We start from the raw sequence: 114,573 nt of genomic DNA, 5'->3' as shown, positions 1-114,573 counted from the left end.
GGCGGCGCCGCCTGGACCGGCCGCGAGCGCATCCTCGACATCCAGCCCGACCAGCTGCACCAGCGCGTGCCAGTGTTCCTCGGTTCGCGCGAGGAAGTGGCCGAGGCCGTGCGCTACCACCACGCACACGACGACGCACAGGGCTGACAACCGATCGCCTGACAGCGGTCATGGCAGATCGATGACATGACCGTGGGGTGACACCGAGGGCGGCAAACGGCACCATCAAGCCGTTGCCGCCTAAGGAATGCACGCATGCACGAGCAGGGCCCGGTCGATTTCATCGAAGTCATCCACAACGCCGTCCCCAGCAAGGTCTGCGCGGCGATCGTCGAGCGCATGCGTGCGACGCGTGGCCTGCTGCCCGGTGCGGTGGGCAGTGGCGTGTTCCCGGAACTCAAGCACAGCAAGGATCTGCGCATCAGTGGCCTGGACGGCTGGCAGGATGTTGATCAGCAGCTTCAGATTGCGGTGTTCAACGGCCTGCTGACTTATCTACGCCGTTATCCACAGGCGTTGATCGCCCCACTGATGTTGCAGATCCAGGACAGCAACGGCCAACCGCGACGCCTGTCTGCCGAGGACTTCCCCGACATGCCGCAGCAGCAGCTGGCCGACCTGGCCCGCACCTGCCTGCGCCCGGGTGCGATCAACCTGCAGTGGTATGCGGCGGGCGAGGGCGGCTACCCGTACTGGCACTGCGAGCTGTACCCGAAGGATGCGCAGGCCGAGACCCTGCACCGGCATGTGCTGTGGACGCTGTACCTCAACGACGAATTCGAAGAGGGCGAAACCGAGTTCATGTTCCAGGGCCGCAAGATCGCGCCACGTACCGGCAGCCTGTTGATCGCCCCGACGGCGTTCACCCACACCCATCGCGGGAATCGGCCACAGGGCGGCGACAAGTTCATCGCGACCAGTTGGATCCTCTTCCAGAGTGCGCAGAAGTTGTTTGGAGGAGGGTGAAGCAAACTGGTCACTCGATGTTCTCAGCATCTTGTCCGGATCAAGAAGCGGGCCCCCGAGATCCTGTGCTGTCGTGCGGGCAGTTGGTGCTATCTCCTAAGGCAATCCGCTACTCGGGCTGCCCTCGCTGATAAGAGAATCTCCAGGGGCGTGCACGCCTTCCCAGGCGCCCACCTGACCCAGCGGTCTCCGGATGGCATTCAGTTCATAGCTGAGCTCGCGCATCTTGCAGTGGTCCTTCCAGCCCGCGGGGCTATCGAGATCAAAGCGCGCGTTGATGCGAAGCTGCATCAGATCATTGGATTTCCTGAGGATTTCGACGCTGCCTGAAACGGCCTTTCCGTAGCATCCAGTGCTGCCAGGTCTCAGGCTAAGGCCAGTGCTGTAGAACGCCCTGATATCACCCTCCGTCAAACTGAAGACATCGCCCTCCGCCAGATTCGGGGGAAGGATCAATGTCAGCTTCCTGTATCTTTCATTCTCAATCTTGGTCGCTGTGTACTCGCGCAATGCCACTACGACATTGTCGCCATCAACAATCCGATGGCACGCAAGTGAAATTTCCCTGTAGTCAGACCTTTCGCAGCCGGTCACATCAGAGTTGGCGTTAGACACGTAGAAGGCGCTGATCTTATGGCTACCAGGAAGCAGCGACGCGCACGCGCTGCAGCTCAAGCCTAGAACAAGCGCAATCAACAATCTCGTTCGCACAGTCGCGCTCCCCAGAAACATCTACTTGTACGGTGCGAATTTTTTATATCGCTCGCGTCGTAACCACGGCGGTCGACACCGACCAGCTCGCCCGGAACCACCGGCTCAGAATCAGGGTCTCGGCTTCCTACCTGGCCTGATCAAGGTCTTGTGCATGACCCAGGCGATCCAGCCGCAGACCAATCCGATCCCCGCGACAATGATTTCCTCTTCCTCGAAGGCAGTTCCATTTAGCCCTTGATAGGCGACGAACGCGATTGCTCTCAATGACAGCAAAGCAAATAAACCAACAGGTACCCAAAGTAGAATCTTCATCACTCTCCAAATCGCGATCGCACAAACCAGTGCTGGACGACTGGCAATCCTGGATCTCTTTTCCTGCTTTTTCGCGGTGCCATAAGTTCCTCGCACAGTCGCCTTACCGCGGATGATGTACCCAGTGCCTTGAATCCGCCGCGAGCGGTCGTCCAGTCAGAAATGATTCTGACTGCCTTGGCTCTGTGATGCCCCAGGAGAGCTCCGCCACTCTTCAAGGCTGCCATGCCAGGACCTCCAGTCAATGCTTTCTCAGCAATGGACCCGGACCACGGTCGAACGAACTCACCTCTACCGAGGGCGGCGGCGATAGAGAATCCCTCCCGCCATCAGACCAAAGAGGGCGACGCCGAAGCCCACGAGTTCTTCGTTCCCAAGCGCGTTTCCTGACATCAGCTTGGCAGTCGTCAGCAGAAGAAAGTTCAGTGGAAGCATCCAAAGGAACGCGATGCCGAGCCGGTGGATGATCTTCATTTCAGTTATCGCATTGTTCCAGATACATCGAAATAAGCCAGTATTGGGTAAAGGTTGATCCGCTCGATTATCTGGCAGGTCCAAAGGATCCCAAGAGGTTGCCGTTGCCGCCTTGCCAGGCACTGAGCTTCTCGACGGGGATCTCCTCGAGTTGACAGGTGAACTGGAGATAGAAGGAACGGTCCTCCTTTCGATAGCTGTTCCACCCAACAGCCGTCACTTTGACTTCGATCCGACTGTCGCCCTTGTGCGGCCGATGTAGTTCGATATCCGCTGAATCGGACAACCAGTAGTCTCCCTTGTGCGCGAAGCCCGCGCTGCCACTGCTCAGGCGTGCGCCGAGCACGGCCGGAATCCCTTCAGAGGACGGAGTGTATCCAGACAGGGTGCCGGTGACCTTGGTGAACTCTTGGGAATCCATCACGCCCGGTGATTCCGAGAACAGGCGAAGCAGAAGAAGGGTGTCGGTGCCCTTGCTGACCACCTGACCTGCATTTGCTGTCCACAAACGTTGTTCGAACTCGTCCAGGCCAGCCGGCATTTCAGTGACGACCGCGGCCTGCGGAACGACGATGCATTCGTGCAGGGCGCGGGCCTGGACTTGCAGGGTCGCAAGGCAGAGAAGAAGACCACTGGCACGGAAGCAGTGACTGCATTTCATCGTGTACAACACCAGGCGATGCGGCAGGGTGTGGATTGTTACCGGTGGATCGCGCTGCGGTCCAGAGCCCTAGAACAGACTGCCCTGCGGCGACTCCTTCTTCGGCGGCAGCGGCTTCTGGAACCGGCTGCAATCCAGCTTCGGCCAATGGCTGTTCTGTGCATTGAAGCCCAGACGCTTGCGTGCCAGCTTGAACCGGTTGTTCAACAGATCGGCATACACGCCCTGGCCACGCATACGCGTGCCGAACTGGCTGTCGTAGTCCTTGCCGCCGCGCAGCTGCTGGATGGTGCTCATCACGTGCGCAGCGCGATCGGGATGGTGCGTATCCAGCCAGTCGCAGAACAGCGGTGCCACTTCCAGCGGCAGGCGCAGCAGCACGTAACCGGCGGTGCTCGCACCTGCGCCGTGCGCAGCCTCCAGCACGGCTTCCAGCTCGCTGTCGTTGATCCAGGGAATCACCGGCGCCACCATCACACCGACCGGAATGCCGGCGTCATGCAGGCGCTTCATCGCGCGCAGCCGTGCATGTGGCGCTGATGCACGCGGTTCCAGCTTCGCGGAAAGATGCGGGTCCAGCGAGGTCACCGAGAAGTGCACGCTGACCAGGTTCTCCGCGGCCAGCGGCGCGAGCAGATCGATGTCGCGCTCGACCAGCGCGTTCTTGGTGATCAGCGAGAACGGATGCCGGGTCTCCAGCATCACTTCAATCAGCTGGCGGGTCAGCTTGAACTTGCGTTCGATCGGCTGGTACGCATCGGTGTTGATGCCCAGTGCGATCGGCTGCGGCACATAGCCCGGTTTCGACAGTTCCTTGCGCAGCAGCTGCGGCGCATTGGTCTTGGCGAACAGCTTGGTCTCGAAGTCCAGCCCCGGCGACAGGTTCAGATAGGCATGCGAAGGGCGGGCGAAGCAGTACGAGCAGCAACACTATATGTGTTTGGAGAAAAGTGTTCAGCGCTTCGCACTCTGGAGAGAAGCCCTCCACAGACTAACTGCGCAATACAGGCATCTTGTGCTCCAGCCCAAGGCAATGACGGGTAGGTTAGTGGGGTGTTGTGGCTAGCTCAGTCTCCGGGCTCCGCGATTAGACCAGTTCAGGATGAATTCCTCCTGCTCCGCCGTCTCCACCGCACCAGGTCGCACCGAGCGAACCTTAGCAATTGCATCGATGCCATCTGAGGCAAAGCCTGTTTCAATGAGGAGCATCGACGCCACGGTGCCGGCCCGACCCAGCCCGCCTTTGCAATGCACCACGATCCTGGTTCCAGACAAGAGCTTGGCTGCGAACTGTGGCCCTAGGGATCGCCATGGCCCAAGGAGTCGCGCGTCAGGAGCCGCACCATCTGTAATTGGCAGGCCGTACCACATCAAACCGTGGGCTCTGGCACGTTCCGCCAACGAGGTGATTCGCAGCTCCTCGAACTCCCACGGCTCAATCAACGTGATCAGGTGCTGTGCTCCCCACTCCGCGATCGACGCGAGGTCGACGTCCAGGTCTCGAGCCCAAGAGCCAGTCATTGCTACTTCCTGATGTTTTCCTGGTGCAAAGGTGACGCCGATCCCACCGCCGTTCGTGCCGACAGGTAAGGTGGCAATCTTCAGTGGATGGGAGATACTTGTTCTGCTCATTTGCGCTCTCCGAAATCAGTAGCCCTTTGGGGCGAGAAGCAAACGCTGCGCCCTTTTGATCTCAATGTCCATCTGTGAGCTTAGTGGTGCGGCCAAGGTCTAGTGGACGGCTCGCGCACGCTAGTGATCTAGGGGGAATGAGCCATGCACGGCCCTGTGCGCCTCGGGCTCCTCAGTTACTGATCGTATGCGTGCCGCCGCTAAGCGGACCGAGGGCCAAGTATCAGTAGCGACGACTTGGACGGCGACCCGTTACTTTTCTCTGGAATACAAAGTGACAGGGCCCCGTATGGGATGCACTGGTTCTCACGCTGCGGAATGCTTGTGCAGAGCCCTCGCCCTGAAAATCTCTACTCTCAGCAATGGGCAGCCTTTCGCGCCCAGATCTGGCTGCAGGCTCGACGTCGCTCGCCTCAATTTTCGGCGTCGCCGATGTCCGCTTCCGGCCATAAGCAGACATCCACCCCATCCCTGATAAACATCCCTAGGCCGCAGCAGACCTCGAGCCTGCTGCGGTCAATTGGTTTTGGGGCAGACTACGCCGATGGCCTAAATTCCCCTAGGTCAGTGAGTGTAGCCCGTCCCTTCTAGACGCCTTAGGCCACTTCAAGTTGATGTATCGTCCGCACAGAAGATCCCATGCATCGCGCCCAGCAGTGCTGCAACGCGCGGGTCTGCCATGCGGTAGACGATCGACCGCGATTCCCGTCGGGTCGCTACAAGCTTTCGTTGGCGGAGTTCGGCCAGTTGCTGGGAGAGCGCCGGCTGTCGGATGCCGGTGGCGTCCTCCAGTCCGCTCACCGTCATTTCACCTTGCGCGAGCTGGCACAGCAGCAACAGGCGGGAGGGAGTGGCCATGAAGCGCAGCAACTCGGCCACCTCGGGCACGCGCTCCTTCATCGTGGCTAGGTCTGACGGGCTGAATGGGGGGCTGGTCACGGGTAAGGGCAACTTGGCCGGGTGATGTGATGCAAACACCATGGGGAAGGCGTCCAGTCTAGCATTCTTCTATAGTTGCACACCTTATGTAACCATGTAAGTATTAAGCAACCAATCCCCCCCGGAGCCAGTCGTGAACCAATCCGTAGCGGTAGACGCCCCCTTGGAGCAGGCTGTCCGCGTCGTCAACGATGCGCGTGCCGGCCTGCTCCCCTCGCCTCATGTAAAGACCTTCTTCGATCCTGCCACTTTCACTGCCAGTCACGTCGTACGCGATCCATCTTCTTCAGCGTGCGCCATCATCGACAGCGTCCTTGACTTCGACATGGCCGCAGCCCGCACCTCCACTGCCTCCGCATCGGCGTTGGTGGACTACGTGCGGGCCGAGCGCCTACAGGTGCAATGGTTGCTGGAAACCCACGCGCATGCCGACCACCTCTCAGCAGCACCATGGCTGCGGGGCCAGGTGGGAGGTACGCTGGCCATCGGCGAGCGCATCACCACTGTCCAGGAAACCTTCGGCAAGGTCTTCAATGCCGGTACTGCGTTCAAGCGTGATGGCAGCCAATTCGATCACCTGTTCGCTGACGGTGCCTCCTTCCGCATCGGTAATCTGCAGGCGATGTCGCTGCACGTGCCAGGCCATACTCCCGCTTGTCTGGCGTACGTGATCGGCGACGCCGTATTTCCTGGAGACACGCTGTTCATGCCGGACTACGGCACCGCCCGATGCGACTTTCCAGGTGGCTCGGCTCGCCAGTTGTATCGCTCGATCCAGCGCCTTCTGTCCCTGCCCGACGCCACCCGCGTCTTCTTGTGCCATGACTACAAGGCCACCGGTCGAAACCATTTCGTATGGGAAACAACCATCCGTGCCGAAAGGACAACCAACCTGCATGTGCACGAGGGCGTGACCGAAGCCATGTTCGTGGAAATGCGGGAAGCCCGTGACGCGACGCTCCCGATGCCGCGACTGATCCTGCCTTCAGTGCAGGTCAACATGTGCGCCGGCCATCTGCCCGAACCCGAGGACAACGGCGTGCGCTACCTCAAGCTGCCGGTGGACCTGCTATGACGCTCTCTCATTTGGCTTGGTACTGGCCACTCGCTGGCGGTGCCATGATTGGAACAGCGGCCGGTGCCTATCTGGTCCTTCTCGGCCGCGTTGCCGGCATCTCGGGTCTACTTGCCAAGACACTGGGCATGCCGGGTGACGGCGGACGCGGGAGCGCAGCCCTATTCCTGGCGGGACTTGCCCTGGCGTCAGGCTTGGCATTGGCGGCCAGGCCCATACTATTGCCGGCGCTCTCCGCAAACGGAGCAGTGGTATTGGTGATTGCCGGACTGCTGGTGGGTTACGGAACTCGCCTTGGGGCGGGCTGTACCAGTGGACACGGTGTCTGCGGCCTGGGCCGGGCGTCGCCGCGGTCAGTGGTGGCGACCTGCGTGTTCATGCTCGTGGGCATGGCCACGGCGACCCTGGTACGGATTGTGGCGGGGGGCACGGCATGATCCGTCTCGCCGCGTTCCTGTGCGGCGCACTCTTCGGACTGGGACTGGTCGTATCCGGTATGGCCAACCCAGCCCGCGTGCTTGCTTTCCTTGATGTGAGCGACGCCTGGGACCCCTCCCTGGCGCTGGTCATGCTGGGCGCACTGATCCCTTCCGGCGCAGCCTACCTGTGGATACGCGCCCGCAGAACGCCGCTGCTTGCCGTATCGCTGCACATTCCCACCCATCGCATCATCGATCGGCGCCTGGTGATCGGTGCGGCGATATTCGGCCTGGGTTGGGGTCTGGCCGGACTATGTCCCGGCCCAGCCATCGCGTTGCTGGGAACCGGCCAGCCCTTCGCGATCATCTTCGCCACGGCAATGATCGCTGGCGTGCTCCTGCATGGCCACATTCACCGCCCCACTGCAACTACGGGAAAACCATGAACCTCAAGCCACTCTCCGCCAGCCTCAAGGTGTCCGGCCAGCTCCTGCCAAAGGACATTGAAGCCCTGAAGGAGCAGGGCTTTGCGAGCGTGATCTGCAACCGCCCCGACGATGAACAGCCGGAGCAGCCCAGTCACCATGCGCTGCAGGCCGCCTGCCACCAGGCGGGCATGCAGTTTGCCTATCTTCCTGCGCTGCCTGGCGTCATTACCGATGATCAGGTGCATACCTTTGCCAGGTTGATCGAAGCGCTGCCAAGCCCTGTTGCCGCGTACTGCAGAACCGGCACCCGTGCTGCGATGCTTTGGGCGCTGTCGGAAGTCGTTCACAATGGAGCGGCGTTTGACCACGTTCTGTCTGTTGCTTCGGATGCAGGCTATGACCTTTCTTCCATCGCAACACGGCTGCAGCAAGGCCCGGCGTCCGGCGACTGACATATGGAAGCGCTATCTCTGCTGCAGTTGGTTCTGGGCGGCCTGTCTGGCGTCCTGGTCGGCTTCGTCCTGGGCGTGGTCGGTGGGGGCGGATCCATCCTGGCGGTACCACTGATGCTCTACGTGGTCGGAGTGGGAGATCCGCATGTGGCTATCGGCACCAGCGCCCTGGCAGTAGCGGTCAATGCGGTGTCGAATCTGGTGATACATGCCCGTAGAGGGAACGTTCGCTGGCCTTGTGCCTCGGTCTTCGCTCTGGCGGGGATCGCGGGCGCATACCTGGGTTCCAGCTTGGGCAAGGCGTTCGACGGCAGGAGCCTGTTGGCGCTGTTTGCTGTGGCTATGATCGTTGTCGGCATCGCCATGCTTCGCAGGCGCAACACGCCTGGACTCACGGACGCGCGGCTCGGCAGAGGCAACGCGCCCGCGCTGATTGGGCTGGGCGCCACCGCCGGCGGGCTTTCTGGCTTCTTTGGCATTGGCGGAGGCTTTCTCATCGTGCCCGCACTGGTGGCCGCGACGGGCATGCCGATGATCGCCGCAGTCGGAAGCTCGCTCGTCGCCGTCGCCGCATTTGGCATGACCACCGCACTGAACTACGCGCGTACAGGTCTGGTCAACTGGAAGCTCGCGGCAGTTTTCGTCGTTGCCGGCGTGGCTGGCGGTATTGCAGGTGCAGCAACTTCGACGAAGCTGGCCAACTATCGTGGAGCTCTGAACACGGTATTTGCAGTACTGATCTTCATTACTGCCGCATACATGCTGTGGAAGGTGAGCTGACCGGATGTGCTCCAGACCACAGTCGAGCACTGATAGCCAGCGCAGCGCTTCAAGGGCTTTGATAGGAAGATACTACGAACGGCGGTCCACATCTTCCAGAGTCAAATAAGATGCGACGGCTCGAAGCGCCTCGCGATCAGCTTCGAAATCCATGGCCAATAGGCCGCGCTCCAACGCGATGCGGGCATGCGCCTGTGATGCGACTCTTGTCGCTTCATTCGAGGACCCTGCCAACGCTGCGAAGGCCTTCTGCAGCCGGATACTGACCTCCAGGGACGCGGCGGCATCCCTGGCAATCGGAGTGAACGCGTCCTCAAACATGTCGCGTACGTCGAGACACTGCACGTGCACGCGCGGATACAGCACCTCGCCTGTCGCAGCGTCCCCTGCGTGGCTGGACCATGCACAGAGCAGCCTGACACATGTCCCGATGACGTCGATGCAGGTCCCAGGGTCGTTCACCGCAGGTGACATGGCTCGCTGGGCAATTTCCGCAAGCACGACCAGTCCGAACCGTGGGTCATTCTCAATGGAGCGCGCGTCACTGAAGGAAATGGCTGAGATCACTTCACTCTGCACGTCCGGAAGTGGATTTCCCTCGATGGCTATCAAGGGACGGGCCGGAGTTGCGAACGTACCCGGCTGGCAGAGCAGATGAACGCGCAGATCATGTTCCTGTGCAATGCCGTCGATCCGGGCGACGTCCACATGTTCAACGTAGGCAACCTGATCGCCAACCAGCAGTACCGCCCCCTCCCCTACCGGGACAGCACTGGCTCCGCCGAGCCGAGGCTCCGCGGCGCGGCGCTTCATTGCCGCTTTGGTCGCCCGCTCCACCAGATCGATGGTTTCGCCAACGCGGCCAAAGCGTGAGAACTGCTCGATAGCCCTGAGCAACGTCACTGTGATGACAATGATGACCGCGATGGTTGCCCCGAACAGCACAAGCCGGCCGCTGTCCCCGTAGATGCCGGTGCTGAGCGCGATGAGGCCCACGATCGAGAACAGGAAGGCACCAATGAAGGTGGCCAGCGCACCTTGGGCCCGGGCGTCTTCGATCAGCAGGCGGGCCGCGCGCGGGGTGGCGCTGCTGGATGCGGAGCCGTATGCCGAGACCATGGTGGACAGCGAGAAGGTGGTGACCGTCAGCATTGACGCGGCAAGTATGCCAAGGATGTTGCCGACGGAATCTGCGCCGATCCGTGCGGCAAGGCCAACGGGAATGAGGAACTTCAGGAACGCGCCGGCCAACGCCGTGATGATGCCCAGGGCGCCATACAGGGTCGAACGGAACCACATCCGCTTGGTAACTTTGCTGGCTGCGAGCCTCAGTCGGGTGAGCATGGGCTACTTCCTGGGCAGTTCGACCATCAATAGCACGGTCGGGTGCCGAGGCCACGTCAAAGGCAGGGTCATGCCCGGCCCAAGGCAGATGCCGCCCCTCCGGGCGGCATCTGTGTACGGATTCTACGAGCGCACCTTGTCCAGGAACTGACGGTGGCGTTCGTATTGATCGAGCACATCGTGGATGAGCTGAACCTTGGTCCACCCCATGACGTCGTAGTCCTGCCCGCCCTCCCGCAGATAGACCTCCGCACGGTAATGACGGGTGCCCTCGCTGACCGGCCGACGGGGATCCTGCAGGGCGAACGTCGGCGGCTCATAGGGCTGGGGCCGTACGGAGTAGAAGAAGTCCATCTCCTCGCCATGGCCAACCTGTAGCCACGCACGACCATCCTCTCCCTTGGAGACCTGGACCGGCAGATCCTGCTTGCGAAGCTCAGCAGCAACCTCTTCCAATGCAGGAATGACGCGCTGCTCGATGAAGCCGGTCACCTCGATCTTCAACGGGTTGTGCGCCAGCAGGCGCAGGCGCGCCCGCCAATCCTCGCTGGTGCCCGGCAGGATACGTGCCTCCCGCAGGATCGAGCGCTTGGTGGCATCCAGATGCATGGCCTTCAGCAGTCCCCAGCACATCAGGATCATGACGATCGTAAATGGCAACGCGCTGGCAATGGTGGCTGCCTGCAACGATTCCAGCCCGCCGGCCACCAGCAGGGCAATCGCCAGGCCGCCGACCAGCAGCGCCCAGAAGATTCGCTGCCAGACCGGTGATTCCTCCTCACCCTTCGAGGTGAGCATGTCGATTACCAGGGCACCGGAGTCCGCTGAGGTTACGAAGAACAGCGCAACCAGGATGACCGCCAGCGAAGAGGTCAGCATGGTCAGCGGCAGGTGCTCCAGGAACTCGAAGAGCGCCATCGAGCTGTCGGTTGAGACCGCCTGCACCAACTGCTGGATTCCCTCCGCCCGCACCATGTGCAACGCGGTGTTGCCGTAGATGGTCATCCACAGGAATGTGAAGCCAAGCGGTACGAGCAGCACCCCCACCACGAACTCACGGACGGTGCGTCCACGTGAGATGCGCGCGATGAACATGCCAACGAAGGGCGACCACGCAATCCACCAGCCCCAGTAGAACAGCGTCCAGCCACCCAGCCAACCCGTGGGTTCGTAGGCATAAAGGTTGAAGGTCATCGAGAACAGCTGGGAAACGTACATGCCGGTGTTCTGCACCAGTGCCTGCATCAGGTGCACGGTGGGTCCACAGACCAGCACGAAGGCCAGCAGCGCCGCCGCCAGGATCATGTTGAGCTCGGACAACCTGCGTACGCCGCTGTCCAGGCCAGCCACGACCGATCCGGTGGCCACCAGTGTGATGACGGTGATCAAGCCAACCTGGGCGAGCGTACTGACCTCCAGGCCGAACAGGTAGTTCAGGCCGGCGTTGATCTGCATGACGCCCAGCCCCAGCGAGGTGGCGAGGCCGAAGATGGTACCCAGCGCGGCAAACGTGTCTACGGCATGTCCCAACGGGCCGTGGATACGGTCGCCGATGAGCGGATACAGCGCGGAGCGGACACGCAGCGGGAGATTGTGTCGGTACGCAAAGTACGCCAGCGACAGCGCTACCACCGCGTAGATCGCCCATGCGTGGATGCCCCAGTGGAAGAAGGTGATGCGCATTGCCTGGCGGGCAGCGGCGGCGGACTCAGGCGAACCAACCGGCGGCGTGGCGTAGTGCATGATGGGCTCGGCAACGCCGAAGAACATCAGACCGATGCCCATGCCGGCAGCGAACAACATTGCGAACCAGGAGCCGTAGCTGTAGTCCGGCGTACTGTGGTCAGGGCCGAGCTTGATGCGGCCGTAACTGCTGATGGCGACGCCGACGACGAAGACCAGGAAGCCGGCTACTGCAAGGATGGTGAACCAACCTGCATCATTGGCGGCCCATGACTTGGCCGCGGTGAACCACCGCGTGGCCATTTCGGGCGCGAAGGCGGCAAGCGCCAGCAGCGCGATGACGATGGCTGCCGTGGGAATGAACACCTGCGGAAGGATCCGCTGGCGAACGGGGGGATGTTGCGGAGCCGTGCTCTGCATGGATACCTCCGTGTTATTGGGTGGAAAAACCTGCGGCTTGCGCGAGGCCGATCAGAAGTAGAAGCCGATATTGAGGTTCAGCCGCGAATGCCAGCTGGAAGGGCCTCCTTCGTCGATGCCGATACCATCACCACCAGCAAACCACATGTTGCGGCCAGCGATCCAGTCGACATAGGTGAGCATGATGCCTTTCTGCAGGCTGCAACCGGTCACGTTCTGCCACGAATCACGAAGGCCCGCGCGGTGCCCGACCGGGCGGGTCATGCTGAGGTTGTTATAGCAGGTGATGTCATCCAGCCAGCCCTTCTGGCCGAACGAATAGGCGATGTTGGCGCTTGGCACATCCGCCTGCGCTGCAACCTGGAAGGGGGATTGGAACGCCGACATTGCGATGCGATCTCCGGGCACGGCATACCGGTACCGCGCCCACTGCAACTGCGCGGTCCAACCATCGCGCTGCCACTGTGCGTGGAGGGCCGCGCCCTGATGACCGTAGTGACGCCGTGTCTGAGTGTTCTGCACCTTGCCAGCAAACGCTGATGCGCCCAGCAACAGTTCGCCGCCGCCCCAGTCGCGCGCGCTCTCCACGCGTGCATGCAGTCGTTGCCGCTCGCGATACGGCAACGCCTCGGTCTGCGCGACATCAAAGGAGTAGCGATCGTAGCGAGCCCCGGACCCGTATTCGTCTCCGGAGAACCAGCCAAGATGCCAAGTTGTGCTGCCGCTGCGGTGAATCACCACAAGGCCCGGATCGTAATCATCCTCGATGCCCAGGTAGTAGCCGGAGCCGAACCAGAAACTCTGCGAAACGGTGGGGAGCAGCCCGAACGGGACTTGCTGGATACCTGCCTTGAGCTGGGTAGCATCGGAGAACTGCCAGCCCGCGTAGGCGTGATGCACGGCGTCGAAGCCATCGTACCAGCGGTATTGGGCAGAGAAGGAAAACGGTCCGGTTCCAGCGTCAAGGTCTGCACGCAGCAGTTCAAGCTGCAGGCGGCTGGTCGGCCCGTAGTCGAGCCAGCCATAGTTGAACCTGACGGCGCCTCCTGGATCAAAGTAAGGATCTCTATGGAGGTTATCCTCAGAAGCATCTGCAGCCAGCGAAGTTCCCGCCAACGCGGCAGCGACAATGAAGGGAATTGATCTCACGGTTATGCGCCTTGCCTCCCTGATCTGCTACGGAAAGCGCTTGAGTCTAACGTCGATTCATCCAATGCCTCAAACTGGCGATCTCAAAGAACTCTTGGCGACACCACAGCAATCACTCACTGCGCGTCTTTAGTCCTCAGGTCCATATGCCACGTGAAAATCATGTGCAGTGAGAGAGTAGCTAACACGATAAACTTTTTAGTAGTCGATCCTGAGATTGAGCGACTCATAGTGGACATGGAGTGACACGCAATGTCATTTGAGAATAGGCTAGGGCCTCGACATCGGGGAAGAATTCATGACTATTGATATCAGCGGCCTTTCTGCCAAGGAACTTCGCTCACTGATTGCTCAGGCGGAGAAGCAGCAGTCCAAAGTGCTGTCACGCCCTAAGGCCACAGCGATGCGCGCCAAGATCAACAAGTACGTCAAGGATCATGGATACACGATAGAGGAACTCTACGGCGCTTCAGTGATCGTGCCCTCCGAAACCGCCAAGAAGCGAGGTGATCGGAGGCCTGCCAAATCGACAGTGCCCAAGATCGCTCCCAAGTACCGCAATCCTGCAGTGCGCGGCCAGACGTGGTCCGGTCGAGGGCGGCAACCGCGATGGATAGCCGAGCTGGTAGCAAGCGGAAAATCACTGAATGACTTCCTGATCAAGTAGTGATAGCGAGGTAGCCGCACACCGGTACCGCAGCAAGTCCTGAGAATCATTAGTCATCAGATCGAACAGGATGCTGGTGCGCGGAATGCCCTGCCAGGTAGGCGATCAAAGATTTCAGCTAGTCGCAGTTGATGTGACAGCGGGCGAACAGCAGGCGCTCCACCTTATTGTGAGCATGACTCTTTGCACTGTCGTGCCCGGGTGCCTGGGCCTAAGGTTGCCGGCCGGCATCGGTTCCGTCGGCACTCGCCAATCCATTTTCCAGACGACCTGGCCCAGGGAAATCTATGCTGCCTGCACTCTTGCGCACCGCCTTGCTGACCGTTGCCCTGTCGGCATGGCTTCCAGCCCAGGCGCTTGCGGCCGGTTCTCTTAAGGCAGCCAACAGCAAGGCCAGGGCCTTCATCCAGCAGGCCATGCAGGAGCACCGGATTCCGGGCCTCCAGTTGGCAGTGGTGCAATATGGGAAAGTAGTGCTGCTGGAGAACTACGGGTTCGCCAATGTCGAGAACCGGGTGCCTGTTACCGGCAAGACGCTGTTTCCGATCAACTCGGCCACCAAGTCGTTCACCGGCGTAGCCATGATGCAACTGGTCCAGGACGGGCGGGTGGACCTGGACGCCCCCTTGTCACGCTATTTGGACGATGTGCCCGCGACCTGGCGTGGGGTGCGGATCCGGCAGCTGCTGGGGCATACATCAGGCCTTCCGGAGATCATCGACTCGCAGGGGGCCTTTGGCGGTGCGACGGAGCCGGAGGCATGGAGCGCGGTCGAGGCTCGGCCTCTGGAGGTATCGCCAGGCGAACAGTTTTCGTACAACCAGACCAACTACGGCCTGCTGTCGCGGATCATCGTCAAGTTGAGCGGGCAACCGTACGAGCGATTCGTGACGCAGCGACAGTTCGATGTGGCGGGCATGCCCTCCACCACGTTCGGTGACAGCTATGACCTGGTTGCCGGAGCCGCCACGATCTACAGCGTGTCGCCGCGGGGCTCGCTGGCACCGGACGACGGTGAGCGCCTGTCGCATTGGATTTATGAAATGCCCTACAGCCTGTGGGCGGGTGGCGGAATCCAGACGACGGCCGAAGAGCTGTCGCGCTGGATCATTGCGCTGTCGCAGGACCAGTTGATCGATGATGCACATGTCCAGCGCATGTGGCAGCAAGAGCCACTGAACAGCGGGGCGAAAAGCGATTGGGCCTTAGGCTGGCCGGTGTTGAAGGCTGATCGCCCGCGCCAGGTCGCAGGCATTGGCGGTGCCCGCGCGGCATTCGTCGTCTACCCGGACGAAGACTTGGCCGTGATCGTGCTGACCAATCTTGCCGGTGCGAACCCGCAGCGGTTTGTTCGACGCATCGGCGAGTTCTACCAGTCGCGGACGAACGACTCCACCCATTGATGCCGACGAAGCTCCGGGACGACGTGTGCTTTCGACACGAAGCGGACGTCCACACGCACACCTTCTGGCTGGCGCCAGGGGCGGCCGCCGCGAGAACAGGGACAGGTGTGCGGCCCTCGGTGTTCGGCTATCTTGAGAGTTCTTGCCACAACCCTTCAAGCACAGACGCATGCAAGCGATTTCGAGGATTGTTCGAAACGGGCGGTGGCTCAACTACTTCGTATTGTCCGTCGTGTTCTTGGCTGCCGGCTGCAAGGGCGAGCATGTGCCGGCAAAGGATCTCGGGGCGGACCTCGATGAGGTGGCCGCAACACTGATACAGCAGCCATTGCTCCACTCAACCTCGATCGCAGTCGTATATCGGGGCCAGGAATTCATCCGTCATCGCGGCAACATGGAAGCCGGCAGGCTGAGCCCTCCGACCGACGCGACCCTCTACGAAATCGGTTCGTTGAGCAAGACCATGGCAGGGACCCTGATGGCCAATGCCGTCCTGGAGCGCAGGCTGGGGCTGGACGACGATGTCCGGGAGTATCTGCACGGCAATTATCCGAACCTGCAGTACAAGGGCGACCCCATCCGCATCCGTCACCTGCTGTCGCATACGAGCGGTCTTCCGAACATGTTGCCGGAACGCGCGAACACGGTGCTCGCGGACTTCACCGATCAGCGTACGCCTCGTGAACTCAATGCCATTTACGCCGGCTATGGCAAGGCGGATTTCTTCAGGGACCTGCATGCCGTCGAGATTCACCAGGTGCCCGGAAAGGATTACGCCTACTCCAGTGCTGGAACCCAACTGGCGGCGCATATTCTGGAGACGGTTTACAAGAGCGACTATGAGTCGCTGTTACGCGAATTCTTCCGCGATTCCGCGGCAATGGCGGACCTCAGAATCAGGCTGGGCGATGCTGAGGCGCCCCGGCTTGCGGTCGGCTACCACAGTGACAACGCGGTACCGACCTCGCCCATGCCGGAGTTGCCTTGGGGAGCATCGGGGAACGTAAAGGCGACCGTTCCGGAAATGGTGAAGTTCCTCAAGTTCCAGCTGGCCGGTGGGCCCGTCGTGACGGAATCACACCGTACTCTTGTCGAATTCGATTCCGAGTTCAGCATCGGCTATTTCTGGAACATCGTCGGCGGCGACCACTTGAAGGGCACCTACTATGCCCATCATGGTGGTGTGCCCCGCTCGCAGTGCTATATCTACATCATGCCGAAGTATGACCTTGGCATTTTCGTCATCACCAACCAGAGCGGCGACAAGACTGCCCACGCCATGGAGGCGGCGATCAATACACTGGTCGAGAGAATAGTCGCGCGAGATAACATCTCTAGCTAGGGCCTGTCACGTTCGCGTCCTGCGACTCGACTTGACCGAGGGATTGTGAATGACCGCTGCTGGCCAGAAGCAGACGTTATGTTGTGCTGCAGAGGCGCGCCTGATTGACCTGGCGGCGTTACCGTGGCAGGGCCCAGGTCGTCATGGCAGCCAGCAACACAACCAAGATCGGCGGTGTACGCGCGAGGGCCAGTAGCCCGAACGCAACCAGCGCCATCGCGGCATCCCATCGGTCATGGATCGCACTCGTCCACACCGGGTTGTACAACGCAGCCAGCAGAATCCCGACCACCCCGGTGTTGACGCCAGCAATCGAAGCTTGCAAACCCTTTCGGTGGCGCAGGGCCTCCCAGAACGGCAGCGCCCCCACGAGCACAAGAAAGGCTGGCAGGAAAATGACTGCCAACAGCACAAGGCCTCCAAGCCAGCCACCCAGCGGCCCCTTGGCCAGGGCTCCCAAGTACGCCGCGAAAGTGAAGAGAGGGCCTGGCACCGCCTGCGCCGCACCGTACCCAGCGAGCAGATCCGCAGTGGTCACCGTGCCGCTTTGGACAACCGCGGTCTGCAGCAACGGCAGTACGACATGGCCGCCGCCAAAGACCAAGGCACCAGCACGGTACGTCCCCTCCAACAGCACAGCCAACGGGGAGCCACTAGCCACCACCCACACAGGCAGCAGAACAAGCGGCAGCACCAACAGCATCAGCGCTACCGAGCCCGTTCTTCGCGAGACGGGATAGCTGCAAGCTAACTGGCCCTGGGCAGGCTCGATTTTCAGCGCCCAGCGACCGAGCAGGCCGCTGCAGATGATCACCACCATCTGGCCGAAGACCGAGGGCAGTGCTAGCGTCAATACGGCGGCGACAAGCGCCATCCCTGCCCGCAGGCGGTCCGGGCATAGGGTCCGGGCCATTCCCCATACAGCCTGCGCCACCACGGCAACTGCAACGATCTTCAGGCCATGCAGCCAACCGGATTCGAGGATGCCTTGGTATCGAGCAACGCCAAATCCGAACAGGATCATCAGTACGGCCGATGGCAGGGTAAAACCTGCCCAGGCGGCCAGCAGGCCAAGCCAGCCGGCGCGAGCCAAGCCCAGCGCCATCCCAACCTGGCTGCTGGCTGGGCCTGGCAGTAACTGGCACAAGGCCACCAGATCCGAGTAGCTACGGTCCGTCAGCCACCGGCGGCGCTCGACAAACTCGAGGCGGAAGTAGCTCAGATGGGCGATCGGGCCGCCGAACGAGGTCAGTCCCAGTCGTAGGAACACCAGGAAGACACGCCACGCACTTTCGCTTTTTGCGGGATGGAGCGTTGGCATGGGGCAGGATCTCCGGTTGTTCTCAAAGGCGGCCAGCCCGGCCCAGCACCCAGACTAGGTCGCCGGGCTTCCCCTGTGCTCGGCCACCAACTCTCCATCTTCCTTCCGGAATGGTCCGGGAAGCTTCGGCAGGATATCCAGCACCAGTTCGGAAGGGCGGCACAGGCGCGTGCCATTATCGGTTTGCACGAAAGGACGATTGATGAGTATTGGGTGCGCCAGCATGGCATCAAGCAGCGCGTCGTCGCTCAGTGCCGCATCGCCCAGTGCCAGCTCGTCATAAGGAGTGCCCTTCTGCCGGAGGGCGTCGCGCACGCTCAAGCCCGCGGCCCTGATGAGGTCGCCCAGGCGCGCGCGGCTGGGCGGGTGGGCCAGGTAGTCGATCACTTCCGGCTCGATCCCGGCGAAGCGGATCATCGCCAGGGTGTTGCGCGAGGTGCCGCACTTGGGGTTGTGGTAGATGACCGCGTTCACGCACTTTCCTCCTCGTTCAAAACAGTTTCCACCACCCCTGCAGCGGCCGCCAGCGCCGCCGCCTCGATGGCCCCCTTGCGCTCGCTGTAACGGTCCACCAGGTAGTCGGTGCGCCCACGTACCAGCAGGGTGAACTTGACCAGTTCCTCCATGACGTCCACCACGCGATCGTAGTACGCCGAGGGTTTCATTCGACCTTCGTCGTCGAACTCCTGCCAGGCCTTGGCGACCGAGGACTGGTTGGGGATCGTCACCATCCGCATCCACCGGCCGAGCACACGCAGCGCGTTGACGACGTTGAACGACTGCGAACCGCCGCAGACCTGCATCACGGCCAGCGTGCGGCCTTGGGTGGGGCGCACGCTGCCCTCTTCCAGTGGCAGCCAGTCGATCTGGTTCTTGAATACCGCGGTAAGGGTGCCATGGCGTTCCGGGCTGACCCACACGTGTCCCTCCGACCACAGCGAGGCCTGGCGCAGCTCCTGCACCTTTGGGTGGGTCGCTGGCACCGAGTCAAGCATCGGCAGCTCATGTGGATCGAACAGGCGGGTTTCCGCCCCGAGCTGTTCCAGCAGCCGCTGCGCCTCCAGCGCCAGCTTGCGACTGAACGACTGAGGTCGCAGCGACCCGTACAGGATCAGGATGCGCGGGCGGTGCGGCTGCGCGGCCGGGTCGTTGAGCTTGGTGGCCGTCGGGATGTCCAAGGCACCTGGGACCAAGTTGGGGATCTGCTGCACGGGGTTGTCCTACGGAATCGATTCTATTATTCTAGAATCATGGAACATAACGCTGCAACCCGCGCTCTTGCTGCCTTGGGCCACGCCACCCGCCTGTCGATCTTCCGCCTGCTTGTACAGGCCGGCAGAGGCGGCAAGCTGGCCGGTGACATTGCCCAGACGCTCTGCTTGCCTGGTGCCACGCTCTCCTTCCACCTGAAGGAACTGTTGGCTGCGGGCCTGATCAGCGCCGAGCAACGTGGTCGGACGATCTGCTACCGGGCCGAGTTCGAGGCGATGACCGCATTGGTGGCCTATCTCACGGAGAACTGTTGTGCCGACGAACAGGCCTGCGAACGACCCGCTGGCTGCTGACCAACCCACCTTAGAGATTGCTCAGATGACCCGTCGCGTCCTGTTCTTGTGTACCGGTAATTCCGCTCGCAGCGTGTTGGCCGAATCGACCCTGAAAAAGTGGGGCCAAGGCCGCTACGAGTCCTTCAGCGCCGGCAGCCAGCCGGCCGGCCGCGTCAACCCGTTTGCCATTGCTCAGTTGCAGCGCGAGGGTTTCCCGGTGGACGGCCTTCGCAGCAAGTCGTGGGACGAGTTCGCCGAAGCGGATGCCGCGCCGATGGATCTGATCGTCACCGTCTGCGACAGCGCGGCAGCCGAGGCATGCCCGGTAGTGTTCGGCGACTTTGTACGGGTGCACTGGGGCCTGTTCGATCCGGCCGGCGTTGAAGGCTCGGACGGACAGAAAGCCGAAGCGTTCGATCGCGCGCACCAGATCATCAAGGCGCGCCTGAAGGCGTTTCTGGAGATCTCAGACAGCGTCTGGGATGACAGCGAGGCCCTCAAGGCCCGGCTCGACCCGATCGCACAGATCAACTGACCGTCTTTCCGGAAATCCCCATGACCACTGATACCTCCCGCCTGTCCTTCCTGGACCGGTATCTCACGCTCTGGATCTTCGCCGCCATGGCGCTCGGCGTCGGCATGGGGGCGTTGTTCGAAGGTGTACCCAGCGCGTTGAACAGCCTCTCCATAGGGTCGACCAACATCCCGATCGCGATTGGTCTGATCCTGATGATGTATCCGCCGCTGGCCAAGGTGAAGTACGAGGAACTGCCGCGGGTCTTCGCCGACAAACGGGTACTGATGCTCTCGCTGCTGCAGAACTGGATCGTCGGTCCGTTCCTGATGTTCGGCCTGGCCGTGCTGTTCCTGCGCGATTACCCCGAGTACATGACCGGCCTGGTCCTGATCGGGCTGGCACGGTGCATCGCCATGGTGCTGGTCTGGAATCAGCTTGCCCGCGGTGACGGCCAGTACGTCGCCGGGCTGGTGGCATTCAACTCGATCTTCCAGATTGCGCTGTTCAGCGTCTATGCGTGGTTCTTCCTGTCCTGGTTGCCGCCGGCGTTCGGTCTGCAGGGCAGCGTCATCGATGTCAGTTTCTGGACCATCGCCGAGGCTGTTCTGATCTACCTTGGCATCCCGTTCCTGGCGGGCTTCCTCACCCGCCGATGGTTGAAGGCGCGCAAGGGCGTGCAATGGTATGAAGAGACGTTCCTGCCCGCCATCAGCCCGGTAACCCTCGCCGCACTGCTGTTTACCATCGTGGCGATGTTCAGCCTGAAGGGCGGCGATGTGCTGAGGATTCCGATGGACGCGGTACGCATCGCGATCCCGCTGACGTTGTACTTCATCATCCAGTTCGTCATCAGTTTCTTCATGGGCAAGCTGATCGCCAAAGACTACCCCCGCACCACCGCGATCGCGTTCACCGCAGCAGGCAACAACTTCGAACTGGCCATCGCCGTGGCGATCGCGGCGTTCGGGCTGGCCTCCCCGGTAGCCTTCGCGGCCGTGATCGGCCCGCTGGTGGAAGTGCCCGTGCTGATTCTGCTGGTCCACGTCGCCCTGCGGCTGGGCAAACGCTACTTTCCTGCCGATGCACGGAGCCGCTGAACCGCCCAGGTGCGGCAGCATGAGGAAGTCCCGATGGACAGCGTCGATGTGGTGGTGATCGGAGGTGGCCAGGTGGGTCTTTCGGCTGGCTGCTTTCTGCGCCGCAGCGGGCTGTCCTATGTGATTGTTGATGCCGAAACGTCGCTTGGCGGGGCGTGGCAGCATGCGTGGAAATCCCTGCATCTGTTCTTGCCGGCGGGCTGGAGCTCGATAGTCTCCAAGGTGACCGAGACCACGTGGATCACCCAACGGGAGCCAGCCTTCCTGGCCGACGATTCGGCCACGCTGATTGGGATGACCCGATACGCGCGCGAGGCAGCAAGGCAAATCAGCGACTACGTCGGGGCTGTTTCTCCGCTGCCATCTGGCCCCTGAGCCTCGGTGCCATTGCCCAGCGCCCGCACCTGCGATTGCAGGGCCATGCGGTCCAGCGCTTCAGGCTTGAGCGCCAACAGCAATCCGAGACGGTGCTGGAGCTGGTGAAGCGTGCTCAGGAACGCCTTGTGGACCTGCTCAGCGCTGCCCTGCACTGCGGCCGGGTCGGGGATGCCCCAGTGGGCGGTAGCCGGGTGGCCTGGCCACACGGGACACGCTTCACCCGCGGCACGATCGCACACCGTTACGATGAGATCCATCTGCGGTGCTTCCGGACCTGCGAATGCCTCCCACGGCTTGCTCGACAGCCCGGCAACGTCGAAGCCAATCTCCGAGAGCACCTGCAGGGCCACCGGATGAACTACGCCCTTGGGATGACTGCCCGCACTGTAAGCGCGGATACGTTCACGCCCTAAATGGCTGGCCAGTGCTTCGGCAAGAATGCTGCGCGCCGAGTTGCCTGTGCAAAGGAACAGAACATTCAGGGGACGCATGTCATCGCAACCATTTATCTAGAATAATCGAAGTATTGCCTTGCCATATGTCAACTCGATGACTGCCGAAAAGGAAGCGGGCACCCCTCGGTGCCCGCTTCGCTCATCTGTTCAATGACCCGACGACCGTGTGGCGCCTGGCGTACGATGCTTTCCCAAGCGGTCTACCAAGGTCTCACTTGCATCGTTGAGACCGAACACCTCAACGGTCGCGCCGTGCTCGCGCAGCTTCATCACTACCCGGTCGAGCGCATCAACGGCGGTCAGGTCCCAGAAGTGGGCGTCCTTCAGATCGATGATGACCTCCTTGGGGACATCCAGATAGTTGAAGCTACTCACGAACTGTCCGGCAGACGCAAAGAACACCTGCCCCTTCACAACGTAGACGCGCGAGTCGGTCTCGACCTGGGTGTCGTCGATGATCAGCATCTTGCCGACCTTGCGGGTGAAGAACACCGCCGACAGGATCACGCCTGTCAACACGCCTTTGGCGAGGTCGTGGGTAGCCACGGTCACGATGACCGTGCCAATCATCACGACCGAAGAGCTCTTGGGATGAATGGCCAGCTCGCGCAGCGAGCGCCAGCTGAAGGTGCCGATGCTGACCATGATCATCACCGCGACCAGTGCGGCCATTGGAATCTGACTCACCAGGTTTGACCCATAAACAACCAGAAGGAGCAAAACCACGCCGGCCACAAGGCACGAGAGACGGCCCCGGCCACCGGAAGTGATGTTGATCACCGACTGGCCGATCATTGCACAGCCTGCCATGCCCCCAAAGAAGCCCGTTACGGTGTTAGCCAAGCCTTGGCCAGCACATTCGCGATTCTTCTGGCTCGGGGTATCGGTCATGTCTTCGACGATCTGCGCGGTCATCAGCGATTCCAACAAGCCAACGACCGCCAAAGTCGCCGAAACCGGCAGCAGGATCTGGAGTGTTTCCCAGGTGAATGGCACATCCGGAATCAGGAACGACGGCAGGCTGTCAGGCAGCGCCCCCATGTCGCCTACGGTGCGTACCTGGAAGCCGAAATACATGGAAGCGGCCGTGAGAACCACGATCGCCACCAATGCCGAAGGAACGGCTTTGGTCAGCAGCGGCAGCAGGTAGATGATTGCCAGACCCACAGCACAGATCGCATACACCATCCACGGCATGCCGATGAGCTCGGGAAGCTGCGCCATGAAAATGAGAATCGCCAGTGCATTCACAAATCCGGTCACCACCGAGCGCGACACAAAGCGCATCAGCGAGCCCAACCGCAGGGCGCCGGCCAGCATCTGCAGGACGCCGGCAAGGATGGTGGCGGCAAACAGATACTGAATGCCGTGCTCGCGCACCAGCGTGACCATCACCAACGCCATGGCGCCGGTCGCAGCCGAGATCATGCCAGGGCGGCCACCGGCGATGGCGGTGATGACGGCGATGCAGAACGAGGCATACAAACCTACCTTTGGGTCGACGCCGGCGATGATGGAAAACGCGATTGCCTCAGGAATCAGGGCTAGCGCAACGACAATGCCCGACAGCAGGTCACCACGGATGTTACCGAGCCATTGCTGGCGCAGGGGATAAATTGCAGACATAGAAAATGATCTCCGCGCACAGCAGTGCGCGCCAAACGAAAGAAACAGGCACCCTTCCAGACCTAAGTGTCTGGGTCGCTTCTTCAATCAAGCGTCAGGGTGGAGTCATCGCTAGCCGATCCGTTGGGTATTTGACGGTATATTGTAGACTGGCATAGCGCCTGAGGGGAAATCCGGCCGGCATCGCGGTCGCCTCGGTGCACTCTCAAGGGTAGCTTCCCAGATCCCAAGATCATTTCGCAGGCGAAGTCGACAAGCTGGTAGGCAGTTGATCAGATTGAATTGAGCTCTGACCGAATCGCCAAAGAAGAGGTGGACATTCGCCGCGGGGCCTATGTCCGCTATCGGCCAGAAGCCGACGTAGGCAGCCAGATTGGTCACACACCGTAGCGCCTGTTGCCTCCAGACGTAATGCAGTAGCGTCCGCCGCGAGGACCAATACAGACGCGTGATCCAGAGCACGGACAGCTCCCATCAGAATAATCGGTACGTGCGGGCCGGAACTTTTCGCGCGAGGGTGACACGGGCCGATTATTAGGCCGGTAGCAGCCGCTTCCGCTACAAAGTAGCTTCGAGCTGACCCATTTGGCAGGGGCGCCCTGGGCCGATATTCGTGCCCACGCTCCTTTGCGTTCATACACCACAACAGAGTCGCCGCCGTCGAGCCTTCCGATGATCTGTCCGTTGGGAGAAGACCGTTGGTTGAGCGTACTGGTTGACACGAACTGCGTCTCTGTCATCTCCGGACGAGAGGATTCCGTCTGAGCCGGAGGAGCGACCGGTGCCTGATCCACTGAGGAGCGCTGTGAGTCGCGCTGCCCGCCCCCATTGCACATTGCGACAAGTAATGCGAAAAATCCGACCACCACCAGCCCAGCTGCTCCAGACGTATTTCGAGCCATGCCGCCCCCCCCCCTTTCCCTGTGGATCTTTCGAGCTCGGTCCAACTTTATCAGAGTGTCAACCCAATAATCCTAGGGCATCGCAATGGCCAATCCAAGTTCCCAGGCAGCGTTTTGAAGCGTGGTACTTCATTACCTTACGACCTAATTGATGTCCTCTTCCGGCCATGAGTGGACCTCCGTCGTCCAGGATGCTTAGCCTTCTTGTATAGGGGCGAGGCGACTACGATCGCAATGGCCAATCCAAGTTCCCAGGCAGCGTTTTGAAGCGTGGTACTTCATTACCTTACGACCTAATTGATGTCCTCTTCCGGCCATGAGTGGACCTCCGTCGTCCAGGATGCTTAGCCTTCTTGTATAGGGGCGAGGCGACTACGGAAGAAGTGAATTTGGAACTGTTCTTTCGGTGTTACCGAGCTAAAGCGGGGGCAGTTCGCGAAGTAGCTTTGTCATGGCGCCAAGTTCCACCAATGAGCGGATGACTGGCAGAAGGCTTTAGGGCTAGGATTGCCTCAGGGGCGTGGTCGAAGTTGGTGTCAGTCCGCGTCCTACACGGATCGTTGACCATGCCTCTTACAGGACGCCCCCATGCCTCGAATTCGCCATTTGGCCATCCGGAATTTTCGGTCCATCAAGGCACTCGACTGGGCGCCAGCTCCGGGCATCAACTGTTTGATCGGTCCTGGCGACAGTGGCAAATCCACCATCCTCGATGCCATCGACCTGTGCTTGGGTGCTCGACGAAGCATCTCCTTCGGCGACATGGACTTTTTTGGCCTCGATGTCTCAGAGCCAATTCGTATTGCCGTGACATTCGGGGAACTGCCAGCATCGCTGATGGACATTGATGTCTATGGGGACTTCTTGCGAGGGTTCGATGCGGTATTTGACACCCTCGAAGACGAACCCGCCGCGGGCCTGGAGACGGTGCTTACCCTGCAGCTTCAAGTCGGGGCGGACCTTGAGCCCAGCTGGACGCTGGTTTCCGATAGGTCGCTTCAACAAGGCTTGGAACGAAGCCTGCCTTGGAAAGAACGAATCGCATTGGCCCCGGCACGTATAGGCAGCTTTGCAAGCTCCAACTTGTCTTGGAGCCGCGGATCGGTCCTCAACCGGCTAACCGACGAACGCGCAGAATTGGGAGCCCAGCTCGCTCTCGCAGCGCGTCAGGCACGCGCCAACTTTGGCGCTCAAGCGTCGCCCCACCTGAGTCAGACACTCGGAATCGTCCAAACAACGGCCCAGAGCCTTGGGGTTAACGTCGGGTCGATGCCGCAAGCCTTACTCGATTCGCACTCCGTCTCCATCGGCGAAGGCGCCATCGCGCTCCACAGCGAGGCAGGCATCCCCCTTCGGTCACTTGGTACGGGTTCTTCTCGACTCTTGGTGACTGGACTTCAACGGGCCGCATCGGAGTCAGCGCCGATTGCCTTGGTGGATGAGGTGGAATATGGATTGGAACCCCATCGGCTCATGCGGCTGCTGGATTCCTTGGGAGCCAAGGAGACGCCCCCGCCTCTCCAAGCGTTTCTCACAACACACTCCCCTGTGGCACTTCGCGAGCTTTCAGGTGAGCAGCTACTTGTGGTTCGACCACGACCGGCTGGCCATGTCGTCATTTCCGCTGGCTCAACCGACGAGATTCAAAGCACGCTGCGGACTGACCCGGAAGCTTTCCTGGCGAAGTCTGTGATTGTGTGCGAGGGAGCAAGCGAGGTGGGATTTGTGCGTGGCCTCGATCTATGGGGAGTGGCCAACAAAGAACCATCTTATTTGGCTTTAGGTGGTGCATACGTCAACGCAGGCGGAGGCACTCCGGATAACGCTTTTGCCCGTGCAACTGCGCTTATGAAGTTGGGTTACCGAGTCCTCGTCTTCATCGACGCTGACAAGCCCGCCGCGCCAGGTGTTGCAGAGGCATATCTCCAATCAGGTGGCAGCCTCACGACTTGGCGGGCAGGAATGACGTTGGAGGACGAGCTGTTCCTCTGCCTTCCTGACACATCAATTGATGCCCTGCTCCTGAAGGCTAAAGAGCGTGTCGGTGAAGACCTTGTGAACCAACAGCTGGTTGCCAAATCGAACGGTCTAACAAGCTTGGCGTCCATCGAAGCATTGAGGCCGAAGTCGCCGTATCCGCTCGATATTCGCGTACTGCTTGGCGAGGTCTCGCGCACCAAAAAGAAGAGCTGGTTCAAGTCTCTCACGACTTACCAGTCAATCGTCCTGGATATCGTCTCTCGCGGCTACGCCGATGCGGACGCCAGCTTTAAGGCAGTAGTAGACCAACTCTGGGCCTTTACCCGTGCCGCCTGACATCGATCTGCTAGCCATCCAACGCGGATCTATTACCGCCCCAGCAGGGTGCGGCAAAACTCAGCTGATTGCCGACGCGCTGAAATCCCACGCTGGGGACAGGCCGGTCCTTGTTCTAACTCACACAAATGCTGGCGTCACCGCGTTGAGGACACGCTTGAAACGCGCGGGGGTTCCCTGCTCTGCCTATCGACTCTCGACGATTGATGGATTCGCCATGCGTCTCATCGCCAAGTTCCCGACGCGCAGTGGCCATCATCCCGAACTCTTGAAGCTCAACAACGCGAGTAGCGACTATCCCGCGATCCGTGAATCAGTCCGAAGACTCTTGGAGTCGGGGCATATCGCTCAACCCATCGCAGCCACCTACGCCCGGCTGTTGGTTGACGAGTATCAGGATTGCAGCACCGTCCAACACTCCATCGTGTCCGCCCTCGCTTCCCTTTTGCCCACCTGCGTCCTCGGAGACCCTTTACAGGCCATCTTCGGATTTGGCGGAAATCGGCTGGTTCACTGGGAACGGGACGTTCAATCATCCTTCCCAGCCGAGGGTAGCCTTCGAACTCCTTGGCGCTGGCAGATTGCAGGTAACGAAGAGCTGGGCCAGTGGCTGCTCTCCCAAAGGCATGCTCTTACGGCGAGCTTACCCATTGATCTGACCACGGCTCCGCCATCCGTTCGGTGGATCCAGCTGGTTGCCGGTCGTGAGGTGCAACAAAGGCTGACTGCGGCACGAACCAATGCGCCTGGCAGCCAAGGAACGGTTCTGGTCATTGGCGAGTCCATGAATGTCCAAGGGCGCCATCAGCTCACCAGCCAAACGCCTGGGGCAATGGCGGTAGAAGCCGTGGACATGCGAGACCTCGTCAACTTCGCGAGGCATTTCAATCTTCAGGCTCCTACTGCGCTGCAGGACTTGGCCACCTTTTCCGCTCTCATGATGACGGGTGTCGGCGCGCCAAATCTTGTGACGCGTGTCGGCACCATTCGTAGAGGGAGAGCCAAGACCCCTCCAACTCCTGTAGAAGCTGAGGCAGTCGCCTTTGAGTCCGAGCGGAGCATGGCTAGCGCCTTACGGCTGGTGGACGCCTTGGCCGAACAGACAGGCACTCGGGTCTATCGACCCGAGATTCTGCACTGCTGTCGATCAGCCATGCGAAGCGTTATTAACCAAGAGCAAGATCTATTGGGAGCCGCGCTTCAAGCCCGGGAGCGAAATCGTCACCTCAGCCGTCCCATTGCGCGCAAAGCAGTCGGCAGCACTCTCCTGCTGAAAGGTCTCGAGGCAGACATTGCCGTGGTCCTTTATCCAGAGAGCATGAGCGCGCAAAACCTCTATGTAGCACTCACACGTGGTGCGAAAGGGTTGGTGATCTGTTCCCGCACCTCAACGCTGACCCCGGCCCCATAGCCCGCTAACCTAGCCATGCTCGCCCTATCAAGCACGATGGTTTGCGGCGCTTCGTCATTGCGATGGTCACGGTAGACCCTGTACCAAAGTCGTTGCTGAACATCTGGGTCTGAAGCATGTCGATCTCGCCGGGCAGCGAGTGCATCAGGATTAATTCCAGGGTCCTCCTTGTCCACATAGATGATTGGGCGGCGAAGGTGGCGTACGCTATCTGCCTACTAATGAGACATCAGCGGACGGCAAAATGAGCAGACCCAACTCAGTAGAGGACAGGGCTTTGGCGGCTCTTGACCGCCTGGTGAAGCGACGCCCGACCAATGAACTGCTGAAAGCAAAGATGGCCGCAGGTCATCGGATCATCACGCCTACCTCGGTCGCTGCCGAAGCAGGGGTAAATAGAGGGAGCTTTGGATCAAGGCACGCTCGACTTGGGCACGTCTGGCTTAAAATTCAGGAGCTGGCTGAAGAGGAGAAGCGAGGCTCGGTGGCTGAAGAGCTCACTAAGATTAAGGCTGAGAATGCAAGGTTAAAGGCTCTGCTTTACAAGACCAACATCCACAACGCATCTCTCCAACTAGCAGTGTCCCGGCTTCAGAAAAGAAGTACCAACAGAGACGATGGAGCCAATGTCGTCAACTTTCGCCGGAACGATCGGAAGCGTCCCCGGTAGCGTTGGATATCATCCTCAGGACTGTTCGACTCTGAACAACACGACTCTTAGCAATCTTGGAAGGCTGATTCCTAGAGTTGGTCCGCTCTGCCTGGACAATGGCCTGATTTTTCAGGAGGCGATCCTCCCAGAAGTCCTTATGCTCTGGCAGGATGATGCAACACTTGCACCCCGCGCACAGCCCGGGCGACCGTAGGCCGAAGTTCGGCGAGGCGCGAACAGTGAGGAGGCTTGCTTGTGGGTTGCAACTGGAACGGTCAGGCAACATATCAATCAGGCAACTCGCGTAAGTCCCTGTCCATATCCGCAGGTCGGTGAGCTTCACGTATGCCACGGCCTTATCGATCAGCGTCTCTCCGTCCATCTCGGACAGTGCCTCGGTCATTGATTCGGCATGCTGCATGAGAAGCCGCTGCGCCGGTCCACCTCCGATTGGCTTGCCAAGCGTGATTTGAACGAGGAACCGAGAGGTCTCCATGACTCTCTCTCCTTCCAAGTTCTCGAGCAGGGCCGCATCGTTTCCAATGTACCCCTGATCCGTAATCTGCTCGCTCATGTGACGGAAGTGCGTCCGTAGCGCTGGCATTAGTTCCGGCTTGGATCGGAAGACATAGTGCGCAAAGGTGATCCTCCATCGCTGCGGGCGAAGGGATCTCACCTCGTAGATAGCTTGCGTCGTTTCGATGCCACGCTTCTTCGTGAGGGCTTCGACGGCGAACTCACGCTGCAGCAGAGAATTTCTGGAGGCTGTCATTCGGCCGATTCCATCGGGACCCGACGGAAGGGACTTGGCGTGGGAGAAGCTAAGCATCAGTGACTTACTACCCGATAGAGCTCGCCAAGGCTCCATTAGCCGCACCAGTACTTCGATGGATTTTATTACGATCGGCAGGTGATTTGTGCCCAACGGGCGCAGCCCGGCAGTCCACTCATGCCGCGTCGCTTCCCTTTTGGCGGAAATGCCACAAATGGAGAAAACTTCCATCAGTCCGTCTAGCGATGTCACTGACTTGACCACGCCGTGCTGTAGCGTCGGATCGTGGTCCAGGGAGAGGCCAATCAGCTCATGAGCTCGAATTCCAGTGCATCCCTGGAGCAAGATACTGCATGCGCTCTGAGTCATCAGTATTAGGCGTCTCAGGCTTTGAGTTCCGCTAATCCCGCGCTCGTCTCCAGCGTCATCAATCCGATCTATGGCGGTCAATGGCTCATGCCAGGAAATTAGTGTCCCTGGGATCGGACTCATCTGGAATTCCTCGATGTGCCGTTTGATCTGACGAAGACAGGCAATTCGTCTCGCGCCCGTGGCACTCCGTGCGTCGATGAGCATAGGGATGACCTCAGCCTGAAGTCTGATCACATCCTCAGAGCCGTGGTCAATCCACTCACATGCGTAAGAAAGGATTGGTACGGAGATCTCGTCCGGGACAGGCATCAATCCACCCGTTCGAGCAAGCCCAAGCGGCTCTGTCACGACGTCATAGGTCCTTCGTCCGTCAAACGGCGCTTCGGACGGTGCTTGTCCGCCTCTAGCGCGCAATCTGTCCGCGATCTCGTAGATCTGTGTAAGTGGGTGGATGAGTTTGTAGGCGGTCGCATGCGTCCACGCCCTGTCTCGACCGGTGTCATCTCCAGCGGTCATGTACTGCTCTTCGAGACCTTCGATATATTCCCAGCTTACCGCTGTCGAAATGTCAAAGAGGGAGTGGATTTTCCGCTGCCCCATGAACTTGACCAGCTCCCTCAAGCCCATGTAGGTGGCAGGGATAGACCCAACCGTCATGCGCACCGTGTCCTCGATGATGGCGGTCTTGAGGTAGCACTTCAGCTCGGCGAGGAGTGCTCTGTGTTTGTGGTCTGTGAGCAATTCTCCACGCGCCAGCGGGATTGCCCAGTCAACTGTGACAAACTCCTTCTGTTGGCCGACCGTGGTCTGGGCGAAGGTCCAGATATCACTGTCATAGTCCACTTGGAATGAAGGATGCAGAGTCTCTGCCTGTGCTTTTTCGAAATTTCTTAGTGCGGGCATGGCTTTCTCTCTAGAGTGGACGCGCTAGTGGCGTTAGCGCCCTAGCTATTCAAGTCCGGGCAGGGTCGTCAGCATGATCATCGCCGCTGATTGTTGATTCGCAGCTGTGCTCACTGCCGGAATCCATGAATCGCGGAGAGCAAGGTAGGCGTTCTCGAACTTTCGCCTCCAGATCTCGCTGCCAAGGTCTGCCCTGGCTTCTTCGTATAGCTCCTGCAGTTGAAGAAAGCGGGCGAGGGCATAGGCCTCGTTTGGGTCAGCCGCAGCGAGTGGGCACGCAGGGCAAGCACCATAGGCGGTGCAGAGCTTCCCATGGCGCTGCCCGGGTTGAGGACTTTGGAATGGATCTGCACAGCAGAAGCCCTGCGTTGCTGCCGTTTGATCGCGGTCACTCCGCGCGGATCGCGTGTCAATCTTTCCGTTTGAAGTCACCCAACGCTCCTGTGCCGTCAGGGCTCCTGCCAGCTGTTCCTTCTGCCGACGCTGCATCGTGGTTGTCTGGTAACTGTCTTGGCCAGTTGACAATAGCCGATGGCCTAGCATTGCTCGGAGCTCGAAGGCGTCGCCGTCGGTCAGCCCATCAACCGCTTCGGAGAACGCAAGCCTGTTTGCTTGGGAGCCAGAGTACTTAAGCCCCCTTCGTTTGCAGAACAATGTGATGTAACCGGTCACCCGCGTGGTCACGTCGTCGGTTCTGGCTGAGTAGGAATCGATGTGCATTCCTCGGCGCTTGTGCCGCCCGCCTTCGGAAACGGCGTGGAGGAAGAAGTCATTGGCAAGCTCACCAGCAGCGTAGTCTCTAATTCGTTTGGTCCAAGCAATCACGAAACTGATCAATCTTTCCGGCGCTAGCGGGTGATCGCTAGCGGGGAAGGCTGCTCGCTGTGTCGCGCCCTGAGCGGAAGTTCCTGCCCTGCGCTTAGAGGACTTGATCACCGTTCGCTTTTGTCCAAGCGGGTAGTGCTCCGATATGCCATCTAGGGTGAGTGTTCTAAGTGGCTGCTCGTTGAAGCCCGAGTGCATGGCTAGTACGAGAAAGAATGGGATCAGATCGCCGCCGATGGGGTGCGCTAGTCTCCTCAGACGGAAGTACTCGCTTTCGCTGATCTTTCCTACGCCTGGGAGCTTGTGAACCGCGGCTTGGCGAGGAAGATGACCGTCAAAGTTTGCCAAGATTTGAGCAATTGCCTCTGCCGGGTCGCTTAGCGATACAGCGTCGCCCTTTTTCTTCTGAGCGAGGGCACTGTGAACCCTATCTAGAAGCGGCCACACTTCGTCCATTGTCGATATGCATTCCTCGACAGCCGCCTTCATGACGTTGGCCCAAGCCGCACGGTCCAGCTCTTTGGGCTTGCTCTTCCGTGGCAGTCCTGCGAACGGCTTTGGCGGAATACGGATCACCTTCCACCGTGGATCCATCTCGTGCAGTGCAAGAACGACCTTCTTGAAGGTCCCGTAATAGTGGCGCTGGGTCTGCACCGAGAGAACTGTCGGGTGCGTGGTATCCCCACCTTTCAGATACGTTAGAAATGATTCGCCGAGATCCATCGGAGTGTCGTCTGGGCCGCTTATCTTTACCCCTTTTACGGTTAGGTACTGCACCAGGCCACTCACGATGTTGTTAGCTGAAGAGGATCTAGTCGTCTCCCTGCTGTTCTTGTTAGCTCGACAGAACGCCTCGGCGAAGAGCGGTGCCGCTGCACCTATGCCCTTCCAACGGCTGAGATTGACGATGTTGTCGCGCAGGTCTCCGGCGCGCCTGAACGCGACTTCTAGGCGACCCGCGCTCTCGCGGACATCCCATTTCTTTGTGTTGCCTACCTTTTCCTCAACTACTACGGCGTGCCGCAGTTGGGCGGACCTTCTTCCTGCCACGTAACGCTCCAATCCGTGTTCAATCTGATTTGATAGGTGAGTCGGTCACATGCGAGGATTAGTGCGTATGCCTTGGCCGCGGAGCCGTGCGCGCTCCAGCTCGTCAGGCCTCGACGCCGATTCGCATAAAGGGTTGACCTTCAAGGTGCAGCCTGATCGATTCCCTGGTTTCGCTCTCGAATGCGTTCGCGCTTCGCAGGTAGATGGACTCGGTCGTATCCCTGAGACTGTGTCCCAGTACTGACTGGACATACTTGATCGCATCCATGTCACCGTTTGCGCGCTTCTCCATGTACGTGTACAAGGCGAAGGTGTGTCGAAGGGCGTGAATGGTTATCCGCTCGCGCTGCGTGGATTCGTAGCGAGCCAGGTCAAGCTCTTTGGAAAGCCGTTTGAGCAGCCTGTCCTTGGCCTGGGCGAAATGCCGGTCGAAGATCTGCGGGGTTATCGGATTGCCCGCATGCTTGCGGTTGTTTGCGTTGAGGACGAAGAGGACGCCGTGATCCTCGAGCTTGTGGTACCCCAGTCGGAGGTCAATGAGGCGCTGCCGAACACCTTTTGCATAACGCTTCAGCGCCTCGAGTAGCCAAACTGGAACGGGAACGTTGCGCTTCTTGTTACCTTTCCCGACGACGGGGATAGCCACTGCACTGAAAGGATCGCGCCCTCTCGTATGAGTCTCAAGGACGGTCTGCGCTTTCAGATCGCATACTTCCGCCCGCCTCAGTCCTGCTTGATAGCAAAGCTCAGCCATCAGTCGCTGTGCGGTGGTAGCGAATGCTAGTTCAACGAGACCGTTCCGTTCGAGCAAAGGGTTGGGACCTAGTTCGTCAAGAATACCGACGACGGTCTCGGGATGGAGCGCAGTGATGAGTTCGTCAGCGTCGTTCAGCCCGGGAAGATCGACGCCAACGTCGAGAACTTGAACAGTTCCTCGCTTCGTCTGCTTGCTCAGCAGCGCTGGTGCCTTTCTCAGGTATCCCCGCTTTACGCAGAATGCGATCAGCTTGGTCAGGGTCGACCATCTTCGATGAATAGTCGCGGCGGCGAGCTTGTCCAGGGTCACCGCTGAGTCTAGGTCAGTCAAGGTGTCCGCATAGGATCTGAGGAGATCCTCATCTACGTCGGAAACGAGCTTTTTTCTTGCGTCAAGAAAGTGATGGAAGTCGGTGAGGTCCGCCGCGATAGCTGCTGTCGTGTTCTTGCTGCAGGCAAGCTTTGGCTTTGGACCGATCGTTAGATGGGCATCTGCTAAGAATTCAAATGCGGGCTGAACGATCGTTCCATCAGCCCTGCTGACCAAAAAGCAGAATCCCTCGGGTAAGGGTACGCCTCGCGTACCCGCGATTTCTGTCGCTTCCGGAGCGATCGCACGTGCGGTGCATATTTCGACGTCATAGGCCATGGCGCCGAAAGCTATCAGGTATACGAGAAGTTTTTTTTGCCGTGAGCCTTACGGTACTTTAACAACTGAAATGAGAATCATGCCTTCTTTTTACTTCCATTGATTCATTGATTTACGCGTGATCGTGACCCTACTGGTACGTTCGGTGTGAAGGAAGGCCCGCTCGCTGGTACGGGTGAAGTGCGCAATAGAGAGGTGGGTTCGCTCGTTGCCCAGGCTAGATTTGCCCCTTCAGTACCAACGTGCGTGTCCGCCTGGCGCGGCAATCGATAGCGCGCGGTCAATGGCTACCCAAGGCTGGCAGTGAGTTGACATCACCAATTGGGAGACGCCGCGGTTGCTACTGCGCGTCCTTTAGGGAAGCGTGTTGGCTGGGCGGTGGGTGCGCCTGGAGCTACCAATTCAATTGCTGCCGGAAAAAGTAGGGTTGCCGCAACGGCACTGCACCACTTCTGATTGCTGGCGACCTTTGGGTGGCCGTCTCCGGGTTCTCCGGGTTCTCCGGGTTCTCCGGGTTCTCCGGGTTCTCCGGGTTCTCCGGGTTCTCCGGGGCGACGCTATCAGAGAATTTCTCGAGTGCTACCCGCGTGATGATCCCTAACTGTGCCGAATGTGAGAGAGGACGGCCGCTGCATGCGCGCTCTTTCAATGAGCCATCGAGACAACGCGCTGCTCAGCCATGACCGGCGATCATGTGGCCCTGGTTGGATGCACTCTGCAGTTCCATGATGCGATCGGTCAGGCGTTCAGCTGCGTTCTGCAACCCGTCATCGTCTGGCGAGTACGGAGAGCCGAACATCGGGATCTCGACCCACAGTCTCTCCTGCCCATCATGCACATATGGGCCATGGTCATCCAAGAGAAGGGCTTCACCCACGCGGGGGGAGACATAGGAAAGATCCTTTGTCCTTCCAGACCAATGGATGTATCGAAGTTCGACAAACCATGCCGGAACACTGCCTTCCCTAGCCAAGAGTCCGGCAATTCTTCTTGCAAGTGCCTCGGGAACCGTAGTGAACAGTACAAGTTCCTCGAACTGCGATCGGACATCCTCTAGGAACCGGTGAAGCCCAGGGCGAGGAATCTGACTGATTGCGTTGGAGATGAGCGTACCTTCGAGGTCCAGTGCCAGGATGGTTGGCTTCATTGGGAGTTCCTATCTAAGCTTCTAAGCCTGAGTAAACGCATCGGTAGGTACCTATCCATGGCGTGGGTCACATGGTACCGGTTCGGGCTACGCCCTTCTGAAACTTTGCCCAACCACTTCACTTCCGTTGGATTTCTTCTGAGACCTCTACGGCCCAACGCGAGGTGTGGATGATCCTGGTCTCCTGCAGCTGCTCTTGAAGGATCTGGCGTTTGGTGAGCTGAGACACCGCCTCCCACTCGTTCCTGAAGATGTAAGTGGCATTGCCTGACTCGGGACTCTCGAACACGTACCGATTCCTTCGCGTGAACCCAAAGACGATGTACTCACTGAAACCGCCTAGTCCGACTGCCATGAAGTCGGGCTCGTGACGAGTGATGGTCCGGATGCGCTGCTTAGCGACTGCGCGGTCGCTGTCGGTCAACTGCTTCAGATAGCTATCCAATACCTGCATTGCTCTATCGAACGGGAACTTCCCCGGCGGGAGAATGCGCCAGTTGATCTTCTCGACCCTCACCGGCACCGCAAGGTCCGGGTCAACGATTTCGAAGTGTTGGAAGCATTCCAGGTAGATGTTGAGGAGGTTTGCAATACTCTCTTCTGGCTCCGTCCGGTCAATGATCCTAGTAGCCATTGCGATACCACTGTCTGTATCTACAGCAGTGAGGAATTCACCAGGTGGTGCAACGTATTCCCTGGGATAGGTCTCATAGGATCTTGTCTGGGTACCGTGGTGAGTGCGTCCGTGCCAGTCCTTCCACGAGGTATTGATTGATCGAGACTTGGTGACCATCGGAAGGTCCTTTCGGATGACCTCTTTGCCTCGGGCATTGAATAACGTCGCGGGTCCTTCGGCGCTTGGCACAATGGAAGCGCCTGCGAGTGGAAGGCTGTCGAATCCCAGCATCGCCGCTTGGTGTTCTGTGATTGGACCGCTAAGAAGACGAAACTGTGGCAGCCGCTCAATCGTGCTTCGGTAGACTGATAAACCTCTCACTTGCTTGGGCATACGCTGGTCCTTTTCATGAGGAAGCGGGATAACCAAATATGTTTGGAGAGCCGTCTAAGCTCGCTGAGGAGGAGATGCTATTTCCTTTTCGGGGAGATGGTATCAGTACTCAGAAACCCAGGACGCCCTATCCCTGTAGGCGCCGCTCGGACTGCATCCATAGCTTTGTACTGATGCTAGCCACGTTTTCCCTTCGGCTAGAAAAGTTGCCCCTGTGGCGACTTTTCTTGGGGAGGTTGAAAAAGATGAGTGGCCAGCGCTGGCAGCCTAGTGAAACCGAGCTCACGATGCTTCTTTTCAAAGCGCTTCCGGATCAAGTCCGCTACAGGGCCAGTTCCGGACATCCTTGTGCCAAAGCTGGCGTCATATTCCTTTCCACCATGCATCTGTCGCATCAAGCTAAGCACATGCGCAGCGCGGTCCGGGAAGTGCAGCTCGAGCCATTCTCTCCAAATGTCCTTAATCTCGTTAGGTAGCCTGAGAAGCACGTAGCCTGCTGCCCGAGCGCCGTGTTCGTGAGCAGCCTCTAGGATGGCTTCTAGGTCATGGTCGGTGATCATGGGAATGACCGGTGCGATCAAAACCCCTACCGGTACTCCTGCCTCATGCAGCTGATGCATTGCTCGCAGCCTTGCGTGGGGAGCAGCAGCTCGTGGTTCCAGTTTTGCAGATAGCTTCCTGTCGAGCGTGGTGACCGAGAAGTAGACCGTAACCAACCGATCCTTGGCCATCGACGCCAGCAGTTCGGTGTCCCTGGTGATCAAGGCGCTCTTGGTGACAAAGCTCACCGGATGCTTTGCGTCGGCAAGCACCTCAAGGCATTGGCGTGTAATCTGGTAATTCCTTTCAACCGGCTGATAGCCGTCTGTGTTTATCCCCAGGGCAATCGGGGCGCACTTGTAGCTCGACTTGCTAATTTCTGCTCTGAGCCGCTCCGGGGCATTTGTCTTTGCAAACAGGCGCGTCTCGAAGTCTAAGCCTGGTGAGAGGCTCAAATAGGAGTGAGAAGGGCGAGCAAAACAGTAAACGCACCCATGCTCGCAGCCGCGGTACGGGTTTACCGACGCGCTAAACCCAACGTCAGGGGATGAGTTGTGGCTGATCACTGTGCGCGCTCGCTCTTCCTGCACCTGAGTTCTCAGCCGTGGCGCGTTTTCCATCTCCTGGTAGACCGATTCCCAGCCATCGTCGACTCCCACTGTTGCAGTGGTATCGAAACGGCTTGGGACACGCGATGCGGCCCCTCTACCTTTGAGGGGAACTTGGGCCTTTCGAGCATCCTGTTCCATGACAACAACTTGGGGTGGTTGGCTGTTAGTATTATTGCTAACCACAGGCGCCGCAACACCGTGAAATTCAGGTAGCTGTAGGCCATACGGTCATCTGGCGAAGAGGTTTTGCCCAAGCTTATCCACAGCTTCGGCTGGCAAGGCCTTTGTCAGCTGCGTTGGCCATGGAGCGCTTTGGCTTCCGCCAAAAAGATCTGCATCAATGCCCGCGATCGACGCGTTGCTGCAGGCAGTGGAATGCCCAACTGTGCGCAAAGCGAAGTCGCGTATGCCATCTGCGCACCCGTAGGCGGCTTGATGTCCCAATCCGTTAGTTGGGGAATGAGCTTTGAGAGCTCTTCTGCCAGGCGGCACTCAAAGCCTCTTGCTTGCCCTTCCTCTTCTTGCATTCGACGCACCTGCATTGCGACTTGCTCCCTGCCCATGGGAGAAAAGGGAAGCTCAAGAGTGAACTCCAGTTCCGGACATACGAGGTAAAAGTTCATGGGAGAGGCGATTAGTACTTATAAGTAGACTACCTTTAGAGGCGTAGTCTTTAAAGTACTAGAACCACAAGCTGCTTCGTATGGTCGAGCATACGAACCAAGCGAAACTTGCAGATGTGATCCGAGCGCATCGTATTGATCTGGGCGTCAGCCAAGAAGCCTTTGCTGACCACATCGAGATGCACCGCGCCTACTACAGCAAGATCGAACGTGGCGAAAAGAACCTCACTCTCGCTACCTTGGAGCGAGTGGCTAAAGGCATGGGTACGTCGATGTCGGCCCTGCTACGCGCCGCAGGGCTCTAACTCTCTTTGCAGACCACGAAGGTTGGCCAATACCTCCAGGATGGGCGTGTTGGCCGGCACTGCGCGGGGCTTGTGGCCAGAGCAATGTGTTTACCGATTCTCCCCTAAGTTGTTGATCTCTAGGTATTTATCTAGTGAACAATCAGGGGGTATTGATACCGTGCTCGCAACCGCGGTAGGGATTCACCGATTGACTGAAGCCGACGTCGGGCGAGTTGTTGCGGGTGATGATGCTGCGCGCGGTTTCGGCGCGTACTTCGGTGCGCAGGCGCGGGGCGAGGAACTCTTCGCTTTCGTCGACCGCCCAGCCGTCGTCCACCGCCTCGCTGACGGTGCTTTCAAAGCGCCCGGCAAGGTGGGACGTGGAACCTCGGCCCTTGATCGCAATACCCATTGCGGCAGGGTACGTCGTGGCCGTCTCAATGGCTGCGACGGCCGCCTGAAGGGTTCAGGGCGAGGCTGAGCCGAGCATGGACTCGGCTCTACAGTTGATGCAGAGACCTTGTGGAGCCGAGCCTACGCTCGGCTGCAATGCATCAAAGCAGCGCCAGGTACCCGCGCACGGTGGCATCCAGCCCGTCATACAGTGCCTCGCCGATCAGCGCGTGACCGATCGACACCTCCAGCACCTCCGGCACGTGGGCCAGGAAGTCGCGCAGGTTGTCCTGCGACAGGTCGTGGCCAGCATTGACACCCAGGCCGACGGCCTGCGCTCGTCGGGCAGCAGTGGCGAACAGCGCCAGCATCGCATCGGCATCGCCCGCCGCATGCGCCTCTGCATAGGGCCCGGTATACAGCTCGATGCGGTCCGCCCCCACCTCAGCTGCCTGCTCCAGCAATGGGTTGCCCGCGTCAACAAACAGGCTGACCCGACACCCCATGGCCTTCAGCGCAGCCACCAGCGGACGCAGGCGCTCGGCATCGCGTTCGAAGTCGAAACCGTGGTCGGAGGTGATCTGGCCATCATCATCGGGGACCAGGGTGGCCTGCGCCGGACGGGTCTGTTCGCACAGCGGCAGCAGCCCCGGGTAGCCCTCGCGCGGCGGCGCGAACGGATTGCCTTCGATGTTGAATTCAACGCCACGCGAGCGGGTCAGCGTGGACAGGGCCAGCACGTCCTCGGCGGTGATATGCCGGCGGTCCGGCCGCGGATGCACGGTGATGCCATGCGCGCCGGCATCCAGGCAGGCCTGGGCGGCGCGCACCACGTCCGGTTCGGCGCCGCCGCGCGAATTGCGCAGGACGGCGATCTTGTTGACGTTGACGCTGAGCTGGGTCATGGAACGGGACTACTTGGAAAGAGGGGACGGGTCGTGGTCGTTGTGGTCGTCAGTGCGGCGGACCTGGGCCTGTTCGCGCAGGCGGCGCAGCTCCTCGGCGTCGATCAGCGTGGCCGGGTCGCGCTGCAGGTCACCGAAGCGGGCCACGTAGCGGCCGCGCACCCAGGCCAGCAGGAAGCCGAGCGCCGCCAGCAGGCACAGGGTCATCAACCCCGCGCTCGGGGTCTTCAGCGCGAAGGCAAAGCAGCCCAGCGCCAGCAGCAGGTACAACCAGTACATAGTCGGGCTCCCCGGATGATCGCCGCAGTGTAGCGCTGCGTCAGAGCAGCGGCGAGGCCAGCCGGGCGAAGGCCTCGGGCAGGCGGTGCAGCCACAGCGAGCGGCCGGCCTGGTCGTGCACCCGCATGGAACGGTCGAATTCGCCCTGCAGCAGTTCGGCCAGCGCAGCGACGCGGTCACGGTCGCTGATCATCATCGACAGTTCGAAGTTCAGCCGGAAGCTGCGGTGGTCGAAGTTGGCGCTGCCGACGATGCAGACATCGTCGTCGGCGATGAACGCCTTGGTATGCAGCATGCGCGGGCCGTACTCGTAGATCTTCACGCCCGCGTGCAGCAGTTCGTCGAAGTAGGACCGTGCGGCCTGGGTGACGAACCAGGAGTCGCTCATCTTCGGCACCAGCAGGCGCACGTCCAGGCCGCCCAGCGCGGCCGAGGTCAGCGCCATCCTCGCTGCTTCACCGGGCACGAAGTAGGGCGTCACCAGCCACACGCGCTCGTGTGCTTCCTGGATCGCCGCCACGTGCAGGCGGTGGATGGTCTCCCAGCCCGAGTCGGGCCCGGACACCAGCACCTGGGCGCTGATCGATCCATCCGCACGCAGCGGCATGTCGGCCGGCCACAGGCGGGCGATGTCGAAACGCGAGTGGTCCTGGCCACTGGCATAGAGCCAGTCCTCGGCGAACACCAGCTGCAGGCTGCGCACCACGTGGCCGCGGATACGCATGTGCAGGTCGCGGTAAGCGTCGGGCCTGCGGCTCTCGTCTTCCTCGTCAGTGATGTTGATGCCGCCGGTGAAGGCGAGGCGACCGTCGACGATCACCAGCTTGCGGTGGGTGCGCAGGTTCAGCCACGGGCGCTTGAACGGCTTCAGCAGCTGTCGCGGATGGAACCAGATCGCTTCGCCGCCGGCGTCCAGCAGTGGCTGCAGGAAGCGCCGGGGCAGGGCGGAAGAGCCCACCGCATCCAGCAGCAGGCGCACCTGCACACCGGCCTGCGCACGTTCGACCAGGGCATCGCGCAGTGCGGTGCCGGCATGGTCGGGGTTGAAGATGTAGTACTCCAGGTGCACGTGGTCGCGCGCCTGCGCGATCGCGTCGAGCAGCGCGGCATAGGTGGCTGCGCCGTCGACCAGCCAGGTCACCTCGGTGGCACTGCTGGGCGCCAGTCCGGTGGTGGCCTGGGCAACCTTGGCCAGCTCGGTGCAGTCCGAATCGGGCGGGCAGACATCGCTGTAGTGCTCCATGCCCGAGCGTGCACGGCCACGACGCAGCCGTTGCCGCTTCACCTTCTGCGGCCCCAGCAGGTAGTAGATGAAGAGCCCGAGGTAGGGCAGCAGTGCCAGCGAAAGGATCCAGCTCAGCGTGGCCACCGGCTCGCGCTTCTGCAGCATGATCCAGCCCGCCAGCGCGAACAGGTAGAGCAGGTAGGCCACCGCCAGGATCGTGCCGAGGTGGGCGATGCCGTCGAGCCAATGGCGCAGGGAGTCGAAGAGGGCGAGCATCCGCCGATCATAGCGGCGCCTGCTGCCGGATGGGGTCGGATGGGCTCAGATCCCTTTCCTCAGGAAAAGGGATCTAAGCCCAACCCGTGCGCCACGACGAGAACACAAAAAAACGCCCCTGTTTCCAGGGGCGTCTGCAGTCGCGTCATGACTGTTGTATTGCGGTGTAGCGTTTACTGCTGCACAAATCCGATCTTCTTCATCTGAGCATTCTTCGCGGCGGCCAGAACCTTGGCCATCACGTCGTACTCGGAATCCGGGCTGGCGTCGATGCGCAGTTCCGGCTGGTTGGTCGGGTCACGCTGGACCTCCTGCTCCATCCGCTGCTGCAGCTCGCTGGTATTGATCGGGCTGTTGTTCCACGAGACCTGGTTGCTGGCGTCGATCTTCAGTTCGATCGGCGGCGGCGGTTCGACCAGCTGCGGCGGTGGGTTGAGCACGCGCTGCGGCAGGTCCACGGCGATCGGGTACGTCATGATCGGCGCGGTCACGATGAAGATGATCAGCAGAACCAGCATCACGTCCACGAGGGGCGTGACGTTGATGTCTGCCATGGGGCCCTTGCCACCACCACTACTGAATGCCATGGCTTATTGCCCCTTTTCTTTGGTCGCAACGAAGCCGACGTCCAGCATGCCCTGTTCCTGCGCGACCTTGGTCAGGTCGTTGATGACGCGCATCTTGGTGGTGCGGTCACCACGCAGGTTCAGCGGCGGCTGCGGGGTCTGCTGTGCGGCGGTCGCCAAGCGGGACTCGAGAGTCTGCTTGTTGATTTCTTCGTCGTTCCAGTAGATCGAGCCGTCTTCCTTGACTGCCAGCGTGATCGGGTTCGGACGCTTTTCAGCATCTTCCGGCTTCTGGATCAGGTTGGCTTCCGGCAGATCCACCTTGACCTTGTGGGACATCAGGGGCGCCGTGATGATGAAGATGATCAGCAGCACCAGCATCACGTCCACGAGGGGCGTAACGTTGATGTCGGCCATGGGGCCGCCGCTGTTACCACTACTGAAAGCCATAACGGGCTCCGTCTAGATCTTGGTGACTACTTACTTCGTCGCTGGGTGACGCGCGCCGCAATTAGCGGACGCGCGAACCGGTGGCGAAGAAGTCGTGCAGGTCGTGCGCGAAGGTATCGAACTTGCTGATGGTCGCGCTGTTGATCTTGCTGAAGAAGTTGAAGGCGAACACGGCCGGGATTGCGACGAACAGACCGATCGCGGTCATGATCAGCGCTTCACCCACCGGGCCGGCAACGGCGTCGATCGAAGCGGAGCCGGTGGCACCGATCTTGATCAGCGCGCCGTAGATGCCCCACACGGTACCCAGCAGACCGACGAACGGAGCGGTCGCGCCGACGGTGGCCAGCAGGGTCATGCCCGACTGCAGCTTGTTGCTTTCGCGGGTGACGGCCTGGCGCAGAGCGCGGTCGACGAACTCCGAACGGCTCAGGTTCTCACCGACGCCGCCGGTAGCACCGCCTTCAGCGCGCTGGTGGTGGGCAGCGGCCTGGGCAGCGTCCAGGGCGATCTTCGAGAACGGCTCCGAAGCCGGCTGCTCTTCCATCGCACGGATGGCGTCCTGCGCGTTCGGGGTGTCCCAGAACAGGCTGACGACGCGGTCAGCGGCGCTCTTCAGGCGGGTGGCACGGAAGATGTTGATGACGGTCCAGTACCAGGACATGGCCGACATGGCGATCAGGGTCAGCAGCACGACCCAGGAAACCGCGAAATCACCCGGCTTGGTGGTCATTTCGTGGATCAGGTGCTCGAAGCCCATCTGCGACAGGGCGTTGGACGGATTGCCCCCGGCAGCAGCGGCGATGAAAATTTCCTGCAGCATGACGCTTACCTTTGTTGTGTGTGGTGATAAAGGGTGTAGCTAAGCTAAACAATCGAACCGGGAGCGGGGGTGGCCGGAGGGCCACCCGGACGCATCAGTTCAGCGCAAAGTTGACCGGGACGCGAACGCGACCTGCCGCCTTCTTACCGCCAGATTCAGCGGCGTTGAAGCGCCACTTGCGAGCTGCTTCCATCGCAGCACGGTCCAGGTCGCGGTTACGGCTGGACTTTTCCACCGTGACATTGGTGACGTTGCCGTTGGCATCGACATCAATGATCAGGATCACTTCGCCCTGGATACCCGCGCGGAAGGCGGCCGGCGGATAGCGCGGCGGATTCATGGCCTTCGACGAGATGTCAACGCTGGCCTCGATCGAGGTCGGCGGAGCCGGCGGCGACGGGGGCGACGGCGGGGTGACGATATCGTTCGGGCGCGGCTCCGGCACGTCCACGACCGGCGCCTGCGGCGGCGGCGGTACGGGCGACGGCTTCGGCGGCGACAGATTCTTCACCGGCGGTGGCGGAGTATCCTGCGGCGGCGGCGGCGGCGGCGGCGGTGGGGGCGGCGGCGGCGCGTCGACGATGGTCACCATGACGTTGCGCTCCTTCTCCGCGACGGCCTTGGGAGCCACGGCGGGAATGAGGAGCATCATGAAGGCGGCCAGATGCAGGGCAATTACAAACGCGATGCCGACGATGCGAGGCCAGCTCAGCCCCTTGTCATCGGGTTGTTCGTACCGGTGAACGACTAGTTGTTCCGTCATGCGCCAAGAGCTCAATAGTGGGGCCGGAATCCCGGGGGCGGGATCCCTGATCAGCGGTGCATGACACCGCAGGAACCTCCAAGCTTATACCAATCCTGAGCGCCTGCGCATCAACTGAGCAGGCATTCAGGCGTTATTCCTACTTACTTCAGGTTGATGATTTTTTTGGCATCCGCCTGGTTCTTCACGCCCTTCGCCAGCGCCTGCTGGGCGGCCTGCTTGGCCTCGGGGACGCGACCTTCGGCATGCAGGACGCGTGCCAGGTTCAGGTAGGTCTCACCGTCCTTGGAGAGCGGGGCAGCCTTCTGCCACGCATCGATCGCCTGCGGCACCTGGTCGGAGTAGTAGTAGGACTGGGCCAGCGCCAGGTAGACCTGGTAATCCGGCTTCAGGATGCCCTTCTGCAACCCTTCGTTGATGACCGCGATGACGTCCTTTTCCTTGTTCTCGGTGTTGGCATAGATCGAGTACAGCTGCTTGTACTCGCGCTCTTCAGTGAGCTGGCCGCTGCTGCGCAGCTTGTCCATCACCGCGGCGGCCTTCGGCATCTGGTCAGCCTGCATGTACATGTTGGCCAGATTCAGCTGGGCCTTCTTGTCCGTCGGGTTCTTGGCCGCCAGCGCTTCTGCGGCCTGCACGGCCTCACCGGTCTGGCCGGCTTCGGACAGGGCCGCCATCAGCAGCTGGTTCCAGTTGTCCTTCGGCTCGGCGGCGCCGGCGATGGCCTGCTTCAGCACCGGGATCGCTTCCTGATAGCGCTCCAGCTGGTACAGCGCCTGGCCCTTGGCGATCAGCTCTTCCGGCTTGGTCGACTTGCTCTCTGCGAAGTACTTGTCCAGGGTGGCCAGGCCTTCGGCGGTCTTGTCTTCCTGCAGCTGCAGCTGGCCCAGCATCAGCATCGACTGGAAGTGGCCGTTGTTGTCCAGGCCGTTGAACTGGATCACCTGCTTCAGATACGCGATGGCGCCCGGCACGTCGTCGGTCTGGTAGGCGGCCTGCGAGGCCAGCTGCGCGGCCAGCGACTTGTCGTACTCGTTGGAAGCGCTGTCGGCCAGGATCGCGTCAGCCTGTTCGCGCGTCTCCGGGAACTTTTCCTTGTTGTAGCTGTCGATCATTTTCTGCAGCTTGCTGCCCATCTTGGCCGAGGCCTTGGCGGTCGGCTCCTGGCGGGTCGCATTCGGGTACAGCGGTTCGGCCTTGGCCTGCTTGCTGCTACCGCCGCGGCTGCCACGGTCGGAGGAACGCGAGGACTGCGCAAAGGCATCGGTGACCACGGCGCCGGTCAGGGCGGTCGCGACGAGGACGGAAAGCACAGCTTTGTGGTTACGGAAAATCATCGTTCACCTCGATCGAACCGCCGGATAGCGGCAAAGTCGGACTGTCAGAAAAATCTGAGCCGCCAAACGTATCAGAAACAGATGGCGTGAGAAATCGTTTTATGTGCTGCAATACAGCATAGAACTGCGCACTCATCCGCACTTTGGCCGCAGCCCGGCCGCCTGCGCCTGCTGGTAGACCGGCGTCAGGCCCGGTGCATCACGTCGCAGCTCCTGGATCCGGTTGGCCGGATCGGGGTGGGTGGACAGCCATTGCGGGCTGCGACCGCCGCTGGCGGCCATCATGTTCTGCCACAGGTCCACGGCCTGGGCCGGGTTGAATCCAGCCTGCGCCATCAGCCGCTGGCCAATCACGTCTGCCTCGCTTTCCTGCGTGCGCGAACCCGGCAGCAGGAAGGCCGCCTGCGCGCCCATCCCACCCAACTGGTTGACCGTGCTGGCGGCGCCATCGCCATAGGCGGCACCGGCCAGCGCGCCCAGCACGGCCAGGCCGGTCTGCGCGCCCATCTGCCGGGTGATGCGTTCTTCGTGGTGACGCGCGATGACATGGCCGATCTCATGGCCGATCACGGCAGCCAACTGGTCCTGGTTCTTGGCGACGGTGAAAATGCCGGTGTTCACGCCCACTTTTCCGCCGGGCAGGGCAAAGGCGTTCGGTTCTTTGTCGACGAACACGGCGGTCTCCCACCGTACGCCGCGGTACTGAGGCGGCAACTGCGCGACCAACGCGTTGACCACGCACTGCACGTAGCCGTTCTGGCGGCCATCGGTGCTGATCTTCTCTTTCTGCTTGGTCTCGGAAAACGCCTGCGCGCCGAGCTGGTCAAGCTGTGCCTGCGATACGCCGCCCACCATCTGCCGTCTTCCGGTTGGCGAGGTGGTGGTCGCACAGGCACTGACCACGGTGGTGATGACTAGAGCCAGCAGCAGTTGTTTCATGGGTCCGCCCCCGTGTTCATGTGCGCAGTGTGTAGCGTACCTGCTTAATCTTTCGTCAAGCGGGCACGGCGTTACGTTGACCCCAGGAACACCATTGCGGCGAGCGCCACCGCGTTGTTCAGCGCATGCGCCGTGATCGCCGCCCACAGGGTGCCGGTGCGGCGGTACAGCCAGCAGAAGGCGGCACCCATGCCGCCGTAGACCAGCCACAGCTGCGCCATGCCCAGCAGCGAGTTCTTGCTGACACCGGGCACTTCATGGACCAGGGCGAACGCCAGGCTGCTGAGGATGAGGCCCAGCCAGGGGCGGCCGGCCTGCCACAGGCGCCCGAACAGGACACGACGGAACAGCAGCTCTTCGTAGGCGGGGGCGAGGACGACCGCAAACAGCACCAGGAACAACGGGAAGCGCGCGATCGCGCTCTGCATCAGTTCCACGTTGGTCGGCACCGGCTCGATGCCGAACTGCTTGGAAAGGAAGGCGACGCCGTTGCTGCCAACCACGATCAGCGTGGCCACCAGCAGGGTCCAGCCCCAGGTGGAAGGACGCTGCAGCGCCTGTCGCGAGGCCAGGCGTTCGCCGGCGTTCGCCGGGCGCCGCCAGAAGTACAGCAGCAGCGCGGCACCACCGGTGGCGATCAGGGCCATCAGGATCTGGGCCAGGGCCCCGGGCTGGCCCACTGCCGCGCCGGCGCTGTCAGGTGTGAGTGCACCGCCATTGGCCGCGGCGTTGGCGCGGCTGACCACGATCGCACGGTAGAAGCCCCAGAACAGTCCGGTGACCATGCTCAGGCCGACCAGGGTGACGGCGGCGATGCCCAGGTCGATGAAGAAACCTGCCAACGGTGCCACGGCGCGCGGCGAGGTAGACGGCGGCGGAACCGGAGGCGGAGCGGCGGAGACCGGGGCGGATGCGGACATCAGGTACCTGCGTTCAAGGGACGAAGGCCGGTGCAGCTCCCCGCGCACCGGCCAGGTCCCGATTGTGTCAGATATCCAGGTTGGCGACCTTCAGCGCATTGTCTTCGATGAAGTCACGACGCGGTTCGACCACATCGCCCATCAGGGTGCTGAAGATCTGGTCGGCAGCGACCGCATCCTCGATGCGCACCTGCAGCAGGCGACGGGTCTCCGGGTTCACCGTGGTATCCCACAACTGCTCCGGATTCATTTCACCCAGACCCTTGAATCGCTGGATCTGGCGGCCGCGCTTGGCCTCCTCGAGCAGCCAGTTCTGCGCTTTCGCGAAGCTGTCGACTTCGATCGACTTGGCGCCGCGGGAAATCGTTGCACCTTCGCGCACCAGCCCGTGCAGCAGCTTGGAGGCCTGGTGGATCGCGCGCAGTTCGCCACTTTCGAACGCCGACAGCGGCAGCACCTGGATGTGCTCCTCGCCCATGTGGCGACGGGTCACCAGCACGGCGGCGGGGCGCTCCTCGTTGGCCTCCTGCAGTTCCAGGCTGAAACGCGGGCTGCCCAGGCTGCCCTGGTTGAGGCGCTTGGCCAGCGCATCCAGGCCTTCGCCTTCGCCCGCATTGCGCAGGCTGTCCATGTCCATCGGCACGAAATCGACCAGCGCTTCGAGCAGATTGCGGTCATAGCGGTGGGCATTGCGTTCGATGGAATCGAGCGCGGCGGCATAGGCCAGCAGCAGCTTTTCCAGCGCCAGGCCTTCGATGCCCGGTTCGCCGGTGGCCGGCACCAGCGCGGCGTTTTCCACCGCACTGCTGGCCAGGTAACTGTCCAGCGCCGGGTCGTCCTTCAGGTACAGCTCCTGCTTGCCCTGCTTGATCTTGTACAGCGGCGGCAGGCCGATGTAGACGTAACCGCGCTCGATCAGCTCCGGCATCTGACGGTAGAAGAAGGTCAGCAGCAGGGTGCGGATGTGGGCGCCGTCGACGTCGGCGTCGGTCATGATGATGATCTTGTGGTACCGCAGCTTGTCCGGGTTGTACTCGTCACGGCCGATGCCGGTGCCCAAGGCCGTGATCAGCGTACCCACCTGGTCGGAGGACAGCATGCGGTCGAAGCGTGCGCGTTCCACGTTGAGGATCTTGCCGCGCAGCGGCAGCACCGCCTGGTTCTTGCGGTTGCGGCCCTGCTTGGCCGAGCCACCTGCCGAGTCACCCTCGACGATGAACAGTTCGGACAGCGCCGGGTCCTTTTCCTGGCAGTCGGCCAGCTTGCCCGGCAGGCCGGCGATATCCAGCGCGCCCTTGCGGCGCGTCAGGTCGCGGGCCTTGCGCGCCGCTTCGCGTGCACGCGCAGCGTCGACGATCTTGCCGGCGATCGCCTTGGCTTCGTTCGGGTTTTCCTGCAGGAACTCTTCCAGGCGCGCGCCGAAGGCGTTTTCCACCGCCGGGCGCACGTCGGAACTGACCAGCTTTTCCTTGGTCTGGCTGGAGAAGCTCGGGTCCGGCACCTTCACCGACAGCACCGCGATCATGCCTTCGCGCATGTCATCGCCGGTCAGGTTGATCTTGGCCTGCTTGGCGATGCCGTTCTGCTCGATGTAGTTGTTGAGCACACGGGTCAGCGCACCGCGGAAGCCGGCAAGGTGGGTGCCGCCGTCCTTCTGCGGAATGTTGTTGGTGAAGCAGTACATCGTCTCCTGGTAGGAGTCGGTCCACTGCAACGCCACATCCACGACGATGCCGTTGTGCTCGCCGGTGACCGAGATGACGTTCGGGTGCAGCGGGGTCTTCAGCTGGGCCAGATGCTCCACGAAGCTGCGGATGCCGCCTTCGTAGTGGAAGTCATCACGGCGGCCATCGCCACGTTCGTCGGCAAGGACGATCTTGACGCCGGAGTTCAGGAACGACAGCTCGCGCAGGCGGCGAGCCAGGATGTCGTAGTGGAATTCCACGTTGTCGTGGAAGGCGACCGTCGACGGCCAGAAGCGCACGGTGGTGCCGCGCTTGGTGGTGGTTTCCAGCTTGGCCAGCGCGGTCACGGCGGCGCCGTTGCTGAATTCCTGCTGGTAGTGGAAGCCGTTCTGGAACACGTCCACCAGCAGCTTCTGCGACAGCGCGTTGACCACGCTGACGCCGACGCCGTGCAGGCCGCCGGACACCTTGTAGCTGTTGTCGTCGAACTTGCCGCCTGCGTGCAGGACGGTCATCACCACTTCGGCGGCCGACACTTCGCGACCGAGCTTGGCGCTCATCTGCTCGTGCTTGCCGGTCGGAATGCCGCGACCGTTGTCGGACACCGAGACCGAGCCGTCGGCGTGGATCGTCACCGCGACATGATCGGCGTGGCCGGCCAGCGCTTCGTCGATCGAGTTGTCGACAACCTCGAACACCATGTGGTGCAGACCGGTGCCGTCATGCACGTCGCCGATGTACATGCCGGGTCGCTTGCGGACAGCCTCCAGGCCTTCCAGGGCGGTGATGCTGTTGGCGTCGTAATTGCCGTTGTTTGCCGGGGTGTTCTGTTCGTCGCTCATTGCGCTTGCCGTAGGCTCCGCAGGTCGGCCACCGCTTGGAGCGATGCGCCGAGAATGAAAGGATTTCAACCCGAATTATACCAGCCGGGGTCGAGCGGCCCTGGTGTGCCCACTATGGCACAGCCACGATCTGTGCATGTTCCACGTGGAACCGGGCGATGTGGGTCAGTTCCTGCAGCGCCGCCGGCGTTTCGGTGGCGGTGATGAAGATCTGCGCCGGCCCACCGAGCAGGCGCTGCAGAACCCGCGCCTGGTGGGTGCGATCCAGCTCCGAGCCCAGATCGTCCAATGCGATCACCGGCCATTCGCCGCGCTGTTCCGCGTAGTCCTCGGCCTGCGCCAGCAGGCAGGCCAATGCCGTCAGCTTGGCCTGGCCGCGGGACAGCGCATCGCGACCCGGAATGCTGTGGAAATCCACGCTCCAGTCTGCCCGGTGCGGACCGACCGAGGTGTATCCGGCCTGGCGGTCACGTTCCCGGGCCAGAAGCAGCGCATCGGCCAGAGGGAGCTCGTGCCGACGCCAGCCCGGGCTGAGTTCCAGTGCCTGGATGCCGAGCTGCGGGGCCAGGCTGGAAGCCAGCGCCACGGTGCGCTGCTGCAGACGCTCCAGGTAGTGCTGCCGACGGCTGGTCAACGGTTCGCCGGCTTCAGCCAGTTCGTGATCCCAGGTATCCAGCATCCGCGACGGGCCACCTTGCTTGAGCAGGGCATTGCGCTGTTTCAGTGCCCGCGAATACCGGCGCCACAGGGACAGGAAATCAGGTTCCACGTGGAACAAGCCCCAATCGAGGAATCGGCGGCGGGGTTCACCACCACCGCTGACCAACGCATGGCTGCCTGGCTCGAATGTGACTACCGCAAGCGCTGCGCACAGATTGCCGAGCTGGGCCACGTCTTCGCCGTCCAGGCGCCCCTTCCAATCCTGACCACTGTGCCGCAGGCCGGCCTTTCGGCGGTGCGGCGGGTGATTGGCACGTTGTTCGTCCCATTCCACGAAGATTTCCAGCGCTTCCTGGCCCTGGCGCACCAATCCATCGCGGACACGACCACGGAAGCTGCGCCCATAGGCCATCAGGTGCAGGGCCTCGAGCACGCTGGTCTTGCCGGCACCGTTGTCGCCGGTCAGCAGGTTCAATCCCGGCTGGGGCGACAGCTCCACCGCATTGAAGCGACGCAGTTGGTGCAGGGCGAGGCGGCGGATAAGCATGGGGCGCGAAAGACCATCCGCACGGGGCGGCAGAGGGGCAGGGAATTCATCAGCTTACTGCATCGGTCAAGCCGGACGTGCCCGGCCAGCTATCCGGCCAGCTATGGAGCAGTTACCGCAGGTCTGCCTGCGCCCTGACCGCTGGCTCCACGTGGCGCTGTTTCCTCATCCCAGCAGATGCGGGTCTCGGCAAGCCCGGAAATCCTTCGATTCTACGAAGGGTAGCGGGGGTGTGAGCCTTGGATTTCGCCAATTTCAGGCGATGCCGTGGACAGCACTTGCCTCGTCGCCGACGAGTACCGGCGGATGAACCTGCAGATTCCTCGAAATCTACGGTCCCATGCCCTGGGCGGTTCCACAGATTTCAAAGAATTCAGACCGATCGTTCCACGCTGTCCACAGCTGCCCTGTATGACTTATACACAAGGTATGGGCAATCTGTGGATAAAAAAGCCCTTTTGCCATGCCTTCGAAACTATCCACAGGTTCCCCCCCAGGCTGGGAGGCCGATATACAGGGGGTTTCAGGTGCATAAATTTCTTTTAAATCAGTCAGATAAGGTGTTTTTCCACGAGATCTGGCTCTACCATCACCACCATGCTTTAGATTTATACCCAGATTTAGAAGCTAGGCTTGCCCCAATCTGCATCGAATCTTCCCTGTGGACAGCGGCGTTTGCAGAGGGAAGTCCATCGCGCCGCGATGCAGGATCATCGGTCCCTGTCAGGCCAGATCTGGGGACAGGCGACGAGTATCGGATCCTGCACCTGGACTTTCGATCAATCGCGACTCGTCATTGCTACGATCCAGCGATCCTGTTTTCAACGATCGAGACGAACATCCCGGAAAGGCAACGGATTTCAACCGAGCCCATCGACGGAAGTGACGTCGTCCGGAGAACTGCGTCTTCTCGATGCTCCACGTGGAACCTGCAAAAAAAAAACGCCCGGGAAGATCCCGGGCGTCGTTCGGTTCCACGTGGAACAGCAGCTGTCAGAGACGCAGCGGCATCACCACGTGGCGCGACTTCTCGCTGCTGGACTCACGTACAAGCGCCGAGGAGTTGGAATCGCGCAGCTGGATGATGACTTCCTCATCGCGCAGGGCGGAGAGAGCGTCCAGCAGGTAGTTCACGTTGAAGCCGATGGCCAGATCGCTGACCGTGGTGTCGGCTTCGATCTCTTCCTGGGCTTCTTCCTGTTCCGGGTTGTGCGCGCTGATCTTCAGGTTGCCCGGCGAGACTTCCACGCGGATGCCGCGGTACTTCTCGTTGGACAGGATCGCGGCGCGCTGAAGCGAGGCGCGCAGCGCTTCGCGATCAACCTTCACTTCACGGTCGGCACCGATCGGAATCACCGCTTCGTAGTCCGGGAAGCGGCCGTCGATCAGCTTCGAGGTAAAGGTGACATCGTCGCGCTTGACGCGCACGTGGCTGCGGCCGACTTCCAGCTCGATCTCGCGATCGCCGCTTTCCAGCAGGCGCTGCAGTTCGGTCACACCCTTGCGCGGCACGATGATCTGGCGCTTGGACCCGCTGGGCTTGGCCAGATCGGTTTCACACAGCGCCAGGCGGTGGCCGTCGGTGGCAACGGTACGCAGGGCATCGCCGCGCAGGTCGAACAGCAGGCCGTTGAGGTAGTAGCGCACGTCCTGCTGGGCCATCGCGAACGCGGTGCGCTCGATCAGCTCCTTCAGGGTCGCCTCACCGATGGCCACGCGCTCGGTGGCTTCCACTTCATCCACCGACGGGAAGTCGTTCGAAGGCAGCGTGGCCAGGGTGAAACGGCTGCGACCGGCCTGCACGGTGATCTTGTCTCCGGTCTGCGAGACGGTGATCCGGCTGCCGTCGGGCAGGGCGCGGATGATCTCGAACAGCTTGCGGGCGGGAATGGTGGTTTCGCCGTCCTGGGCATCTTCAACCGCGATCCGCGACACCATCTCCACTTCCAGGTCGGTACCGGTCAGCGACAGCTGGCCGTTCTGCACCTGGACCAGGAAATTGGCCAGAACCGGAAGGGTCTGGCGGCGTTCGACCACGTTGACGACCTGTGCCAACGGCTTGAGAAAGGCTTCGCGCTGCAGTGTGAAACGCATGTGGTTCTGTGCCCCTATGCTTTAAAAAATGTGGAATAAATCAAAAGCTTGGTGGTGCTGGTAGAGACAGAATCGCTGGAAAACAATGCTAAGTCTTTGTAATTAAAGGTATTTCAGACCTCGAAACCCTCTGCATTACCGACCCCCAAGGGGTGGGGAAAGCTGTGGATAAATCTGGCGCGATTTCAAACGGCATTTTTATCCACAACGTGTCCCGCGCTTGCTACCGGATTCTGCACCGTTTTGTGCGATGACGCCTCATCGGCATCCGTGCATCATTCGCTCAGCTTCCGGATCAGCTTGTCCCAGTCCTCGCGGAGCTTGCCGTCGGTCTCCATCAGGGTCCGGATCTGGCGGCAGGCATGCAGCACCGTGGTGTGATCGCGACCGGCAAAGGCGTCGCCGATCTCGGGCAGGCTGTGCTCGGTCAGTTCCTTGGTCAGGGCCATGGCGACCTGGCGGGGACGGGCCAGCGAGCGGGTCCGACGCTTCGACAGCAGATCCTTGATCTGCAGGCCGTAGTAGTCGGCAACGGTTTTCTGGATGTTGGGAATGCTGATCGCCTGCTGCTGGGCGCGCAGCAGGTCGCGCAGGGTTTCCTGGGCGAATTCGGTGGTGATCGCGCGGCCGGTGAAGTTGGCGCGGGCGGTCAGGGTATTCAGCGCGCCCTCGAGGTCGCGCACGTTGGAGCGCATCTTCTTGGCGATCAGGAACGCAACATCATCGGGAATCTCGGCACCGCGTTCGCGCGCCTTGGCCAGCACGATCGCGGCGCGGGTCTCGAAGTCCGGCGGTTCGATCGCGACCGACAGGCCCCAGGCAAGCCGCGACTTCAGGCGCGCTTCCAGGCCCTCGACTTCGCGCGGATAGCGGTCGCAGGTCAGGATGATCTGCTGCTTGCCATCGAACAACGCGTTGAAGGTGTGGAAGAACTCTTCCTGGGTGCGGTCCTTGCCGGCGAAGAACTGGATGTCATCGATCAGCAGCGCATCCACCTGCTGGAACTGGCGCTTGAACTGATCCATGGTCTTTTCCTGCAGGGCCCGGATCATCGCGCTGAAGAACTGTTCCGAACGCAGGTACAACACCTTTGCACCTGGATTGGCCTGGCGCATGGCGTTGCCGGCGGCGAACATCAGGTGGGTCTTGCCCAGGCCCGTGCCTCCGTACAGCAGCAGCGGGTTGTGCGCCCGGTCGCCCGGCTTCTGCGCTGCCTGGAAGGCGGCGGCCAGGCCCAGCTGGTTGCTGCGGCCTTCGACGAAGTTGGCGAACGTGTAGTGGCTGTCCAGATTGCCGGCGAAGGGCACCTGCGGTTCGCTGGACACATGCGCCGACGGCGTGGAAACCGGCGCGTTCTGCGCCTCCACAGGGCGCGGGCGCGAGCCGATTTCAAGAAAAACGTCGCTGAAACCAGCGAAATGCGCCAGCAGCTCGCGGATCCGGGCCAGGTACAGCTCGCGAACCTGGTCGACGATGAAGGCATTCGGTGCATACAGCACCAGGCTGTCCACGCGCAGATCGGCCTGCAGCGGCTTCAACCAGGTATGAACGTCTTCCGGCGGGAACTCCGCTTCGAGGCGCTCGAGACTACGGGACCAGGCATCCATCAGCAATAATCGTCCGGTGGCCGGGGCATGGACGCGACAAGGCGCCCAAACACAGGCCGGAAAGGGGGGAAATGGATGGCTCAGACTACCACCGAGCGCCCGCCTTCGGAATGCTTGTCCCCTACTTATTCACAAAAACATCCACAGCTATTGCACAGCCCGGTGAATTCGCGTAGCTGCCAGGGGTTGACGCGGGGTAGGGTACCTCTCTAGAATTTCCGGTTCTTTCCGTCCCATTCATACGAGAGGCCCCCAATGGCCACGAAGCGCACCTACCAGCCCAGCAACCTCAAGCGTAAGCGCGACCACGGCTTCCGTGCCCGTATGAAGACCGCTGACGGCCGCAAGATCCTGTCGCGTCGCCGCGCCAAGGGCCGCAAAGTCCTGAGCGCCTGATTGCCATGCCGCACCCCGCGGCAGACGCAATCCCTTCGACAGTGAATACTGCAGACCCGCGCAAGCGATTCCCTCGCTCTGCGCGGGTTCGCACGCGTGCCGAATATTCAACGGTCTTCAACGGCGCCCGCCGTGTGTCCGATCCGCTGATGACCCTGCACTGGCTGCCGGCTGACCGGCCGGCCAGGCTGGGTCTGGCGGTTTCCCGCAAGGTTGATCCGAACGCCGTGGGGCGTAACCGGATCAAGCGCGTCCTGCGCGACATCCTGCGTCAGACACGTACCGAAATCCAGCCAGGCGACTTCGTCGTCGTGGCGCGTAGTGCTGCGCGTTCCGCCAGCAACGACGAGATCCGCCAGGCCTTCCTGCGCCTGCTGCGTCGCCTGCGTGCATTGCCCGCGCCGGGCGTGGACGGCACAATGCCGCCGCCTGATGGCATCGCAACTCCTTCTTTGACCGAGCCGGCATCGCGTCCCGGCCCCGCCGAGCCTGTCCGCTGATGAACCAGACCCGCGTATTCCTCATTTTTGCCTGGCTGATGGTGGCCGTGCTGCTGTGGATGGAGTGGAGCCGTGAAAAGGCTGCTCCGACCCCGGCACCGACGACCACGTCGGCCCCGGCTGCTGCACAGAGTGTTCCGGGCGCGACCCCGGGCAGCATCCCCAGCGCGCAGGTCCCGGGTGCGCCGGGCCAGGCCGCTGTGCAGGCCCAGGCCAGCGCCACCCCGGCCAGCCAGCGCGTGACCGTCACCACCGACGTGCTGCGCCTGGTACTGGACGGCGGCCGTGTGCTCGATGCCGAGCTGCTGCAGTTCCCGCAGACCAAGGACGAAGGCAGCCCGCCGGTTCGCCTGCTGACCGAAGACCCCGCGCATCCGTACAGCGCGATCAGTGGCTGGGCCAGCGAAGACAAGAACACCCCGGTTCCCGGCGCTGACGGCTTCAAGCTGGTCGGTGATACCAAGGACTTCGTGCTGGCCAAGGGCCAGAACGAACTGCAGATCCCGTTCGTGTGGACCGCCGACAACGGCGTGACCATCAAGCGCACCCTGACCGTCTCACGCAACGAGTACGCCGTGCGCTTCAAGGACGAAGTCAGCAATGCCGGCGCCGCACCGTGGAACGGCTACGTCTACCGCACCCTGGACCGCACCCCGACCATCCTGTCGCGGAGCATGACCAACCCGGATTCGTTCAGCTTCAACGGCGCCACCTGGTACGACAACGACAAGAAGTACCAGCGTCGTGCGTTCCAGGATTACCTGGACGACGGCGCACTGAACCAGAACATCACCGGCGGCTGGCTGGCGATGCTGCAGCATCACTTCTTCACCGCCTGGATCCCGCAGAAGGACCAGACCGCGCACTACGTGCTGTCGCAGGTGGCCGGTCGTGACCTGATTGAAGCGCGTGGCCCGGCCTTCACCGTGGCCCCGGGCCAGTCCACCAGCACCGAGGCCCGCCTGTGGGTCGGCCCGAAGCTGGTCAACCTGATCGCCAAGGAAGACGTGCCGGGCCTGGACCGCGTGGTCGACTACAGCCGCTTCTCGATGATGGCGGTGATCGGCCAGGGCCTGTTCTGGGTGCTGAACCAGGTGCACAAGCTGGTCGGCAACTGGGGCTGGGCGATCGTCGGCCTGGTGGTGCTGCTGAAGCTGGTGCTGTACCCGCTGTCGGCGACCCAGTACAAGAGCGGTGCCAAGATGCGCCGCTTCCAGCCGCGCATCGCGCAGCTGAAGGAACGCTATGGCGATGACCGCCAGAAGTTCCAGACCGCGATGATGGAGCTGTACAAGAAGGAAAAGATCAATCCGATGGGCGGCTGCCTGCCGATCCTCATCCAGATGCCGATCTTCTTCGCCCTGTACTGGGTGCTGGTGGAATCGGTCGAACTGCGCCAGGCGCCCTGGTTCGGCTGGATCCAGGACCTGACCGCACGCGACCCGTACTTCATCCTGCCGGTCATCAACGTGGCAGTGATGTGGTTCACCCAGAAGCTGACCCCGGCACCGGGCATGGACCCGATGCAGCAGAAGATGATGCAGTTCATGCCGCTGGTGTTCGGCGTCATGATGGCCTTCATGCCGTCCGGCCTGGTCCTGTACTGGGTGGTCAACGGTGGCCTGGGCCTGCTGCAGCAGTGGTGGATGACCAAGCGCCATGGCGGCGAGCCGGTTGCGGCCACCACCGCTCCGGCCCCGGTCAAGAAGAAGTAATCGGTAGAGCCGGCCGCTGGCCGGCTGACCCCAGCAAAAGCCCGCCGCAAGGCGGGCTTTTCGCATGCGGCGGTAGAATCGCCGGCACACCGTTCCTCCCACCTTCGAGTCCGCCATGCCGCGTGCGTCGTCGTTCCGCCTGTTCCTGCCCTCGCTGTTGTTGACCCTGGTTGTTGCCGGCTGCGGCGACAAGGACGCGAAGGCGCCGGCGACCACCGTCACCCAGCCAAGCGCGCAGGCCGCGGCCGCCGCCGATCCGGCCGCCGCGCCGTTGCTGGCGGCGCTGCAGAAGCAGCTCGACGGCTACCGCCGGATCATCGTGCTGCTGGCAGACGAGGAACAGCAATCGGCCGCCGACCGCGGCACCTCCACGCGTGTGGGCCAGCAGCTGTTCCACGATGGCCTGGAACAGCGCACGGCGATCGCCGCGCAGTTCGACACCCTGCTGCGCGGCTCCAGCCCGCAGCGCTTCGCCACCCTCGGCACCGTGCTGGACTACATCGAGTCGGCGCCGGAACTGTTCGACGCCGACCGCCTGGCCTTCCGCGAAGTGCTGCGTGATCTGCATGAGCGGGTCGGCACTGATTCGTCGCTGCCGGCGGTGAAGCTGCACCAGCGCATCGGCGAGGACCTGGAGGCACTTGACGAGATCGAGCGAAACTACAACCAGGAACTGACCCGCATCTTCAGCCGCTTCGAGCGCACCCGTGCCATCGAGCTGAAGCGTGAGAAGTGGGACGACTACATCGCCCACCTGCACAAGGACTACAGCCGCGAAGCGATCCTGCGCGACTACGGCGTGATCGAGCCCTACCCGATGTCGATGAAGGACAGCGACCGCGAGATCTTCGGCCGCGACCTGCCGGCCAAGACCGTGGTGCTGACCTTCGACGATGGCCCGCACAAGGCCTATACCGATGAAGTGGTGGCCATCCTCAAGCGCTACGACGTGCCGGGCGTGTTCTTTGAAGTGGGCCGCAACCTTGGCAAGGTCGAGGCCGATGGCAAGGTCAGCCTCGGCCCGATGGCGAAGATCAGCCGCAACCTGATGGAAGAGGGCTATGCGGTCGGCAACCACAGCCTGACCCACGCCCAGTTGTCGCGCACCACCGGTGACGCGCTGCGCCAGCAGGTGCTCGACACCGACACGCTGCTGAAGGATGTCGACAGCAAGCGCGCGCCGCTGTTCCGTTTCCCGTATGGCGCGCGCAATGCCGAAGGCCTGCAGCTGCTCAACGAGGCCGGGCTGAAGTCGATCATGTGGAACATCGACTCGATGGACTGGGCCGACCCGGTACCGGAATCGATCGTGCAGCGCGTGCTAGACCAGGTGAACAAGGAACAGCGCGGCATCATCCTGTTCCACGACATCCACGACCGGGCGGTGAAGGCGCTGCCGCAGATCCTCGACCGGCTGATCGCCGATGGTTACCAGTTCGCCGGCTGGAACGGCCGTGACTTCACCGTCGCCCGTGCGCGCAAGGGTGATGCCGGTGCCGCCACGGTCACCACCGGCTACGAGAAGTCCTGGGCGATCGTGGTCGGCATCGACAACTATGCCAAGTGGCCGAAGCTGGAGTACGCCAGCCACGACGCGCAGGCGGTGGCCGATACCCTGACCGGGCAGTTCGGCTTCCCGTCCTCGCAGGTGATCGTGCTGAAGAACGAGCAGGCGACCCGCAACAACATCCTCGCGGCCTTCCACGATCGCCTGGCCGATGACCGCACCGGCAAGAACGACCGCGTGTTCGTGTTCTTCGCCGGCCATGGCGCGACCCGCCAGCTCGCTTCCGGGCGCGACCTGGGCTACATCATTCCGGTCGATTCGGACCCGAAGGAATTCGCCACCGACGCCATCGCGATGACCGACATCCAGAACATTGCCGAGAGCATGCAGGCCAAGCATGTGATGTTCGTGATGGATGCCTGCTACAGCGGCCTGGGCCTGACCCGCGGTGGCCCGTCGTCGTCGTCGTTCCTGCGCGAGAACGCGCGTCGCAGCGCGCGGCAGATGCTGACCGCCGGTGGTGCCGACCAGCAGGTGGCCGATGCTGGCCCCAACGGCCATTCGGTGTTCACCTGGGTGCTGTTGCAGGCGCTGGCCGGCAAGGGCGACCTCAACGGCGACGGCCTGATCACCGGTACCGAGCTGGCCGCCTACGTGGCGCCGGCCGTATCGGCGGTCTCGCACCAGACCCCGGCCTTCGGCAGCCTGCCCGGTTCGCAGGGCGGCGAGTTCGTGTTCCAGGTGCCGGACAGCCAGGAATTCCTCAACGCCGATACGCGCCAGCTGACCGCCGATGCGATCGCGCTGAACAACAAGGTGGATGCGGCCAGCGAGGCCAAGGGCAGCCAGGCGCCGGTGACGGTGGCCGACCTGCAGGGTGGCAAGGCCAAGCTGGTGGTGCCCACCGCTGGCCCGGCGTCAGACCGCCAGCGCGCGCAGCAGGCCAACGACCGCGGCCTGCAGCTGTACCGCGAGAAGCAGTACGACGAGGCAGCCGCGCAGTTCGCCGAAGCGCTGAAGCTGCGTCCTGATTTCGCCCAGGCCGCCAACAACCTCGGCTTCGTCTACTACCGCCAGCAGCGCTATGCAGAAGCCGCGCGCTGGCTGGAGAACACGCTGAAGATCGACCCGTCGCGCGCGGTGGCCCATCTGAACCTGGGCGATGCCTACTTCAACGCCGGCGACAAGGCCAAGGCGAAGCAGGCCTACACCACCTACCTGGCGCTGCAGCCGCAGGGCAGTGGCGCGGCCCAGGCGCGCGCGCAGCTGGAGAAGCTCTGAGCCATGAACGACGCGATCCGCACCGACACCATCGTGGCCATCGCCAGCGCCCCCGGCGCCGGCGGTGTCGGCCTGTTGCGCCTGTCCGGTCCGCGCGCTGCGGCGATTGCCAATGCGCTGGGGGCGCCTGCACTGCGCCCGCGCCACGCGCACTACGCGCGCCTGCGTGATGCCGACGGCGAGGTCATCGACGATGGCATCGTGCTGTGGTTCCCGGCACCGAACAGTTTCACCGGCGAAGAGGTGGTGGAGCTGCAGGGCCATGGCAGCCCGGTGCTGCTGCAGCAGCTGGTCGCGCGCTGCATCGCGCTCGGTGCGCGCCAGGCGCGGCCGGGTGAGTTCAGCGAACGGGCGTTCCTCAACGGCAAGCTGGACCTGGCCCAGGCCGAGGCCATCGCCGACCTGATCGCCGCGGGCGACAACCGTGCCGCACGCGCGGCGCGTCGTTCACTGGATGGCGTGTTCTCGCGCCGCATCGATGCGGTGGTCGAGCAGCTGGTGCTGCTGCGCATCCACGTGGAAGCGGCCATCGACTTCGCCGACGAACCGCTGGATACCCTCGGTGGCGCGCAGGTGCGGCGTGGGCTGGAACAGGCGCGCAGCGATCTGGCCATTCTGCGCCGCGATGCCGAACGCGGCCGTCGCCTGCGCGATGGCCTGCACGCGGTGCTGATCGGTCCGCCGAATGCGGGCAAGAGTTCACTGCTCAACGCGCTGGCCGGCAGCGAACGCGCCATCGTCACCGACATCGCCGGCACCACCCGCGACACCCTGCGCGAAACCATCCGCCTGGATGGCCTGGAGCTGACCCTGGTCGACACCGCCGGCCTGCGCGACGGCGGCGACGCCATCGAACGCGAAGGCATGCGCCGCGCCCACGTGGAAATCGAGCGCACCGACCTGGCGCTGATCGTGCTGGATGCGCGCGATCCGGCGGCCGGTGAAGCGGCGCTGGGCGAGGCCGTGGCGACGGTACCGCACAAGGTCTACATCCACAACAAGTCGGATCTGCTGGCGGCGTTGCCGTCGCTGGCTGATCCGGATCGGGTGTTCGTTTCGGCCGCCACCGGCGCCGGGCTCGACGACCTGCATGCGCGCCTGCGTTCGATTGCTTCGGCCGGTGCCGGTGAGCAGGTGGACGGCGAGTTCTCCGCGCGCACGCGCCACGTGGATGCGATTGAACGCGCGCAGGAACATGCGCAGCGCGCCGATGGCGAGCTGGCGCACGAGCACCTGGAGCTGGCCGCCGAGGAACTGCGGCTGGCCCACGATGCGCTGGGTGAGATCACCGGGCAGATGAGTGCCGATGATCTGCTGGGGAGGATCTTCTCCAGTTTCTGCATCGGCAAGTAACTGTAGAGCCGAGCCCATGCTCGGCTGTTCTACCCGTCAGCCGAGCATGGGCTCGGCTCTACAGGGACTGGCTTCCCCCACCTGTCACATTGCCGCCGCATACTGACGCCCATCACATACCGCTTGGGGAAGTCGCAGTGAAGTCGTGGGGTTGTGCGTTGCTGTTGTCGCTGGCCGTGGCACCATCGGTGGCCATGAGTGCTGAATCCTCCACCCCGGCCGTGCCCAAGGTGTCGGTCTACGGCCATCGCGGGGCAAGCGCCCTGCTGCCCGAGCACACCCTGGCCTCGTATGCGCAGGCCATCGCCGATGGCGCCGACTACATCGAACCGGACCTGGTGATGACCAGGGACGGGGTGATGGTGGCCCGCCACGAGAACGAGATCGGCGGCACCACCGACGTCGCCTCGCATCCGGAGTTCGCCAGCCGCCGCACCCGCAAGGTGATCGATGGGCAGCAGGTCGAGGGCTGGTTCACCGAGGACTTCACCCTGGCCGAGCTGAAGACCCTGTACGCCCGTGAGCGCCTGCCGGAACTGCGCAGCACCGCCTACGACGGCCAGTTCCGCATCGCCAGCCTGGACGAGATCCTGGCCTTCCTGGTGCAGCAGGCCGGGCGCGCCAACCGTGGCATCGGCCTCGTGCCGGAGATCAAGCACCCGACCTATTTCCAGTCCATCGGCCTGCCGATGGAAGACAAACTGCTGGCCGCGCTGCGTGGCAACGCGTACACCAATGTCGGCCCGGTCACGATCCAGTCGTTCGAGACCGCCAACCTGCGCTACCTGCATGGCAAGATCGGCCGGGGCAGCAACATCCGCCTGCTGCAGCTGCTGTGGAAGGGCGATACCCAGCCGGCCGACATCGCCAAGGCCGGCGGCACGCTGACCTACGCACAGATGATGACCCCGGCCGGGCTGAAGGACATCGCCGCCTACGCCGATGGCATCGGCCCCGAGCTGCGCTCGATCATTCCGCTGGATGCCAAGGGCGCGCTGGGCACGCCGACCGCGCTGGTACGAGATGCGCACGCGGCCGGCCTGATGGTGATTCCGTACACCTTCCGCCCGGAGAACCATTTCCAGCCCAGCAACCTGCGCAAGGGCGCCGACAACGCGCGCAACGTCGAAGGCTCGATCGCCGAGATGCGCGCCTACCTGGCGACCGGCATCGATGCCTTCTTCACCGATGATCCGGCGCTGGGCCGGCAGGCGGTGGATGGGATGGGCACAGCGGGGAACTGAGCGATCAACGCGCCGGGCATGGCCCGGCGCTACCCGGGGGCCGGTGTGCGCTGGTAGGTGCCAACCTTGGTTGGCACGCAACAACCGCGCCGACCAAGGTCGGCCACTACCGGTTCATGAGGTTGCCGGCCAGCGGCCGGCACGACCGTCCCCTCAACTGCGCGGCTCGTCCGGCCGGCGGAACGGGATCACCACGTAGTCCTGGCCCTCGCGCGGCTGCCACAGCACCGGCACGCGCTGCGGTGACGGTGGCTCCAGCTCGTCGTCGGCCAGCGGCTCGGCCTCGTCTTCTTCGTCTTCCCAGCTGTAGCGCTGGCGCGGCGGCAGGGGGTCGGCGTTGCGGAACAGCAGCGCGGCGATGATGCCGGCGAAGGCGCCGCCCATGTGCGACTGCCAGGACACGCCATCGGCGTGCGGCAATACGGTCATCAGCATGCCGCCGTAGAACAGCATGCCGATCAGGCCGGTGGCGATCGCTGCACGATCACGGCGCAGCAGGCCCAGGCTGGCCAGCAGGAACATCAGGCCGTGGGTCACGCCACTGGCACCCAGGTGCACGCTGCCCGGATTGCCCAGCATCCACGCGCCGAGGCCCGAACCCAGCCACAGCAGGGGCAGGGCGCGCACGGTGGCTTTGGGATACACACTGCCGGCCAGGGTGCCGAGGATCAGGATGGCGATGCTGTTGGCGGCGATGTGCTCGACCGAGGCATGCAGCATCGGGCCGCCGATCAGGCCGAGCAGGCCCTTGGCTTCCAGTGGCGCAACCGCCCACGGTCGCCAGTCGAACGTGCCCTGCAGGGCGAACACGGCCACCAGCACCAGCACGGCCGCCAGGCTGACATTGAACGCCCGCAGGATGCGCGAGCGGTCATTGCGGGGGGCCGGCACGTCGCCGGCGGGCAGGGGCGTGTTGTTGTCCATACCTCAGCAATGGCGGTGGCTGGCGCGAAACCAAGGCCACTGTTGCGGGAGAGTGGGTGCGGCCGGCGGGACAATCCCGCCGGCCGCGCCTTCCCACCGCTCAGGCTCAGGCGTGGCCCGAGCCTTCCTTCGGCGGGTACTTCAGGCTCAGCACCACGGTGGCGGCGATGATCACCGCGACCACGCCCAGCGACACCGGGGTCGGGATCTTGAACAGGTCGATGATCATCATCTTGATGCCGATGAAGGCCAACACCAGCGCCAGGCCGTACGGCAGCAGGTGGAAGCGGTCGGCCATGCCGGCCAGCAGGAAGAACATCGCACGCAGGCCCAGCACCGCGAACACGTTGGAGGTGAGCACGATGAACGGGTCGGTGGTGATCGCGAAGATCGCCGGGATGCTGTCCACGGCGAAGATCACGTCGGTGACCGCGATCAGGATCAGCACCGCGAACAGCGGGGTGAACCAGCGCACCCCATCGCGCTTCACGCTCAGCGCATTGCCGGCGTAGTCCGGCAGCAGGCGCAGGTGCTTGCGCATCCAGCGCAGGGCGGGGTTGGTTTCCAGATCCGGTTCCTGGCCGGCGGCGAACCACATCTTCCAGCCGGTGAACAGCAGGAAGGCGCCGAACACGTAGAGCAGCCAATGGAACTGGCTGATCAGCACGCTGCCGGCGAAGATCATGATCGTACGCAGCACGATCGCACCCAGGATGCCGATGATGAGCACCTTCTGGCGCTGCTCCTCCGGTACTGCGAAGTAGCTCATGATCATCAGGAACACAAAGATGTTGTCGACCGCCAGCGCCTTCTCGACCAGGTAGCCGGTCAGGAATTCGAGGCCGACCTTGTTGGCCACCACCTGGCCGGCGGTCTCATTCAGGTAGTACCAGAGGCCGGCGTTGAACAACAGGGCCAGCGCGACCCAGCCGATCGACCACCACAGGGCTTCCTTGAAGGTGACCTTGTGCGGTCCACCATGGCGCATCAACACGAGGTCGACCAGCAGGGCGATGACCACCACCGCTGCGAAGCCGCCCCACAACCACACGTTACCGATCGTCTGCATTGGGAATGTCCGTTGGAAAGATGAATGCCAGGCCGGACGGCGAGGATCTGCAACGGAGGATCGGGAGGGGGATCCAGGGACAGAGCTTCGCCAGTACGGCGAAGGTCTCGCTCGCAGTTCCAGTCGGCTGGAACTGCCGTTGCACCGGAGCCTGCGGGCTCGAAATGACGGCGACAACGTCTGGGAGCTACTCCCCTTCTGGCGCCGATTCTGCCGTCTGGCTGGGCCGACGTCAAATGGGGGACGAGGGGTCGGATCCCCGAAGGGGCTCTGACCCCATTCCCGAGCCCGTTCCGGCCTGGTGGGTGCCAACCTTGGTTGGCACGCCGGCGGGGGTCAGAGCCCCTTCGGGGATCTGACCCCGGCGCCCGGTTTACAATGGGTGGATGAATACCCCCCTTCCGATTGTCCGCCTCAAGAATGCGTGGCGCTCCAGCCACCCGTGGATCTTCCAGAAACTGGTCGAGAAGCCGACCGTCCGGCCCAAGCCCGGTTCCATCGTCGACGTGGTCGGCATTGATGGCGAGTTCGTTGGCCGCGGGTTCTACAACGGGCATTCGCGTATTGCCGTGCGCATCCTTGAGACCGACCAGAACGTGCCGGTGGATGCCGGCTGGTTCTCGCGCAAGATCGCCCAGGCGGTGTCGCTGCGCCGTGAGGTGCTCAAGCTCGACGCGGTCTCCGACGCCTGGCGCGTGGTGCACAGCGAAGGCGACGGCCTGTCCGGCCTGGTGGTGGATCGCTACGGCGACCTGGTGGTGGTCGAATTCTTCGCCGCCGGCATGTTCCGCCACCGCGAGTGGATCTACGACGCCCTGCGCGAGCAGTTCCCGGGTTGCCGCTTCCACAGCTTCGCCGATGAGCACGTGCAGAAACAGGAAAGCTTCGATTTCCACGGCAATACCACCACCGAAGCGTCGGTGATCACCGAGTACGGCATCAAGTTCCGCGCCGACCCGGCAGGTGCGCACAAGACCGGCTTCTTCGCCGACCAGCGCGAGAACCGCGAGTGGCTGAGCCAGCAGGTGGAAGGCAAGCGCGTGCTGGACCTGTGCTGCAACACCGGCGGTTTTGCGGTGTATGCGGCGGCGCGAGGCGCCTCGGAAGTGGTCGGCATCGACATCGATGAAGACGTCATCCAGATCGCCAAGGGCAATTCGCGCCTGAACAACGTGCGCCCGAAGTTCGTCCAGTCCGACATCTTCCCGTGGCTGCGTGATGCGGCCAATCGTGGCGAGCAGTACGACGTGGTGATCCTGGACCCGGCGAAGATGACCCGCGACCGCGACCAGGTCATCACTGCGCTGAAGAAGTACCTGGACATGAACAAGCTGGCGCTGGGCGTGGTCAAGCCGGGCGGCCTGTTCGCCACGTTCTCCTGCACCGGCCTGGTGGCCGAGGACCAGTTCCTCGACATGCTGCGCCGCGCGGCGTATTTCTCCGGCCGCACGATCCAGATCCTGAAGGTGGCCGGCGCCGGTCCGGACCACCCGTTCATGGCCCACGTGCAGGAATCGCGTTACCTGAAGGCCGTGTTCTGCCGCGTGGTGGACTGACCGCGTCACTGCCGATCTCTGTAGAGCCGAGCCCACGCTCGGATGATCTGTCTGGCAGCCGAGCATGGGCTCGGCTCTACAAAAAGGCCGGGTGCAGCGCTATGGTCGGGCTCTTCCCATTGCCGGTGAGAGCCCATGCCATCGTTGCGCCACCTGTCCGTCGTGCTCGCCGTGGCGCTGTGCGCGCCGCTTTCGGCTCACGCCATCGAGTTCAGCGCCGAGGAACTGGCCCGTGCCAAGGCGCTGCAGCAGCGCCTGGTCACGCTCGACAGCCATCTGGATACGCCGGCAAATTTCGGCCGGACCGGCTTCGACATCGAGCAGCGCCACGACCGCAACGCGCTTTCGCAGGTGGACTACCCGCGCATGGTCGAAGGTGCGCTCGATGGCGGTTTCTGGGCGATCTACACCGACCAGGGCGATCGCAGCGCAGCGGCCCACCTGGCCGAGCGTGACCACGGCCTGCAGCGACTGCTGGAAATCCGCGAGATGCTGGCGGCCAATCCCGCGCGCTTCGCGCTGGCACTGACCGCCGATGATGCGGCGCGGATCAAGGCCGCCGGCAAGCGTGTGGTCTACATCAGCATGGAAAATGCCAGCCCGCTGGTGGAAGACCCGAGCCTGCTCTCGTTCTACCACCGCGCCGGCCTGCGGCTGCTCAGCACCGTGCACTTCGCCAACAACGAGTTCGCCGATTCGGCCACCGATCCCAAGGGCGCGGAGTGGAAGGGCCTGAGCCCGGCCGGCAAGGAACTGGTGCGGCAGGCGGTGAAGCTGGGCATCGTGATCGACCAGTCACATGCATCGGACGCGGTGTTCGATGACCTGCTGGCGATGATGCCGGTGCCCTTCGTGCTGTCGCACAGCTCGGCCAAGGTGGTCTACGACCACCCGCGCAATCTTGATGACGCGCGCCTGCGCAAGCTGGCCAAGGCCGGCGGCGTGATCCAGGTGAACGCCTATGGCGGCTACCTGATCGACACCGCGAAGACGCCCGAGCGCACGCAGGCCGAAGAAGCGCTGAGCAGGCAGCTGGGCGGCTGGGAAGGCATGGGCATCGAGCAGGGTGTTGCCCTGCTGAAGGCCGAGCAGGCACTGGACCACGAGCACCCGGTGCGCCACGCCAGCCTGGATGATTTCTTCGCCCACTTCGAGCACATCCTCAAGGTGGTCGGCCCCGAGCACGTGGGCATCGGCCTGGACTGGGATGGCGGCGGTGGCCTGAGTGACCTGCCCGATGTCAGCCAGCTGCCGAAGATCACCGCCTGGCTGCTGCGCAAGGGCTATACCGAGCAGCAGATTGCCGGCATCTGGGGCGGCAACCTGCTGCGGGTGATGCGCCAGGCGCAGGATTACGCCGCAAAGCAGGGCGGTTGAAACGCCGTGCGGTGGTGCCGGCCAGCGGCCGGCATTGCCCCTATCAACAGGATTCGGGTTGCCGGCCAACGGCCGGCACCACCGGCGAGCCGGTTATTTCGCGATCAGTGCGTGGCGGCGGCTGTACAGGAAGTACAGCACCAGGCCGGCCACGTTCCACAGCAGGAAGTACAGCTGGGTGCTGTGCGGCAGGCTGAGGAACAGGTAGATGCAGCCCAGCGCGGCCAGCGGGCCGACCACGAAGGCCAGCGGCGTGCGGAACGTGCGCGCGCGGTCCGGCTCGCGCAGGCGCAGCACCACCAGGCAGACGCCCACTGCAGTGAACGCGGCCAGGGTACCGGCATTGGCCAGCGCGGCGATCTCGTCCAGGCGGGCCACGCCGGCCAGCGCCGACACCACCACCGCAGTGAACAGCGTGGTCGCCACCGGCGTGCCGGTACGCGCGTTGACCTTGGACAGGCCACGCGGCAGCAGGCCGTCGCGGCTCATCACGAAGAAGATGCGGCTCTGGCCGTACAGGAAGGCCAGCAGCACGGTCGGCAGCGCGATGATCGCAATCACGCCGATCACCATCGCCGCTGTCGGATGGCCCAGCTGGCGCATGATCAGCGCCAGCGGCTCGGCGCTGTGCCCGAACACGGCGTAGCTCATCGCACCCACTGCGGCCAGCGCCACCAGCACGTAGACAATGGTGCAGCCGATCATCGAACCGATGATGCCGATCGACAGGTCACGGCCCGGGTTCTTGGTCTCCTCCGCAGCAGTGGAGATCGCATCGAAGCCGTAGAAGGCGAAGAAGATGATCGCCGCTGCCGCCATCACGCCGTGCTCGACGCCATCGGGGCCCATCGACTTGGCAAAGCCATACGGCATGAACGGCTGCAGGTTGGCGCTGTCGAACGCAGGCAGGGCCACGGCCACGAAGATCGCCAGCGCGATCAGCTTGAACACCACCAGGATGGCATTGAGCGTGGCGCTTTCCTTGGTCCCGGCCATCAGCATGCCGGCCACCAGCCAGGTGATGATGATCGCCGGCAGGTTGATCATGCCGCCTTCCACGTGCGGGCCGGCTGCCAGCCAGGCCGGCAGGTGCACGTTCCAGCCGAACTGGGTGTGGACCCATTCGAGGAAGCCGACGAAGTAGCCGGACCAGCCCACCGCCACCGTACTCACCACCAGCGAGTACTCCAGGATCAGGCTCCAGCCCACCACCCAGGCGAACACCTCGCCCAGCGCACTGTAGCTGTAGGTGTAGGCGCTGCCGGCGGCCGGCATCATCGTCGACAGCTCGGCATAGGACAGCGCCGCACAGGCGCAGACCGCACCGGCGATGGCGAAGGAGATCAGCACGGCCGGGCCGGCCAGATTGGCACCGACGCCGATCAGCGTGTAGATGCCGGTGCCGACGATGGCACCGATGCCCAGTGCGATCAGGTGCGGCCAGCTGAGCGTCGGGATCAGGCGCCTGCCGGCTTCGTGGACGGTGACGGAATCTAGGGACTTGCGCCGGAACAGGGACATGCAGGCCTCGGAAGGGGTGACTAAGAACGACAAGTTCCCGAGTGTGACCGAACGCAGCGCAGCATTACCACTGACGGGGGTCATGCATGGCGGGGCACGCGCTGCGCCCCGGCCAGGCTGCCGGAATCGGCACAATCCGGCGGCAGCCACCGGTGTACGTTCGTCCCGGCCCCCGCTAGGACTCGATGTTGGCCATGCCGCTGACCGAATAGCGTTCGCCGGCCGCGGCATGCAGCGGGAAGGCCGCATCCAATGCGTCCAGCGTGGCCGCATCCAGTTCCACCTGCAGTGCAGCGAGGTTCTCGTCCAGCCGTGCCCGCCGCGTCGTGCCCGGGATCGGCACGATGTGCCCGCCGCGCGACAGCACCCAGGCCAGCGCCAGCTGCGAGGCAGCGATGCCGCGCTCGGCGGCCAGCGCCTGCACGGTGTCCACCAATGCCAGGTTGCGCTGGAAGTTTTCGCCTTCGAAGCGGGGCGAGGTGCGCCGGTAATCGTCGGCGTCGAAGTCGTCCGGGCTGCGGATGGCGCCGGTCAGGAAGCCACGGCCCAGCGGCGAATACGGCACGAAGCCGATGCCCAGCTCCGCCGTGGTGGCCAGCACTCCGTTCTGCTCCGGCTCGCGCGACCACAGCGAGTACTCGCTCTGCACCGCCGTGATCGGGTGCACCGCATGGGCGCGGCGGAGGGTGGCCGCCGAGGCCTCGGACAGGCCCAGCCAGCGCACCTTGCCCTGTTCCACCAGGCGTGCCATGGCACCCACGGTGTCCTCGATCGGCACGGTCGGGTCGACGCGGTGCTGGTAGTACAGGTCGATGTGGTCCACGCCCAGGCGACGCAGGCTGGCCTCGCAGGCGGCCTGCACATAGTCCGGGTGGCCGTTGATCTGCCGCGCCTTCGGGTCAGCCGGGTCCAGGCCGATGCCGAACTTGCTGGCCAGGAACACCTGGTTGCGGCGGCCGGCAATCGCGCGACCGACCAGCACCTCGTTGGTGTGCGGGCCATACACATCGGCGGTGTCGAGCAGGGTCACGCCACGGTCCAGCGCGTGCCGGATGACGGCAATGCCGTCATCGTCACTGCCGCGGCCGCCGTAATACGCGCTCATGCCCATGCACCCCAGGCCGAGGGCGGACACGGTGGGGCCGGCGGGGCCGAGAGTACGGGTCTTCATGTGGATCTCCTTGGGGAAGGCGCCACGTCTGGATGGGCAGTGGCGAGGGGCACAGCATCCTCCACGCCATCATGTGGATAAACTGCGTGTCACCGGACTTACCTTGAAGGCTGCCTTCACAATGGATGCCTCCGTCCCGCTTACTGCTGTGGTCGCTTTCGTCCACGTGGCCGAGCACGCCAGCTTTACCCGCGCCGCCGATGCCCTGGGTGTGTCGACCTCGGCGCTGTCGCAGAGCGTGCGCGCGCTGGAAGCGCGGATGGGCGTGCGGCTGCTGCAGCGGACCACGCGGCGGGTCAACCTGACCGAGCACGGCGCGCGTTTCCTGCAGCGCGTGCGCGGCGGCCTGGACCAGATCGACCAGGCCTTTGCCGAACTGGACAGCGCGCGCTCGGTGCCTGCCGGGCGGCTGCGCGTGACCCTGCCGCGCATCGTCGCCGATCGCATGGTGCTGCCGCGGCTGCCCGACTTCCTTGCGCGTTACCCGCAGGTGCAGGTGGAACTGTGCGTCGACCCCGCGCTGACCGATCTGGTGGCCGAGGGCTTCGATGCCGGCATCCGCCTGGGCGAATCACTCGCACAGGGCATGATCGCGGTGCCGGTCGGGCCACCCGAGCGGCAGGTGGTGGTGGCCACGCCGGCCTATTTCGAACGCCATGGCGTGCCGCAGACCCCGCATGACCTGCAGGGCCACGCCTGCATCGTGCACCGGCTGGCCAACGGCCGGCTGATGCCCTGGGAGTTCAGCCGCGACGGCCACGACCTGGACGTGCAAGTGAGCGGGCGGCTGGTGTTCAACGATGCCGGCGTCGCCCATGGTGCCGTGCTGGCGGGTCTGGGCATGGCCCAAGGCTTCGCCTCGTTGATGGCCGACGACATCAACGCTGGGCGACTGCAGAGCGTGCTGCAGGACTGGCAGCCGCCATTCCCCGGCTTCCACCTGTACTACCCCGCGCGTGAGCAGATGGCGCCCAAGCTGCGGGTGTTCATCGACCACCTGCGCGCGGAGATGCACGACCGGTAGATGCCAACCTTGGTTGGCATGCTTCAATCGACCACGCGCGCCGCTACGCCTCCCGGCCAATGGCAGCCATCCTCCTGCCACGCCTCGCCGTCATCGTGGAAGGTGGTGCGACGGCCATCACGGGCGCGTTCGTAGCTCAGATCCAGTACCAGCGCGCCCTGCGTGCTCAGCAGGTAGCGGCCGTTGAGGCGCCCGTCGATGCGCTCTTCCCACACGCTGTCGAACTGGTACGGGCGATCTTCGGCCAGCACCGTGGTCTCCATCGAGATCCGGTACAGGGGCAGGCGCTCGCGCTGGCCGGCGTAACGCACGTCGGCCCGGCCGTCTTCCAGCCAGCGCCATTCCAGGTGGATGTTGTCGTTGCGACCGCCCGTCAGGCAGCGATGGTCCTGCACGGTGCCGGCAGAGGCGGCACCGGCCAGCAGCAGGGTCATGCCGAACAGTGGCAGCCGCCCGTTCATCCGTTCAGCCCCAGGCGGATGCCGAACCCCACCAGGAACAGGCCGGCCACGCGACGCAGCGCATCGCTGATCCGCGGGTGCTGGATCAACCGGCGGCGGGCCAGGTTGCCCACGCCGATCAGCATCGAGCAGTAGGCGATACTGACCACCAGGATGATGCCGGCCAGCGCGGCGAAGGTGGCGATGCCCTGGTGCGCCTTCGGATCGATGAACAACGGCAGGAAGGCCATGTAGAACAGGATCGCCTTCGGGTTGAGCAGGCTGACCAGGATCGCCTGCTGGAAGTAGCGGCCGGGTTGCATGCGGATCGGGCCGGCGTCGCCGCCCTCGTGCTTGGGCGTGCGCAGCAGGCTGATGCCGACCCACACCAGGTAGGCCGCGCCGAGGTACTGCACGGCGTGGAATACCAGAGGATTGGCCTTCAGCAGTGCGGCCACGCCGGCCAGCGCCAGCCACATCAGGATCTGGTCGCCGACCAGCAGGCCGGCCAGTGCGGTGTAGCCGCCGCGCACGCCGCCACGGCCGGTGGCAGTCAGCAGCGTGAAGGTACCGGGACCGGGCAGGGCGAGAAACACCAGCACGGCGACCAGAAACGTCCACAGGTCCTGGATGCCCATCCACGGCATGGCGGTGCTCTTCTGTTACGGGGGGCCGCCATTGTCGGCCAGCGCTGCGGCGGGCGACAGGGGGCCGGTGGGGCCAACCGGCATCCCGGACAGCAGCGGTTGCAGGTGCTGGCGCAGCTGCGCGTGCAGCTGCCGCACGGCGGGTGAGAACTGCTTGCGATGCGGGCACACCAGCTGCAGCGGGATGCTGCTGCCAACGCCGTCCAGCAGCACCTGCAGGCGCCCGGCCAGCACATCCTCGCGCAGGTCCAGCCAGGACTTGTAGGTGATGCCTTCGCCGGCCACGGCCCAGCGCCGCACCACGTCGGCGTCGTCGCAGACCAGCGGGCCGCGTACCGGAACCACGCTGCGGCGCCCGTCCACCTCGAACGACCAGCGATCGTAGGCGCGGCCATTGAGTTGATAGACCAGGCAGTCGTGCTCGCGCAGATCCTCCAGGCGCGTGGGCGGGCCACGCCGCTGCAGGCAGTCGTGCTCGCGCAGATCCTCCAGGCGCGTGGGCGGGCCACGCCGCTGCAGGTAGCCGGGCGAGGCGGCCAGCACGCGCCGGTTGCCTTCCAGCAGGGGCAGGGCTACGTAGTTGGCGTCATCGAAGTGGCCGATGCGGATGGCCACGTCGACCGGTTCGCGGAACACGTCGGCGACCTCGTCGGACAGGCGCAGGTGCAGGCGCAGCCGCGGGTGCGCGGCGCGGAACGCGCTCAGCCAGGGCAACAGCAGGTTGCGGCCGAAGTCCGACGGCGCCGACAGCTGCAGGATGCCGTGCAGCTCGGTGTCCTCGCCCTGCACGCGGGCCTGGCCTTCGCGCAGGGTGGCCAGCACCTCCTGCGCATACGGCAGGTAGAGCGCGCCCTCGCCGGTCAGGCGCAGGCTGCGGGTCGTGCGCACGAACAGGCGCAGGTCCAGCTCGCGCTCCAGCCGTGCCACCGCCGCAGCGACCTGCCCGGGCAGCAGGTCGGCCTCGCGGGCGGCCTGCGAGAAGCTGCCCAGCGCGGCAGTGCGGACGAACAGCTGCAGATCGTCGATGCGGATCATCTTCATCGCCAGAGTGAAAGTGCTGCCCGATTCTGCGCCTTTCCGAGGGAGCGCGCGCGGCGCAACCTGTCGGCTCCTTCCCCACTGGACCGCTGCCATGCGCGCCATTGCCTATACCCACGCCGGCCTGCCGATCGATGATGCCCGGGCCCTGATCGACATCGAACTGGAGCTGCCGCAGCCCGGCCCCCGCGACCTGCGCGTGGCGGTACGCGCGGTGGCGGTGAACCCGGTCGACACCAAGGTCCGCCGCGGCGTGGCCACCGATGGCCCGCGCGTACTGGGCTGGGACGCGGTCGGCATCGTCGACGCGGTGGGCAGCGAGGTGACCCTGTTCCAGCCCGGCGACGCGGTCTACTACGCCGGCGTCATCGACCGCCCGGGCAGCAATGCCGAGTACCAGCTGGTGGACGAGCGCAGCGTCGGGCGCAAGCCGGCCAGCCTCGATGATGCCGCCGCCGCGGCGCTGCCATTGACTGCAATCACCGCCTGGGAGCTGCTGTTCGACCGCCTGCGCATCCCCGAGGGTGGTGGCGAGGGCCAGACCCTGCTGGTGATCGGTGCTGCCGGTGGTGTCGGTTCGATCCTGGTGCAGCTGGCGCGGAAGCTGACCAGGCTGACCGTGATCGGCACCGCCTCGCGTCCGGATACCCAGGACTGGGCATACGCAATGGGCGCGCACCACGTGATCGACCACCGCCTGCCGCTGGCCGAGGGACTGGCGCGGCTCGGCATCAGCGAAGTGCAGCATGTGGCCAGCCTGACCCACTCCGACCAGTACTACGCGCAGATCGTGGAACTGCTGGCGCCGCAGGGCCAGCTGGGGCTGATCGATGATCCTGGCCAGGTGGACGTGATGGCGCTCAAGCGCAAGGCGTTGTCACTGCACTGGGAGTCGATGTTCACCCGGCCGCTGTACCGCACCGCCGACATGCAGCGCCAGCACGACCTGCTGAACCGTGTGGCCGAGCTGATCGACACGGGCGTGCTGCAGACCACGCTGGGCGAGCACTTCGGGCGCATCGACGCGGCCAACCTGCGGCGCGCCCACGCGCTGCTGGAGAGCCACCGCGCCAAGGGCAAGATCGTGCTGGAAGGCTGGTAAGGCCGGATCGTTCCCGCACCCTTGGGGTCAGATCCCTTTGCCCCGGGAAAGGGATCCGACCCCTGCCTCAGGCCACGCCGTTGTCGACGTGGGTGGTGAAACCCGGCTGCTGTCGCAGGCGCTCGAACCACGCCGCGAGGTGTGGCAGCACGGGCTTGTTGCCGGGCGTGCTGCGCCAGCGTTGGGTCGACAGCCCAAGCACGATGTCGGCCAGAGTGAAGGTGTTGCCCGCCACGTAGCCGTCGGTAGTGGCCAGCTGTGCATCAAGGACAGCCATCAGCCGGTTCCACTGCGCCAGGCTGGCTGCGGCGCGGGCGTCATCCGGGTAATCCGGATGCTGGCGCACGCGCGCCATGAACACGTGGCGCCAGGCACTGTTGAGGTCGCTGGCCTGCCAGTCCATCCATTGTTCGACCCGCGCACGATCCTGTGCCGCGCGGGGCAGCAGGTCATCACGGCCAGCGCGTACGGCCAGGTAGCGGCAGATGCTGTTGGATTCCCACAGCACGAAGCCGCCATCGCGCAGCACCGGCACCTGCCGGTTCGGGTTCAGTGTGGCCAGCAGGTCCGCCGGCGGCGCTGGCTCGTGGTGAAGTGGCAGGTCGAGGCCGGCGCACAGCCAGAGCACCTTGCGCACGTTGATGGAGGTGGGTTTTCCGTACAGAGCGAGCATGGGGGCTTCCGGGGCAGACCGACCCAGCCTAGCGCAGCGGGGCTAAACTGGTCGCATGAATATCGAAGTCCTCATGATCCTGGCAGTGGTCCTGCTGCTGGCGACCCTGGTCGCGCTGGTGCTGCTGTGGCGTCGCAGTGCTGGCGGTGCACCCTCCGACGAACTGCAGCGGCTGCTGGACAGCGAACGCGAACAGCATCGCCTCGCCCTGGTCGATGCCGGCCAGCTGCGCGGCCGCCTCGATGCGCTGAGCGCTGAACTGGAGAACGAACGGAGCCGCAGCCAGCAGCACGCACAGGCCGTCACTACGCTGACCGCCCGGGTGGAGCGCGAAGCAGCGCTGTCGGCCAGTCGCGAAGCACAGCTGGCCGAACGTGAAGCGGCCCTGGCGCAGGCGCGCGCTGCCGTTGCGGAGACCAGCAGCGAGCTGCAGCAGGCGCAGCAGCGCTATCAGCAGTTGCACGGTGAACATGCCCGCGCGGTGGCCAATCTGCAGCACTCCGAACGGGCCAGTGCCGAACTGCGCAGCTATCTTGATACCGCCAAGGAAAAGCTGTCGGGCGCCTTCGCCGAACTGGCGGGCAAGGTGTTCGACGAACGCGGACAGCAGTTCGAGAAGAACGTGCGGCAGGCGACAGTGCAGTCACGCGCGGACATCGAGGGGCTGCTCAAGCCGTTCGCCGACAAGCTGGGCGATTTCCGCACCCGCGTCGATACGCTGTATGGCGAGGAAGCGCGGCAACGCGCCAGCCTGCTGGGTGCGGTGGGCGAACTGAAGACGCTCAACCAGGACATGGCGGCGCAGGCATCGGCGCTGACGAATGCGCTGAAGGGCAATGCCAAGGTCCGCGGCGACTGGGGCGAGCTGATGCTCGACAACGTACTGCGCGGATCGGGGCTGGAAGAGGGCGTGCACTACCAGCGTCAGAAGCATGCCGTGGATGACGAAGGTGCGCGCCTGCGACCGGACGTGGTGGTGCAGTTCCCCGACGAACGCAGCGTGGTGATCGACAGCAAGGTGAACCTGATCGCCTGGCAGGAAGCCATGAATGCCACTACCCCGGAGCAGTCGGAAGACGCGTTGCGCAGGCACGCGGTTGCGCTGCGCCAGCACGTTAAGGACCTGGGCGAGAAGAATTATCCGAAGGCGTTGGGCAGCGAGACGCTGGACATCACCATCGCCTTCGTTCCCATCGAGGGTGCCTTGTCAGCCGCACTGGGCGCCGATGGCAGCCTGCAGGCGTTCGCCTTCGACAACCGCGTGGTGTTCGCCTCGCCCAACACCCTGATGGCGCTGCTGCGCGTGGCCGAGCGCCTGTGGACGCGCGACAAGGTGCAGAAGCAGGCGCTGAAGATCAGCGAGGCCGGCGGTCTGGTGCTGGACGCCCTGACCGGGTTCCTGCAGGACTTCACCGCCATGGGCAAGAAGCTGGACGATGCCGGCAAGGCCTACGCCGATGCGCGCAATCGCCTGATCGATTCGCCGCAGTCGGCCATCAGCCGCGCCCGTCGGCTTGCCGAACTGGGCAGCAAGGCCAAGCGCGCGCTGCCCCCGGAGCTGACCCCGGACCCGATGCAGCAGCTGGGCGCGCCGGAGGACGACGAGGACGGCAATGCGGGTTGACACGTCCCGTGCACCTGCGCCTGGCTATGCTGGGCACCCTGAGTCCGTGGCGGGTATCGACATGCGCTTGCGCTCCTGTGCCGTTCTTGTCCTGGCTGCGTTGCTGACTGCGTGCAGCAGCACGCCCCCGGTCGCCGACACGACTACGGCCGCTCCTGCGCCGGAAGCCAGCGAGGCCTACCGCGAAGCACGTGACGTCGACTGCCAAGCCGCTGGCGGCACGCTGCAGCGGCTCGGCCGCCTGCAGCGCGAGCAGTGCGTGATTCCCTATGCGGACGCCGGCAAGGCCTGCAGCCGCAAGAGCGACTGCACGGGCCAGTGCCTGGCCGGAGCCGAGGTGGCCGCCGGCAGTGCCGCCACCGGTACCTGCCAGCGTGATGTGCGCCAGAACTTCGGGTGCCGCCAGCGCATCGATGATGGCAAGGCGCAGGGCACGATCTGCGTGGACTGAATCCTGCCTGTAGAGCCGAGCCCACGCTCGGCTGCCATACCATCAGCCGAGCATGGGCTCGGCTCTACAACAGCGCGCGCGGCGCTATGCTGGTGGGCCATTCCCCGCCGTAGCCGGAGCCCCCGCGTGAGCACCCCGATCCAGGACATTCCCCTCACCACCATCGACGGCCAGCCGTCCTCGCTTGCCGACTACCAGGGCAAGGTGCTGCTGCTGGTCAACGTCGCCTCCAAGTGCGGCCTGACCCCGCAGTACGAAGGCCTGCAGGCGCTGTATGCGGAAAAGCACGCGCAGGGCCTGGAAGTGCTGGGCTTCCCCGCCAACAACTTCCTTGGCCAGGAGCCGGGCAGCGAGGCCGAGATCCAGCAGTTCTGCCAGCTCACCTACGATGTCAGTTTCCCGATGTTCTCCAAGATCAGCGTGGCTGGCGAGGATACCCACCCGCTGTACCAGCAGCTGACCGCCGCGCAGCCGCAGTCGATCGGCGAAGGCCCGCTGCGTGAGCGCCTGGCCAGCAAGGAGATCCCGATCCATCCGGCACCGGCGGTGCTGTGGAACTTCGAGAAGTTCCTGGTCGGCCGTGATGGCAAGGTCGTCGCACGCTTTGCCCCGGACGTGGCCGCCGATGACGCGCGCCTGCGCGAGGCCATCGAGGCCGCGCTGGCGGCCTGAGCACGGCGTGCCAACCCAGGGTTGGCACCCACCGGAAAAGAAAAACCCCGCCGAGGCGGGGTTTTTCATGCACCGTCGCGCGGCCTCAGTGGGTCCACTGCGGCATCGGCATCGCATCGACCGGGATCGGCGAATTGGCATCGTCATGGCCGCGGTCGCGCTTGCTGCGCAGATCGTTCTCGATCTGGTAGTTGCGGCGCTGCATCCAGGCATCGCGGACCAGGGCGTATTCGTCCACTGCGGTGTCGCGCAGATCGTCGATCGCCAGCAGCTGTGCGCGGGTGTCGACCAGCTGCAGGCCCTGCAGGCCGATGCGGATCTTGTCTTCCTCGACGCGCCGGATCGGCGACAACGGGATGTCACCGGCCAGGCCGAACACGTCGCGTACGGTACGCGGGCCGAAGAACGGCAGTTCCACGTAGCGCGAACGACGCCAGCCCCAGGCACCCAGGGTCTGGCCGAAGTCTTCATTGCGACGCGGCACCATCGCCTTGCTGGCTGGATCGAACAGGCCACCGATGCCCAGCGTGCTGTTCATCAGGAAGCGGCCGAGGCTGTCCCACGCATCGGCACCACGGCCCTGCAGCAGCTGGTTGGTGATGGTCACCGGCGCACGCAGGTTGCTGAAGAAGTTGCTGACGCCGGTGCGCGCGAAGCGCGGCACCACATGGGTATAGGCGGTGGCCAGCGGGCGCGCCACGCCGCGGTCGACCGCATTGTTGAAGGTGTGCACCTTGCGGTTGAACGGTTCCCACGGATCGTAGGCCGCCGCGTTGCCGGTGTTGCCGGTACCACCATAGAGGGCGTCGAAATCATCGTCGCCGGCGGCGGCGGTGGACGCTGCGGCCTTCGGTGGCCTGGCCTCTGCGCCCTGCGGCGCAGCCGTCGGCGCTGAAGCGGTGGGCTCGGCAGGGTTGGCCACGGAGGCGACCGGAGCAGCGTCGACCCCGCCGGTGTCGGCCGTTGCGGCCGGAGCAGCGGGGCCGGGCGCAACCACGGTGCTGGCGACCGGTGCATCGCTGCGCGCGGGCTTGCCGGCACAGGCGGTCAGGGCGGTGGCCAGGAGGATCAGGGGGAAAGTGCGTACGACGTTCATGTCAGCTCGCAGCAGAAGTAGCGTTGAAATCCAGGTCGGGCGACAGCCGGTAGGCTGCGCTCAGCTCGTTGAAGCCGGCGGGCGCGCCGGAAATGGCCAGCGCATGGCCCGCCTTGCGTGCACGGGCCGCCAGCTCGGCCAGTAGCGCCAGGCCGGCGCTGTCCACGCGCTCGACCTCACCCAGCTCCAGCCGCGCCAGCTTGGCCGGCAGGGCCTGCAGCTGCGGCCACAGTGCGATCACCGCGGCACGGTCAAGCACCCCGCGCAGGCGCAGGGTGTCGCCTTCCAGCAGCGCAAGTGCGTTACTTGCCATTGCCCGCGGGCCCGGCCTGCATGCTGCCGCTGTGCAGCTCGCTGGCCACCTGCTTGATGCCCTTCTGGCGCAGCGGGGTATCGAACTGGTTGCGGAAGGTCTGCACGTAGGAGATGCCTTCGATGTTGACGTCGAAGATCTTCCACTGGCCGTTCACGTTGCGCATCCAGTATTCGACCGGGGTCGGTTCGTTGCCGGCGCGCACCAGTTCGGTGCTCACGCGCACGCCACGGTTGCCCGGCAGCGGGCTTTCACCCTTCAGGCGGAAGCTCGGCTTGCCCTGGATGTTGAGCAGGGTCGAACCGTAGCGCTGCATCAGGCTGTCGGCCATGGCATCGGCGAACAGCTTGATGTCGGCATCCGAGGCGCCGCGGGCGTGCGGGCCCAGCACCAGGCGCGCGGCATAGTCGCGATCGAAGGTGCGGTTCAGTTCGCTGTCGATGTAGCTGCGCAGGCTGGCCGGGTTGCTGCTGAACTCGCTGCGGCGCTGCTGCAGGGTGGTGAGGATGCGCGTGCTGGCATCGATCACCACCTTGCCGGCCTGGCCCTGCGCCGCGGCAGCGGCGGGGGCGGGAGCGGTGGCCTGGGCCTGGGCGAGGAATGGAGTAGCCGCCAGCAGCGCCGAGGCGAGCAGGGCCGGGATCAGTTTCATCTTCATGGTTGCGGTTCCGTTGCAGGCGCCTGCGCGCCATCGTTGGGCTTCTGGCCTGCGCCACCACCGGCGCCGCCACTGAACATGTACTTGCCGACCAGCTGGATCAGGTCCACCGCCGGCTGGGTGAAGACGATCTCGTCACCGGCCTTGAGCACGTCCGGGTCACCGCCCGGCTGCAGACCGATATAGCTCTCGCCGAGCAAACCACTGGTGAAGATGCCGGCCGAGGTGTCCGCCGGCAGGTCCTTGACCTTGCTGTCCATGCGCAGGGTCACGATGGATTCGAACTTCACCGGATCCAGGTCGATCGAGGCGACCTGGCCGACGGTGACGCCGCCGATCTTCACCGGCGCCTGCTTGCGCAGCTGGCCGACCTGGGAGAAACGCGCCTTCAGCTCGTAGCCCTGGCTGCCCCAGCTCCAGCGCTGGTTGGTCGAGGCCACGGCCAGCACCATTAGCGAGGCCAGGGCCAGCAGCAGGAAGGCGCCGACGGAGAATTCGAGTCTGGGACCGCGGATGGCCATGTGGATTACCTGATCGAGTCGTGGTGGCCGCGCGCGCCTGCGCACCGCCGGTGGAGGGGTTAGGTGAACAACATTGCCGACAGCACGAAGTTGAACATCAGTACCAGCAGCGAGGCGTTGACCACCGCACGGGTGGTCGCCACCGAGGTGCCCTCGATGGTCGGCTCGGCGTGGAAACCAACGTAGGCGGCGACCAGCGCGGCGGTGCCGCCGAAGATCGCCGACTTCAGCATCGCCACGCCGAAGTCATCCCAGAAATCGACGCTGTTGCGCAGCGCCGACCAGAACACGCCATTGTCCAGGCCCAGCACGTGTACCGCTTCGAAGTAGCTGGCACTGATCGCCAGCGAACAGAAGATGCCGGTCAGCAGGGGCACGGTCAGCACCGCCGCCCAGAAGCGCGGCGCCACGGCCTTGGCCACCGGGTCGATCGCCATCAGCTCCAGTGCCTTGATCTGGTCGGTGGCGCGCATCAGGCCCAGTTCGGCGGCGATCGAGCTGCCGGCGCGGCCGATGAACAGCAGCGCGGTCAGCACCGGTGCCAGTTCGCGGTACAGCGACAGGCCGAGCAGGGTCGACAGCGCGTCGGCCGCACCGAAGGTGGTCAGCGTGCGGTAGCCCTGCAGGGTCAGCACCAGGCCGACGAAGGCGCCACCGACGGCGATGATCGGCAGCGAGCGCGCGCCGATCTTGTAGATCTCGCGGGTCAGTTCGGCCAGGAAATCACGGGTCGGCAGCGAACCACGCAGCACGGTCAGCGAGAACAGGCCGGCGCGGCCGAGCGAGCGGGTGGCTTGGACGAACGGCATCAGGCGACCCTCGCGCGCGGTGCGGCATCGAACGGGATGGGGCCATCAGGCTGGCCGTGCAGGAACTGCCGCAGCAACGGGTCCTGGCTGGACTGCAGCGCCTCGGGCGTGCCCTGGAACACGATGCCGCCATTGGCGATGGCGATCACCTGGTCGCAGATCGGCAGGGTCTCGTGCACGTGGTGGCTGACGATGATGCTGGTCAGGCCCAGGCTGTGGTTGAGGCGCTGGATCAGGCTCATGATCACGCCAGAGGCGATCGGGTCCAGCCCGGTCAGTGGCTCGTCGTAGATCATCAGCGGCGGGTCCAGCGCCAGCGCGCGGGCCAGCGCGACGCGGCGCGCCATGCCACCGGACAGCTCGCGCGGCCAGGCATCGGCAGCGGCCAGGAGGCCCACCGCATGCAGCTTCATTTCCACAAGGCGGCGCAGCACGGCGGTCGGCAGGCCGGTATGCGTGCGCAGCGGCAGCGCGACGTTTTCGGCCACAGTGAGGTCGGTCAGCAGGCCGTTGCCCTGCAGCAGTACCCCCACACTCTTGCGCATTTCCAGCAGCGCGCCGCTGTCCTGCGGAATCGGCTTGCCGAACAGGGTGACCTCGCCAGCCACCGGGCGCAGTTCGCCGGTCAGTGCCGCCAGCAGGGTCGACTTGCCGCTGCCGGACGGACCCAGCACGGCCGTGATGCTGCCCTTGGGCACCTGCAGCGACACGTCGCGCAGGATCGTGCGCCCGCTCCGGTCGATGCGGACGTTGGATAACTGCACCAGACTGGAGGTGGAAGCCGACATGGGCACCATTAACGTTTTTTAGACATCGAAGGATCGGGCCCGTCGGCTGAACATAAGCAGACTGGACGGTCCAGTATTGTGGCACGGCAAGATCCCTGCCAGGCCGGGATAATCGGCCGGCAGCCCGGAACAATCCGTACCGGCGATGGGCCGGCCATTGAATACTGCCTGCCGTGCTGCACACTGTGCATGATGAGTGACCCGGGCAGCGATTTCCGCCTCTACCATTCCAACTCCCTGGACGTGCTGGCCGCGCTGCTGGCGCGCAACGTGCGTGCGCCGGTTGCGGGTCAGCCGCTGCTGGCGCCGGAGGTGGTGCTGATTCCGCAGGTGGCGATGCGGCGTTGGCTGCAAGCAACACTCGCTGCCGAATATGGCGTGGCCGCCAATCTTGAGTTCCTGACCCCGGGCGAGTTCGTTGCCCGTGCACTCAACGCCAATGTGCCCGGCGAACGCGACGACCTGGACGCGGCCGGCCTGCACTGGAAGGTGTACCAGGCACTGCGCGACCCGGCGTTGCTGGCGCAGCCACCGATGCGCGCGCTGCAGTCCTATCTTGCCGGTAGCGATGCATTGAAGCCGTGGGCGTTGGCCGGTGAACTGGCGTCGGTGTTCGAGAAGTACCAGGCCTGGCGCCGCGACTGGCTGCTGCGCTGGGAGGCCGGCGCCGACCCGGCCGACCCGCAGGCCATCCTCTGGCGCAGCATCGCCGCTGGCCACGACTACCGCGCGCGCCGCATCCAGGCTTACCTGGACCGCTTCGAGGGCGCCGGCCAGCCGTTGCCGCAGGGCCTGCCACCACGCATGTCCGCGTTCGCGACGCTCAACATCTCGCCCGATGTGCTGCGGGTGATGGCCACCCAGGCGCGGGTGGGCGAGCTGCACTTCTATATGCCCACGCCGGTGCAGTCGTACTGGGGTGACCTGCAGACGCTGGCCGAGCGCCTGCGCAGCGGCGCGCCCGATCCCTTCGGTGAAGCGGCCGGTGAGAACCGCCTGCTGGAAGCCTGGGGCGCGGCCGGGCGCGATTTCATGGCGGTGCTGGGCAGTTACGAGGTGGTGCACCCGGCCGGCGAGATTGCCGCGTATTCGGATCCGGAGGACGACACCCGGCCGACGCTGGCCGAAGGTGGACTGTCCGACAGCCTGCTGCATCGCCTGCAGCGCGATCTGTTCCACCGCCGTGCGCTGCCCTCGGGCGAGCTGCGCGACGGGCTGCGCAGCGACGATCCCAGCCTGCAGGTGCATGCCTGCCATACCCGCCTGCGCGAACTGCAGGTGCTGCACGACCAGCTGCGCAGCCTGCTGCAGGACCCGCGCTTCGACCCGCCGCTGCAGGCGCGGGAGATCGCCGTGCTTGCACCGGACATCGACCCCTATGTGCCTTATCTGGAAGCCGTGTTCGGCGGCCGTGGGGGCGAGGACGAGCACATTCCCTATGCGCTGGCCGACAGCAGTCCGCTCGCCGGCGAGCCACTGGCCGACGTGTTCGTGCACCTGCTGGGCCTGCCGGTCTCGCGTTTCGGCCTGAACGAAGTGCTGGACCTGCTGGCCAGCGCGCCGCTGGCCGAAGCGGCCGGGCTGGAGGCGGTGGACTTTGATCGCCTGCATGGCTGGCTGCAGCAGGCTGGCGCACGCTGGGGCCTGGATGCGAAGCACCGCAACCAGCACCAGGCCCCGGCCGACGACGCCTACACCTGGCAGTTCGCGCTGGATCGCCTGGTGCTCGGTCATGCCACCGGCAGCGAGGCCGACCTGGCCGGTGTTGCCCCGTGGATCGAGCTGGAGGGCGGCGCATTGGACGCCCTGGACCGGCTGCTGCGCCTGTTGCGCGTGTTGGCGGTCTACCAGCGCCGCCTCGGCGAACTGCTGACGCCGGCGCAGTGGCGGCAACGCCTGCTGTCGCTGCTGGACGCGCTGCTGCCGACTGCGCCCAGTTCGCCCAACAGCCAGCGTGCCCTGGAGCGCCTGCGCAAGCTGCTCAACCAGTTCGCCGATGATGCCGCCAAGGCCGGCTTCACGGACGGGGTGCCGCCGGAGGTCGTGCGCGCGCACTTCGCCGGAGCACTGGGCGAGGCCGATACGCGCGCGCCGCTGCTGACCGGTGGCATCAGCTTTGGCCGCATGGTGCCGATGCGCCTGCTGCCGTTCCGGGTGATCTGCGTGCTCGGTCTCAATGATGGCGATTTCCCGCGCCGTGACCCGGCTGCCGGTCTCAACCAGCTCACTGCCGAGCTGGACACGCCGCGCCGCCGGCCCGGCGACCGCTCCACCCGCGAAGACGACCGCTTCCTGTTCCTGCAGCTGTTCGCCGCCGCGCAGGAGGTGTTCTACCTGAGCTACCTCGGTGCCGATCCGCGCGATGGCAGCGCGCGTGAGCCATCGGTGCTGGTCAGTGAACTGATCGATGCCGCCGCCGCGTATCACCTCGATCCGCCTGCGGCGGTCCGCGACTTCACCGTGCGCCACGCACTGCAGCCGTTCTCTCCGGCGGCGTTCGGTGACGGTGATCCACGCCGCTTCAGCTATCGCCGCCAATGGCATCCGGCCGCCGGTCGCCTCACCGGCGCGCGCGGAGGCCTGCAGCCGTGGTTCGATGCCGCGTTGCCGCCGCTCGACGATGCGGTGGAAGACGACGTTGCACTCGATACCCTGCGCCGCTTCCTGTGCGATCCGGCCGGGCAGTTCCTGGCGCAGTCGCTGGGCCTGCGCCTGGCCGACGATGTCGAGGAGGTCGATGACCTGGAACCGCTGGTGCTGTCCTCGCGCGGGCCGGAAAAGCGCAGCGTGCAGGCGGCGGTGGTACGCGCCACGCTCAGTGGCGATACCGAGCCGTTGTATCCGCGGCTGCGCGCGCGTGGCCTGCTGCCGTCGGGCCCCCTGGGCGAGCGCCAGTTCGAGGTGGAGCAGTTGAAGACCCGCCCGTATGCCAGTGCATTGCTGGGCTGGATGCGGGGCGAGCCGCTGGAAAGCCGCCGCTATGAAGTGGAGATCGATGGCGTGCGCCTGCATGGCCGTGTGGCCGATCGACACCCCGACGGGCTGGTGCGCCTGCGCGCTGGCACCCTCAATGGCACTGCGGTGATCCGCCAGGGCCTGGATTGGCTGCTGGCCAACGCTGCCGGCGATGCCCTGCCGCTGGTGCAGTTCCATGATGGCGGCGACGCCGGTCCCGGCCCGCATGTACTGCCGGCACTGAGCGCTCCTGCTGCACGCGCGGCATTGCGCGCATTGCTGCAGTTGCGCCAACGCGGACTGCGTGAACCGCTGCGCTTTGCCCCCTACACCGGCTGGGTGCTGTACAACGCGCCGGCCGAAAAGCAGCGCAGCGAAGGCTGGAAGCAGTGGCACGGCAGCGACCGCAGTTGGGGTGAATCCAGCAGCGACGCCTGGCAGCTGCTGCTGCGCGGTGCCGATCCATTTGCCACCGACGCCGGCTATGCCGATCTGCTGCGCAACAGCCAGGTGGTCTTCAGCGCGGTGCGCGAAGGCCGCACCCTTGGCGCCGATGCACGCCAGGAGGGCAGCACATGAGCACCGCCATCGTCGATGAGGACTCCCAGCGCGTGGCGGGCGATCCCTATCTGGCCCTGCCGCTGGATGGTATCCGCCTGATCGAGGCCAGCGCCGGTACCGGCAAGACCTTCACCCTGGCCACGCTGTTCACCCGCCTGGTGGTGGAGCAGGGCCTGCGCATCGGCCACATCCTGGCGGTGACCTTCACCGATGCCGCCACCCAGGAACTGCGCAAGCGCATCCGCGAGCGCCTGTCGCTGGCCGCGCGCCTGGTCGATCTGGAACCGGCCGAGGGCGAAGCACCGGACACGAGGCTGACCCGCCAGGTGCTGCAGCGCCATCTGCAGGGGGGCACCGAGAGCGCCGCCGCACTGAAGCGCCGCCTGCAGGTGGCCGCCGATGAGATCGACCTGGCGTCGATCTTCACCATCCACGGCTTCTGCACCCGCGTGCTGCGCGAGCATGCGCTGGAGAGCGGCCATACCTTCGATCCGCCGGAACTACTGGCCAGCGACCGTGAGCTGTTGGAGGAACTGGCGGCCGATCTGTGGCGGGTGCATGCCAACGACGCGGCCACGCTGGAGCCGCTGACCTGGCTGTGGTCCAACCCGGACGCGCTGGCCACCGATCTGCGCGCGTTGCTGGCCGCGCCGCCTCTGCACCCGTTGCCGCGGCCGGTGGCGCTGGCCGATCCACAGCCGGCTTTGCAGGCCGCCGCCACCGAACTGCAGCAGGCGCTGCGCGGGCATGGCGAGCAGTTCTTCATCGACCTCTGCGATGCCGTCGACAACAAGTGGATCAACGGGGTGTCCTACAAGCTGGGTTGGCTGCACTCGCTGGGCCGGCAGCTGCTGGCCTGGGCCGAGCGCGGCGACCCGCGCGAGCTGCTGGCCAGCGAGCGCCTGCCGGCACTGCTGCCGGAGGTGCTGGGCGACAAGACCAACAAGAAGTTCCCCGACCGCACGCCGTCGTCGCCAGTGCAGGTGCCATTGGCGCGCTATGTCGCGCTGCTGGCCGAACGCGATGCCTGGCTGCGTGGTACCGCGCTGAATTTCCTGCACGCGCTTCGCGCCGAAGCCATGCAGCGCCTGCAGGCGCTGAAGCGCACGCGCCGGGTGCAGACCTACGACGATCTGATCGATGGCGTGGCACTGGCCCTGGAAGGCCCGCAGCGGCTGCCGCTGGTAAGGCAGCTGCGCGCGCAGTACCGCATCGCGCTGGTCGATGAGTTCCAGGACACCGATGATCGCCAGTGGAACATCTTCCACACCGTGTTCGGCGATTCGCCGGAGGTGCGCGAACTCGGCCTGGCACCGGCGCTGTTCCTGATCGGCGATCCCAAGCAGGCGATCTACGGGTTCCGCGGCGGCGACATCCACACCTACCTGAAGGCCAAGCAGGTGGCGCAGCAGGCGCCGGTGCTGGACCAGAACTTCCGCTCGCGACCGTCAGTGCTGCGCGCGTTTCAGGCGCTGTACGACAACGGGGGTGAGGACGCCTTCCTCGAGCCTGACATCCAGTTCGAGCGGGTGCGTCCCGGTGGCGTGCGCACCGATGAGGACTATCTGCACGACGGCCACGCCGCCAAGGCACTCACCCTGCGCGTGCTGCGCAGCGGGGGTGACAAGGCGATGAGTGCCGATGCCTCGCGTGAGGCAGCGACCCAGGCCTGCGTCGCTGCGATCCACCAGGCCCTGGTCGAGGCGCGTGCGGGCAAAGCGGTGTTGCGTGGGCGCCCGGTGCAGCCTGGTGATATCGCGGTGCTGGTGCGCTCGCATCGCGAGGCCACGCTGGTGCAGCGCGCGCTGGCTGCGGTTGGCATACCCGCAGTGGCGGCGGGCAAGCAGAGCCTGTTCGCCACCAGTGAGGCACGTGATCTGCGCGCGTTGCTGCTGGCGCTGCTGCAACCGGCAGACGAAGGCCGCCTGCGTGCAGCGCTGGCCACGGTGTTGCTGGGCCAGCGGGCCAGTGCGATCGCGGCGATGGAGCGCGAGGGCGACCTGCAGCGCGGGTTCCAGGCGCAGCTGCTGCACTGGCGCGAGCGCTGGCAGCGCGGTGGTCCGTTCGCGGTGATCGCCGATGTCTGTGCCGCGCACGGCGAACGCCTGCTGGCGCTGATCGACGGCGAGCGCCGCCTGACCAACTACCTGCAACTGGGCGAACTGCTGCAGGAAGCCTCGGCGCAGGCGCTGGGCATGCATGGCCTGCTGGACTGGCTGCAGGGGCAGATGGCCAGCGCCGACCAGGATGACGAGCAGCAGTTGCTGCGCCTGGAATCGGATGCACGCCGCGTGCAGATCATCACCCTGCACAAGAGCAAGGGCCTGGAGTATCCGCTGGTGTTCCTGCCCTTCGTCGGCATCGACGGCGGCGCACCGAACACCGCCTCGCACTGCACCGTGCACGTCGATGGCCAGCGCCAGCTGCACTGGAAGCTGGACAGGGACGAGGCCTGGGAAGCGGCCAGCACACAGCGCGAGCGTGAGCAGCGGGCCGAGGATGCGCGCCTGCTGTATGTGGGACTGACCCGCGCCGAGCATGCGCTGTGGATCGCCGTGGGTGATCTGGCCGGGCTTGGCAAGACGCGCCTGGCGCCGCTGCTGGGCGACCTGCAGGCGCTGCGCGCGCACGGCGACGTGCACATCGATGACAGTGAGACAGTGGCCGCGCTGCCGCAGCTGGCGGCCGAAGTGGAAGGGGATCTTCCGGCAGTGCGTGCACTGACCCGGCGCGTGCCGCACGACTGGTGGGTATACAGCTTCACCCAGCTGGCGCATGCCGACGCGGGCGCTGGCAGTGATATTGAAGCCGCCGCCACCGAGCTGCCGGCGCCCGCCGCCGACGAACCCGCGGGCCCGGAACTGCCGCTGGAGCCCGCGCTGCCGGAACCCGCCGCCGTCGAAGACAGCCCGCCGGTCGACCCGCGCTTCATGGGCAGCCGCTTCGGCAACGTGCTGCACGAGGCGATGGAGAACGTCGACTTCGCTGCGTGGGGGGGCTGGCAGCCGGGCCTGGAAGCGCCCGAGGGCCAGGCCGAGGTGCTGCGCAAGGCGCTGCACGATGAAGGCTATGCCGACGTCGACCTGGACGATGGCGTGGCGGTGCTGGTGCCGTTGGTCGGCCACACGCTCACCGTGCCACTGCCCGAGGGCGGTGCGCTGCACAGCCTGGGCGAAGGCGAGCGGCGCGCGGAAATCGACTTCCATTTCGCCATCGAACCGACCACGGTACCGGCGCTGTTGCAGCTGCTGCATGCACATGGGGTTTCCAGTGCGCGTCGCGGCTTCGGCCAGCGCCGCCGCCTGGAAGGGCTGATGACCGGCATGATCGACCTGACCTACGTGCGCGACGGGCGCTGGTACGTGCTCGACTACAAATCCAACCGGCTGCCCGGCTACAGTCCGGACCTGCTGGCCATTGCCATGCGCCACAGCGAGTACGACCTGCAGGCGCTGATCTATACCGTGGCCCTGCATCGCTGGCTGCGCTTCCGTCTGGGCGCGGCCTACGATTACGAGCGCGACATGGGGGGCATCCGCTACCTGTTCTGCCGCGGCCTGGATGCAGCCGGCAACGGCGTGCATGTGGACCGCTTCCCGTTCGCGCTGGTGGATGCACTCGACGCGCTGTTCGCAGGTGGCGAGCAGGCCCAGGCCGAACTGGCCGCACGTGCCCGTGGGGCCAGCGCATGAGCCTGCTGAAGGAACTGCACCAGAAGGGCCTGCTGCGCACCCTCGATCACGCGTTGGCGACCAGCCTGCAGCGGTTGCGCGACGACACGCCGGACAGTGTGGCGCTGGCGGCCGCGCTCGCCTCGCTGGCGGTGTCGCAGGGCCACGCCGGGTTTGATCCGGCACAGCCGCAGCGGTTGCTGGACGGCGTGCCCGAGTGGCCTGCCGCGCAGGACTGGCTGGCGCAGCTGCGCGCATCGCCCTGGGTAGCGACGCCGGAGCAGGCCGATGCCATCGCCGAGGATGCGCCGCTGGTGCTGGAGAACGGCCTGCTCTACCTGCGCCGCTATCGCGAGTACGAGCGGCAGTTGGCGGCCGGGCTGCAGCGCATCGGCCGGCATCCGCTGCCGGCACCGGACATGGCCGCGCTGGCACCGTTGTTCGCGCAGCTGTTCCCGCAGGCACTGGGCAGCGAGGATCACCAGGCACGCGCCGCCGGCGTGACCCTGCGCCATCCGCTGGCGCTGGTCACCGGCGGTCCCGGCACCGGCAAGACCACCACCATCGCGCGGCTGTTGCTGCTGCTGGCCGCACAGGCCCGGCACGCTGGCCAGCCGCTGCCCGAGGTGGCGCTGGCCGCGCCCACCGGGCGCGCCGCCGAACGCATGGCCGAGAGCCTGCGGCTGGCCGTGCAGCGCCTGCAGGAGCACGGCGTGGACCCGGCGCTGTGCGCGGCACTGCCCAGTTCCGGCACCACCCTGCATCGCCTGCTCGGCGTGATCCCGGATTCGCCGCGCTTCCGCCACCACGCCGACAATCCGCTGCCGGTGGACGTGGTGGTGGTCGACGAAGCCTCGATGATCGATCTGCCGATGATGGCCAAGCTGGTTGACGCGATCGCCAGCGGCACGCGGCTGATCCTGCTCGGCGATCCCGACCAGCTGCCGTCGGTGGAAGCCGGCGACGTACTCAGTGCGATCCTGCGTGCCAGCGGTGATGGCATCGGCACCCGCGCCGATGACGCGCAGGCGCTGCGTGGATTGCTGGCGCCGTCCACGCTGCAGCCCCTGGCCGAACCGAACACCTTCGCCGGCCGCCGCGTGCAGCTGCAACGTGGCTACCGGCAGAGCGATGCACTGGTGCTGGCCCCGTTGGCAGATGCCGTGCGCGAGGGTGACGCCGGCGCCGCCCTGCAGCTGCTGCGCGGCGGTAAACTGGCCGGCGTGCATTTCCATGAAGGCGAGGCAGACCCGCTGCGCGGCCAGCGCGAGCACCTGCTGGGCCATTGGCGTGCGTTGGCCGACGCCGCCGATCCGGTGCTTGCCCTGCAGCATGCCGGGCGACTGCGCGTGCTGACCGCGCTGCGCGAAGGCCCGCAGGGCGCGCGTGGCCTCAACAGCCGTATCGAACAATTGCTGGCCGGCAACACCCCGGGCTACTTCCAGGGCCGCCTGCTGCTGGTGACCGAGAACAGCTACCGGCACCGCCTGTTCAACGGCGATATCGGCATCTGCCTGCGCGACCGCAGCGGCGCGATGGTGGCCTGGTTCCCCGGCGACACCGTCGAGCAGCCGCGCGCCTTCCACCCGGCGGCACTGCCCGCGCACGAAAGCGCCTTTGCGATGACCGTGCACAAGGCACAGGGCTCGGAGTTCGATGAAGTGTGGTTGCAGCTGCCACGCCAGGACAGCCGTGTGCTGTCGCGCGAACTGGTCTACACCGGCCTGACCCGCGCCCGCCAGGTGCTGCATGTGGCGGGCAGCGCAGAGGTGCTGCAGGCCGCATTGAAACGCCACGCCAGCCGGTTGGGTGGCCTGGCCTGGCGGCTGGGTGCGGAAGCGGTGGCCGAACAACCCGCGCGCATCGAACAGCCCACAGTACAGGGCACCTTGTTCTGAATCGGGGTCGGATCCCGGTCCCACCGGGAACGGGCTCTGACCCCTTCACCTGATCGCCAGGCAAAAGCAGTCGAGCACGGCTCGACTCTACAAAAGCGTACTTCGATCATTCCGACGTTCATCCACGCATGGCCTGGACCCACCCCGCCAACCCACGGAGAGCACGCATTTGACGTTGCTGTTGACGTTGTTTCGGCAGGTGCAGGGCGCAGCCCTGCCGCCACACCTATTCCGCGATCAACACCAGCCCATCCGGGAACACGATCGCCGCTTCATCGGCACTCACGTCGAAGAAGCCCACGCCGTGCTTTTCGGCCAGGTCCTGCACGCGTCCATGCGCACGCTCGGCCACCGAATAGGCAAACGCACCGTAGATCACCTGCTGGCCGATGCTGTACTCGGTCACCTCGGCGCGGTCGTCATCGTCGTTGCTCAATGGGCCGTTCAACGGCGGGAAGTCCTGCGCCATCTCCGCGAACCACGCCTGCAGCGCCGGGCTGCTGACCGCCGGGTCGTCATACTCGTGGCGCTCGTTCCACTGCGTCTGCTTCTCGAACCAGGCGATGAAGGCTGCCGCCTCGCGTGGCGCGGCGCTGGCCTCGAACACCATCATGTCGTAACTCATTGGAGCTTCCTGTGCAGAGCAGGGGTCAGCGCCTTCGCCGGCGGCGAAGGATCCGACCCCGGCAACGGGGGCTGTGGACGCACAGGGTATCGCGCTAGGGCTGTTCGGCCGCACTCATGGCCAGGCCCGGCGCCAGCGCCTTCGCCTCCGGGAACAGCGCGAAGCGCAGGCCGATCAGGCCCATCAGCGCCTCGTCGCGCGCCTTGCAGGCGGCCACGCTGCCGACCCGTCCCAGCGAGGTATCCAGCCGCTCGCGCAATGCGTCGGCCGCCACCATCGGCTTGCGTGCGGCAATCTGCCGCCGGTAGTGCACGGCGACCTCCTCAAGAATGTGCTCGACCGCCTCGCGGCTGCGCTCGGGCAGTTCCAGCCGCGCGCGGCGCAGCTGCAGGATGTTCAGGCCGATGCGTGCTTCATTGAGCATGTCCACCGAAGCGATGTCGCTGCCCTCCGGCGTCGCCGCCAGGCGCGGCGCGAGCAGGCCCAGCAGGTCGAGCATGCGTGCGGCGAAGCGCTGGCGGTCCTGCTGGCCGCGCCCTTCGGCGGCCTCGGCCAGCGTAGTCCAGCCCTGCCGCACCAGCCGGCGCGCGGTCCACTCGGCACCCACCGAACGGAACAGGCGGGTCATCACCACCGCAAAGCCAATGCCGATGAACATCGCGATCGACGAGTTGAGGAAGGTCTGGATGTTGGCGCTGTAGGTGTTCTGCAGGCTCAGCAGCGCGGCCAGGTTCACCGTCAGCGGCAGTGCGAACAGCGCGCTCTTGGGGTGGTGCAGCATCAGCCCCAGCGGCAGGAACGCCACCGCCAGCACCAGCGCCAGCAAGCCGAAGTCGTGCACGGCCGGGAACACGCCGAACAGGTACACGCCGGCCACCACCGAGGCGACCATGGCCCACACCAGGAACGACACCATGCTCGGTGCCGGGTCGTCCTGCGCGGCGAAGAACGCCGCCGTCACGGCCGCCATCATCGCGCCGTTGCCACCGCCCTCCCAACCCAGCGCGATCCACAGCACGCAGTAGCTCATCAGTGCCACGCCGGCACTGAGCGCGGAGAACAGCGCCATGCCGTAGTCGACGTGCTTGTCGGCGGCCACGCGTTCGGTACGGATGCGGTAATGCGCGCGGTCCAGCGGCGCGGTGCCGTGGTCGATGGCGTGCTGCAGGGTGCGGCAGTCCTGCCACAGGTCCACCAGTTCCTCCAGGCGCAGCAGCAGGCTGGCCAGCTGCAGATGCTGCAGGTCGCGGTCCACCTGCGGCTTCAGGGCACTGATGCGCGCGCGCAGGCGGGCGTATTCACTGGCGTTGGTTGGGCCATCCAGCCAATCGTGGATGTCATCGACCAGCGCCGGCAGCCCTTCGGGCAGGGCTTGGCCGTCGCTGCGCAGCGCACTCAGGCGATCGGCAATCGAGGACAGCACTGGCAACAGCAGCAGCATGCGCTCACGCAGGCGCTCCATCGACACCGCAGACCCGGCATGGCGCGGATCATCGCGGCGCAGGAATTCGATCAGTGCCTCGAACTGCACCAGGTCGGCGGCCAGCCGGTTGCGCGGCGCGTGCGCGCGTCCACGTTCAAGGATCTGCCGGCACCACTGCGCGGCGTCCTCCATCCAGTTGCCGATGCGCGCGCGCAGCATCGGGCGTACCGAGGCCGGGAACAGCAGCGAAGCGGCCAGCACCGCCACGACCGTGCCGAGGATGATCTCCTCGCTGCGTGCCACCACCGTGTCGAAGATGGTCTCCGGCGAAGTCACCGCAGGGAAACCGATGAAGGCGGTGGTGTAGCCGGCCAGCAGGAACGCGTAGCCGCGCGGGCCGCGGTTGAGCAGGGCCATGAACAGGCAGCCGGCCAGCCAGATCGACATGGCCGCGCTCAGCACCAGCGGCGTCTCCACCAGCGCCGGCAGCACCAGCAGGGTGGCCAGGCCGGCCACCAGGGTGCCGACGATGCGGTACACGCCCTTGGCCCGGGTCGGGCCCAGCAGCGGCTGGCTGACGATGTACACCGTGCCCATCGCCCAGTACGGGCGCGACAGGTTGCCGGCCATGGCGATGTACAGCGCGGCCACTGCGGCCAGGTAGGTCTTGATCGAGAACAGCCAGGCCTGGCGGTCGGTCAGCGCGTTCATGGTTTACTTCGCTGCGGTCGAGGCGTTGGGCGCGGTGGCGCTTGCCTGCCAGCCACCGCCCAGCACCAGGAACAGATGGATCTGGTCGCGCGAGACCTGCGCTTCGGCGGCCGCCAGGGTGGCATCGCTGGTGGCCAGGCTGCGGTCGGCATCCAGGCTGGACAGGTACGGCGTGCGGCCACCCTGGTACAGCCGGCGGTTCTGCTCGGCGGCCAATGCGGCCTGTTCCTGCGCAGTGCGCAGCGACTGCAGCCGGCGCAGGTCCTGCGCGTAGCGGTCCAGCGCGGTCTGGGTCTCGCGCAGCGCTTGCAGCACGGTGTGGTCGAACTCGGCCAGGGCCGCATCGGCGCCCGCTTCGGCAGCGTGGATGCGTGCGTGCGTGCCGGACGACGGCAGCGTCCACGAGATCAGCGGGCCGATCGACCACTGCTGGGTCATCGGCGTGCCGAAATCCTCCAGCAGGCCGGCGGCACCGAGCGAGGCCCCCAGGCGGATGTCCGGATACATCTCAGCGGTGGCGACGCCAATCCGCGCGGTGGCCGAAGCCAGCTTGCGTTCGGCCTGGCGCACGTCCGGGCGGCGCTGCAGCAGTGCACGGCCATCACCGACCGGCAGCGGCTGCGCCAGGCCGGGGGCGTGTGCACAGTCGATCACGCCGGCCGGCAGCTGGCCCGGGGTCTGCCCGAGCAGGGCGGCCAGCGAATAGGCGGCCGCGGAACGCTGCGCGCGCAGCGGCGGCAGCGCGGCTTCCAGCAGCGCGACCTGGGCATTGGCGCGGGCCAGTTCCGGCGGCGTGCCACGGCCAGCCGCGATCAGGCGCTCGGTGACCGTACGGCTGCGTTGCTGCAGCTGCAGCGAATGTTCGGCCACGTGCAGCTCGTGGTTGGCGTGGCAGATTTCCAGATAGCTGTCGGCCACCTGCGCGACCACGCTGACCTGGGCCAGGTCGCGCGCGGCAGCAACGGACTGCTCGTCGGCACGCGCTGCCTCGGCGCCGCGCTTGAGCTTGCCGAACAGGTCGAACTGGTAGCTGACCGCGAACTTGCCATCGGCCAGGTTGATCACCGGCAGCTCGTGCTCCTGCAGGAACGATTCGGCCGACAGCTGCGCGCGGCTGACCCCGGCCTCGGCCTCGTACTCGAAGCCACCGGCGTCCAGCGCCTGCTCGTACACCGCCGCGGCACGGCGCAGGTGTGCATCGGCGGCCTTCAGCTCGACGTTGTCACGCAGCGCCTGCGTGATCAGGCCGTCCAGCACCGGGTCGTTGTACAGCGACCACCAGCGGTCGGGCAGCGCCTGGTTGGCGGCCACCTGCGGGTTCTGCGTATCGATGAAGGCCGCATTGGCCTGCGGGCGCTTGAAGGCCGAGCCTTCCGGCAGGGCGTAATCCGGGCCGACGGTCTTGCAGGCCGCCAGGCTGGCCAGCGCAACGATCAGGCCGAGACGGGGCAGGGCGGCGTTCACAGGCCCGCCTGTGTCGGCGCAGTGCCGGCCTTGTCGTTGTGCGGATGGCGGCCGGTGTCCACGGTCACCGTGGCGGTACGGCCGGCGATCAGTTCCACGCCCTTGGGTACTTCGTCGATGGCGATGCGCACCGGAATGCGTTGTGCCAGCCGCACCCAGTCGAAGGCCGGGGTCACGTTCGGCAGCAGGGTGCTGCCGTTGCTGCGGTAGCGGTCTTCGATGCCGGCGGCGATGCTCTCCACATGGCCACGCAGCGGGGCCGACTCGCCCATCAGGCGGATGTCCACGCGCTGCCCCGGGGCCACGCCGCGCAGGCGGGTTTCCTCGAAGTAGCCATCGATGCGGAACGAGCCGGTATCCAGCAGCGCCAGCACCGGCTTGCCGGCTACCACGTAGTCGCCCACGCGCAGGGTGCGGTCGTTGACCCGGCCATCGGCCGGTGCGCGCACTTCGGTGCGGCCCAGGTTGAGCTCGGCCAGGTCGACCGCCGCCTGTGCGGTGGCCAGCGCAGCCTGTGCGGCCTGCAGCTTGGCGCGGCGCACTTCGGCGTCCTCGGCGGCGACCAGGTCCTGCAGGCTGCGGTCACGGCCGATCTCGCGGCGCAGCTGCGCCACCGATGCCTGGCGCTCGGCCAGGTTGGCGCGGGCCTGCTCCAGCGCGATGCGGTAGCGGGCGCGGTCGACCACGAACAGCAGGTCACCCTTCTTCACCGCCTGGTTGTCGGCCACCTGCACCGTTTCCACCAGCCCGGACACGTCCGGCGCCACCTGCACCACGTCGGCGCCGACATGGGCATCGCGGGTCCACGGCTCATCCATGTAATAGACCCACAGCTGGCGCAGCACCAGCAGGGCGATGATCACGGCTGCGCTGGTGAGCAGCACCGGCAGGGTCTTCTTCACGATCTTGTTCACGATTGCATCCAACGCAGGAGGTGGAACAGCAGGCCAAGCACGATCCCGTACAGGGCCAGGTTGAACAGCGCCGGGTGCCATACGTGGCGATAGGCGCCGGCACGCTGCAGCAGCGCGTGCAGGCCGCTGTTGACCAGGTAGGCCAACAACATCAGCCCGAGCAGGGTCGGGACGAACACTCCGTGGAGACTGAATTCACCGGGCATCGGTAGGGGCGGGGGCGAGGTGGGGGAGGGGAGGAACAACGAGACAACGGCAACGGGTAAAAGCCGCTGGCGTGTGCACGGCAGCGGCGGTATTCGGGGGCAGCGGTCTTACGTGATGCGGTCGGCGGCCTCGGCCAGCAGGCGCCATGCCTTCAGCACGGCGTGCAGTTCATCCATGGAAAGCTCGCCGAACACGTCCTGGCGCAGGCCGATCAACTGGTCTTCCAGCTCGCTGACCAGCGCATGGCCCGCGTCGGTCAGCCACAGCAGGTTGGCGCGGCGGTCGCTGGCGTCGCTCTCGCGGCGGACCAGGTCGCTGGCGCACAGCTTGTCCAGCAGGCGCACCAGGGAAGGACCCTCCATGCCCAGCTGCTGGGCCAGCGCCACCTGGCGGATGCCACCGCCGGAGCGGCCGATCATCAGCAGGGGCATGGTGCAGGCGGTGGAGATGCCGTAGCTGCCGAGCCGGCTGTCGGCCAGGCGCTGCCACTGCCGCCCTGCGTACAGCAGGCCGGAGCTGAGCTGCATCTGCAGCACGGTGCGCTCGTCGAGGGGTCGGTCCATAAGAGATAGATAGGATACTACTAATTTCATTCCTATCAATAGGTATTGCTGAATGGGTGGGTAGGAATACTGAGGAAAGCGTTGCGCCCGCTTGGTGTCGGGTGGGGCAGCGGGGGCCGGACGGTGCAGGACACGCCGCAAGTACGTCCCTGTAGGCTCGGCCACGGCATCCATGCCATGGACGGTCCTGCCCCGCCCGGCCCCGCTGCCCTCCCATCACCCCGCGAGCGCGGTGGGTTGGCTCTTTAAAGGCAGGAGCAGTGCGGACCAACGGCCCGCACCCACCGCAGCAGCGGCCCGCGGTGCTTCAGAAGCCATGAACCCCCGCTTTTGCCCCCGCTTTCGGGCGGTCCGGCCGCGCCCGCAGGAAACCGTCGGAGAGGGGGAGGGGCAGGCCGGGCAGGACCGTCCACGGCATGGATGCCGTGGCCGAGCCTACAGGGACGTACTTGCGGCGTGTCCTGCCCGGCCTGCCCCTTCCCCCTCTCGCTCAGCAGCAACGAGGCGCCGGAAGAACCCCCCGATGAACCGTCCCAACAGGACGACCCACCCCCCGGTCGGGTACGATGCTCGCCCCCCGTTCGGGACGCTGTACGCAATGAGCAAGAACAACGAAAAGGCCGCCCCGCAGGGCGACGTGACCCAGGACCAGGCCGAGGATGCCGTGCGCACCCTGCTGCGCTGGGCCGGTGAGGACCCGTCCCGCGAAGGCCTGCTGGATACCCCCCGCCGTGTCGCCGAAGCCTATGGCGACTGGTTCAGCGGTTACCGCGACGACCCGCGCGCCTACATGGAGCGGACCTTCGAGGAAGTGGCCGGCTACGACGAACTGATCGTCCTGCGTGACATCGAGTACGAAAGCCACTGCGAGCACCACATGGCGCCGATCATCGGCCGCGTCCACGTCGGCTACCTGCCGGCCGGCAAGGTGGTGGGCATCAGCAAGCTGGCCCGCGTCGTCGAAGCCTACGCCCGCCGTTTCCAGGTGCAGGAGAAGATGACCGCGCAGATCGCCCAGTGCATCCAGGATGTGCTGCAGCCGATCGGCGTCGGTGTGGTCGTCGAAGGTGCCCACGAATGCATGACCACCCGCGGCATCCACAAGCGCGGCGTCAGCATGGTCACCTCGAAGATGCTGGGCAGCTTCCGCGACGACGCGCGTACCCGCGCCGAGTTCCTGCGCTTCATCGAAGTGGGCGGCAAGCGCTGAGCCGCTTGACCGCACTGCGCCGGCCTCTGCGGGCCGGCATGCCCACGGCTGCCCGCGCGGCCGCCGCGGGCGGCTGCTCGTCCCCGCCAGCCCTCATGACTCCTTTCGCTGCATGAAGCACCGCGAACGCATCTCCCGTTACCGCCATCTGCGCGAACAGCCCCAGTGGAAGCTGCTTGCCGCCGACCACGCCCCGGAAATCATCGGCCTGCTGCAGGGGCTGCTGATGGACGGCGAGCGCACGCTGCCGTCGTCGGTGCTCAACGAGCGCCTGCAGCGTGCGCTGGACCAGCTCAACGGCGACGAACTGTCGCGTGAGCTGCCGCGTACCGCGCAGGCCTACATCGCGCACTGGCTGGCCCAGGGCTGGCTGGAACGCCGCCTGCCCGAAGGCGCCGACCAGGAGCAGTACGAGCTGTCGACTGCGGCACTGCAGGCCATCCGCTTCGCCGATGGTCTTGAGCAGGCGCGCGTGGCCGCCACCGAAAGCCGCCTGGCGCTGGTCATCGAACAGCTCTCGCAGTTGGCCGCGCAGACCGAATCGGATCCGGACGCACGCCTGTCAGCACTGCGCGACGAGCGCGACCGCATCGACGCCGAGATCGCCCGCGTCGGTGCCGGCCGCGTGGTCGCGCTGGATGGCAAGCGCGCGCTGGAGCGTGCGCGCCAGATCATCGGCCTGGCCGACGAGCTGACCGAGGATTTCCGTCGCGTGCGCGACGATTTCGAGCAGCTCAACCGCGACTTCCGCGAACGCATCATCGACGACGAGGGCGAGCGCGGCGATGTGCTGTCGCAGCTGTTCGAAGGCGTGGATGTGATCGGCGAGAGCGATGCCGGTCGCAGCTTCCAGGCCTTCTGGCGCCTGCTCAACGACGCCGAACAGAGCGCCCAGCTCGATGCCGCGCTGGAAGCGGTGCTGGCGCGTGGCTTCGCCCGCCGCCTGGACCGCAATGAACGCAACTTCCTGCGTGGCTTCACCAGCACCATGCTCGAGCGCGGTGGCCAGGTGCACGACGTGCTGCAGAATTTCGCGCGCAGCCTGCGTGGCTTCGTGCAGAGCCGTGGCTATCTGGAACAGCGCCGCCTCAACCAGCTGCTGAAGCAGGCGCAGTCCGAAGCGCTGGCCCTGCGCGACGAATTCCCCGCACAACGCGGCATCGGCCGCGACCTGCAGCTGACCACCAGCCGCCTGCGCTCGTGGTCGCAGTGGAAGCTGCACGATCCGCGCAGCGCCCAGGTCGATGGCAACGTCGAGTACAACGACGCCGCAGCCATCAGCCTGGAGAGCGTCGGTGACCTGGTCGCTTCGTCTGAAATCGACTTCCGCACCCTGCGCCGCGACCTGCACGACCTGCTCGATGCACAGCCGCGGCTCAGCATCGCCCAGGCACTGTCGCAGCGCGAAGCACCGCAGGGGCTCGGCAGCGTCATCGGCTACCTGTCGCTGGGCACGCGCTTCGGCAACGTGATCGCTGGTGAGCAGGAGCTTGCCGAATGGCGTGGTGGCGACGGCCAGGTCCGTCGCGCCCGCATCCCGCTGGTTTGGTTCACCCAGGAGAGACGCCATGAGCTGGCATGAAGATCCCATCGACGCACCGCAGGCCGACGTGGCGGAAGACGCCTACGAAGCCGAACCGGTGGCGGCCGTGGCGCAGCCCCGCCGTGGCAATGACGTGTATTACCTCGGCGACACCGGGCGCCTGCCGCTGGATGCACGCCGCGCGCTGTGCCAGCTGCTGATCGGCCCCAGCATCGACCAGCTGCGCCACGCCAAGCTGTGGCCGGCACTGATCCGCAGCGAGGCGGCCATCCGCTCCTCGCTGGCGGACCTGTTCCTGGAACTGGTGCTCGACCGTGACAGCGGCGTGGCCTTCACCCGCCAGGCCGATACCGAAGACGTGGATGCGCCGGTGCTGCTGCGCACCTCGCCGCTGACCTTCATCGATTCGGTGCTGCTGCTGTACCTGCGCCAGCAGCTGGCCGAGGCCGATGCGCGCGGCAACCGCGCGGTGGTCGCCGACGCCGAGATGGCCGAAGCGCTGGCCATCTACGAGAAGAACCTGTCCACCGACCGCGCCGGCTTCAACCGCCGTGTCGCCTCGGCGGTGCAGAAGATGAAGGACAACCACATCCTGACCCGCCTCAGCGGCCAGGAAGACCGCCACGAAGTCTCGCCGGCGCTGAAGCTGCTGTTCTCCGCCGAAGACGTATCCCAGCTTTCTGCGGTCTACCGCCAGCTGCGTGAAACCCCGGCCGCCGAGGCCTGAGAGACCCGACCATCGCATGGCTATCTCCAAGCACACTCCCGCCCTGTTCAACGAAGGCCTGCCGGACCCGCGCCTGCAGCAGTTCCGCATGCGTCGCCTGCAGGTACACAACTGGGGCACGTTCAACGGACTGACCGAAGTACCGATCGCCGAGCGTGGCTTCCTGTTCGTCGGCCGTTCCGGCTCGGGCAAGTCGACCCTGCTCGATGCCATGTCCGCGCTGCTGACGCCGCCGGCCATCGTCGATTTCAACGCCGCCGCGCGTGAAGCCGAGCGCAGTGGCCGCGACCGCAACCTGGTGTCCTACGTGCGTGGCGCGTGGGCCGACCAGCAGGACAGCGGCACTGGCGAAATCGCCACCCAGTACCTTCGCAAGGGCGCGACCTGGACTGCGCTGGTGCTGGAGTACCGCGCCGGCGATGGCCGCGTGGTCAGCCTCGTGCGCCTGCTGTGGATCTCCGGTAACGGAACCTCGGCCGGTGACGTGCGCAAGCACTACATGATCGCCGAGCGTCCGTTCGACATCGCCAAGGATCTTGGCGGCTTCGACCTGGACCTGCGCAAGCTCAAGCAGAAGCTGTCCGACCTGCACCACTTCGACACCTTCTCCGGCTACGCCGAGCGCTTCCGCGACCTGCTCGGCATCGACAACGAGATGGCGCTGCGCCTGCTGCACAAGACGCAGTCGGCGAAGAACCTGGGCGACCTCAACGTCTTCCTGCGCGACTTCATGCTCGACACGCCGAAGACCTTCGACGCCGCCGAGCGCCTGGTCAGCGACTTCGCCGAACTCGATGGCGCGCACCAGGCCGTGGTCACCGCCCGCCGCCAGGTGGAGACCCTGCTGCCGGCACGCGCCTACTACAACGACCTGAAGGAAATGCACCGCCGGCGCGGCGACGACGAAGCCCTCAAGCTTGGCGTCGACAGCTTCCGTGAAAGCCGCCGCCAGGCGCTGATCGAGGCGCGCCTGCGCGAGATGGACGTGCGTGACCGTGGCCTGCTCGGGGAAGAAGCCCAGCGCCGTGCCGCACTGGACAACCACACCGAGCGCCTGGCCGAACTGGAACTGCAGCGTCGCCAGCAGGGCGGTGAGCGCATCGAGGAACTGGAACGCGAGCAGGGCCGCGCCGAAGCCGAGCGTGACCGCCGCCAAGCCAAGCGCGAGCAGGCAAGCCTGGCCGCGCAGCAGCTGGGGGCTGAACTTCCGGACGACGCACACGGCTTCGCCGAGCTGGTCGAGCGTGCGCAGAACGAACTGCAGGACCGCCAGCGTGCCTCCTCGGCGCTGGACGATGCGATCAGCGATCGCCTGGGTGGCAAGCGCGATGACGAGCGCCGTTTCGGCGAAGTCCGTGCGGAACTCGAAGCGATGCAGCGCACGCCCTCCAACATCCCGGCGCCGATGCAGAAGCTGCGCGCGCGCCTGGCCGAGGAAACCGGCATTGCCGAGGCGGCGCTGCCGTTCGTCGGCGAGCTGATCCAGGTCCGCTCGGAAGAGCAGGGCTGGCAGGGTGCCATCGAGCGTGTGCTGGGTGGCTTCGCGCTGTCGCTGCTGGTCGATGACAAGCACTACAACGACGTCGCCGAGTGGGTGAATCGCACTCACCTGGGCATGCGCTTCACCTACTACCGTGTGCGCCGCAACGATGATGCGTTCGCGCGCGAGCCGTCGGCGAAGTCGCTGCTGCACAAGCTGGAGCTGCGCGAGCACGTGTTCGAAAGCTGGCTGCGCCGTGAGCTCGGCAAGCGCTTCGACTACGAGTGCGTGGATGCCAAGCAGCTGCGCAACGTCGACCGCGGCATCACCCGAGAAGGCCAGGTCAAGCATCCCGGCGACCGCTTCGAGAAGGACGACCGCAGTGCGGTGGGCGACCGCCGTCGCTGGATCCTCGGCTTCAACAACCACGACAAGGTGGGCGCCTTCGAGCGCGAAGCCCAGGAACTGGCCAAGCGCATCGCCAGCTGCGAGACCGACATCGCGCGCCTGCGTGGGCAGCGTGACCGCGACAACGAACGTCGCCTGGCCTGCCACGAGCTGGTCAGCATCAGCTGGAACGAGATCGACATCGCCGCCCCGCAGCAGCGCCTGACCGATATCGAGGCCACCCTGCGCGACCTGCGCGAAGGCAATGCCGACCTGGCCAAGCTGGCCAAGCAGATCGACGCCGTGCGCGCCGACATCGAGCAGGCCCGCCGCACCTATGAAGACGTCCGCGTCGAGCGCGGGCAGCTGGTCAAGGAACGCGATCGCCTCGACCGCGCTCGCCAGCAGAGCCGTGCGCTGGTGCTGCCGAGCCTTGCCCAGGAGCAGGAAGCCGGGCTCGCCGAGCGCCTGCAGGAGCAGGGCCCGCTCAGCCTGGAAACGCTGGAGGCGCACATGCGCCAGGTCAGCAACGCGCTGAACGAGCAGCTGTCGACCTCGCAGCAGGACCTCAACCGCATCGAGAACCAGCTGATCGGTTGCTTCCGTCGCTTCATCCAGCAGTGGCCGGAGGAATCGGGCGACTTCACCGTATCGGTGGCCTCGGCCGAGGATTTCCTTGCCCGCCTCGAGCGCCTGGAGCGCGACGGCCTGCCGCAGCACGAAGAGCGCTTCTTCGATCTGCTGCAGAACCAGAGCAAGAACAACCTGCTGGCCCTGCAGCGCCACAGCGCCGAGGCCCGCAAGTCGATCGGCCAGCGCCTGGACGAAGTGAACGCCAGCCTGGAGCAGGTGCCGTTCAACCGTGGCACGCTGCTGACCATCGAACTGAGCGACCGCCGCCTGCCGGAAGTCGGCGAGTTCCACCTGCAGCTGCGCGAGGTGCTGGCGCAGCAGCAGACCGAGCAGCGCGAGCTGGCCGAATCGCAGTTCACCGTGCTGCGCCAGCTGGTCAACCGCCTGGGTTCGCAGGAAGGCGAGGACAAGCGCTGGCGCGAGCTGGTGCTGGACGTACGCATGCACGTGGAGTTCATCGGCGTCGAGCTGGATGCGGAAACGCGCCAGCAGGTCGAGATCTACCGTAGTGGCGCGGGCAAGTCCGGTGGCCAGCGCCAGAAACTGGCCACCACCTGCCTGGCTGCGGCACTGCGCTACCAGCTCGGCGGCGCCGACAGCCAGCTGCCCAGCTACGCCGCCGTCGTGCTCGACGAAGCCTTCGACAAGGCCGACAACGAGTTCACCGCGCTGGCGATGAACATCTTCGACAACTTCGGTTTCCAGATGGTGGTCGCCACTCCGCTGAAGTCGGTGATGACGCTGGAGCCGTTCATCGGTGGCGCCTGCTTCGTCGAGATCAGCGGCCGCCACGACTCCGGCGTGCTGCTGATCGAGTACGACGAAGAAGGCAAGCGCCTGAAGCTGCCCGAGCGCAGCCGCCAGCAGGCCAACGAACCGGAAGAAGCCGAAGCCTGACCCGGTCGATTGAATGGGGATGCCGGCCAGCGGCCGGCATTACCCATGGGCGGGGTTCACGACCCGATCGGATGGGGATGCCGGCCAGCGGCCGGCACTACCCATGGGCAGCGTTCATGACCCGGTAGTGCCGGCCGCTGGCCGGCAACCGCATTCACGCACCGCGGAAGGTATCCCACGCCATCCGCGCGATCAGTACCACCACCAGCCCCACGAACAACTTGCGGATGAACGGCGTGCCGCCCTTCAACGCCAGGCGCGTGCCCACCACCGAGCCGATGATGTTGGCCGCCGCCATCGGCAGCGCGAACAGCCACAGGATGTTGCCGGTCGGTACGAAGAACGAGATTGCCGCCACATTGGTCGCCAGGTTCACCACCTTCGACGCCGCTGACGCACGCAGGAAATCCAGGCCGAAGAAGCGCACGAACAGGAAGATCAGGAAGCTGCCGGTGCCCGGCCCGAAGAAGCCGTCGTAGAAGCCGATCGCCGCACCGATCGCCAGCGCGATCGCCAGTTCGCGGCGGCCGATCTCCTGCGGCCGGTGCAACGCGCCGAAGTCCTTCTTCCACAACGTGTAGGCCAGCATCGCGATCAGCAGCACCAGCACCAGTGGGCGGACCGCATCCTTGGGCAGCAGGCTCACCGCGGTGGCCCCGGCGAAGGAGAAGATGAAGGCGGTACCGGCCGCGAACAGTACCGGCTTCCACGGGAAGCGCACGTTGCGCGCATAGCGCCAGACGGCCGCACCGGTACCGAACATCGAACTGAACTTGTTGGTACCGAACAGCATCGCCGGCGTCTGCTGCGGCAGCACCGTGAACAGGCCGGGCAGCTGCACCAGGCCACCGCCACCGACGGCGGCATCCACAAGGCCGGCGATGAAGGCGATCACCACCAGCCACCACAACTCAGGGGGAACCAGTTCCAGCACGGCGATCAATCAAGGAGGGGGCGCGACAGCATACGCCTGTCCTGCTCCGGGCGACTGCGGCCCCGCGTGGATCAATCCCGGCAACCCGGCGACAATGCCGGCATGAGCCGAAAACCCACCGATCCCTGCCCCTGTGGCCTTCCCGCCGACTATGCTGCCTGCTGTGGCCGTTTCCATGCCGGTGAAGCCGCGCCTGATGCAGAGCACCTGATGCGTTCGCGCTACAGCGCCTATGTGCGTGGCCTGGCTGACTACCTGCGCCAGTCCTGGCATCCGGACACGCGTCCGGCCGAGCTGTCGCTGGACGATGCCCCCGGCCAGCGCACCCATTGGCTGGGCCTGACAGTGCACGAGCACACCATCACTGGTGCTGACAGCGCCGAAGTCCGCTTCACCGCGCGCTACCGCATCGGCGGCGGCAGCGCGGTGAGGATGACCGAGCACAGCCGCTTCCAACGCATCGACGGCCGCTGGTACTACCTCGACGCGGTCTGAGCACTACGCGCCGTGCGCTGCCAGAACGCGCTGGCCGCCGTGCGCGCGCACCTGGTTGCGGCCCCCGTCCTTGGCCACATACAGGGCCTGGTCGGCGGCCTTGACCACGGCCATCGGCCGCGGATCCACGCGGCTGTCGGCCAGCCCGATGCTCACCGTTACCTGCACCACCTGGCCGCTGCCACCGCGTCCGCGCCGCTGGCGGCCGGCTTCGTCGTCACGGCTGCGGGTGCTGCGGTCGCGAAGCTGCATGCGGGTGTCCTCGACGCTCTGCCGCAATGCTTCCACGGCATCGACACAGGCTGCCGCCGGCCGGTCCAGGAACACCACCGCGAACTCCTCGCCGCCATAGCGGAACGCACGGCCACCGTCGCCCACCCGCGCCAGCCGCGACGCCACCAGGCGCAGCACATCGTCGCCGGTGTCGTGACCATGGGTGTCGTTGAATGACTTGAAGTGGTCAACGTCCACCATCGCGATGCTGTAGGTACCGCGTGCCCGCTGCAGGGTCTCGTTGAACGCCCGTCGCCCCGGCAGGCCGGTCAGCTCATCGCGGAAGGCCATGTGGAAGGATTCCTGCAGCATCGCGCCCAGCATCAGCAGCAGGGCGGCACTGCTCAGCGCCGGCAGCAGCACCGGCTGCAGGAAGATCCGCGGCAGCATCCACCACAGGCACAGCAGGGCCAGCAGCATTGCCGTGTGCAGTGGCCGCGGATGCCGCCACGCCTGCCAGCCCAATGCTGCGGTCGCCAGCAGGAACAGCAGCGCCGGCAACTGCGCCAACGCGTTCCAGTTGGCGGGAATCCAGGCCCAGTGACGGTTCGACAGCAGATCGTGCATCCCCTGCGGCTGCTGTGCCGCCAGCAGCAGGAAGATCATCAGCGCCGCGCCGCACACTACGCTGCGCAGCAGCAGGTCCTGGCGTCGGCGTCCGCGTTCCGGCCATAGTGCCAGTCCGGCGAACAGCAGCGGCACCCACGCCGAGATCGCGTGGAAGCGCAGCGGGGTCAGGGCGTCGACATGGCCGCTGCGCAGGTAGCCACCGACGTCCCGGTGCAGCAGGGCGAATACCACCGCCACCACCAGCAGCAGGCACAACGTGCGCATCTGGTGGTAGAGCAGGGCCAGGCCTGCACCGAGACAGGCCAGCAGCCAGGGCAGGATGCGCTGCGCCGGGCTGGCGACATCCTCGGTGCCCAGCGCCATCCACAGCACCAGGACGACCAGCACGGCGGGCAGCACGAACAGGTAATGCGCAGGCTGGCGGAGCGGATGCAGGGGCACGCGGTAAGTCCAGTGCGGTGACGATGCGGCCGCAACATTGCCGTTAGCGGCGTCCCCACGCGCTTCTTGAATGCGCGTGCCCGCTGTCATGTGAACGTGGTGATGTGGTGCCATGACGTTGCGCTCACCGTCCTGCGCCGATGCTTCCGGCATGGACAGCGTATCCACCGCCGTCGCTGCCCCGCAGCGCGATCTCGCCCGCCGCTTTGCACAGGTGCGGGCGCGCAGCCTGCAGCTGGCCGCGCCGCTCAGTGCCGAAGACGCCATGCTGCAGAGCATGGCCGACGCCAGTCCCAGCAAGTGGCACCTGGCCCATACCACCTGGTTTTTCGAACGCTTCGTGCTGGCCGGTTTCGCCACCACGCCCGCGCATGACCCGGCCTGGGACTATCTGTTCAACAGCTATTACAAGAGCATCGGCCCGGCGCATGCGCGGCCGCAGCGCGGGCTGCTGTCGCGGCCCTCGCTGCAGCAGGTGCGCGACTACCGGCAACAGGTCGACATGCAGGTGCAGTCACGGCTGGCAGCCGGTGACCTCGACGCGCAGGCGCTGCACCACCTGCAGTTGGGTCTGCAGCACGAACAACAGCACCAGGAACTGCTGTTGACCGACATCAAGCATGCGTTCTGGTGCAATCCACTGCAGCCACTGTATCGCGACGACCTGCGGCCCGTTGCCAGCATCGCCACGGCGCAGGGCTGGATCGAATCGCCCGAACGCATCGTCACCGTCGGTGCCGCGGCATGGCCCCGGCACGCCGCCTTCGCCTACGACAACGAATCGCCGCCACACCGTGTGCTGCTGCCCGCGCATGCCCTGGCCGAGCGTCCCGTCAGCAATGCCGAGTACCGCACCTTCATCGAGGCAGGGGGGTACCGCGAACCGCGCTGGTGGCTCAGCGAAGGTTGGGCGCTGCGTGAAGCCGAAGGCTGGCAGCACCCCCTGTACTGGGATGATGCCCTGCAGCGCGAGTACACACTGGGTGGTTGGCGCGAGCTGGATCCGCATGCGCCGGTCTGCCACCTCAGCTACTACGAGGCCGATGCCTGCGCCCGCTGGGCCGGTGCGCGCCTGCCCAGCGAGTTCGAGTGGGAAGCGGCCGCCGCGTCGCAGCCCCTGCTCGGTCATTTCGCCGATGACGATCACCTGCACCCGCAGGCAGCCGGGGGCAGTGGGCTGCGGCAGCTGTTCGGTGATGTCTGGGAATGGACCGCCAGCGCCTATGGTGCCTACCCGGGCTTCCGCTCTTTTGACGGCAACCTCGGCGAATACAACGGCAAGTTCATGTGCGGGCAATGGGTGCTGCGCGGCGGCAGCTGTGCCACGCCCCGTGGCCATGTGCGCGCCAGCTACCGCAATTTCTTCATGCCGCCGGCGCGCTGGCAGTTCTCCGGACTGCGCCTGGCCAGGGACCTCATATGAGCACGGTGCATGACGCGCTGCAGGCGCTGACCGACCTGACCCCCAGCCGCCAGCAGATCCTGGCCGATGCGCTGGCCGGTCTGTCATGCGCATCGCGGCAGCTGCCTTCCAAGTACTTCTACGATGCCCGCGGCTCGCGTCTGTTTGAACAGATCACCCAGACCCGCGAGTACTACCCCACGCGCACCGAGCTGGCGCTGCTGGCGCGGGTGCTGCCCGATATCGCGCGCGTGGTCGGCCCGCGCCTGCATGTGGTGGAGCTGGGCAGCGGCAGTGGCCGCAAGACCGCGTTGCTGCTGGCCGCGCTGCAGGATCCGGTGGCCTATACGCCGATCGAGATCTCGCGGGCCGCACTGCTGTCCAGCATCGACCACCTGGCGCCGGCGCTGCCCGAGGTCGAGATGCTGCCGGTCTGCGCGGACTTCACCCGCGCCGTCGCCGTGCCCATGCCCGAACGCGAACCCGCGCGACGGCTGCTGTTCTTCCCCGGTTCCACATTGGGCAATTTCGCCGAAGCAGAGGCCGTCGTCCTGCTGCGGGCGATGCGTCAGACGATGGGCCGCGACGGCCTGGCCCTGATCGGCATCGACCTGCACAAGGACACGGCGCTGATCGAAGCGGCCTACAACGATGCGCAGGGCGTCACTGCGGCATTCACCCTCAATCTGCTGGCCCGCCTCAACCGCGAGATCGGAAGCGATTTCGATCTCGATGGATTCCGCCACCGCGCCCGTTACAACACCGCGCGGCTGCGCATCGAAACCGACCTGGTCAGCCAGTGGCCGCAGGACGTCCACCTCGGTGGCCGCACCTTCCACTTTGCTGCCGGTGAACCCATCCGCGTCGAGTACAGCCACAAGTACACCGATGACAGCCTCGACGCGCTGTTGCAGCAGGCGGGCCTGCAGGTCGCACAGCGTTGGGATGCCGAAAGTCCCGCCTATGGCCTGCGCCTGCTGCGCGTTGCCTAGGGGGGACGGCCAGCCGGTGCCCCTTCAGGTTCGGCCGCACTGCTGCCCCTAAGATGGCCGTGCAACGGCAACACGGAGGACGCCATGCCCATTCTGACCACGCTCGGCCTGGCGGCCGCCCTCGCGTCGACCCCGACGCTGCCTGCGGCCCCTGCCGCCAGCAACGATCCGGCGTTCAGCCGCTGCCTGGCGGGCCTGCAGGCCACCGCCGCAACCCAGGGCATCGGCGCCGACCGCTTCAACGAGATCACCACCGGGCTCACGCCGGACCCGAGCGTGCTCGGACTGCTGGACGCACAGCCGGAATTCACCACGCCGATCTGGGATTACCTGGCCGCGCTGGTCGACCGCCAGCGCGTCGATGATGGCCGCACCCTGCTGCAGCAACATCGCGATCTGCTCGATCGCGTCTCCGCGCAGTATGGCGTCGACCCGGCCACCATCGTTGCGGTCTGGGGGGTGGAGAGCGACTATGGCCGCGTCTTCGGCAAGCGCCCGCTGCTGCAGTCGCTGGCCACGCTGTCCTGCGCCGGCCGCCGCCAGGCCTTCTTCCGTGGCGAACTGCTGGCGCTGCTCAAGCTGATCGACCGCGGCGACCTGCAGGCCCAGGGGCTCACCGGTTCCTGGGCCGGCGCCTTCGGGCATACGCAGTTCATGCCCAGCACCTACGCACGTATCGCGGTCGATGGTGATGGCGATGGCCGCCGCGATCTGGTCGGCAGCATTCCCGACGCGCTGGCGTCCACCGCCAACTACCTCAAGCGTGCGGGTTGGCGCAGTGGCGAACCGTGGGGCATGGAGGTCCGTGTTCCCCCCGGTTTCAATGCCAGCCAGGCGGGCCGCACCCAACGTCGAGCCCTCGCCGATTGGCGCGTGCAGGGCGTGACCGCGCTGGATGGCAGCGCGCTGGTGCCGCCCAATCTGCCGGCCGACGCGCGCGCCGCCCTGCTGCTGCCGGCCGGCATCAAGGGCCCGGCGCTGCTGGTGTTCCGCAACTACGATGCGATCTACAGCTACAACGCCGCCGAAAGCTATGCACTGGCCATCGCCACGCTGGCCGACCAGCTGCGTGGCGGCACCGGCCTGGCCACCGCCTGGCCGACCGATGATCCCGGCATCGGCCGCGATGAACGCCGCCAGCTGCAGACCCTGCTGCTGGCCCGCGGCCACGACATCGGCAGCGCGGACGGCATGATCGGCACCGCCACGCGCCGCGCGATCCAGGCCGAGCAGCAGCGCCTCGGCTGGGCCAATGCGGATGGGCGCGCCGGCCAGCGCATCCTGCGCGCGTTGCAGCAGGAGGCAGCCGCAGGGACGCCTGCCACCCGCTAGACCTTGCCGATCACAGGCTGGCCGCGACATCATCGCCGCGGTCTTCAAGGAGCGTCATAGCATGCAGTCGAACCCGGACATCAGCACCGGCCTGTACCACGGGCTCGAGGCCTGGCAGATACGCACGCCCAGCGCCACCGCGGTCATCAGCGTGTTCGGCGGACAGCTGCTGTCGTTCATCCCAGAGGGGCAGCCGGACCTGCTGTGGCTGTCGCCGAAACGGGCCGGGCTGCCCACGCCGATCCGGGGTGGCGTTCCAGTGTGCTGGCCGTGGTTCGGTCGCCAGGGCCAGGATGATGACGTGCCGGCACACGGCCTGGTACGCACCGCGCGCTGGGAGCTGCTGCAGGCCCGCCAGGACGATGACGGTGAACTGGAGCTGCAGCTGGCGCCCCTGTCGATTGCCGAGTGTGGCCTGCGCCTGCAGATGCAGCTGCGCATCGGTCGCCAGCTGCGCCAGCAGTTGACCACCGAGAACACCGGCCCGTCCCCGGTGGCTTTCACACAGGCCCTGCACAGCTACTTCCGGGTAGGCGATGCCCGTCGTGTCGAGGTTGATGGCCTCGATGGCCTGCACTATCTGGACAAGTACGAGGATTACACGCAGCTGCGCCGGCAGCAGGGGCCCTGGTCGCTGCGTGACCCGCGCGATCCGGGGCGCAGCGACCGCATCTATACCGGTGCCGCTGGCCACTACGTGCTTCACGATCCCGTCCTGCAGCGGCGGATCGAGATCCGCAGCGAAGGCAGCCAGACCCTGGTGGCGTGGAATCCGGGCGCGGAGGCGGCGGCGAAGATGGCCGATGTCGGCGACGGTTGGCACGATTACGTGTGCCTGGAAGTAGCCAATGCCGGGCCGGAGCAGATTGCCCTTGCACCCGGCGCGCGCCACCAGTTGGTGCAGGTACTGGCCAGTGAACCGCTGCAGGCCGTGGCGGGGTGTTCGGAGTAACCATGGGATCGACAGGAATGGATGGCATGCAGGACGCACAGTGGTGGTACGCCAACAGCAAGCAGAGCGAAGGGCCGGTGGACCTGGCCGGGCTGCGCCGTCTGCAGCAGGACGGCACGGTAACCGCCCGTACGCTGATGTGGCGGGAAGGAATGGCATCGTGGCGGCCGCTGGCCGAGCTGGATCCTTCGGTGGCGCCGATGGATCCGACCCCGCCGTCGATTGAACCGGCGCAGGCCGTCAGCGCCAGCGGCGCATCGACCGCTGATCCGTCCGACCCCTATCGTGCGCCGGCAGCTTCGCCGGTGGCCGCGACCGCGCCGCAGCTGGAAGGCGACATCGCCTTGTACGCCGCCGTGGTCGGCGGCAACTTCCCGATCTATCGACAGCGCTGGCGGCTCGACCAGGGCATTGCCGACGGCAACGGCACCTGGCACTGGCCGGCGTTCCTGATCGGCGTGATCTGGATGGTGTACCGCAGGATGTACCGGCTGGCGGCGATCTGGGCCGGCGTGCTGGTGTTCTTCAGCATCGCCGAGGCGTTGCTGGGCGTTCCGGAAGGCGTGTCGACGGTCATCACCCTCGTCATCAACATCACCGCCGCGGTGTATGCCAACCGCTGGTACCTGGCGCATTGCCAGCGTGAGATCGCCCGAGCGCGCGCGTTGGTGGGAGATGACGAGTCGCGCCTGCGCAGCGAGCTGGCCAGACGGGGTGACACCAATGCACTGGCGGCGGCGGTGGTGGCCATCGCCGTCGTTGCGATGATGCTGGTGGGGCAGGCGCTGGCAGGCTGAGGCCGGGAAGGCTTCAGATCCAGCGGTGGCTGCCGCTACCGCGGGATCATCCTGGGCAAGGAATCGCCGACATGAATCATCTGGATACTCCGCCGGTTTCCCCGGCGGATGACAATCCCTATCTTGCGCCCGGCACAGAGGTGGACGACGCGCCCGCTCCGTCCGACGCGGACTACCTGAACCTCCTCGTCGGCCCCAACGCGGCGCTCTATCGCCAGCGCTGGCACCTGGGCAGCCCGGTGCCGAAGCCGCCGCGACCGTGGCACTGGCCCGCCTTCCTGGTGCCGACGTACTGGCTGCTGCACCGGAAGATGTACCTGGCAGCCATCCTCTTCGAGCTGGTCCTGATCGGCATCGCGCTGCTGGCGGCCCGCGCCAACCCGCTGCTCACGGTGGCGTTGCTGGCGGTGCCTCGGTTCGCCATCGCGGTGACCGCCAATACCCTGTACCTGCGCTACTGCGCGCGACTGCTGGGCAAAGTGAAGGCTGCCCACGCCGGGCAGCACAACCGCATCCGTGCCGAACTGCAGCGTCGTGGCGGCACCAGCGTGTGGGCGGTGGTGATCGGCATGGCGGCCAACGCGGTGATCAATACCGTCGCCCGCATGGCGGCCTGATCATGCCGGCCTGATAGGGTTGCTCAGGCCGTTGTCCGTGCCCGCAACACCAGCAGGCACAGCGCACCGGCCAGCAGTCCCCAGAACGCCGAGCCGATCCCGGCCAGGGAAACTCCGGAGGCGGTAACAAGGAAGGTGACCAGCGCCGCCTCGCGGTCGCGCTCCACCGCCAATGCACTGGCCAGGCTGTTGCCGATGGTGCCGAACAGCGCGATACCGGCCACGCAGGCCACCAGCTCCCTGGGGAAGGCCGCGAACAGTGCGGCCACCGTGGCGCCGAACAGCCCGATGACAATGTAGAAGGCGCCGGCCGCCATCGCTGCGGTGTAGCGGCGTGCCGGATCCTCGTGCGCATCGCGGCCCATGCAGATGGCGGCGGTGATCGCCGCAAGGTTCAGTGCATACGCACCGAACGGCGCCAGCAGCGTATTGACTACACCGATCCAGCCGATCAACGGCGACACCGGGGCGTCGTAGCCGGACGCGCGCATCACCGCCACACCGGGAATGTTCTGCGAGGCCATGGTGACCACGAACAGGGGCAGGGCAATGCCGGCCACGGCGGTCCACGACAGCGAGGGCGTCACCCACTGCGGGATCGCCAGTTGCAGATGCACCTGCTGGGCGTGCAGCAGGCCACGGCTCGCGGCGACGGCGATGCCGACCAGCAACGTGGCGATCACCGCATAGCGCGGGAACAGCCGGCGCCCGGCCAGCCAGGTGGCGAACATTGCCAGCGCGAGCACCAGCTGGGTGTTCATGGCGACGAACACATCCAGCCCGAAGCGCAGCAGCACACCGGCCAGCATGCCGGCGGCCAGCGCCATCGGTACCCGTTGCATCAGTCGCGCGAAGACCCCCGAGAAACCCGCAAGCAGGCCCAGCACGGCGGCCAGCAGGAATGCGCCCGTGGCCTCGGAGAGCGAAGCACCGCCGGCACCCACCACCAGCATCGCTGCACCCGGGGTCGACCACGCTGTCACCACCGGCACCCGATAGCGCAGCGACAGGCCAATGCAGGTCACGCCCATGCCCAGCCCCAGCGCCCACATCCAGGAGGCGATCTGCGCCTGGTCGGCACCGACGGCCTGTGCCGCCTGGAACACGATCACGGCCGAGCTGGCGAAGCCCACCAGTACCGTAATGAAGCCAGCGACGATTGCCGGCATCGAAAGATCGCGCCACCACGCGCGCCGCACCTGCATGCTCATTGTGCTGTCTCCACTGTGCATCCCTGCATTGTGCATCCCTGCATTGATTAGGGTTGCGGCGTTGACCGCGCAACGCGCGGGCAACGCCGCAGTGATCTTCGAGCGTACGTCATGCGTGATGGCGTGGTGCTTCTGTCATCACGCTGCAAAAAAAGCCTTGACGAAATCCGCAGGATCTCTAGAATTCGCTCCCTTGCTGCAGCGCATCGCTTCCCCGGAAACGACACGCGAACAGCGACGCCACCACCGGCGAACGAGTTGATCGAACGAAGGTGTTGACG

102 protein-coding genes and 3 pseudogenes (1 of these 105 running past the window's edge) are annotated in these 114,573 nt (G+C 64.8%); 45 read left to right on the top strand and 60 right to left on the bottom strand.

Annotated elements, in window-relative coordinates:
• On the top strand, positions 1-147 hold the 3' portion of the coding sequence (locus tag E5790_RS08520; protein ID WP_111205501.1) for a class 1 fructose-bisphosphatase. It extends 870 nt beyond the left edge of the window; 147 of the gene's 1,017 nt are visible here — the last part of the coding sequence; its start codon lies beyond the left edge, outside the window; the stop codon is at positions 145-147.
• A gap of 108 nt (positions 148-255) precedes the next feature.
• The gene (locus E5790_RS08515) at positions 256-966 is read left to right on the top strand and encodes a 2OG-Fe(II) oxygenase (RefSeq protein ID WP_111205500.1); all 711 of its coding nucleotides are present in this window, start codon (positions 256-258) and stop codon (positions 964-966) included.
• 96 nt (positions 967-1,062) lie between these two features.
• Here E5790_RS08515 and E5790_RS08510 read toward each other — a convergent pair whose 3' ends face one another.
• From E5790_RS08510 to E5790_RS08480, 7 genes and pseudogenes are all read right to left on the bottom strand, one after another.
• Positions 1,063-1,665 (bottom strand): hypothetical protein, encoded by a 603-nt coding sequence (locus E5790_RS08510; protein ID WP_136191727.1) that lies wholly within the window; start codon positions 1,663-1,665, stop codon positions 1,063-1,065.
• A gap of 123 nt (positions 1,666-1,788) precedes the next feature.
• Entirely contained in the window at positions 1,789-1,992 is a 204-nt protein-coding gene (locus E5790_RS08505) for a hypothetical protein (protein WP_046427592.1), read from the bottom strand.
• 291 nt (positions 1,993-2,283) lie between these two features.
• The gene (locus E5790_RS08500) at positions 2,284-2,466 is read right to left on the bottom strand and encodes a hypothetical protein (RefSeq protein WP_041863994.1); all 183 of its coding nucleotides are present in this window, start codon (positions 2,464-2,466) and stop codon (positions 2,284-2,286) included.
• Between the two features lie 67 nt (positions 2,467-2,533).
• Complete coding sequence (locus E5790_RS08495) at positions 2,534-3,139, bottom strand: hypothetical protein (protein WP_229653730.1); 606 nt, start codon at positions 3,137-3,139, stop codon at positions 2,534-2,536.
• A 57-nt stretch (positions 3,140-3,196) separates the two neighbouring features.
• A pseudogene (locus E5790_RS08490) lies at positions 3,197-4,051 on the bottom strand (PA0069 family radical SAM protein); the annotation flags it as partial.
• 138 nt (positions 4,052-4,189) lie between these two features.
• The gene (locus E5790_RS08485) at positions 4,190-4,759 is read right to left on the bottom strand and encodes a cyclin-dependent kinase inhibitor 3 family protein (RefSeq protein ID WP_049453273.1); all 570 of its coding nucleotides are present in this window, start codon (positions 4,757-4,759) and stop codon (positions 4,190-4,192) included.
• 606 nt (positions 4,760-5,365) lie between these two features.
• Positions 5,366-5,659, bottom strand: coding sequence for a metalloregulator ArsR/SmtB family transcription factor (locus E5790_RS08480; protein WP_021202108.1), 294 nt, complete (start codon positions 5,657-5,659; stop codon positions 5,366-5,368).
• A 244-nt stretch (positions 5,660-5,903) separates the two neighbouring features.
• Here E5790_RS08480 and E5790_RS08475 point away from each other — a divergent pair, with 244 nt between their 5' ends.
• The 5 genes from E5790_RS08475 to E5790_RS08455 are packed head-to-tail and all read left to right on the top strand — an operon-like array spanning position 5,904 to position 8,852.
• Positions 5,904-6,773, top strand: coding sequence for an MBL fold metallo-hydrolase (locus tag E5790_RS08475; RefSeq protein ID WP_197574817.1), 870 nt, complete (start codon positions 5,904-5,906; stop codon positions 6,771-6,773).
• Positions 6,770-7,210 (top strand): membrane protein, encoded by a 441-nt coding sequence (locus E5790_RS08470; protein WP_049453270.1) that lies wholly within the window; start codon positions 6,770-6,772, stop codon positions 7,208-7,210. The genes E5790_RS08475 and E5790_RS08470 overlap by 4 nt, the downstream gene beginning before the upstream one ends.
• Positions 7,207-7,638 carry a YeeE/YedE family protein gene (locus E5790_RS08465; RefSeq protein WP_049453268.1) on the top strand — a complete coding sequence of 144 codons (432 nt, stop codon included), beginning with the start codon at positions 7,207-7,209 and terminating at the stop codon, positions 7,636-7,638. Before E5790_RS08470 ends, E5790_RS08465 begins: the two co-directional genes overlap by 4 nt.
• Positions 7,635-8,072 carry a TIGR01244 family sulfur transferase gene (locus E5790_RS08460; protein ID WP_049453266.1) on the top strand — a complete coding sequence of 146 codons (438 nt, stop codon included), beginning with the start codon at positions 7,635-7,637 and terminating at the stop codon, positions 8,070-8,072. The genes E5790_RS08465 and E5790_RS08460 overlap by 4 nt, the downstream gene beginning before the upstream one ends.
• A gap of 18 nt (positions 8,073-8,090) precedes the next feature.
• Positions 8,091-8,852, top strand: a complete 762-nt coding sequence (locus E5790_RS08455) for a sulfite exporter TauE/SafE family protein (protein WP_080353444.1) — start codon at positions 8,091-8,093, stop codon at positions 8,850-8,852.
• Positions 8,853-8,924: 72 nt separating this feature from the next.
• Here E5790_RS08455 and E5790_RS08450 read toward each other — a convergent pair whose 3' ends face one another.
• The 3 genes from E5790_RS08450 to E5790_RS08440 form a co-directional block, all read right to left on the bottom strand.
• Entirely contained in the window at positions 8,925-10,196 is a 1,272-nt protein-coding gene (locus tag E5790_RS08450; protein WP_049453264.1) for a DUF2254 domain-containing protein, read from the bottom strand.
• Between the two features lie 123 nt (positions 10,197-10,319).
• Positions 10,320-12,299 carry a choline BCCT transporter BetT gene (gene betT, locus E5790_RS08445; RefSeq protein WP_049468424.1) on the bottom strand — a complete coding sequence of 660 codons (1,980 nt, stop codon included), beginning with the start codon at positions 12,297-12,299 and terminating at the stop codon, positions 10,320-10,322.
• Positions 12,300-12,350: 51 nt separating this feature from the next.
• Positions 12,351-13,448, bottom strand: a complete 1,098-nt coding sequence (locus E5790_RS08440) for a hypothetical protein (RefSeq protein ID WP_049453262.1) — start codon at positions 13,446-13,448, stop codon at positions 12,351-12,353.
• A 298-nt stretch (positions 13,449-13,746) separates the two neighbouring features.
• Between E5790_RS08440 and E5790_RS08435 the strand changes: the two genes are divergently transcribed.
• The 3 genes from E5790_RS08435 to E5790_RS08425 all read left to right on the top strand — a co-directional run bounded on the left by E5790_RS08435 (position 13,747) and on the right by E5790_RS08425 (position 16,860).
• Entirely contained in the window at positions 13,747-14,115 is a 369-nt protein-coding gene (locus E5790_RS08435; RefSeq protein ID WP_049461414.1) for an H-NS histone family protein, read from the top strand.
• A 287-nt stretch (positions 14,116-14,402) separates the two neighbouring features.
• Entirely contained in the window at positions 14,403-15,518 is a 1,116-nt protein-coding gene (locus tag E5790_RS08430) for a serine hydrolase domain-containing protein (RefSeq protein WP_049453260.1), read from the top strand.
• A gap of 169 nt (positions 15,519-15,687) precedes the next feature.
• On the top strand, positions 15,688-16,860 hold the full coding sequence (locus E5790_RS08425; protein ID WP_049453258.1) for a serine hydrolase domain-containing protein: 1,173 nt from the start codon (positions 15,688-15,690) through the stop codon (positions 16,858-16,860).
• A gap of 118 nt (positions 16,861-16,978) precedes the next feature.
• Here E5790_RS08425 and chrA read toward each other — a convergent pair whose 3' ends face one another.
• Genes chrA through arsH form a run of 3 tightly spaced genes read right to left on the bottom strand, consistent with a single transcriptional unit; the run spans position 16,979 to position 19,392 of the window.
• Positions 16,979-18,181, bottom strand: a complete 1,203-nt coding sequence (gene chrA / locus E5790_RS08420; protein ID WP_049453256.1) for a chromate efflux transporter — start codon at positions 18,179-18,181, stop codon at positions 16,979-16,981.
• Positions 18,182-18,235: 54 nt separating this feature from the next.
• The gene (gene arsC, locus E5790_RS08415; RefSeq protein WP_049468421.1) at positions 18,236-18,655 is read right to left on the bottom strand and encodes an arsenate reductase (glutaredoxin); all 420 of its coding nucleotides are present in this window, start codon (positions 18,653-18,655) and stop codon (positions 18,236-18,238) included.
• A complete protein-coding gene (gene arsH, locus E5790_RS08410) occupies positions 18,652-19,392 on the bottom strand; it encodes an arsenical resistance protein ArsH (protein ID WP_024957945.1) in 741 nt (246 codons plus the stop codon). Before arsH ends, arsC begins: the two co-directional genes overlap by 4 nt.
• A gap of 39 nt (positions 19,393-19,431) precedes the next feature.
• Between arsH and E5790_RS08405 the strand changes: the two genes are divergently transcribed.
• The 4 genes from E5790_RS08405 to E5790_RS22070 are packed head-to-tail and all read left to right on the top strand — an operon-like array spanning position 19,432 to position 21,717.
• Positions 19,432-19,746: a metalloregulator ArsR/SmtB family transcription factor gene (locus E5790_RS08405; RefSeq protein WP_049453254.1), complete on the top strand. Its 315-nt coding sequence runs from the start codon at positions 19,432-19,434 to the stop codon at positions 19,744-19,746.
• A 25-nt stretch (positions 19,747-19,771) separates the two neighbouring features.
• The gene (locus E5790_RS08400) at positions 19,772-20,263 is read left to right on the top strand and encodes an arsenate reductase ArsC (RefSeq protein ID WP_024957947.1); all 492 of its coding nucleotides are present in this window, start codon (positions 19,772-19,774) and stop codon (positions 20,261-20,263) included.
• A 20-nt stretch (positions 20,264-20,283) separates the two neighbouring features.
• A complete protein-coding gene (arsB, locus tag E5790_RS08395; RefSeq protein ID WP_049453252.1) occupies positions 20,284-21,342 on the top strand; it encodes an ACR3 family arsenite efflux transporter in 1,059 nt (352 codons plus the stop codon).
• 33 nt (positions 21,343-21,375) lie between these two features.
• Entirely contained in the window at positions 21,376-21,717 is a 342-nt protein-coding gene (locus tag E5790_RS22070) for an FAD-dependent oxidoreductase (protein ID WP_049453249.1), read from the top strand.
• On the opposite strand, the gene E5790_RS08385 is transcribed toward E5790_RS22070, so the two are convergent.
• Positions 21,678-22,211 carry an arsenate reductase ArsC gene (locus tag E5790_RS08385; protein ID WP_080353442.1) on the bottom strand — a complete coding sequence of 178 codons (534 nt, stop codon included), beginning with the start codon at positions 22,209-22,211 and terminating at the stop codon, positions 21,678-21,680. The two genes, E5790_RS22070 and E5790_RS08385, sit on opposite strands and share 40 nt — an antisense overlap.
• A 111-nt stretch (positions 22,212-22,322) precedes the next feature.
• The gene (locus E5790_RS08380; protein ID WP_049453246.1) at positions 22,323-23,801 is read right to left on the bottom strand and encodes a SulP family inorganic anion transporter; all 1,479 of its coding nucleotides are present in this window, start codon (positions 23,799-23,801) and stop codon (positions 22,323-22,325) included.
• A 1,490-nt stretch (positions 23,802-25,291) separates the two neighbouring features.
• On the opposite strand from E5790_RS08380, the gene E5790_RS08370 reads away from it, so the two are divergent.
• The 3 genes from E5790_RS08370 to E5790_RS08360 all read left to right on the top strand — a co-directional run bounded on the left by E5790_RS08370 (position 25,292) and on the right by E5790_RS08360 (position 29,100).
• Positions 25,292-27,019, top strand: coding sequence for an ATP-binding protein (locus E5790_RS08370; RefSeq protein ID WP_049453423.1), 1,728 nt, complete (start codon positions 25,292-25,294; stop codon positions 27,017-27,019).
• The gene (locus tag E5790_RS08365) at positions 27,009-28,430 is read left to right on the top strand and encodes a UvrD-helicase domain-containing protein (RefSeq protein WP_049453421.1); all 1,422 of its coding nucleotides are present in this window, start codon (positions 27,009-27,011) and stop codon (positions 28,428-28,430) included. The genes E5790_RS08370 and E5790_RS08365 overlap by 11 nt, the downstream gene beginning before the upstream one ends.
• A gap of 244 nt (positions 28,431-28,674) precedes the next feature.
• Positions 28,675-29,100, top strand: coding sequence for a hypothetical protein (locus E5790_RS08360; RefSeq protein WP_136191726.1), 426 nt, complete (start codon positions 28,675-28,677; stop codon positions 29,098-29,100).
• Here the strand turns inward: E5790_RS08360 and E5790_RS08355 are convergent.
• The 7 genes from E5790_RS08355 to E5790_RS08325 all read right to left on the bottom strand — a co-directional run bounded on the left by E5790_RS08355 (position 29,063) and on the right by E5790_RS08325 (position 38,339).
• Positions 29,063-31,129, bottom strand: coding sequence for a hypothetical protein (locus E5790_RS08355; RefSeq protein WP_049453419.1), 2,067 nt, complete (start codon positions 31,127-31,129; stop codon positions 29,063-29,065). The genes E5790_RS08360 and E5790_RS08355 overlap by 38 nt on opposite strands.
• Before the next feature lie 45 nt (positions 31,130-31,174).
• A complete protein-coding gene (locus E5790_RS08350) occupies positions 31,175-33,016 on the bottom strand; it encodes a hypothetical protein (RefSeq protein ID WP_199801528.1) in 1,842 nt (613 codons plus the stop codon).
• A 91-nt stretch (positions 33,017-33,107) separates the two neighbouring features.
• Entirely contained in the window at positions 33,108-34,409 is a 1,302-nt protein-coding gene (locus E5790_RS08345; protein ID WP_049453416.1) for a tyrosine-type recombinase/integrase, read from the bottom strand.
• Positions 34,410-35,082: 673 nt separating this feature from the next.
• Positions 35,083-35,556 carry an NIF family HAD-type phosphatase gene (locus E5790_RS08340; protein WP_049452990.1) on the bottom strand — a complete coding sequence of 158 codons (474 nt, stop codon included), beginning with the start codon at positions 35,554-35,556 and terminating at the stop codon, positions 35,083-35,085.
• Between the two features lie 118 nt (positions 35,557-35,674).
• Complete coding sequence (locus E5790_RS08335) at positions 35,675-36,349, bottom strand: hypothetical protein (protein ID WP_229653729.1); 675 nt, start codon at positions 36,347-36,349, stop codon at positions 35,675-35,677.
• A 413-nt stretch (positions 36,350-36,762) separates the two neighbouring features.
• The gene (locus E5790_RS08330) at positions 36,763-37,854 is read right to left on the bottom strand and encodes a PA0069 family radical SAM protein (RefSeq protein ID WP_049452994.1); all 1,092 of its coding nucleotides are present in this window, start codon (positions 37,852-37,854) and stop codon (positions 36,763-36,765) included.
• A gap of 149 nt (positions 37,855-38,003) precedes the next feature.
• On the bottom strand, positions 38,004-38,339 hold the full coding sequence (locus E5790_RS08325) for a hypothetical protein (protein ID WP_049452996.1): 336 nt from the start codon (positions 38,337-38,339) through the stop codon (positions 38,004-38,006).
• Between the two features lie 80 nt (positions 38,340-38,419).
• Here E5790_RS08325 and E5790_RS08320 point away from each other — a divergent pair, with 80 nt between their 5' ends.
• Positions 38,420-38,644, top strand: coding sequence for a helix-turn-helix transcriptional regulator (locus E5790_RS08320; protein WP_049452997.1), 225 nt, complete (start codon positions 38,420-38,422; stop codon positions 38,642-38,644).
• A gap of 157 nt (positions 38,645-38,801) precedes the next feature.
• On the opposite strand, the pseudogene E5790_RS08315 reads toward E5790_RS08320, so the two are convergent.
• The 15 genes and pseudogenes from E5790_RS08315 to dnaA form a co-directional block, all read right to left on the bottom strand.
• Positions 38,802-39,038, bottom strand: a pseudogene (locus E5790_RS08315) (radical SAM protein); the annotation flags it as partial.
• A 142-nt stretch (positions 39,039-39,180) separates the two neighbouring features.
• Positions 39,181-39,924 carry a pyridoxine 5'-phosphate synthase gene (locus E5790_RS08310; RefSeq protein ID WP_111206048.1) on the bottom strand — a complete coding sequence of 248 codons (744 nt, stop codon included), beginning with the start codon at positions 39,922-39,924 and terminating at the stop codon, positions 39,181-39,183.
• Between the two features lie 9 nt (positions 39,925-39,933).
• Positions 39,934-40,203 carry a hypothetical protein gene (locus E5790_RS08305; protein WP_053494962.1) on the bottom strand — a complete coding sequence of 90 codons (270 nt, stop codon included), beginning with the start codon at positions 40,201-40,203 and terminating at the stop codon, positions 39,934-39,936.
• 40 nt (positions 40,204-40,243) lie between these two features.
• Complete coding sequence (cls, locus tag E5790_RS08300) at positions 40,244-41,704, bottom strand: cardiolipin synthase (protein WP_111206047.1); 1,461 nt, start codon at positions 41,702-41,704, stop codon at positions 40,244-40,246.
• 173 nt (positions 41,705-41,877) lie between these two features.
• Positions 41,878-42,291, bottom strand: coding sequence for a biopolymer transporter ExbD (locus E5790_RS08295; RefSeq protein ID WP_005411740.1), 414 nt, complete (start codon positions 42,289-42,291; stop codon positions 41,878-41,880).
• A 3-nt stretch (positions 42,292-42,294) separates the two neighbouring features.
• The gene (locus tag E5790_RS08290; RefSeq protein WP_005421196.1) at positions 42,295-42,720 is read right to left on the bottom strand and encodes a biopolymer transporter ExbD; all 426 of its coding nucleotides are present in this window, start codon (positions 42,718-42,720) and stop codon (positions 42,295-42,297) included.
• 61 nt (positions 42,721-42,781) lie between these two features.
• Complete coding sequence (exbB, locus tag E5790_RS08285; RefSeq protein ID WP_005411738.1) at positions 42,782-43,543, bottom strand: TonB-system energizer ExbB; 762 nt, start codon at positions 43,541-43,543, stop codon at positions 42,782-42,784.
• A gap of 94 nt (positions 43,544-43,637) precedes the next feature.
• A complete protein-coding gene (locus E5790_RS08280; RefSeq protein ID WP_172601398.1) occupies positions 43,638-44,195 on the bottom strand; it encodes an energy transducer TonB in 558 nt (185 codons plus the stop codon).
• Between the two features lie 254 nt (positions 44,196-44,449).
• Positions 44,450-45,643, bottom strand: coding sequence for a tetratricopeptide repeat protein (locus tag E5790_RS08275; RefSeq protein ID WP_014035419.1), 1,194 nt, complete (start codon positions 45,641-45,643; stop codon positions 44,450-44,452).
• Positions 45,644-45,775: 132 nt separating this feature from the next.
• Complete coding sequence (locus E5790_RS08270) at positions 45,776-46,582, bottom strand: M48 family metallopeptidase (protein WP_136191725.1); 807 nt, start codon at positions 46,580-46,582, stop codon at positions 45,776-45,778.
• Positions 46,583-46,653: 71 nt separating this feature from the next.
• Positions 46,654-47,502, bottom strand: a complete 849-nt coding sequence (locus tag E5790_RS08265) for a type II CAAX endopeptidase family protein (protein ID WP_049442536.1) — start codon at positions 47,500-47,502, stop codon at positions 46,654-46,656.
• Between the two features lie 67 nt (positions 47,503-47,569).
• A complete protein-coding gene (gene gyrB, locus E5790_RS08260; RefSeq protein ID WP_014645407.1) occupies positions 47,570-50,029 on the bottom strand; it encodes a DNA topoisomerase (ATP-hydrolyzing) subunit B in 2,460 nt (819 codons plus the stop codon).
• Between the two features lie 112 nt (positions 50,030-50,141).
• Complete coding sequence (gene recF / locus E5790_RS08255; RefSeq protein ID WP_014645406.1) at positions 50,142-51,236, bottom strand: DNA replication/repair protein RecF; 1,095 nt, start codon at positions 51,234-51,236, stop codon at positions 50,142-50,144.
• Between the two features lie 993 nt (positions 51,237-52,229).
• Positions 52,230-53,330 carry a DNA polymerase III subunit beta gene (gene dnaN, locus E5790_RS08250; RefSeq protein WP_005411731.1) on the bottom strand — a complete coding sequence of 367 codons (1,101 nt, stop codon included), beginning with the start codon at positions 53,328-53,330 and terminating at the stop codon, positions 52,230-52,232.
• Positions 53,331-53,605: 275 nt separating this feature from the next.
• The gene (dnaA, locus tag E5790_RS08245; protein WP_014645405.1) at positions 53,606-54,937 is read right to left on the bottom strand and encodes a chromosomal replication initiator protein DnaA; all 1,332 of its coding nucleotides are present in this window, start codon (positions 54,935-54,937) and stop codon (positions 53,606-53,608) included.
• Positions 54,938-55,192: 255 nt separating this feature from the next.
• On the opposite strand from dnaA, the gene rpmH reads away from it, so the two are divergent.
• From rpmH to E5790_RS08215, 6 genes are all read left to right on the top strand, one after another.
• A complete protein-coding gene (gene rpmH / locus E5790_RS08240) occupies positions 55,193-55,333 on the top strand; it encodes a 50S ribosomal protein L34 (RefSeq protein ID WP_005411729.1) in 141 nt (46 codons plus the stop codon).
• Between the two features lie 5 nt (positions 55,334-55,338).
• Positions 55,339-55,833 (top strand): ribonuclease P protein component, encoded by a 495-nt coding sequence (rnpA, locus tag E5790_RS08235; RefSeq protein WP_080053031.1) that lies wholly within the window; start codon positions 55,339-55,341, stop codon positions 55,831-55,833.
• Positions 55,833-57,548, top strand: coding sequence for a membrane protein insertase YidC (gene yidC / locus E5790_RS08230; protein ID WP_136191724.1), 1,716 nt, complete (start codon positions 55,833-55,835; stop codon positions 57,546-57,548). The genes rnpA and yidC overlap by 1 nt, the downstream gene beginning before the upstream one ends.
• Before the next feature lie 115 nt (positions 57,549-57,663).
• Positions 57,664-60,336, top strand: a complete 2,673-nt coding sequence (locus E5790_RS08225; protein ID WP_032958459.1) for a polysaccharide deacetylase family protein — start codon at positions 57,664-57,666, stop codon at positions 60,334-60,336.
• 3 nt (positions 60,337-60,339) lie between these two features.
• A complete protein-coding gene (mnmE, locus tag E5790_RS08220; RefSeq protein ID WP_111205865.1) occupies positions 60,340-61,689 on the top strand; it encodes a tRNA uridine-5-carboxymethylaminomethyl(34) synthesis GTPase MnmE in 1,350 nt (449 codons plus the stop codon).
• A 137-nt stretch (positions 61,690-61,826) separates the two neighbouring features.
• Positions 61,827-62,933, top strand: a complete 1,107-nt coding sequence (locus E5790_RS08215; RefSeq protein ID WP_111205866.1) for a glycerophosphodiester phosphodiesterase — start codon at positions 61,827-61,829, stop codon at positions 62,931-62,933.
• A 153-nt stretch (positions 62,934-63,086) separates the two neighbouring features.
• Here the strand turns inward: E5790_RS08215 and E5790_RS08210 are convergent, their stop codons facing one another.
• Both E5790_RS08210 and E5790_RS08205 read right to left on the bottom strand, forming a co-directional pair.
• A complete protein-coding gene (locus E5790_RS08210; protein WP_111205867.1) occupies positions 63,087-63,857 on the bottom strand; it encodes a rhomboid family intramembrane serine protease in 771 nt (256 codons plus the stop codon).
• Between the two features lie 106 nt (positions 63,858-63,963).
• The gene (locus E5790_RS08205) at positions 63,964-64,926 is read right to left on the bottom strand and encodes a TerC family protein (protein WP_014648950.1); all 963 of its coding nucleotides are present in this window, start codon (positions 64,924-64,926) and stop codon (positions 63,964-63,966) included.
• A 386-nt stretch (positions 64,927-65,312) separates the two neighbouring features.
• On the opposite strand from E5790_RS08205, the gene E5790_RS08200 reads away from it, so the two are divergent.
• Both E5790_RS08200 and E5790_RS08195 read left to right on the top strand, forming a co-directional pair.
• The gene (locus E5790_RS08200) at positions 65,313-66,482 is read left to right on the top strand and encodes a class I SAM-dependent rRNA methyltransferase (RefSeq protein ID WP_014648949.1); all 1,170 of its coding nucleotides are present in this window, start codon (positions 65,313-65,315) and stop codon (positions 66,480-66,482) included.
• Between the two features lie 135 nt (positions 66,483-66,617).
• Entirely contained in the window at positions 66,618-67,859 is a 1,242-nt protein-coding gene (locus E5790_RS08195) for a dipeptidase (protein ID WP_111205868.1), read from the top strand.
• Positions 67,860-67,952: 93 nt separating this feature from the next.
• On the opposite strand, the gene E5790_RS08190 is transcribed toward E5790_RS08195, so the two are convergent.
• Complete coding sequence (locus E5790_RS08190; protein ID WP_111205869.1) at positions 67,953-69,380, bottom strand: amino acid permease; 1,428 nt, start codon at positions 69,378-69,380, stop codon at positions 67,953-67,955.
• A gap of 175 nt (positions 69,381-69,555) precedes the next feature.
• Positions 69,556-70,551: an aldo/keto reductase gene (locus E5790_RS08185; RefSeq protein ID WP_046433390.1), complete on the bottom strand. Its 996-nt coding sequence runs from the start codon at positions 70,549-70,551 to the stop codon at positions 69,556-69,558.
• 121 nt (positions 70,552-70,672) lie between these two features.
• Here E5790_RS08185 and E5790_RS08180 point away from each other — a divergent pair, with 121 nt between their 5' ends.
• Positions 70,673-71,575, top strand: coding sequence for a LysR family transcriptional regulator (locus E5790_RS08180; protein ID WP_032958441.1), 903 nt, complete (start codon positions 70,673-70,675; stop codon positions 71,573-71,575).
• A gap of 23 nt (positions 71,576-71,598) precedes the next feature.
• Here E5790_RS08180 and E5790_RS08175 read toward each other — a convergent pair whose 3' ends face one another.
• From E5790_RS08175 to E5790_RS08165, 3 genes are read right to left on the bottom strand one after another with little or no spacing between them, the layout of a single operon-like run.
• The gene (locus E5790_RS08175) at positions 71,599-72,036 is read right to left on the bottom strand and encodes a hypothetical protein (RefSeq protein ID WP_136191723.1); all 438 of its coding nucleotides are present in this window, start codon (positions 72,034-72,036) and stop codon (positions 71,599-71,601) included.
• Complete coding sequence (gene leuE / locus E5790_RS08170; RefSeq protein WP_005411716.1) at positions 72,033-72,662, bottom strand: leucine efflux protein LeuE; 630 nt, start codon at positions 72,660-72,662, stop codon at positions 72,033-72,035. The genes E5790_RS08175 and leuE overlap by 4 nt, the downstream gene beginning before the upstream one ends.
• 15 nt (positions 72,663-72,677) lie before the next feature.
• Positions 72,678-73,703, bottom strand: a complete 1,026-nt coding sequence (locus tag E5790_RS08165) for a LysR family transcriptional regulator (RefSeq protein ID WP_136191722.1) — start codon at positions 73,701-73,703, stop codon at positions 72,678-72,680.
• A gap of 91 nt (positions 73,704-73,794) precedes the next feature.
• Between E5790_RS08165 and E5790_RS08160 the strand changes: the two genes are divergently transcribed.
• A complete protein-coding gene (locus E5790_RS08160) occupies positions 73,795-74,802 on the top strand; it encodes a zinc-binding alcohol dehydrogenase family protein (RefSeq protein ID WP_014648942.1) in 1,008 nt (335 codons plus the stop codon).
• Positions 74,803-74,869: 67 nt separating this feature from the next.
• On the opposite strand, the gene E5790_RS08155 is transcribed toward E5790_RS08160, so the two are convergent.
• Positions 74,870-75,475 (bottom strand): glutathione S-transferase N-terminal domain-containing protein, encoded by a 606-nt coding sequence (locus E5790_RS08155; RefSeq protein ID WP_111205872.1) that lies wholly within the window; start codon positions 75,473-75,475, stop codon positions 74,870-74,872.
• Positions 75,476-75,530: 55 nt separating this feature from the next.
• On the opposite strand from E5790_RS08155, the gene rmuC reads away from it, so the two are divergent.
• The 3 genes from rmuC to E5790_RS08140 all read left to right on the top strand — a co-directional run bounded on the left by rmuC (position 75,531) and on the right by E5790_RS08140 (position 78,222).
• The gene (gene rmuC / locus E5790_RS08150; RefSeq protein WP_014648940.1) at positions 75,531-77,099 is read left to right on the top strand and encodes a DNA recombination protein RmuC; all 1,569 of its coding nucleotides are present in this window, start codon (positions 75,531-75,533) and stop codon (positions 77,097-77,099) included.
• A gap of 61 nt (positions 77,100-77,160) precedes the next feature.
• Entirely contained in the window at positions 77,161-77,550 is a 390-nt protein-coding gene (locus tag E5790_RS08145) for a hypothetical protein (RefSeq protein ID WP_049442548.1), read from the top strand.
• A gap of 126 nt (positions 77,551-77,676) precedes the next feature.
• Positions 77,677-78,222, top strand: coding sequence for a glutathione peroxidase (locus tag E5790_RS08140; RefSeq protein WP_014648938.1), 546 nt, complete (start codon positions 77,677-77,679; stop codon positions 78,220-78,222).
• A gap of 85 nt (positions 78,223-78,307) precedes the next feature.
• Here the strand turns inward: E5790_RS08140 and E5790_RS08135 are convergent, their stop codons facing one another.
• From E5790_RS08135 to E5790_RS08110, 6 genes and pseudogenes are all read right to left on the bottom strand, one after another.
• Complete coding sequence (locus E5790_RS08135) at positions 78,308-79,318, bottom strand: VacJ family lipoprotein (protein WP_046433375.1); 1,011 nt, start codon at positions 79,316-79,318, stop codon at positions 78,308-78,310.
• A gap of 1 nt (position 79,319) precedes the next feature.
• A complete protein-coding gene (locus E5790_RS08130; RefSeq protein WP_014648936.1) occupies positions 79,320-79,631 on the bottom strand; it encodes an STAS domain-containing protein in 312 nt (103 codons plus the stop codon).
• A complete protein-coding gene (locus tag E5790_RS08125) occupies positions 79,621-80,289 on the bottom strand; it encodes an ABC transporter substrate-binding protein (protein WP_014648935.1) in 669 nt (222 codons plus the stop codon). Before E5790_RS08125 ends, E5790_RS08130 begins: the two co-directional genes overlap by 11 nt.
• A 56-nt stretch (positions 80,290-80,345) precedes the next feature.
• Positions 80,346-80,810: pseudogene (gene mlaD, locus E5790_RS08120) on the bottom strand (outer membrane lipid asymmetry maintenance protein MlaD); the annotation flags it as partial.
• Between the two features lie 59 nt (positions 80,811-80,869).
• Entirely contained in the window at positions 80,870-81,619 is a 750-nt protein-coding gene (locus E5790_RS08115; RefSeq protein WP_005414955.1) for an MlaE family lipid ABC transporter permease subunit, read from the bottom strand.
• Entirely contained in the window at positions 81,619-82,407 is a 789-nt protein-coding gene (locus E5790_RS08110; protein ID WP_111205879.1) for an ATP-binding cassette domain-containing protein, read from the bottom strand. Before E5790_RS08110 ends, E5790_RS08115 begins: the two co-directional genes overlap by 1 nt.
• A gap of 189 nt (positions 82,408-82,596) precedes the next feature.
• Between E5790_RS08110 and recC the strand changes: the two genes are divergently transcribed.
• From recC to recD, 3 genes are read left to right on the top strand one after another with little or no spacing between them, the layout of a single operon-like run.
• Positions 82,597-85,941: an exodeoxyribonuclease V subunit gamma gene (recC, locus tag E5790_RS08105; RefSeq protein ID WP_041863987.1), complete on the top strand. Its 3,345-nt coding sequence runs from the start codon at positions 82,597-82,599 to the stop codon at positions 85,939-85,941.
• Complete coding sequence (gene recB, locus E5790_RS08100) at positions 85,938-89,615, top strand: exodeoxyribonuclease V subunit beta (RefSeq protein WP_111205873.1); 3,678 nt, start codon at positions 85,938-85,940, stop codon at positions 89,613-89,615. The genes recC and recB overlap by 4 nt, the downstream gene beginning before the upstream one ends.
• Entirely contained in the window at positions 89,612-91,492 is a 1,881-nt protein-coding gene (gene recD, locus E5790_RS08095; RefSeq protein WP_111205874.1) for an exodeoxyribonuclease V subunit alpha, read from the top strand. Before recB ends, recD begins: the two co-directional genes overlap by 4 nt.
• Positions 91,493-91,718: 226 nt before the next feature.
• On the opposite strand, the gene E5790_RS08090 is transcribed toward recD, so the two are convergent.
• From E5790_RS08090 to E5790_RS08065, 6 genes are all read right to left on the bottom strand, one after another.
• Positions 91,719-92,117 carry a hypothetical protein gene (locus E5790_RS08090; RefSeq protein WP_111205875.1) on the bottom strand — a complete coding sequence of 133 codons (399 nt, stop codon included), beginning with the start codon at positions 92,115-92,117 and terminating at the stop codon, positions 91,719-91,721.
• A gap of 94 nt (positions 92,118-92,211) precedes the next feature.
• Positions 92,212-94,251, bottom strand: coding sequence for an FUSC family protein (locus E5790_RS08085; protein WP_111205876.1), 2,040 nt, complete (start codon positions 94,249-94,251; stop codon positions 92,212-92,214).
• A gap of 3 nt (positions 94,252-94,254) precedes the next feature.
• Positions 94,255-95,715, bottom strand: a complete 1,461-nt coding sequence (locus E5790_RS08080; RefSeq protein WP_111205877.1) for an efflux transporter outer membrane subunit — start codon at positions 95,713-95,715, stop codon at positions 94,255-94,257.
• Positions 95,712-96,629, bottom strand: coding sequence for an HlyD family secretion protein (locus E5790_RS08075; RefSeq protein ID WP_049442557.1), 918 nt, complete (start codon positions 96,627-96,629; stop codon positions 95,712-95,714). Before E5790_RS08075 ends, E5790_RS08080 begins: the two co-directional genes overlap by 4 nt.
• Entirely contained in the window at positions 96,626-96,835 is a 210-nt protein-coding gene (locus tag E5790_RS08070) for a DUF1656 domain-containing protein (RefSeq protein WP_010487502.1), read from the bottom strand. The genes E5790_RS08075 and E5790_RS08070 overlap by 4 nt, the downstream gene beginning before the upstream one ends.
• 108 nt (positions 96,836-96,943) lie before the next feature.
• Positions 96,944-97,399 carry a MarR family transcriptional regulator gene (locus tag E5790_RS08065; protein ID WP_012481667.1) on the bottom strand — a complete coding sequence of 152 codons (456 nt, stop codon included), beginning with the start codon at positions 97,397-97,399 and terminating at the stop codon, positions 96,944-96,946.
• A 598-nt stretch (positions 97,400-97,997) separates the two neighbouring features.
• Between E5790_RS08065 and folE the strand changes: the two genes are divergently transcribed.
• The 4 genes from folE (at position 97,998) to E5790_RS08045 (ending at position 104,276) form a co-directional block, all read left to right on the top strand.
• Positions 97,998-98,609: a GTP cyclohydrolase I FolE gene (folE, locus tag E5790_RS08060; protein ID WP_004141296.1), complete on the top strand. Its 612-nt coding sequence runs from the start codon at positions 97,998-98,000 to the stop codon at positions 98,607-98,609.
• Between the two features lie 112 nt (positions 98,610-98,721).
• Positions 98,722-100,191 carry a DUF3375 domain-containing protein gene (locus tag E5790_RS08055; protein ID WP_032960145.1) on the top strand — a complete coding sequence of 490 codons (1,470 nt, stop codon included), beginning with the start codon at positions 98,722-98,724 and terminating at the stop codon, positions 100,189-100,191.
• Positions 100,178-100,879, top strand: coding sequence for a DUF4194 domain-containing protein (locus E5790_RS08050; protein WP_005421303.1), 702 nt, complete (start codon positions 100,178-100,180; stop codon positions 100,877-100,879). The genes E5790_RS08055 and E5790_RS08050 overlap by 14 nt, the downstream gene beginning before the upstream one ends.
• A 16-nt stretch (positions 100,880-100,895) precedes the next feature.
• Positions 100,896-104,276: an SbcC/MukB-like Walker B domain-containing protein gene (locus tag E5790_RS08045; protein WP_032960149.1), complete on the top strand. Its 3,381-nt coding sequence runs from the start codon at positions 100,896-100,898 to the stop codon at positions 104,274-104,276.
• A 154-nt stretch (positions 104,277-104,430) separates the two neighbouring features.
• Here the strand turns inward: E5790_RS08045 and E5790_RS08040 are convergent, their stop codons facing one another.
• Positions 104,431-105,210 (bottom strand): sulfite exporter TauE/SafE family protein, encoded by a 780-nt coding sequence (locus E5790_RS08040; protein WP_111205919.1) that lies wholly within the window; start codon positions 105,208-105,210, stop codon positions 104,431-104,433.
• Between the two features lie 102 nt (positions 105,211-105,312).
• On the opposite strand from E5790_RS08040, the gene E5790_RS08035 reads away from it, so the two are divergent.
• Positions 105,313-105,705 carry a YchJ family protein gene (locus E5790_RS08035; protein ID WP_111205918.1) on the top strand — a complete coding sequence of 131 codons (393 nt, stop codon included), beginning with the start codon at positions 105,313-105,315 and terminating at the stop codon, positions 105,703-105,705.
• A gap of 3 nt (positions 105,706-105,708) precedes the next feature.
• On the opposite strand, the gene E5790_RS08030 is transcribed toward E5790_RS08035, so the two are convergent.
• On the bottom strand, positions 105,709-106,989 hold the full coding sequence (locus E5790_RS08030; protein ID WP_111205917.1) for a GGDEF domain-containing protein: 1,281 nt from the start codon (positions 106,987-106,989) through the stop codon (positions 105,709-105,711).
• Positions 106,990-107,140: 151 nt separating this feature from the next.
• On the opposite strand from E5790_RS08030, the gene egtB reads away from it, so the two are divergent.
• From egtB to E5790_RS08000, 6 genes are all read left to right on the top strand, one after another.
• On the top strand, positions 107,141-108,412 hold the full coding sequence (gene egtB, locus E5790_RS08025) for an ergothioneine biosynthesis protein EgtB (protein ID WP_111205916.1): 1,272 nt from the start codon (positions 107,141-107,143) through the stop codon (positions 108,410-108,412).
• Positions 108,409-109,383, top strand: a complete 975-nt coding sequence (gene egtD / locus E5790_RS08020; protein ID WP_111205915.1) for an L-histidine N(alpha)-methyltransferase — start codon at positions 108,409-108,411, stop codon at positions 109,381-109,383. Before egtB ends, egtD begins: the two co-directional genes overlap by 4 nt.
• Positions 109,384-109,467: 84 nt before the next feature.
• The gene (locus tag E5790_RS08015; protein ID WP_032960158.1) at positions 109,468-110,715 is read left to right on the top strand and encodes a lytic murein transglycosylase; all 1,248 of its coding nucleotides are present in this window, start codon (positions 109,468-109,470) and stop codon (positions 110,713-110,715) included.
• Between the two features lie 61 nt (positions 110,716-110,776).
• Positions 110,777-111,667, top strand: a complete 891-nt coding sequence (locus E5790_RS08010) for a D-hexose-6-phosphate mutarotase (RefSeq protein ID WP_111205914.1) — start codon at positions 110,777-110,779, stop codon at positions 111,665-111,667.
• Positions 111,668-111,693: 26 nt separating this feature from the next.
• Positions 111,694-112,464, top strand: a complete 771-nt coding sequence (locus E5790_RS08005; protein WP_111205913.1) for a DUF2628 domain-containing protein — start codon at positions 111,694-111,696, stop codon at positions 112,462-112,464.
• A gap of 71 nt (positions 112,465-112,535) precedes the next feature.
• Positions 112,536-113,081, top strand: a complete 546-nt coding sequence (locus E5790_RS08000) for a DUF2628 domain-containing protein (protein WP_111205912.1) — start codon at positions 112,536-112,538, stop codon at positions 113,079-113,081.
• Between the two features lie 23 nt (positions 113,082-113,104).
• Here the strand turns inward: E5790_RS08000 and E5790_RS07995 are convergent, their stop codons facing one another.
• A complete protein-coding gene (locus E5790_RS07995; protein ID WP_069118231.1) occupies positions 113,105-114,292 on the bottom strand; it encodes a benzoate/H(+) symporter BenE family transporter in 1,188 nt (395 codons plus the stop codon).
• Positions 114,293-114,573 lie beyond the last annotated feature (281 nt).

The organism is Stenotrophomonas sp. PAMC25021, assembly GCF_004795795.1.
GTDB classification, from domain to species: Bacteria; Pseudomonadota; Gammaproteobacteria; order Xanthomonadales; family Xanthomonadaceae; genus Stenotrophomonas; species Stenotrophomonas muris.
Note: the sequence above shows the minus strand (reverse complement) of the source record. Positions and strands in the feature narration are given on the sequence as shown.

Bases quoted from the DNA above. Each gene is read 5' to 3' on its own strand.
- E5790_RS08405 (WP_049453254.1), top strand. From the start codon at position 19,432: ATGGAACATAACGCTGCAACCCGCGCTCTTGCTGCCTTGGGCCACGCC.
- E5790_RS08370 (WP_049453423.1), top strand. From the start codon at position 25,292: ATGCCTCGAATTCGCCATTTGGCCATCCGGAATTTTCGGTCCATCAAG.
- E5790_RS08265 (WP_049442536.1), bottom strand. From the start codon at position 47,502: ATGTCCGCATCCGCCCCGGTCTCCGCCGCTCCGCCTCCGGTTCCGCCG.
- E5790_RS08210 (WP_111205867.1), bottom strand. From the start codon at position 63,857: ATGGACAACAACACGCCCCTGCCCGCCGGCGACGTGCCGGCCCCCCGC.
- E5790_RS08190 (WP_111205869.1), bottom strand. From the start codon at position 69,380: ATGTCCCTGTTCCGGCGCAAGTCCCTAGATTCCGTCACCGTCCACGAA.
- E5790_RS08485 (WP_049453273.1), bottom strand. From the start codon at position 4,759: ATGAGCAGAACAAGTATCTCCCATCCACTGAAGATTGCCACCTTACCT.
- E5790_RS08200 (WP_014648949.1), top strand. From the start codon at position 65,313: ATGAATACCCCCCTTCCGATTGTCCGCCTCAAGAATGCGTGGCGCTCC.
- exbB (WP_005411738.1), bottom strand. From the start codon at position 43,543: ATGCTGCAGGAAATTTTCATCGCCGCTGCTGCCGGGGGCAATCCGTCC.
- E5790_RS08195 (WP_111205868.1), top strand. From the start codon at position 66,618: ATGCCATCGTTGCGCCACCTGTCCGTCGTGCTCGCCGTGGCGCTGTGC.
- E5790_RS08425 (WP_049453258.1), top strand. From the start codon at position 15,688: ATGCAAGCGATTTCGAGGATTGTTCGAAACGGGCGGTGGCTCAACTAC.
- rmuC (WP_014648940.1), top strand. From the start codon at position 75,531: ATGAATATCGAAGTCCTCATGATCCTGGCAGTGGTCCTGCTGCTGGCG.
- E5790_RS08435 (WP_049461414.1), top strand. From the start codon at position 13,747: ATGACTATTGATATCAGCGGCCTTTCTGCCAAGGAACTTCGCTCACTG.
- E5790_RS08160 (WP_014648942.1), top strand. From the start codon at position 73,795: ATGCGCGCCATTGCCTATACCCACGCCGGCCTGCCGATCGATGATGCC.
- recC (WP_041863987.1), top strand. From the start codon at position 82,597: ATGATGAGTGACCCGGGCAGCGATTTCCGCCTCTACCATTCCAACTCC.
- E5790_RS08290 (WP_005421196.1), bottom strand. From the start codon at position 42,720: ATGGCTTTCAGTAGTGGTAACAGCGGCGGCCCCATGGCCGACATCAAC.
- E5790_RS08205 (WP_014648950.1), bottom strand. From the start codon at position 64,926: ATGCAGACGATCGGTAACGTGTGGTTGTGGGGCGGCTTCGCAGCGGTG.
- E5790_RS08450 (WP_049453264.1), bottom strand. From the start codon at position 10,196: ATGCTCACCCGACTGAGGCTCGCAGCCAGCAAAGTTACCAAGCGGATG.
- E5790_RS08090 (WP_111205875.1), bottom strand. From the start codon at position 92,117: ATGAGTTACGACATGATGGTGTTCGAGGCCAGCGCCGCGCCACGCGAG.
- E5790_RS08085 (WP_111205876.1), bottom strand. From the start codon at position 94,251: ATGAACGCGCTGACCGACCGCCAGGCCTGGCTGTTCTCGATCAAGACC.
- E5790_RS08465 (WP_049453268.1), top strand. From the start codon at position 7,207: ATGATCCGTCTCGCCGCGTTCCTGTGCGGCGCACTCTTCGGACTGGGA.
- egtD (WP_111205915.1), top strand. From the start codon at position 108,409: ATGAGCACGGTGCATGACGCGCTGCAGGCGCTGACCGACCTGACCCCC.
- E5790_RS08035 (WP_111205918.1), top strand. From the start codon at position 105,313: ATGAGCCGAAAACCCACCGATCCCTGCCCCTGTGGCCTTCCCGCCGAC.
- dnaA (WP_014645405.1), bottom strand. From the start codon at position 54,937: ATGGATGCCTGGTCCCGTAGTCTCGAGCGCCTCGAAGCGGAGTTCCCG.
- E5790_RS08360 (WP_136191726.1), top strand. From the start codon at position 28,675: ATGAGCAGACCCAACTCAGTAGAGGACAGGGCTTTGGCGGCTCTTGAC.
- E5790_RS08270 (WP_136191725.1), bottom strand. From the start codon at position 46,582: ATGAAACAACTGCTGCTGGCTCTAGTCATCACCACCGTGGTCAGTGCC.
- E5790_RS08515 (WP_111205500.1), top strand. From the start codon at position 256: ATGCACGAGCAGGGCCCGGTCGATTTCATCGAAGTCATCCACAACGCC.
- E5790_RS08155 (WP_111205872.1), bottom strand. From the start codon at position 75,475: ATGCTCGCTCTGTACGGAAAACCCACCTCCATCAACGTGCGCAAGGTG.
- E5790_RS08385 (WP_080353442.1), bottom strand. From the start codon at position 22,211: ATGCGTCCCCTGAATGTTCTGTTCCTTTGCACAGGCAACTCGGCGCGC.
- betT (WP_049468424.1), bottom strand. From the start codon at position 12,299: ATGCAGAGCACGGCTCCGCAACATCCCCCCGTTCGCCAGCGGATCCTT.
- E5790_RS08145 (WP_049442548.1), top strand. From the start codon at position 77,161: ATGCGCTTGCGCTCCTGTGCCGTTCTTGTCCTGGCTGCGTTGCTGACT.
- E5790_RS08115 (WP_005414955.1), bottom strand. From the start codon at position 81,619: ATGCCGTTCGTCCAAGCCACCCGCTCGCTCGGCCGCGCCGGCCTGTTC.
- yidC (WP_136191724.1), top strand. From the start codon at position 55,833: ATGAACCAGACCCGCGTATTCCTCATTTTTGCCTGGCTGATGGTGGCC.
- E5790_RS08345 (WP_049453416.1), bottom strand. From the start codon at position 34,409: ATGGCCTATGACGTCGAAATATGCACCGCACGTGCGATCGCTCCGGAA.
- E5790_RS08130 (WP_014648936.1), bottom strand. From the start codon at position 79,631: ATGGCAAGTAACGCACTTGCGCTGCTGGAAGGCGACACCCTGCGCCTG.
- E5790_RS08430 (WP_049453260.1), top strand. From the start codon at position 14,403: ATGCTGCCTGCACTCTTGCGCACCGCCTTGCTGACCGTTGCCCTGTCG.
- E5790_RS08180 (WP_032958441.1), top strand. From the start codon at position 70,673: ATGGATGCCTCCGTCCCGCTTACTGCTGTGGTCGCTTTCGTCCACGTG.
- E5790_RS08055 (WP_032960145.1), top strand. From the start codon at position 98,722: ATGAAGCACCGCGAACGCATCTCCCGTTACCGCCATCTGCGCGAACAG.
- dnaN (WP_005411731.1), bottom strand. From the start codon at position 53,330: ATGCGTTTCACACTGCAGCGCGAAGCCTTTCTCAAGCCGTTGGCACAG.
- E5790_RS07995 (WP_069118231.1), bottom strand. From the start codon at position 114,292: ATGAGCATGCAGGTGCGGCGCGCGTGGTGGCGCGATCTTTCGATGCCG.
- E5790_RS08310 (WP_111206048.1), bottom strand. From the start codon at position 39,924: ATGACCCAGCTCAGCGTCAACGTCAACAAGATCGCCGTCCTGCGCAAT.
- folE (WP_004141296.1), top strand. From the start codon at position 97,998: ATGAGCAAGAACAACGAAAAGGCCGCCCCGCAGGGCGACGTGACCCAG.
- E5790_RS08070 (WP_010487502.1), bottom strand. From the start codon at position 96,835: ATGCCCGGTGAATTCAGTCTCCACGGAGTGTTCGTCCCGACCCTGCTC.
- E5790_RS08175 (WP_136191723.1), bottom strand. From the start codon at position 72,036: ATGAACGGGCGGCTGCCACTGTTCGGCATGACCCTGCTGCTGGCCGGT.
- E5790_RS08325 (WP_049452996.1), bottom strand. From the start codon at position 38,339: ATGAACTTTTACCTCGTATGTCCGGAACTGGAGTTCACTCTTGAGCTT.
- rpmH (WP_005411729.1), top strand. From the start codon at position 55,193: ATGGCCACGAAGCGCACCTACCAGCCCAGCAACCTCAAGCGTAAGCGC.
- E5790_RS08135 (WP_046433375.1), bottom strand. From the start codon at position 79,318: ATGAACGTCGTACGCACTTTCCCCCTGATCCTCCTGGCCACCGCCCTG.
- E5790_RS08355 (WP_049453419.1), bottom strand. From the start codon at position 31,129: ATGCCCGCACTAAGAAATTTCGAAAAAGCACAGGCAGAGACTCTGCAT.
- E5790_RS22070 (WP_049453249.1), top strand. From the start codon at position 21,376: ATGGACAGCGTCGATGTGGTGGTGATCGGAGGTGGCCAGGTGGGTCTT.
- rnpA (WP_080053031.1), top strand. From the start codon at position 55,339: ATGCCGCACCCCGCGGCAGACGCAATCCCTTCGACAGTGAATACTGCA.
- egtB (WP_111205916.1), top strand. From the start codon at position 107,141: ATGGACAGCGTATCCACCGCCGTCGCTGCCCCGCAGCGCGATCTCGCC.
- E5790_RS08050 (WP_005421303.1), top strand. From the start codon at position 100,178: ATGAGCTGGCATGAAGATCCCATCGACGCACCGCAGGCCGACGTGGCG.
- E5790_RS08505 (WP_046427592.1), bottom strand. From the start codon at position 1,992: ATGAAGATTCTACTTTGGGTACCTGTTGGTTTATTTGCTTTGCTGTCA.
- E5790_RS08010 (WP_111205914.1), top strand. From the start codon at position 110,777: ATGCAGTCGAACCCGGACATCAGCACCGGCCTGTACCACGGGCTCGAG.
- recF (WP_014645406.1), bottom strand. From the start codon at position 51,236: ATGCTTATCCGCCGCCTCGCCCTGCACCAACTGCGTCGCTTCAATGCG.
- E5790_RS08065 (WP_012481667.1), bottom strand. From the start codon at position 97,399: ATGGACCGACCCCTCGACGAGCGCACCGTGCTGCAGATGCAGCTCAGC.
- E5790_RS08045 (WP_032960149.1), top strand. From the start codon at position 100,896: ATGGCTATCTCCAAGCACACTCCCGCCCTGTTCAACGAAGGCCTGCCG.
- E5790_RS08460 (WP_049453266.1), top strand. From the start codon at position 7,635: ATGAACCTCAAGCCACTCTCCGCCAGCCTCAAGGTGTCCGGCCAGCTC.
- E5790_RS08340 (WP_049452990.1), bottom strand. From the start codon at position 35,556: ATGAAGCCAACCATCCTGGCACTGGACCTCGAAGGTACGCTCATCTCC.
- E5790_RS08335 (WP_229653729.1), bottom strand. From the start codon at position 36,349: ATGGTCACCAAGTCTCGATCAATCAATACCTCGTGGAAGGACTGGCAC.
- E5790_RS08320 (WP_049452997.1), top strand. From the start codon at position 38,420: ATGGTCGAGCATACGAACCAAGCGAAACTTGCAGATGTGATCCGAGCG.
- E5790_RS08470 (WP_049453270.1), top strand. From the start codon at position 6,770: ATGACGCTCTCTCATTTGGCTTGGTACTGGCCACTCGCTGGCGGTGCC.
- recD (WP_111205874.1), top strand. From the start codon at position 89,612: ATGAGCCTGCTGAAGGAACTGCACCAGAAGGGCCTGCTGCGCACCCTC.
- E5790_RS08280 (WP_172601398.1), bottom strand. From the start codon at position 44,195: ATGATGCTCCTCATTCCCGCCGTGGCTCCCAAGGCCGTCGCGGAGAAG.
- gyrB (WP_014645407.1), bottom strand. From the start codon at position 50,029: ATGAGCGACGAACAGAACACCCCGGCAAACAACGGCAATTACGACGCC.
- E5790_RS08015 (WP_032960158.1), top strand. From the start codon at position 109,468: ATGCCCATTCTGACCACGCTCGGCCTGGCGGCCGCCCTCGCGTCGACC.
- E5790_RS08330 (WP_049452994.1), bottom strand. From the start codon at position 37,854: ATGGAACAGGATGCTCGAAAGGCCCAAGTTCCCCTCAAAGGTAGAGGG.
- E5790_RS08005 (WP_111205913.1), top strand. From the start codon at position 111,694: ATGCAGGACGCACAGTGGTGGTACGCCAACAGCAAGCAGAGCGAAGGG.
- recB (WP_111205873.1), top strand. From the start codon at position 85,938: ATGAGCACCGCCATCGTCGATGAGGACTCCCAGCGCGTGGCGGGCGAT.
- E5790_RS08480 (WP_021202108.1), bottom strand. From the start codon at position 5,659: ATGAAGGAGCGCGTGCCCGAGGTGGCCGAGTTGCTGCGCTTCATGGCC.
- E5790_RS08275 (WP_014035419.1), bottom strand. From the start codon at position 45,643: ATGATTTTCCGTAACCACAAAGCTGTGCTTTCCGTCCTCGTCGCGACC.
- leuE (WP_005411716.1), bottom strand. From the start codon at position 72,662: ATGCCGTGGATGGGCATCCAGGACCTGTGGACGTTTCTGGTCGCCGTG.
- E5790_RS08125 (WP_014648935.1), bottom strand. From the start codon at position 80,289: ATGAAGATGAAACTGATCCCGGCCCTGCTCGCCTCGGCGCTGCTGGCG.
- E5790_RS08110 (WP_111205879.1), bottom strand. From the start codon at position 82,407: ATGTCGGCTTCCACCTCCAGTCTGGTGCAGTTATCCAACGTCCGCATC.
- chrA (WP_049453256.1), bottom strand. From the start codon at position 18,181: ATGCCAACGCTCCATCCCGCAAAAAGCGAAAGTGCGTGGCGTGTCTTC.
- E5790_RS08225 (WP_032958459.1), top strand. From the start codon at position 57,664: ATGCCGCGTGCGTCGTCGTTCCGCCTGTTCCTGCCCTCGCTGTTGTTG.
- E5790_RS08500 (WP_041863994.1), bottom strand. From the start codon at position 2,466: ATGAAGATCATCCACCGGCTCGGCATCGCGTTCCTTTGGATGCTTCCA.
- cls (WP_111206047.1), bottom strand. From the start codon at position 41,704: ATGCTCGCCCTCTTCGACTCCCTGCGCCATTGGCTCGACGGCATCGCC.
- E5790_RS08185 (WP_046433390.1), bottom strand. From the start codon at position 70,551: ATGAAGACCCGTACTCTCGGCCCCGCCGGCCCCACCGTGTCCGCCCTC.
- E5790_RS08165 (WP_136191722.1), bottom strand. From the start codon at position 73,703: ATGAAGATGATCCGCATCGACGATCTGCAGCTGTTCGTCCGCACTGCC.
- arsB (WP_049453252.1), top strand. From the start codon at position 20,284: ATGACCACTGATACCTCCCGCCTGTCCTTCCTGGACCGGTATCTCACG.
- E5790_RS08400 (WP_024957947.1), top strand. From the start codon at position 19,772: ATGACCCGTCGCGTCCTGTTCTTGTGTACCGGTAATTCCGCTCGCAGC.
- E5790_RS08000 (WP_111205912.1), top strand. From the start codon at position 112,536: ATGAATCATCTGGATACTCCGCCGGTTTCCCCGGCGGATGACAATCCC.
- E5790_RS08380 (WP_049453246.1), bottom strand. From the start codon at position 23,801: ATGTCTGCAATTTATCCCCTGCGCCAGCAATGGCTCGGTAACATCCGT.
- mnmE (WP_111205865.1), top strand. From the start codon at position 60,340: ATGAACGACGCGATCCGCACCGACACCATCGTGGCCATCGCCAGCGCC.
- E5790_RS08295 (WP_005411740.1), bottom strand. From the start codon at position 42,291: ATGGCATTCAGTAGTGGTGGTGGCAAGGGCCCCATGGCAGACATCAAC.
- E5790_RS08305 (WP_053494962.1), bottom strand. From the start codon at position 40,203: ATGTACTGGTTGTACCTGCTGCTGGCGCTGGGCTGCTTTGCCTTCGCG.